Raw genomic sequence first — 114538 nt, 5'->3', positions numbered from 1 at the left:
GGACGGCTACATGCCTGCGTGGCCTCGGCAGGCGGCCTCGAGTCACCGATCGAGGCGGCGCGTCTGATGTTTGCTCGGCAACTCTAAATTGACTATGGATGACTTGTCTGTCGACCGTTCGAACGACAGCCGCCGACGCCGCCAGGGTGTGCGTTGGTTCCGGCGCGTCGCTGCGCGGGATGCGCGCGGGATGATCAGCCGCGGGTGCGAAGCCCACCGACGATTTCATTGCCGACATCAGACCCGCCGGATGTCAACACCGAAACCTTCGCCCGCAACACGGCGTCTTGGCCCGACCTCGGCTCGTGGACGGTCAGGGTCGTCTCACCGTCCGCGGAGATGGTCAGTCCCAGCTCGATCGGTGAACCACTCGGCAGAGGGGACAGCCCGGCGATGTCGAGATCGGCCAAGAGCAAATTGTCGCTGACCTTCTCCGACTCGGTCTCACCACCTTGCTCGTAGATGCGCACCCGCACGCCGGTCTGGTCACGAGACGCCGTGGCGACCTCCAATTCTCTGGCGATCAGCGGAAGAGGGTCATTGGCGTGGGCCAGGAACCGGATGTACTCGATGACATTCCCTGCGCCGTCGTCCCGCATGAATAGCACACCGATGCCCCGCGAGAGGACATGTGCCATCTTCGATTTCACCGAGCCGCCGAGAAGAAATCTCGGTGACGCCTGGAATAAGCGGCGCCCAGATCGATCCCGTAAACGTCACCGGACACGAAAATTCAACTCCATTCTGACGCGAACCCAGACAGGGTCGGTTGACGACCACGTATGGAGCGCTCGTGGCGCGCGCAGGGCCGCGCGTTCGCGGAGCCGCCCGCGGACACTGTCGCATCCGTAACTGAAGCTGTCAGTAGGCCGAACGGGCGATAGACACCACCGGCACGCCGTGCCAGCATGCAGAAGACCCGATATCTAGAAGAGAGTGCATAACACGTGGGCATGCTCGAGAGTTCCGGTGAGTCGCCAATAGCGACAACGGATCAGCGGGACAAGTAAGACCGCACCAGTGACCAGCAAGTGGCGGAAGCGTTCGTTCGACGCCCCGTGGGTCACCGAGTACCCGCCGGGTCCGAACCTGCCCAAGCTCAACAACCAGAAGGTGTATGTAACCTCGCCGGGATTCGACAACATCGGCGAGATCCTCACCTCCATGAACGTTGAGCATGAGCCTTTCGCCGGGCTGTTCGATTGTTCGCTGCTGTTCATCAATTGCGGCACAAGCGATCACATCGATCCGACCGACCTCGTCGGGTTTGTGCAGTCGGGTGGCTGCGTCTACGCATCGGACCACGCGGACCGCTACATCTCGGCAGCCTTTCCGGACCTGTTCGACTTCGCCGGCCACGGCGGTACCACCGGGCAGGTGCGCGCCGACGTGATCGATCCCGAGCTGCGGGACGTGCTCGGATCGCACGTCACCGTCGAGTTCGACATGGGGTCGTGGGCCCAGCTTCGCTCGTGCCGGGGCGAGGTCCTGCTTCGGGCCGCCGGTGGCAGCAACGCTGCGGGCATGCCCATCATGGCGTACGCCGAGCACGGAAAAGGGTCGATCTTCTACACCTGCTTCCACAACAAATCTCAGACCAACGACGACGAAAAGCGACTGCTGCAACTCCTTGTGGTCAAGCAGTTCAGCACGGTGTCGAGCCGGTCACTGCAGGAGGCGGGACTCGCGATGGGGTTCAAGCTGCGGTGACCCCTGTCCGTGTCAAGAACCGCTCGTCGCTGGAAGAGGAACGTGTCGCCGAGCCCAACCAGATACACGATCGCGCCGTGGTGTCCGACATCGCGCGGTACCGGGATGGCACCACCGAACCTGCCCAGCGAGGCGGCGAGGTGCCGCACCGGCGATTGGGAACTACAGGTCGGGTAGGCCGAGGATGCCATCTTCGATTGCACGCGCAAGGAGCGCGGATTTCGTTGGTGCCGAACGCCCGACGCCAGCGTACTTCGCGCGCGCCCGCTGCAGATGCGTGCGTACGGTACTGGGTGCGATGTACAGACGCTTCCCGACGAGATCCTTGCTCTCGGTCTGGAACCACGCCACCAGCACCTCCTTCTCCCGCACAGAGAGATTCGGCCGGTTGGCGTCGTTGTCGTTGACCAGCGCGCGCGCCATCTGCGGGCCCACATGAGGGGTGACCGAGGAAGCGGAATGGATGGCCTCGACCAGGTGCGCCCGGCCCTCGGATTTGACGAGGTAGGTGACCGCGCCTAGGTCGAGGCACTGCAGGATGACCTCGTCGGCACTGAGGTGGGAGAAGACCACCACGCGGTAGCCGGCGGCGCACAGACCCTTCAACGCGTCGAATTCGGGCCTGTTGCCGTCAATCTGCAGGTCGAACACAACCACATCGACGTCGATGTCGGGCATTGGGTGGCGCTGAAGAAACGAGTCGGGGTCGAGGTAACTGCCGACGAAGTGGATCGGCGGATCGGCGTGCGAGCACCAGGCCTCCACGCCCGCATGGACAACATCGTGGTCGTCGATGATCGCCACCCGAACCGGTGCTGGCGACGCTTCCCCAGTAGTCATGACCACCTCCCGCGCCAAGGACTGTCGTGCGACGCCCAGCGCAAATTTCTCGCGCATACGATAAGCCGATGGACCCGGCGGTGTCCTACTCGTGGCCTCACGACCTCGCCCAATGATCGTTCACCAGACATTCGACTCGGGTCGCCCATGTCGGGCTGGGTGGCAGGGCAAAACCGCGGCGGCCGAGGATGGCCGCGATGACAGCGGCTCCGGGAGGCGGGGAACTGGGCCATGGCGTGTCTCCGTCGGTGAAGCAGATCACGATGTCGGGTCGTGGCCGTTCGGCCTCGACGCCGCGGAAGCCGAGGCGCATGTCCGTCCCTCCAGCGCCGACGAGCTTGGCGTCGCGGGCGCGGCGGACTTTCTCTGCGGTGTGTACGGCGGCGTCGACCGAATAGACGGTCATTTGGGCGCCGGATACCCCCAGCGCCCTCAGTGCGCCGTCGACCTCGCCGAGCGCGCGGGCCAGCAGGTTGTCGTCGACGCTGCGGGAGGTGTCGATGATGATCGATACCCGCGGCACCGGCCGATGCTGGCCCGGCAGCACTACGCCGGGAAGGGACGAGGACCGGCGCGAGGGCTTGGTGTACGTGTAGTCGCCGCGACCTGCGGCCCACCCCACAGCACGGCGCACCGCCCCGCTCAGCAGGGGCTCCCACGGCACCTCGGGTTTCAATGTCCGCTTGACCCACCGCATCACATCACCCGGAGTGCTGCCTCTGCCTCGGGCGTGAGCGTCATACTCGACGGCGACCCGGCGGCGAATCTCGGTTGCCTCAAATTTGGACATGGCACCGATGTCGCTGCCTGGCCCGTACTCGTTGCTCCGTGGTAGCCCGTCCGCGCCGCTGCCGCATCCGTCGGTCGGCTCCAACGTGTCGCCGCGCCCGTCGCCGTCGGGTGGCGCGGTGGGCAGCCGGGAGAGCAGAGCGAAGTATTCTTCCGCAGTACGTCCCTCTGGCAGGTTCAACGCGGTGGCGCTCGGTAACGTCGGTGGCCTCAATCCGTCCGGCGTGAGGGTGTGGGACACGGTCACGTCGGCGGCCTTCTCCCAGGCTGCGGCGGTGCTGCGGTCGACATCCTGATCCCGCGCCCGGTCGGCATGATCGGCCAGCAGGTGCCACGTCACGTGCGCCAGCTCGGCGCCGATCTCGGGCACCGTCGCCGTCTCGAACCATGCCTCGTTGATGTAGATCCGCCACCACTCGTCGCACGTCAGCTTCTCCACCTCGTCGTCGACGACCGGGATCAAGGCGTACAGCGCGTGGGACAGGTACGGGAGGTCCCTCGGACTGGTATGCCCCGCACCCGCGGAGGGGGGCGGAGGGCTGATCAGCCACAGCTTGGCGGCAGCCAACTTGTGGTGGTCCACCTCACGGAGCCTTCGGCAAAAGGCCGGCCAGCGCCAGGGCCGGGGCGAACACTTTGATTGACGACGGCACCGCCGCCCCTTTGGGCCGGGTCCCGGGTCGCATCAGCGAACGCACCACGGGAACGGCGGGATCGACACCGGCCTCGCTGGCCGCGCGCGCACACACCTCGACGGCGTTCTGCCAGCGAGCGGCCGTCGGTCGTCGCGAGAATGCGCCCAGCACGGCTTGCAGCGTCACGAAGACACGGTCGGCGCGCATCCCGGCGAAGCTGATCGCGGCGGGGTCCCCCAGGAGGACTTCCGGGTCCGGGAGGTCCTGGTTGGCGGCCCAGGTCAGGTACTCGTGGGCGACAGCGCCCCCGATGCAACCCGCGATGAGCAGGCGCCGCACGTCGGCGCCGGCGTCCACTGCCTGTGCGAACGCGGAGAGTCGCGCGGCGTAGTCCCAGGTGCGCGGGGTCGGGAAAGCACGTCCCCGTTCCTCGGTGTTCTTCGGGATCACGCTGAGCTGGGACTCACGAGCGCGCAGGAACCCCGAGACCAGGACGACTTCATCGGCCAGCATTCGCTGATAGTTGTCCGGCTCGGTGAAGACCGGCATGGTGGGCCAACTGCCGGTGACCAGTCCTTCGGAATAGACCTCGTAGGGCATCGCCCAGTCGAGGTGGACGAACCGGCTCGCCGTCGGCGCCGCAAGCTCCCAGCACGCCGCGGCGACATCGGCCGGGTTGGCGGCGGCGACGAACGACACGGTCCGGGGGAGTTGGAGCGAACCGACTTCGTAGTGCGTCAGCGGCCGCAGCGCCGCCGCCTGCAACGAGGGCGAGGCTGTGCTGAACTCATCGAAGAACGCGATCGAGGGGCCATCGTGGTCGGCCAGGCGCGTCGCCCACGCCGGTGGCGCCAGGCTGACGGATCCGTCGCTGATGACGGGCAGCCCGGCGAAATCCGAGGGTTCGCTGTGCGTGATGATCACCGTCTCGATGTGCCACCCATGTCCAGAGGCAGACTCGACGGCCGCGGTCTTACCTTCCCCCGGATTGCCCCACAGCAACGCCGGGATGCGTGCTGATACGCAGATCCCCAACGCCTGCAAGGCGTTCTCGTACTCGTGTTTGGTGCGGATCGTCACACCGTGTCCCTTCCCGTTGATAGTTACTCGTGGTTCTTGACGTAGGCGTCGAGGTCATCGACGGTGCGCACACCGTGGTTGAGCGCCCTGAGCACCGCGTAGCGGTTGCCGAGAATCTCCAGCATCACCGCGAGCTCGGTGCGGTCCGGCTGCTCGCGCGGCGCGGTCGGATTCCGGTTTGGCTCTCCGGCCACCAACTCGCACAGCGAATCAATCGTTCGACACGACGGTTGCGGTGAATAGACACGGTGCCGTTTGAGGGCATGAAAGTGCACTGCGTCCAGGCGGCAGCCGGCGTTGGCCCACTTCACGAACTGGGCGGCCACCCCGCTGGTGGACCACCCATTCGACGTCGCGACTTCGCGGACGTGTTCGGGCGCCAAGCCTGCATCGATCGCGACGACGACGTGCGCCTTGCTGACTCCGAAACTCAGCCACTGGCCCCACGCGGCGGGAGTTGCGCGCGTCTGCGGCCCGTCAAGCCAGGCCAGCCACGCGGCCGTGTCCGGGTCGGGGTGATGAGTCAGGACCTCGGACACCCACTGGTGGTCGGCGCTGCCATAGACCAGACCGAGGAAGAACCGGACCGGCAGTGGCTCGTCGACGACCATTCCGACAGCCGCCAGCCCCGCGATGTCGTCGGGATGGATGCCGGCCTGCCAGAGGTCGTGGATGCCGCCCGTTTCTCGCACCCGTCGCTCGAGGCGTGGATCGAAATCGGGGCAGACCTCCCAACTGCCCCAGGTGGCCGTCGCGGCGTCGAGGAACGCTTCGATGTGCTTGAGCTGGACGCGGTGCTGGGCGGCCAGGTGTTTGGGTGAGCGTGTGTGCCGGGCCGCGGCGCCGGCACTGCCGAAGAGGGTGCCGCGACAGCACCGCGCGATCGAATACTCTTGGCCGACTTGCCAACTCCCGCCTCGTCCGACACGAAGAGGGGCCCGCGCGGACCGGGTGAGCAGGCGAAGGGACGCGCGAAACGCCTCGACGGTACGTTCCATGTGCGTCACGCAGGAGGCATCACTGCCGAACGCCACGGCGATCCGCTCCGCTTCAGCGTCGTGGGGCGTCGTGATGCTCCAGTCCCCGTCCGGGTGCACCGTGACCCGATGCTTTTCGCCACCTGCGCCGGACACCGAGTTGAAGCACGCGATGTCGAGTTCCAGCGGACCTCCACCCGGCGCGGGTCCGGCGCCGCTGACGTCCTTTTTCTCCATCGCGGGCGCCACGGGGCCGAGGCTATCGGCGGGCACCGACATTTAGCCTTTGAGTGAGTCCGTGGGCAGGTCGAGGCACCGACCGGGACACCCGGTGATCCCTGACGTCTGAGTGGCCGCCCGCGGGCTCGGTGCCTGGTCGAGCGGTGTCCTTGTTCGGGAACTTGGAGCCAGCCTGAGGGTGGGACTCCTGCTTAGAGAATGTCTGGGCCGTGGCCGCGGTGGTCAGTCACCTGGGAAGACAGGATCGGGCTGACAGGAGCAAAACGACGATGGCATTGACGTTGGGTATCGACGTGGCAGTGCGGGCGGCGCACCAAGGGACGCTGGCCCGCGACGGAATCACGGTGTGGCGTGGCCGCAAGTTCTCAACCCGACCGGCGGAGCTGGAACGGTTGTGGGATGACCTGAACCTCGCTGATCCGGGTGATCTGACGGTCGTGGTTGAGCCGACCCGTTGCGGCGCTTGGTCAAACAGCGCTCCACCATGGTCAAACGCCGAGTCGCCGTCTACGCCCGACTCGATGCACTCGTCGAGCTCCTCGGGCCGGATTGGTATGCGGTGCTCGGTTCGAATTACGGCATCGCGGCGTTGGAGTTCCTGGCCCGTTACGCCGATCCGCATGCGGTGCTCCGGCGGGGTCGCGGACGTCTGAGCAGGTTCTTGATCGCCCGGTCCCGTGGCGCGTGGCGCAGCGACCACGCCGCCGGCCTTATCGCCGCGGCCAAGGAAACCCTCGTGCTGTGGGGTTCGGACGGGATGAACTTCGCGGAATTGTCCGAAGACATCGCACATGAAGCCGAACAGGCGCTGTTTTTAACTCGGCAAATCAAGCAGATCGACGAACGAGTCGCGAACCTTTACGCCGAGGCCGACCCCGATGGCATCGTTGCCTCTGCTCCCGGCGTCGGACCGGTCATCAGCGCCGTGATCGCTGGGCGGATCGGTGATCCGCACCGATTCACCTCACTGGCGGCGGTCCGCGCCTATACCGGACTGGTCCCCAAGGTCAGCCAGTCCGGGGTGAGCAAGGTCGAATCCTCGATCACCAAGGCCGGCGACCCGCTGCTGCGCGAAATGCTCTGCACCGCAGCCGATCAAGCCCGCAAGATCGACCCGCAAATCGCGGCGAAATACCAGCGACTGATGGCCGGCGACCGCCACCACGACTCCGCGATATGCCACCTGGCCACCCTGCTGGTCACCAGGATCACCACGTGCATGCGCACCGGCCAGCCCTACGCCCTGCGCGATATCGACGGCACCCCGATCACCGAAGCTCAGGGCCGCGTGCTCGTTAAAGAGCGCTACCAGATTGAGCCGCGCCGCCGAGACAACATCCGGCACCAACGTATGCGCGACCGCCGCAACCAAGGGGCGGGCCAGGAGTCACAGGAGTCGCCAAGCGCTCCAACATCCAGGCCCGCCACCAATCACCCTACGAGCCAACACATCGCTTGACATCCGTTAGGAACTCAGAATCGCTGGACAGCCGCGGCCGCGTGGCCGATTGGAGCAACGACACCGCGACCGTGCGGGTGACTGCCGTCGTCACGAGCAATCCAGGGTTCCGCTGGCGGATCGACATGGAAATCGGCGTACCTTCCGAGACGCAGGCTGGTCCTCGCCGGGCGGCGACGTACACAGACACAACCGATCCCCCGTCGGCGATCTGCGCCTCGTGAACCCGTAGACCTATTACCCGGTCGACATCCGTTCCGGCCGGGAGTCGACGATGCACGGCTAGTCAGCTCCGGTCCGTCTTGTGGGCGCCTATGGCATCGGCAATTCATCCGGCGGCACGTCGGCCGCGGCTGGGCAATTGCGGGGCGTAGATCGTCCTGCTGGCCGATCGACTCGGATCACCGAATGAACAATAGCGCTTCGATTTTTGCGTCGACCCTGGGGTCCGAGCACCGCCGGGGCGCCCTGGACGGCCACTGACCGCCCGCACCCGAGCGCGAATTGTGTTGCGGAGAATACCGTTTGGCGGTCAGGTGTCTTTGTGAAATGTGATGTACAAGCCGGCCCCCGAGTTCGATTGGATCGCCTGAGTGACGGCGACAACGATCCATCCGCTCGCCGCTCGCCTATTCATCACCGCGGTAGCATCGCGGGCCGTCTGGCCAGGGTCATAGCTTGCGGTGTTCACGCAGACGACCTCGTACTCTGTCATGCATCGCAGCCTATGCGCCTGCTTGCCATGTCCGACCTTTCGTATCCGTAGGCACGCGCCATTCCAAGGCGGCTGACACGCTTGTCCATCCATGCATCGGTGGACTGCGTTGTGGGGAACGCTGCCCGCGGGTGCGCGTACGCCTCGTCCAGCGCAAGTCCGGAAACCTGGACTTCATCTGCCCGAGTTTTCCTAGATATTTCGCGACCGCGTTCCGAATGACGCTCTTGACCAACAGCTTTCGCAACACTCCTCGTGGTCACCTGCGCGGGTACCTGGGTCGGTGGGCACCTCAGCACCCCCTTCATCGACAGCTGCGCAACGCCCTCTGAGCTGTTCGCGCAAGCCGATTGACATCTACCAGCGAGCCCTGCCGTCTAGCGTCGACCACCTGATCGGCGCGGGGGATCGGTGCCATGTGCGGATCGCGAGATACGCGGTCGGCACATGCCGGAGGAACCGATGCCCAGCACAACCCCGATCACCCGCGTTGCCGAACTAGCGCACCCGGATCGATTCGAGCTTCCGCGCCGCGACGCGCAGTACCGGATCGCGTGCTCACGCGGCGAGAATGATGTTCCGGGCATCGTGCGTGCGGCCCAGCAGATCCACGGGCAGAGCTACATCGACTACGGCTACTTCGAGGCGAGCGGCCTTGCCGCCGACGGTCGGCTCGTTCCGGAACTGGACGGCACCCGCAGCCAACTGGGCGGCAAGATCGTCGCGAATTACCTGGTGGCCTCACCTATACACACTCGGGCGTCCAGACCGACCGCGACGGTGCGACTGCTGGACATCGGACCCAACGGGTCGATAGCGAACCTTCCGACATACGCCTACTTCGCCGACACGTTCGGTGCGAAGGTCAAGAGCCGCCTGCACAGGATCGTGGAAACTACTGGACCCCAGAGCATTCGGGAAATCGCCGCGCTGGCGACGATCGATGCACAATCGCACCGCGGCTCGTACGAGTTGATCCGTGCACTGACGCAGAACAGCATCCTGAAGGCACAGGCGAACGGGTACCGCGAGCTGTATCTCGCATCGCTGACGACGCACTCGCTGGGCCCGGTCGTGAAGTTCATCGGCCGCCGCTCTGCGACTGTCCTGGGCGACTCGGCCCAGATCTTCTCGGCCGACCGGCGGTCCCGCTCGATCATGGTCACCCCGGTCCTGATCGACCTCAGTGTCGTGGTGGACAACATCGCCGACAACCTTGGGGAATCGGTGGACCCGTTGCAGCGGGCGCAGCTCGAGGCCAAGGCCGCCTTCTTGACTGATGGGCTCGAATCGGCCGCATCAATGTTGAATTCACCGCAGGACCTCCGGGAAGGAACCCAAGCATCATGACCAATCAACGCAACTTGCAGGCTGAATGGCAACAGCCACAAGCCTTCTCGGTCGAAACACCGGCCGAACTCGGCGACCTGTCCGCAAGCCTCGGCATCGCCAGGCACATCGATCCGGTCGCGACGATCGCTGCGGATCTGTTAGAGCTTCACCACCCGGACCAGATGCAGGACCCCGTCGCGCGGGGTCGGTTCGTTGACGAAATCCTCGCTCAGGGACCACGATTTGGCCGCTGGATCCATTACCCGTGGGCCGACGCGCTGGTACGCGTGGCCGAACCCGACGAGCACTACGAGCTGCGGACCTACCGCAACCGGAATCTGATCACGAAGGCTGAGCAGGCGTCGTTGCGTCATCGCAGGATCGCGGTGTTCGGGCTGAGCGTCGGCAGCAACGTGGTCGACCGGATGGCCCAAGCCGGCATCGGCGACGAGTATCTGCTCTTCGACTTCGACCGATTGAGTCCGACGAATCTGAATCGCATCCAGGCGGGCGTCCTGCAGGTCGGCCTGCTGAAAACGACGGTGGCCGGCCGCAAGCTGGCCGAACTGGACCCGTACGTCTCTCAGCGTCATGTCACGGGCGGCGACCAGCGCGGCACCGACGAACTGCTACGTGTGTCCCGGCCCGACGTGATCGTCGAGGAAGTCGACGACCTGGTGGCCAAAGCGCGCATCCGCGCGGTGGCACGGGAGCTCGGGGTTCCGTTGGTCACGGCGGGCGACGTCGGTGACGTATCGACCCTCGATGTCGAACGCCACGACATCGAGCACGTACCGGCGTTCAACGGGAAGCTGACCGAAGCCGATGCCGCTCTGCTCCGTGCCGGCACGATGCCCGGGGGCAACCCGCTGGACACGCTGATCAGAATCGTTGGCCGAGAGAATGTTTCACCGGCACTCCTGGAGTCAGTGCTGCAGAAGGGCATGCAGTTGGCGGGCACGCCGCAGCTGGGTTCGACGGCGGCCATCGGTGGTGCGTTGGCCGCGGTGGCCGTCCGGGACATCCTCCTGGGCCGCAGCGTCGGGTCGGGTACCACGACGCTCGACATCGTCGGCGCCACCCGACCGCGAGCCCAGATGCCATAGCGGCGACGGGCCGCCGCTATGGGCGGCGACGCTCATCCCCGGCGTGCGTGGACGCCGGCGGCACAAGCGAAACGCACCGCCGGCCAGTCGTGCTTGCAGCTACCCGCCCCAGGGATCAGTACGAACGGCCCCACCGCTGTCGTCCGAACGTATGAATCGATCGCACCTGTCCAGGGTCGTGACTGAACCATCGATCCAAGTGTCGTCGCACATGCTAAAACCATCGCAGGAGCGGGATAGGCGACCCAGAAATGTGGACGAATGATTCTCATGGATCACTGCGATGACCGGGTGCGTCGAGCCGCCTTGACCGTGATCCGACGTGACTCCACAGCGTCGAGGACCGGACACGCGACTACCGGCCCGGGGGTATTCTCGCCGCAGCGCCCAGTGGCTGTCGGCGAGCACCGCGCCTTCGCCGGCCGCCGGGACCCGACTCCCTATTTCGGTCTCGTCGCCGCGCTCCAGGAACCGACGGCGCCGCGGCGCCTGACCCGGCACCAGTAGCCGCCACATGTCTGAAACCGCGCGCGCCGCGCGGCGCAACTTGGTCCAGCAGACGCTGCCGCTCAGCGTGATCCTTCGTCACGGGGGCAGCCTGGTCGTGTTCGTCGTCATGCTCGCCACGTCGGCCCTACCGGCGCCCGTCGGCGTCGCGTACGCGGCCGTGTCCGTCGCCTGGTCCGGATATCGACTGCTGACACGATCGACGGCGCCGCGGTTTCTCGCGGTTGACTACGTGATCATCGTCGCCGCCTGCCTGGTCCTCCCGGCGTTGACATCCGATGTCCACGTTGCCACCTTGGGTCCCTTGACGATCGCCGGAACCGCGGTCGGCAGCTTCACCGGCCTGAACCCACGGATCAGCATCGCCCTCACCGCCGGGGTGGCGACCGCCTACGCCACCGGCGCCGCAGCGGTCGTCGGCTGGAGTCACATCGGAGACAACTTTGGCGTCTACTACTTTGCCGGGCTCTGGGCGATGTCGATGGTGATCCGTGCGCTGATCCTGCGCGTGACCGACTCCGTCGACGCCGTGCGTGCCGACCGACTCGCCGCCGAACTCCAGCACGAGGTCGACACGGCGGTCCGCGAGTACGACCGCGAACAGCTCCGGCTGTTGCACGACACCGTTGCGTGCACGCTGCTGATGGTCAGTACGGGCACGCCCCTGTCGCCCGAACGTCTCTCCGCGCAGGCACGGCGCGATCTGCGGGTATTCACGGACCAGGCTCCGGCGCCCGCGGCCCACGTCGATCTGGTTGCGGCCCTGCACAGTAACACCACCCACCTCACGACACCGGTCCGCATCGACGGCCCCACGGAGATGTGGATCGATGGGGCGATCGCGAACCTGGTGTCCGCGGCCGCACGCGAAGCCCTCACCAATGTGGATCGCCATGCCCGCGCGTCCACCGTGACCATCATCGTCCGCCCGGAGCTGGTGCGTATCGAGGATGACGGCTGCGGATTCGACACGTCGCAACCGTCGCGCGGTCACGGCATCGCCGACTCGATCACGGCGCGCATGCACCGGCTCGGCGGCGACGCCGTGGTGCTGAGCCGGCCGGGCCGCGGCACCACGGTTGAATTGTGTTGGCCCGCTGAGGTTGCTGCCGCCACGGACAGGCCAGAGGATCCGGAACGACTGATCGAACGGGGTCGCGCCCGGTACTACCTGGCGTTGACCACCTACGCCGTCGCGAATGTGCTCGCGGTGACGCCCTTTGCCGCACAATCGAGTTCACGCCCGTACCTGCAGTCGGCATTGCTGGTCGCGGCCGCCACGATCACCGTGTCATCGGCCGCGCGTGGCCGCGGTTTACCCGGTCTGCCCCGCCGCGCCGCGATCGCCGCGCTCGTGGTCATCTCGCTGGTGCAGATCATGTTCCAGCCGACCGACCTCGTCGCTTCGCAGGCGCAATGGGCGCAAGGCGCCATCGGTTGGTCAGCGCTACCGCTGCTGCTCGACGAGCGTCTCCGCTACAGCATCGCTGTCCTCGTCTGGTGCTGGGCCGTCCCCGCGGTCTCCGTCCTCGTTCGTGATCCGTCGACGCAGAACGTCATCGCGGTCGGGTACGGCGCCGCCAGCATTCTCCTGGTCCAGACACGCGCGCTGTTGTTCGACAAGCTCATCCGCGCGTCGGCCGCCGCGGCCGACGCTGAAATCGACGGCCGCAAACGAATCCTCGCGTCCGCCCGCATCGCCGACGCGGTGCAGGCGGAGTACACGCGCCGCTACGCCGACCTCGCCGACACGATCGCTCCGCTGCTGCGCGCGCTCGCCGCGGGGGCACCGGCCGACGCCGTGATGCAACGCCAGGCGCAGATCGAATATCAGCGCCTGCGTGCGCTTTTCGACCAATCGTCGCCGGTCGAGCACACCCTGTTGCGCGAGCTTCGTCCTGTTGTGGATGCCGCGCAGGACCGCGGCGTCGACGTGTCCGTCACCGCCGAACGCGCGCTACCGGCGATCAGCAACGCCGCCGCGCGGCGCCTTGCATTGCTGACTGACCAGGCGCTCGGCGCCACCACCGGCACAGCCCGCATCACGTTGACAACCGACTCGAACGCACTGGAGCTCAGCGTCCTGTGCCAGGGGACGAGGCACTTCAACACAGCATCCGTACTCGACGCCGGGGACGTCGGCGATTCCGAGGTCACGACCCTCGACGATGCAATCTGGATCACCGTCCGTCATCCACTCGTAGGAAGACCCAACCGACATGCTCCCGCCGGCTGACCCATCGAAACCCCTGACGATCGTGGTCGGCGATGAGCACGACGTGATCCACGTAGACATCGCCAGCCGGTCCGCAAAGGCCGACCCACCTATCAGCGTCGTCTCAAGCCATCACGTCTGGAAAACGTGCACTGCAGGTGCTCAGGACCTGGGTTCAGACCGAGAGCAATGACACGGTCGCGAGGCACCTGCAGCTGGCTCCCTCCACTATTCGAACCCATCTGCAACGGGTCCACGCAAAATACGCGGAGGTCGGTCGCCCCGCGTCGGCCAAGGCAGAACTGGTGGCCCGAGCCGTGCACGGCGGCTTCCTCACCGTCGACGGCCTCTGAAGCATCTGCCATGGTTGTGCGTTGTGCCGTGGCGCCTCGACGCCAACGGCTTTGGGTGACAGCGAGCCGTCGACTCACGATGCGGTCGCCGCAGCCGCGCGCCCGGCAAGGATTTCGGAGGCTTGACCGCGAATGGCGTCAGCGATTTTTCCGAGTTCTACAGCGACCACACTCTGATAGTCCGGCCGGTTAATTTCGAGCCATTTCGTCGCCGTGTATTCGCACAGGATCGCCGATGGCGTTTCTCGATCGGCTATCACAGTCCGCATCCGCTGATAGACGGGGTCGCTCTCGAAATCCGGTGCGTGCGTGTCGATCCAGGTGGACACACGATCCGGGGCCTGGTCGATGATTGCTTCGAACTCTTCCAACTGTGCGTCGGACAGGTCGTCGCTCAGCGCTGTCCCAACCCGCAACTCCAGTTCCTCGTATATCATCTGCAGGAACGCCGGCCGGTCATCGGCCGGCATCTCGGCCAATCCCACGTTGGCCAGGAATTCGTCGTTGAGCGGAATCATCAGTCGGATCCTTTGTGGTGTTGTTGGTGTTGGTAACTGCTTGCATGGAGGAAACCGATCCCCCACCTGTGCGACTCGTGACCGGCCCGGCTGACAAAGTCCGTCAGGTGTCCGTTGCATGGTCGTCGTCGATGCCAAAAGTCGGGCCCGACGCCCTAATTCGGTGCGGTGGCATTCGTTGTGCACGGCGGCACTGACGATGTGAGTGAGTTTGGACTCGCCTAATCGCGCTCGTCGGCGTACGCCGACGGTTCTTCCTGCGGTGGGAGCATCCCGGCGTTGTGCAGGGCGTTGAGGGCAGCCTGGAGATCGTTCGGTTGTCCGGCGGTCTCGTAGCGTCCGACCGCGGCGATCAGTTTCATCGACTGCTCGATCAGGGCGTGCACCTCGTCCACATGCGTGTTGATTCCCCGGTGTAACACGTGGCTGCCCGCGGCTTCGTCATCCCACAGGCGTCCTCGAAGACCCAGGCGATCTCCTGCACGGTGCCCGTCATCTGCTGCAACAGCCCGGAGATATTCGCCAGCCGCATATCAACGACCCGCAGCGCGCGGCGTTCGGAGTCGATCAACTTGCCGGGGGCGGGCATGCCTTGCGTGCCCCGGTGACGGCAGTGCTCGGCGTCGGCCTCGATCAGCACCGCACGTTCCAATCCGCCATGGGCACGGTGCCGGTCCCTGCCAACATCAGTGGATACCGACTTCTGCAACCCGAGACGCGTCGTCGGGCAATCCGCTGATCGGCTGGCGCCACGCCAGTATTTGTTCTGGCGATCTCGGGCGCACTGGCGAGTTCCCCTTGCTGAGTGTCATTCACAGGGGAGCACGCCACCGCCGGGCGTTGCGGCAATTACGGAAGGCCTCCGGTGTGCGGTGCAACTGAACGTGACCATTCACCCCTCACTCCGGAGATCTTGCTCCGCTTAGCGCCCGCCCGTAAGAATCGCGTCTGCCACCACGTGCTCGACACAGTCCACCGCCATGTAGACCAGCTTCGCCTGCCACGGTGCGGCATAGACCTCCGCAACACCAACTAAGCCGCCGATCACGCAGTTGCGCACTGCGTTTCGAGCCCATTCGGGTTCTTCGCGTGGCGTGTGATCCACCCACTTGGCGATGCCCCAGGTAAGGCACTTATGGCCGTTGGCGGACGGAATGACGCAGGTGCGTTCCAGATGCAGGTTGGGGTTGCCTGGCGGGTTGGCCTGCGCGACCGGTGGGTGTTGTAGCAGGGATCCGGCCACCACCAGCGCCAGGGCGGCGACGGCGATAGCAATCCCGTGCGCGGCCGAATACACTCGACGCCGCCACGCGGAGCATGGCTTCAGTGTGCGGGTCGCAACTGGGTCGATTGAGGTCCTTGGGTGATCGTGACTGCTGGGAGTTGTTTTCATGCCCAAACTACCGATCCCCTGGTTTACTGCCGCGCCACTCCTGGTGTTCATGAAAGCACTCCGCACGATCCGGCTGGGCGCTGCTTCCTCCCGCTGTCGCGCCAGGTTCCTCCGGCGCTGCAGTGCGCTTTTCCTCAGCAAGACAGCGCATTTCGATGTGGGCTTGGACACGCCACCGGCCCGGCCAGGTGCTGTTAGTAGACTCCGACCATCGGATGTCGTGGTCGCTCCGCTGCCCGAATTACCTGTAGCCTTGTCCACGCGCAGGATCCGACCGCTCCGACATGTCCACGAGAAGTGCCTGGACTGCTTTGATGTCGTATGGCGGCGTCACAGTATTGAAGGGGAATCGCGCGGTACGACACATTGTAGATCCCCGACGAAGCCGACTTCAGTAGGGTCTTCGGCGGCACGATGTGCCCAGCCCGTGCCGACTGCGCTAGGGAGTCGTTGAGATGAACTACAGCAAAGACTTTCATGTGTTCGCCGGCTCCGGAACCGATGTCACAGGAGCGACAGAATTTGCCATTCCGGCAGGCCTTCACTGACCAAGAATTCACGCTGTTCGTCGGAAGCGGCGAAGAGCACCATCGACACACCGTGCTCAAGGAATTTGGTCTCGACGTGTCGCGTCGTCCCAACATCGAGGATCAGACGCCCCCGTTCAGCGGGCATGAACGGCGCATCAGGTGCGGCCACGAACCCACTTCCGGGGTCGCGAACCTGGGCGGGGTCCACTCGAGGGCCACGCATGGCGTCAGACAATACGGGGATGGTCATGCGCGCGGCGAACTGGGATTCCTCTCCGGTCCAATAACATTCGCCACCAACCATCTTGTACAGGTCGAGCAGCGCGGACTGGTCACCGTCGGGTGTAGTAACACACATGGATAAACAGTCGCGGGCGAAGTCCTGCTCGGCGCGCTCGCCCGGGTCCAGTTCCTCCAGGTAGGCCAACGCTTCACCGGACTGCCAGGGCCTGCCGGTCTCGGGGTTGTTAGTCGCCAAGGGGACCACACTGTCGAGCACGAACACCACGCACTGCGGGTCGTGAGCCTTGATCGACAGGACGCCGGCACTGAGCACCGCCTGAGACGTCGGCCCGGAGATCCACCCGAATGGCGAGCCATCGCGCCACAGGAACAGGCTCGGTGGCAGGTCATCCACACCGATGCCCTGCTTGATCCCCCGGGCCAGCGCGCGGATGACGCCAGCGGGTTCGACGACGGCGGTCAATAACACTCCCGGAGTTGCAGGTTGGGTAATCGTTGAACGGTACTTTGACGGTACCGTCCCAGGAGCGGTGCGCTCTGTCGGCCAATCGTCTGAATTTTCCGCCATGGTTTCCACTTTGACTCGGGGCACGGCGTCGCTGGCGCGGAGCGTCCATGTTTTCTCATCGGCCGGGCATCCGACCTCCGCCTCACCTCGGATACCGTTCTGTCGCAACCAAATCCGATATGTCGGCAACGCAATCGTCGGCGATCGCAGCGGTGTTAGGCGGGGTCAACGCTAGCGGTTGCTGTGCAGTGCCGGTTGTTGAATAGGCAAGCGACTGTTCGACAACTTGCCGGCGGGTTTTCGGAGCTGCGTATCCGCTTGCCATGCTGATGGTCCCGCCGCGGACATCGTCGTCATCGGTCAGTTCTACGTGCGGGTCGACGGTGCGAACGATGCGCATCGGGCGGCCAGACCCAGAACGACCACGCCGGGCATCAGCTCGGCAGATGTGACGCGCTCACTCACAAAATGCATCGGGAAATGCGAGAGCCACCGGCGAATCGGCGACCCAGGATGCATGCAACCACTACGGGCTGCCTTGCTGTTTGGCACCGTACCGATCCCTCCGACTTGAACTCAGTTCCGGGTTACCACCACGGTGTCGAGCAGACGGCCTGCGGCATAGCTGATCGAGGAGAGGACTCGCCTGATTATCGGCGCCATAGCGTGCCGACGCCGGCCGGCGCTCAACGCGTGTCAGCAACGTCATCGGAACTCGCCAATTGCCTCCGTTGGTAGCCCGTGGCTACCGAACCGATGCGCGGTCGACCCCGTTTTCCTGCATATGTATGCGCGGGGAAACCGGTCAAAAGCGACGGTGGACAGGTGCCGAACACGGCACCTGCCCACCGTCGAAATCCTGGGTGCATCACGTCGAAATCCTGGGTGCGTCGAGGGCGTGGCTCGTCGCCGAGCGTGGCGGCTTACGAGTCGACACGCCGGGTCGGATCGCGCCAAGGCCCACGCTCGGCGGAGTGGACCGTTGCTCGGTAGGGATGAATGCACGCTCGCGAGTGGGACAGATAGTCCCGCTCGACTACCCTTTGGGCGTGATGTTTCCGGTGAGATCTGTGGCGCGATACGCGGCCACGCTGATCGGACGTCTCCGTTGATTCAACACGGACTCGTGGTGCTGTTCGCCCTGTGCGCGGCCGTGTGCGCTGCCGTCGGCATCGTGGTGCGGCAGCGGGCGACCATCGATGTGCCGCCTGAACACGGCGTCAGCGTCGTCATGCTGTCGACGCTGCTGAGCCGCCGGCTGTGGTGGGCCGGCACCGGCGCGGCAGTCGCCGGCTATGTCTTCCAGGCGCTGGCGTTGGCGCATGGGTCTCTGCTGTTGGTGCAGCCTCTACTGGTCTCGGCACTGCTGTTCGCGCTGCCGCTCAGTGCCCATCAGGCGCACCGCCGGGTGACTCGCGGTGAGTGGCTGTGGGCCGGACTGCTGACCGTCGGGCTGGCGGGATTCGTCGTGCTGGCCCGGCCCGAACGCGATGAACACCTGGCCTCGCCGGGGGTGATCGTGCTGGTGGCCGCGGTGTGCGCCGCGATCATCGTCGGGTGCGTGGTGCTGGCGCTGCGATGCAGCGGCTGGGCGCGCGCTGTCCTGTTGGCAGTCGGTGTCGGCGTGCTGTTCGGCGTCGTCGCCGTGGTCACCAAGATCTTCATGGCGATCCTCCAGCACCGGGGCTGGCTGGGCCTGCTCACGACGCCGGCGCCCTACCTGCTCATCATCTTGGGCGCGGTGGCGACCGTGCTGCAGCAGTCCGCATTCCACGCCGGTGCGCTGCAGACGTCGGTTCCGACCATGCTCGTGCTGGAGCCGGTGGTGGCCGTCGTCCTCGGTGCACTGGTGCTCGGAGAGGGCTTCGACACGACCGGAGTCGAAGCCGTGGCGCTCGTCGCGTCCATCGGTGCCATGGCGGCGGCGACCATCGCCCTCGGCCGGGACGAAGGCGCGTACGAAACGCAGGCAGGCACGAAGGCGGTCCCGCCGATCACCCCGCAACCGGTGCAGCCCACCTCGGAGCGCTGAGCCGAGCAGTGCGGTTCGTCACAGACGCGGCTCGGCATATCTTTAGTTTTGCTAACGTTGTATTTGGCGACGCTGGCGAACTGATAGTGATGAGGTACTTATGGCGAACGAACAGACCGCACTTCCTGACGAGCTGACGCAGCGCGTCGCCGACCTCTGCGCCACCGACCCCCAACTTGCCGCCGCGCTGCCCCTCCCCGGGGTCGCCGCCGCCCTCGAAGAGCCCGGCATCCGGCTGCCCGAGATGATCCGCGCCGTCATGGCGGCCTACGCCGACCGGCCCGCGCTCGGACAGCGCGCCGTCGAATACGTGACCGACGACGCCGGCCGCACCGTCTCCCGCCTCCTGCCGCGCTACGACACCGTCAGCTTCGGCGAGGCCTGGCACCAGATCCAGGCCGTGGACAACGCGCTGCTCACCGGCACAGACGACAACGTCCCCGGCGGCGGTCAGTCAATCGTCGCCGCTGGCGACAGGGTCGCCATGCTCGGCTTCACGAGTGCCGAATACACGATCATCGATACCGCCCTGGCCCGCGCCGGCGTCATCGCCGTTCCGCTGCAGACCAGTGCGCCCGCCGATCAGCTGCGCCCGATCCTCGATGAGACCGAGCCCAGGGCCCTGTTCGCCGACGTGAAGTTCTTGGACGACGCTGTTGAATTGGTATCCGGCGCGAGCGCCGCGCTGACCCGGGTGGTCGTGTTCGACCACCACGCCCAGGTCGACGACGAGCGCGAGGCCGTGGAGCGGGCCGCGACCCGGTTGGCCGAGCGCGGCGTGGTGGTCGAGACTTTCGCCGAGATGGTGGCACGCGGGACCGCGCTGCCGGCCGTCGAGCCCGCCTCGTCCGCCGAGCCAGACCCACTGCTGGTGCTGATCTACACCTCCGGCAGCACCGGCACCCCCAAGGGCGCCATGTATCCCGAGCGGCTCGTCACCAACGCCTGGCGGACCGGCTTGGTGAGCCAGCAGCCCGCGTTGCCCTCGATCGTCCTGAGCTTCCTGCCGATGAGCCACATGATGGGTCGCGGCACCGTCTACCGCACCTTGGCCCACGGCGGCACCGTGTACTTCGCGGCGAAGAGCGACCTGTCGACCCTGCTGGAGGACATTGCGCTGGTCCGGCCGACGCAGATGACCTTCGTGCCCCGGGTCTGGGAGATGATCCACCAGGAGGTGCAGAGCGAGGTCGACCGCCGGGCTCTCGACGGCGTCTCCGAGCAGCAGGTGCTGGACGAACGGAGCGTCAGCCTGATCGGTGGGCGACAGCTCGTTGCCATGACGGGGTCGGCACCGATCTCGCCCGAGCTGAAGGCCTGGGTGCAGAAGTTCCTCGGGCTGGAGCTGCTGGAGGCCTACGGCTCGACAGAGGCCGGCGGCGTCATGGTCAGCGGCCACCTGAGCCGCCCGCCGGTCCTCGACTACAAGCTGGTCGATGTGCCCGAGCTCGGCTACCTCTCGACTGACCGCCCGTATCCGCGTGGCGAATTGCTCTTGAAGTCAACCGATTTGATCCCGGGCTACTACAAGCGGCCCGACGTGACCGCCGACGTGTTCGACGCGGACGGCTTCTACCGCACCGGCGACATCGTCGCCGAACTCGGCCCCGACCACCTGCAATATCTGGATCGCCGCAACAACGTGCTGAAGCTGGCGCAGGGCGAGTTCGTGACGCTGTCCAAGCTGGAAGCCGCCTTCGGGACCAGCCCGTTGATCCGCCAGATCTACGTGTACGGCAACAGTTCTCGCTCCTACCTGCTGGCGGTGATCGTGCCGTCGGCTGAGGCCCTGGCCGGGGTTTCCGGCCCGGAAGCCTTGCGTCCCGAGCTGGCCGACGCGCTGCAGGCAGTGGCCCGCGAGTCCGGGCTGCAGTCGTACGAGACTCCCCGCGACTTCATCATCGAGACCGAGCCGTTCTCGCTCGAGAACGGGCTGCTGACGGGCGTCCGCAAGCTGGCCTGGCCGAAGCTGAAGGCCCGGTACGGCGCCGAACTGGAGCAGCTGTACGCCGAACTGGCTGAAGGGCAGGCGGCTGAGTTGCGGGCGTTGCGATCCCTGCGCGCGTCCGACGCGCCGGTGCTCGAGACCGTGCTGCGTGCTGTCGGAGCGACCCTGGGCGCGGCCGGCTCAGACCTGGCGGGCGATGCCCACTTCACCGACCTGGGTGGAGATTCCTTGTCGGCGTTGACCTTCGGCAACCTGCTCGAGGAGATTTTCGAGGTCGAGGTGCCGGTCGGCGTGATCGTCAGCCCGGCCACCGACCTGGCAGGCGTGGCGGCCTACATCGAAGGGGAGCGCGCGCCCGGCAGCAAGCGGCCGACGTTCTCCACGGTGCACGGCAAGAACGCCACCGAGGCGCGCGCCGCGGACCTGACACTGGACAAGTTCATCGACGCCGCGACGTTGGCCGCCGCGCCGTCGCTGCCGGGTCCGGCGTCCGAGGTTCGGACCGTATTGCTCACGGGCGCAACCGGATTCCTGGGCCGCTATCTGGCGCTGGAGTGGCTGGAGCGCATGGACCTGGTCGACGGCAAGGTCATCTGCCTGGTCCGTGGCAAATCCGACGCCGACGCCCGCGCCCGGCTGGACGCGACCTTCGATTCCGGTGATCCGAAACTGCTGGCGCACTACCAGGCGCTGTCCGACCACCTCGAGGTCATCGCCGGCGACAAGGGTGAAGCCAACCTTGGCCTGTCGCACGAGGTTTGGCAGCGATTGGCCGACACCGTCGACGTCATCGTGGACCCTGCCGCGTTGGTGAACCACGTGCTGCCGTACAGCGAATTGTTCGGCCCGAACGCCTTGGGCACCGCCGAGCTGATCCGCATCGCCCTGACCACCCGGATCAAGCCGTTCGCCTACGTCTCGACCATCGCGGTCGGCGGCGGCGTCGCGCCCGGCGAGTTCGTCGAAGCCGCCGATGTGCGCGTGATGAGCGCAAGTCGTGTGGTGGACGACAGCTATGCCAACGGGTACGGCAACAGCAAGTGGGCCGGCGAGGTGCTGTTGCGTGAGGCCAATGATCTTTGCGGCCTGCCGGTTTCGGTGTTCCGCTGTGACATGATCCTGGCCGACACCACGTATGCGGGCCAGCTGAACCTGCCCGACATGTTCACCCGCATGATGTTCTCGCTGGTGGCCACCGGCATCGCGCCGAAGTCGTTCTACGAGCTGGGTGCCTCGGGTGAGCGGCAGCGGGCCCACTACGACGGGCTACCGGTCGAGTTCGTCTCCGAGTCCATCTCGACGCTGGCGGTGCAGGTCGCGGCCGGCGAGTCCGACTCGACGTTCGAGACGTACCACGTGATGAACCCGTACGACGACGGTATCGGAATGGACGAGTTCGTCGACTGGCTCATCGAAGCCGGATATTCCATTGTCCGCGTTGATGATTACGCCGACTGGCTGGCGAGGTTCGAGACGGGTCTGCGCGGCCTGCCGGACCGGCAGCGCCAGGCGTCACTGCTGCCGCTGCTGCACAACTACCAGCAGCCCAGCTACCCGGTGCGGGGGTCCATTGCCCCGGTCGAGCGGTTCCGGGCTGCGGTGCAGAACGCGAAAATCGGTGCGGACAAGGACATTCCGCACATCGGTGCCCCGGTGATCGTCAAGTACATCACCGACCTGGAGCTGCTGGGACTGCTCTGACTTGGTGATTTGTGCACGATTTGGTGCGGTCACCGCACCAAATCGTGCACAAATCACAGGGAACTGGCAGGAAGTCGCCGGAACAACGGTGACCGCGCCAGCGTCATTCAATTAGTGGGCATGCAACGGGGCGTACCCATTCGAGATTTCGATTTTTCGTGAGGTTTCTTCATGTCGATTGACCATGCCGACAGTGCCTCCGACGGGCTCGCCCGCCGGATCGCCGAACTATCCGCCAATGATCCGCAGTTCGCCGCGGCCGTCCGGATCGAGTCGGTGGCTCGGTCGGTCGAGAAGCCCGGTATGCGACTTCCCGAGATCGTCAAGACCGTTCTCGAGGGTTACGCCGACCGGACCGCGCTGGGGCAGCGCGCCGTCGAGTTCGTCGCCGAGAACGGCCGCACCGTCAGCCGGCTGCTGCCGAAGTACGACACCATCACCTACGGCGAGCTGTGGGAGCGCATCCGCGCCGTCGCCGCCGCGCTGCACGCAGACGGCGTGAAGACCGGCGACCGCGTCGCGATCCTCGGCTTCACCAGCACCGACTACACCGTCATCGACACCGCCCTCGGACAGATCGGCGCCGTGTCGGTGCCGCTGCAGACCAGCTCGGCGGCGTCGTCGCTGCTGCCGATCGTCGCCGAGACCGAACCGGTGCTGATCGCCGTGAGCGCGGGCTATGTCGCCGACGCCGTCGAACTCGCCGTCGGTGGCCCGGCCCCGGCCCGGTTCGTGGTGTTCGACCACCACGCCGAGGTGGACGACGAGCGCGAGGCCATCCAACGGGCCCAGGCGGCATTCTCCGCGGCCGGCTTGAACGTCACGGTCGAGACGTTCGGCGACGTGCTCGCCCGCGGCCGTGAGCTGCCCTCGGCGCCCGTGCCGGTTTCCGACGAGGCCGACCCGCTGGCCCTGCTGATCTACACCTCCGGCTCGACCGGCGCGCCCAAGGGCGCGATGTACCCGGAGAGCAACATGACGAGCTTCTGGCGGCGTGCCAGCTCGGCATGGTTCGGACCGAGCGAGGCCTCGATCAACCTGGCCTTCATGCCGATGAGCCACGTCATGGGCCGCGGCATCCTGTACTCCACCCTGGCCAACGGCGGCATCGTCTACTTCGCCGCCAAGAGTGACCTGTCCACTCTGCTCGAGGATTTCGCACTGGCGCGCCCCACCGAACTGAACCTGGTGCCCCGCGTCTGGGAGATGCTGTACCTGGAGTTCCAGAGCCGCGTCGACAAGCTGGTTCCGGTCGGCGCCGGCGAGGCCGAGCGCGACGACATTGAGCAGCAGGTGATGGCCGACATGCGGCAGCACCTGATCGGTGGCCGCTACATCAAGGCGATGACCGGGTCGGCGCCCATCACCGATGAGCTGAAGGCTTGGGTCGAGAAGTTCCTCGGCATCCACTTGCTGGAGGGCTACGGCTCTACCGAGGCCGGCATGGTCTTCTTCGATGGTGTCATCCAGCGTCCGCCGACGCTCGACTACAAGCTGGTCGATGTGCCCGACCTGGGTTACTTCCTGACTGATCAGCCGTACCCGCGCGGTGAGCTGCTGGTGAAGACCGAGTACCTGTTCCCGGGCTACTACAAGCGGCCCGAGGTCACCGCGAGCGTCTTCGACGAGGACGGTTTCTACCGCACCGGCGACGTGGTCGCCGAGATCGGTCCGGACCAGATCCAGTACGTCGACCGCCGCAACAACGTGCTGAAGCTGGCGCAGGGTGAATTCGTCACACTGGCCAAGCTGGAGGCTGCATTCAGCAACAACAGCCCGCTGGTGCGGCAAATCTACGTCTACGGCAACAGCGCCCAGCCGTACCTGCTGGCCGTCGTGGTTCCGACCGAAGACGCCTTGGCCCGTTGGGATTCCGCGGAATTGAAGCAGCAGATCAGCGATTCGCTGCAGGACGTGGCGAAGGCGTCTGAGCTGCAGTCCTACGAGATCCCCCGCGACTTCATCATCGAGACCGAGCCGTTCTCGCTGGAGAACGGACTGCTGACGGGTATCCGCAAGCTGGCGTGGCCCAAGCTGAAGGCCCATTACGGTCCGGCTCTGGAAGGCCTGTACGCCAGCCTGGCCGCAGGCCAGGCCGACGAGCTGCGCGCGCTGCGCCGGCACGGCGCCGACGGCCCGGCCCTGCCGACCGTCATCCGTGCGGCCGGCGCCCTGCTCGGTGCGTCCGGCGAGGTCTCGGCCGACGCGCACTTCACCGACCTCGGTGGAGACTCGTTGTCGGCGTTGACCTTCGGCAACCTGTTGGAGGAAATCTTCGGCGTCGAGGTGCAGGTCGGCATCATCGTCAGCCCGGCCAACGACCTGGCGGCCCTGGCGGCGTACATCGAGAACGAACGCAGCGGTGGGGCCAAGCGGCCGAGCTTCACCTCGGTGCACGGCAAGAACGCCGTCGAGGCGCGCGCCGCGGACCTGACACTGGACAAGTTCATCGACGCCGCGACGTTGGCCGCCGCGCCGTCGCTGCCGGGTCCGGCGTCTGAGGTTCGGACCGTATTGCTCACGGGCGCAACCGGATTCCTGGGCCGCTATCTGGCGCTGGAGTGGCTGGAGCGCATGGACCTGGTCGACGGCAAGGTGATCGCCCTGGTGCGCGCCAAGTCCGACGACGAGGCCCGCGCGCGGCTGGACGCAACCTTCGATTCCGGTGATCCGAAGCTGCTGGCGCACTACCAGGCGCTCGCCGCCGACCACCTCGAGGTCATCGCCGGCGACAAGGGCGATGAGAATCTCGGTCTGCCGCAGGCGGTTTGGCAGCGGTTGGCGGACGAGGTCGACGTCATCGTGGACCCGGCCGCGCTGGTGAACCACGTGCTGCCGTACAGCGAACTGTTCGGTCCCAATGCGCTGGGCACTGCCGAGTTGATCCGCATCGCCCTGACCACCCGGCAGAAGCCGTACATCTATGTCTCCACCATCGGTGTCGGCGATCAGCTGAAGCCGGGCACGTTCACCGAAGAGGCCGACGTCCGGGTGATGAGCCCGGTGCGTGCGGTGCACGACGGCTACGCGAACGGTTACGGCAACAGCAAGTGGGCCGGCGAGGTGCTGCTGCGTGAGGCCAATGATCTTTGCGGCCTGCCGGTCTCGGTGTTCCGCTGCGACATGATCCTGGCCGATACGTCGTACGCGGGGCAGCTGAACGTGCCCGACATGTTCACCCGCATGATGTTCTCGCTGGTGGCCACCGGCATCGCACCGAAGTCCTTCTACGAGCTGGACGCCGAGGGCAAGCGGCAGGCCGCGCACTACGACGGGCTGCCCGTCGAGTTCATCGCCGAGGCCATCGATACTCTGGGCGTGCGGCCGGCCGGCGAGTTCGTCACCTACCACGTGATGAACCCGCACTCCGACGGCCTGAGCATGGACGAGTTCGTCGACTGGCTCATCGAAGGCGGCTATTCCATTGCCCGCGTTGATGATTACGCGGAATGGCTGGCCCGCTTCGAGACCACGCTGCGCGGCTTGCCGGACCGGCAGCGTCAGGCGTCACTGCTGCCGCTGCTGCACAACTACCAGAAGCCGGAGCACCCGCACAACGGGTCCATCGCCCCGGTCGTGGTGTTCCGCGAGGCGGTGCAGGAGGCAAAGCTGGGTCCGGACAAGGACATTCCGCACGTGACCGCGCCGGTGATCGTCAAGTACATCACCGATCTGCAGCTGCTCGGTCTGCTCTGACCCGGGATTTGTGCACGGTTTGGTGCGGTCACCGCACCAAACCGTGCACAAATCGCTGACTACGGGGCGATCAGGACACCGGCATCGGATGCGGCCTGCTGCAGTTCGAAGATGTCCAGGCCGCCCCAGTCGTTGATCGACCCGGTGTAGGAGCCAAGCCACGGCACCACACCGGGATCCGGTGCCACGCCGAGGTTGTAGGCCTGCATGCCGGGCAAGTGGTGCTCGAAGAAGTTACCGAGGATGTCGACGGCGAAGACGATGTCGTTGATCGGGTTCGGGCCCCACAGCGCGGAAGCGTTGAGCAGCGGGTTCACGGCATTCGGGTCGCCGATCATCACGATGTTGCCGTAGTGCGGCTTGCTGCCGCCGGTGGGGTCGTAAGCCGGCATGAACGGTTGCAGCCCCGGGAGATCGGTGGAGAAGTACGCCGCGGTGTCGCCGTAGGTCTCCACATTGACGAAATTCTGTGCCGCGCTGTTGTTGCCGGGCACCGACGTATTCAGGCCGGGACCTTCGAAGCCGATACCGCCGAGACCCGTCTTCTGTGCGACGAACTGCGCCTCCCAACCCCCCAATGAGTGGCCGGTGACGAAGATGTCGTCGGCGGTGTAGCCCTGCGCGATGGCCGCGGCCTGGACCGTCCGCTCGAACGCCAGCGAGTCCCAGAACGCCTGTGGCGTCGTGTGGGTGAAGATGATCTGCATGTCCGTGAAGATCTGCGTCAGCGCGATCAGCGGATGGAACAGCAGATTGGTGCCGCCCGTCGTGCCTTGGTAGGCGACGATGATCTTTCCCTCGGGCGTCACCCAGGCCTTGCCGACGGCGCCGGACAATGGGTTGAACGTCTGCATCTGAAAACCGTTGACGGTGAACGGCTTCAGGTCACCGGGCTGGCCGCCGAGGACATAGGCATCGGCTGCGGCGTTCAGGAACTGGGACACCGTCGGGGTGTCTCCGCTGGCGGGACCGGTGTAGGTGAGCTCCGGTACCACGGGCGCCGAGGTGGGGGCCTTGCTCAGCCCGAGCATGTCCTCGATGCGCCGGAATCCCGCGAACAGCGCCTCGGAAATGGGTGACCAGTTGAACGGGCTCTTCGGGCCGCTCTGCGAGACCGTCAGGTCCAGCGCCTGCAGCACCGTGTTGATGATGCGACCGGGCAGCTGGATGATCTGGGCGATCGGGTTCAGCGGCTGCGGTGGTGTCGGCGTCGTCAGAGTGCCGACGGTGTTGGTGGTGGCGGCGGCGAGGGCGGCCGGCCGGGTGGTCGGCGCGGGCTTGGTGGCGGGCGCGGGGGCGGCGTTCGTCGCGGCCGACGGCGTGGCGGCTGTGGTGTCCTTGGCGGGGGCGCTCGCGGTGGCCGGCTTGAGCTTCGGCGACTTCGTGGCATCGCCGGCCGGTTTGACCAGGTCCGATCCCTTTTGCGTGACAACGGGTTTCGCCGGTGTGGTCGCGGGCTTGGCATCCGGCTCGACGCCCGGCTTCGTGGCGGGCTTGGGGTCGGGCTTCGGGTCGGGCTTGGCATCCGGCTTGACGTCGGTGGCCGAGGTGTCGGTGTCCTGCTTGGCGCTGGACTTGTCAGAGTCGTTGGCGTCTTTGGTGGAGTCCTTGCCGGCCGTCTTGTCCTTGTTAGCCGGCTTCGGTGTGGGTTTGGGCGGCGCGTCCTTTTTCGGCGCACTTGCGTGCGCGGCACTCGACTGCGACGACGACGTGCCCGGCGAACCGGTGGTCCCGGTGTCGGCCCACGCGACGTTTTGACTGGTCGCGGCCGCGATACCCATGGCCGCGGCGATCACCGCCAGGCGGTAGCGACCGGGTTTACGCAGACTGAGCCGCGACTGTGTCCCCACCGGTGTCCCCTTTGACATCCCTGGTGCCCGCCCGCGCGCGCACGAATCTGACGACACTATGACATCGGGTGATGTCAGTCACGATCAGGTTTGCCAAAGTCGTGGATCACTTCGGCGGGTCAGCGCACCCGCGCCGCCACCGCCTCCGGCATCGGCTCGTACCGGGCAAAGGACCGGGTGAACGACCCGGCTCCGTGCGACAACGACCGCAGTTCGATCGGGTACCGGGTCAGTTCGATCTCCGGAATCTCGGCGTCGATGCCGGTGCAGGAATCGCCCGCCGTATCGGTGCCCAGCACGCGACCTCGCCGCCCGGACAGGTCACTCATCACCGCGCCCACCATTTCGTCGGGCACCACGATGTGCACGCTGTCGATGGGTTCGAGCAGGTTCACCGAAGCGGCGGCGGCCGCCTCGCGCAGCGCCAGGCCGCCCGCGAGCTGGAAGGCGTAGTCCGACGAATCCACGCTGTGCGCCTTGCCGTCCAGCAGCGTCACGCGGATGTCGACCATCGGGTACCCACCGATGCCCCGGTCCATCTGCGCGCGAACACCTTTCTCCACGCTCGGGATGAACTGGCGCGGCACCGCGCCGCCCACCACCTTGTCGACGAACTCGAATCCGGCTCCTTCGGGCAGCGGCTCGACGGTGATGTCACACACCGCGAACTGCCCGTGTCCGCCGGATTGTTTGACGTGCCGTCCGTGCCCTTTTGCGTTGCCGCCGAACGTCTCTCGCAGCGGTACCCGCAGCTCTGTGGTGTCGACTGCGACGCCGAACCGCCGCGACAGCGCGTCGAGCACCACCGCGCAGTGGGCTTCGCCCATGCACCACAACACGATCTGATGGGTCTGTGGGTTCTGCTCGATGCGCAGCGTCGGATCCTCGGCGGACAGCCGGGCCAGCCCCACCGACAGCTTGTCCTCGTCGGTCTTGGCGTGCGGCAGGACCGCCATCGGGAGCAACGGCGCCGGCATGGTCCAGGTTCGGCAGACCAGCGGGGATGCCTTGTCCGACAGGGTATCCCCGGTCTCGGCGCAGGTCAGTCGCGCGATCGCGCAGATGTCGCCGGCGATCACCTCGGCGGCCGGACGCTGCTTGCGACCCAGCGGAAAAGACAGGGCGCCGACGCGCTCGTCTTCGTCGTGATCCTCGTGTTCGGCGCACCCTGCGGCCGAATCGGCGAATGAATTGAAATGGCCCGACACGTGAACCGTCGTGTCGGGCCTGATGGTGCCGGAGAACACCCGGACCAGACTGACCTTGCCGACGTACGGGTCTGACGTCGTCTTCACCACCTCTGCCAACAGCGGTGCGTCGGGATCGCAGGCGGGCGCGGGCGTTTGCACGCCGGCCGGGGTGAACACCTGCGGTGGCACATGCTCTGGGGGAGAGGGGAATCCGCGGACGATGACGTCGAGAAGTTCGGCGGCGCCGATCCCGGTCGTGCTGCACACCGGAATCACCGGGAAGAAGGAACCGCGGGCCACCGCTCGCTCGAGGTCGGCAACCAGCACCGCGTTGTCGATCTGCTCGCCGCCCAGGTAGCGCTCCATCAGAGTCTCGTCCTCGGACTCTTCGATGATGCCCTCGATCAGCGTCGCATCGTCCGCGAGCAGCGAGACCAGCCCGTCCCCGTCCGGCAGATACAGCGGAATCACCTTGTCCCCGAAGGACTCCTGTGCGGACGCCACCGCGCCTGCGAACGTGGCGCGCGCGTGATCGAGCTTGGTCACCACCACGGCGCGCGGCATGCCGACGTCAGCGCATTCCCGCCACAACGCCTTGGTGGCAGCGTCCACCACGTCGTTGGCGGCCATCACGAACAAGGCACAGTCGGCAGCCCGTAGCCCGGCCCGCAGCTCCCCGACGAAATCGGCGTAGCCCGGGGTGTCCAGGAGATTGACCTTCACCGACCCGTGCTGCAGGGACGCCAAGGCCAACCCGACCGACCGCTGCTGCTCGACTTCTGCCGGCTCGTGATCGCAGACGGCGGTGCCGTCGAGCACCGTCCCCGCTCGCGTCAGCACGCCCGCATGGAGCAGCAGGGCCTCGGCCAGAGTGGTCTTACCGGCCCCAGATGGCCCGACCAGAACCACATTTCGGATCGACGCCGGACTGTCCGCGCAGGGCGCGGCGCCAGATGAGCTATTCGACTTATCCGCCATGGCGTGCCCCTATCGACGACTCACGTCCACCATGCTCCTGACGCGAGGTCCGGCACAAGACTCAATGCACTTGCCGCATTCTCCCCCGCAAGCGGGAGGTGCCCCCACATCGCGGCTCGTACCTCGCCGCTTGATCGTCATGCGGCTCAAGCGTGCCAGGAACTCCATCGGGTGATCGCCACCCGGATCACCGGGCCGTCCAGCGCCACCCGGTCGTACTGGTGGTACTTGGCCCGCAGCAGTGAGTAGCCGATGGCCATCTCGTCGCCGCTCGGATGCACCGTGGCGATGCCGTCGGCCCGGGCCCACCAGAGGTGGGACCAGTCGTCGTCGTATTGCTCGGCCAGCAGGCTCACGCGAGGGTTGGCCGCGATGTTGTCCAGCCGCCGCAGATGTTGCGTCGACTTCCGTTTGGCGTCCACGGCCGTATAGAGCAGGTCGCCGCTGACCGCGAAGACCACGGGGACCACATGCGGCTGACCCTCGCCGGACACCGTGGCCAGCACCGCGACGGGCGCGGCGGAGAAGAGGGCGGCGGGATCAGACATCAGCGGTGGTGCGGGTTCGGGGCGACGCTCATGGGCATCCGCGTCACGTTGATTTCCGGTCCGCGCGCCGTCGGGGTGGCCGACTCGGCCGGGGCATGCCCGGCGGGCGGCGCCGCGGCGGGCGGTGGCTCGGCCGGGGGTGGCGGGGGCGGCGGCACCGCAGTGGTGGTCGACGAGGTGAGCGGCGCGCCCGTCGTCGTTGTCGTGGTGGTCGTCGTTGTCGATGGCTCTACCGGCGTCGGCTGATCAGAACTGGAGTCCCGGCGCGTGGCCAGGACCACCAGCGAGACCACGAGGGCGACCATCGCGACCGCCACCGCGATCAGCAGCAGCCGCGCGTCTTTCCCCCGATACCAGGGCGGCGGCGGCTGACGGAAGCGCCAGGTGTCGGTGTTGAATGCGTCGAAGGTGTCGCCGGTCGGCTCCGGCTCGGGGATGACGAACGAGCCGGTCGTCGGGCCGGCAAACGGTCCGGTGCCATGCGGGCCCGGGTCGACCGCGCGGAACGGATCAGTGTCCGGGTCGCCGCCGGCCGCCTCGACGGACGATTCCAGCACTCCACCCGGTGATGGATCGCGCTCTGCGTCGTCGCTGTCAGCCACCTTCCAGATGGTAGGGGTGGCTCGCGCCAATTGCTCGGTATCGGCGCGCGTGTCCGCGCTTTAGACGTCCTTGACCGGTTCGATGCCGAGGTCGCGGTAGCTGACCAGCGCGGCAAACGGCACGCCGCGCTTGGCGAAACGCTCGGTGGCGATGTCGCCCCGGTCGACCATCGGGATGACGCCGGTGACCACGGCACCGACGGAGGTGACGCGCTCGTAGGCGATCTCCGTGGAGCCGCCGGTGCTGATCACGTCGTCGACCAGCAGCACCCGCATCCCGGGTTCGATGCGGGTGCCCTCGATCCACTGCTCACGCCCACGCGACTTCTGTTCCTTGCGGACCGAGAACCAGGCCTTGCCGGTGACCATCGCGACGCCGTGCGCCAGCGGGTCGGCGCCCATGGTCAGGCCGCCCACGGCGTCGAACTCGATGCCGCGCAGCGCGGCCAGTTCAGCCACCGCCTTGCTGACGACCGTGAGGCTGACGCCGTTGTCGATCGCGAACTTGCCGTCGATGTAGTCGTGGCTCAGCTGTCCGCTGGCCAGCCGGAACGGCTCCTCACGGCGCTCGTAGCCGCGGGTGCGGATCAGGTCGAAGGCGGCTTCCCAGCTTGCGGGGCGATCAGACATGGTGCGAATGCTATGCCTGCCGGGACAGCCGTGCCAATTCGGCCGTCGCCGAACGCAATTCGTCGATGGACTGCAGCGGCTCGGCGTATCCGATGCGGGTGTAGGCCATGCCTCGGGCGGTATTGACCCGCAAATCCAGGCCGTAGCGGTCGGCGCCGGTGCACGTGGCCGACTCGGTGTCGGGGTATCCGCCCAGCACCCTGGCCATCGCCGCGAGCGAGTCCGCGTGGTCGGCGTTGAGGTGCGCGATGGCCCCGGCGGCCGACGGCGTCACCGGATCCGGCTGGGCCGCTGCGTAATCCGCGCCCGTCGTCGAATCCATGCGGCCATAGCCACCGACCCACCGGACCCGGTCGACGTGCAGCACCCACAGGGCGAAATCGCTGTAGTCGATGTAATACTTCGCGGCCGGGACCGCGGCCACGTGGGCGGTCCGTGCTGCGTCGCGCTGGTCATCGGAGGGGTGCGCCACCCGTCCGGCCAGGGTCACCCGGCCACCGGCCAACGGGTCCTTGTCGGTGCTGGCGGCGATGATCGAGATGCTGGCCCGCTGGTCACCGGCCAGATTGCGGCCGTGTTCGGCCAGATTCGAGACGCACAGCACCGGCGCGCCGTCCAACAGTCCATATGTGACCATCGACGCCCACGGGTCGCCGTCGGCCGTCAGCGTGGCCAGGGTTCCGGTGTTGGTCGAGGCCGCGATGGTGCGGGCTTCCTCGGCGGCCGACGGTCGCGTCGGATTGACGATTGCGGCCAGCGGCGGCGGGATCGTCGGGGCATCACCTGGGTCACCATGATCGCGCGTCGCCACGTTTGCACCCTACTGCGGCGCGGGTACGTTGGTGATCGATGGACGCCTCCAATGGTGGTGTGGAACATCCAAGCGCCGCGGACTTCGGACATGCGCGGGTCCTCCCTGAGGACCGCACCTGGTTCAAGCGCGCGGTTTTCTATGAGGTGTTGGTCCGCGCCTTCTACGACTCAGACGCCGACGGCTCAGGTGACCTCCGTGGTCTGACCGAGCGACTCGACTACTTGAAATGGCTTGGTGTCGACTGTATTTGGTTGCCACCTTTCTACGACTCGCCCTTGCGCGACGGCGGCTACGACATCCGCGACTTCTACAAGGTGCTGCCGGAGTTCGGCACCGTCGACGACTTCGTCGCCCTGCTGGACGCCGCGCACCGGCGCGGAATCCGCGTCATCACCGACCTGGTGATGAACCACACCTCGGACACCCACGCGTGGTTCCAGGAATCCCGCCGCGACCCCACCGGGCCCTACGGCGATTACTACGTGTGGAGCGACACCAGCGAGAAGTACCAGGACGCGCGCGTCATCTTCGTCGACACCGAGGAGTCCAACTGGACGTTTGACGCAGTCCGGAAACAGTTCTATTGGCACCGGTTCTTCTCGCACCAGCCCGACCTGAACTACGACAACCCAGCCGTGCAGGAAGCGATGATCGACGTGCTCCGCTTCTGGCTGAGCCTGGGCATCGACGGGTTCCGGCTGGACGCGGTGCCGTACCTGTTCGAGCGCGAGGGCACCAACTGCGAGAACCTGCCCGAGACCCACGCCTTCCTCAAGCGCTGCCGCAAGGTGATCGACGACGAGTTCCCCGGCCGGGTCCTGCTGGCCGAGGCCAATCAGTGGCCCGCCGACGTCGTCGAGTATTTCGGCGACCCCGAGACCGGCGGCGACGAATGCCACATGGCCTTCCATTTCCCGCTCATGCCAAGGATTTTCATGGCGGTCCGTCGGGAGTCGAGATTCCCCATCTCGGAGATCCTGGCGCAGACGCCGGCGATACCCGACCTAGCGCAGTGGGGCATTTTCCTGCGCAACCACGACGAGCTGACCTTGGAGATGGTCACCGACGACGAGCGCGACTACATGTACTCCGAGTACGCCAAGGATCCGCGGATGAAGGCCAACGTCGGCATCCGCCGGCGCCTGGCCCCGTTGCTGGAGAACGACCGCAACCAGACCGAACTGTTCACCGCACTGTTGTTGTCGCTCCCCGGATCCCCGGTGCTGTACTACGGCGACGAGATCGGGATGGGCGACATCATCTGGCTCGGCGACCGCGACGGCGTGCGAACCCCCATGCAGTGGTCACCGGACCGCAACGCCGGGTTCTCGACCGCCAACCCTGGCCGGCTGTACGTGCCGCCGAGCCAGGACCCGATCTACGGCTACCAGGCGGTGAATGTCGAAGCACAGCGTGATATTTCGAATTCCCTGCTGAACTGGACGCGCACCATGCTCGCGGTGCGGCGGCGGCACGACGCGTTCGCTGTGGGCTCGTTCCGGGAGCTGGGCGGGTCCAATCCGTCGGCGCTGACGTACGTGCGCGAGTTCGACGGCGATGGTGAAGTGGACACCGTTCTCTGCGTCAACAATTTGTCCCGTTTTCCCCAACCGATCGAACTGAACCTGCAGCATTGGAACGGCTACACCCCGGTTGAACTGACCGGCCGGGTTGAGTTCCCCCGCATCGGGGAGCTGCCGTACCTGTTGACGCTGCCCGGGCATGGTTTCTACTGGTTCTCGTTGCGCGCGCCTGTCGGTGAGGAGCCGTGATGGATTCAGAGTTGGTCGAATATCTGACCCAGCAACGCTGGTACGCCGGCCGCAACCGCGAACTGACCGGCGTCGAACCGGCGCTGACGGTGCCCCTGCGTGACGACGTCGACCTGGTGCTGCTCGACGTCAGCTATGCCGACGGCCCTGGCGAGCGGTATCAGGTGCTGCTGCGCCACGACGACGGTGAGGTCGGTGATGCGCTGAGTGACCCTGAGGTCGCGAACCTGCTGCTGGGCCTGATCGCCGAGTCGGCAACGATCGGTCCGGTCTCGTTCGCCGCGGAGCCCGATGCCGAGCTGCCGGCGGGCGAGACGTCGCGCGTGATGGGCGCCGAACAGAGCAACACCAGTGTCGTGTTCGACGAAGCCGCGATTCTCAAGGTGTTCCGCCGGGTGACGCCCGGGGTGAATCCCGACATCGAGCTGACGCGGGTGCTGAGCCGGGCCGGCAGTCCGCATGTGGCTCCGCTACTGGGGACGATGTGGCTGGCAGGAGGCCCGGAGACCGCGCTGGGCATGCTGGCCCGCTTCGCCGACAACGCCGCCGAGGGCTGGGACATGGCCGTCGCCAGTACCCGGGACCTGTACGCCGAAGGTGACCTGTACGCCAACGAGGTCGGCGGCGACTTCGCCGGCGAGTCGGAGCGGCTGGGGCAGGCCGTCGCGGCGGTGCACGCCACACTGGCCGCTGAGCTCGGCACGGCCATGGCGCTGTTCCCGGTGGAGACGATGCTCGAGCGGCTGGAAGCGGTGGCCGCGTCGGTGCCGCAGGTCCGCGAGTTCGCCGCAGCCATCGAGGGCCGCTACCGCGCGCTCGAGGGCCAGCCGATCACGGTGCAACGGATTCACGGCGATCTGCATCTGGGGCAGGTGCTGAGAACCCCCGAGACCTGGCTGCTCATCGACTTCGAAGGCGAACCCGGGCAGGCTCTGGATCAGCGCCGGGCGCCGGATTCCCCGCTGCGCGACGTCGCGGGCATCCTGCGGTCCTATCAGTACGCGGCGTTCCAGCGGCTGACCGAGGGTGGCGGCAACGAGCAGCGCCGCAAGCAACTCGCCGCGCGCGCCCGCGAGTGGGCCGACCGCAATCGGACGGCGTTCTGCGCGGGTTACGCCGAGGGCGGCGGTACCGATCCTGATGCTGAACTACTCGCCGCCTATGAACTCGACAAGGCGGTGTACGAAGCCGGCTACGAGGCTCGGCACCGGCCGCACTGGCTTGACCTGCCGCTGGGGGCGATCGCGAACATCGTCAGCGGTTAGGTGCACTAACCGCTGACGATGGCCGTCAGGCCATGGACTTCACGACCGCCTGAGCCGGCTTCGGGGTCCAGTCGGTGCGGTAGACACCGATGGATTCCTCGGGGTTGGCGCTGCCGGTGACGCGGTCGCGCGTGGTGTAGATGTACGCCGGGCCGGCGTACGGCAGGGTGCGCCACTTGGCCAGGAAGTCGCGGATGTAGTCGGCCTGGGTGGCCTCGTCGACGGCCGAGTTGGGCTCGCCGTACTCGGTGGCCCAGACCTTCTTGCCACCGTCGCCGTTGGCGGCCATGGCCTGGTGGATGCCGTCGGTCTGGCTCAGCGGCGAGTTGGGTACTCCGGCGCCGGCCGAGAACTTGAGGTTGTAGTGGTAGGGGTGGAAGGACACCGCGTCCAGCGAGCCGGCGGCACCGGCGGCGTACATCCGCTGGACGAAGGTGACCGGGTCCATGGTCAGCGAGCCGAACGAGACCACCGCGCCGACCACACCGCCGATCACGACGGCGCCACGGTCGGCGGCCTTGATCTTCGGGTACGACGCTTTGAGCATCTCCGCGTAGACGGCGGGCTCCGGGCCCTGCGGGCCGGACGTCCAGGACATCACGGCGTTGGGTTCGTTCCAGATCTCGTAGGCGTCCACGCGGCCCCGGTAGTGGGCGGCGACCGCACCGGCGAAGTCGCCGTACACCGCGGCGGAGGCCGGCGGGCTGCTGATCGGAAGGGCGCCGGGCGCCACCGCCCAGGCCGGCGTGGCGACGATGGCACCGACCACCGACATGTGGCGGGCATTGGCCGCACCGACGACGGTGTCGACCTGGCCCCAGTTGAAGCTGCCCTGGGTGCCCTCGATACCGGCCCACGGAATGATGATGCGGACGGTACGCACGCCCGTCGCGGACATCAGGTCGAAGGTGTGGTTGATGTCGTCGGCGTTCATGCCGTAGACGTCGGAATCGGCGAAGCCGACACTGCTTCCCGACTGGCTGATGCCCGTCGGGATGAACGGAATGGTGGCCGGGCTATTGGCCAGGGTTTCGGTGGCGGCGGCGGAGACTGCCGCGACGGTGAAGATGGTCGCAGCGATCTTGAGGGCGTTGCGCAACGTTCGTTCCAATCTGTGGCCATGAGCTGCCGATTGGCTCGAACCTAACAGCTATTCAGGCCGCGGCAGGCAGGACTGCGCGATACAGCTTGGGGTCGACGATCATGTCGACGCGACCGAATCGGGCGCGAGTCAGCGCCAGCACCCGATCGAGCTGCCGTCGATCGCGAGTGTCGGCTGCCAGTGCGTAGACGCGATCGGCCGGATAGCCGTGGGTGATGCGTACCAGCGAGGCTGGCTGCCGGGCGGTCACCACCACCCGGTGTCCGTCGGCCAACAGGTTGTGGGCGGTGGCCAGTCCGGCGTCGGTGCCGGCGTCCAGGACGACCGCGACGATGCTGTGCTTCATGACAACGAGTCAACCTGCGCGGCCTAGGCGTGAGATGAGAATCGATTAGGTGCTCGAACAGCGTCGCTCAGCGCACCAGCCGGCGCAGCAAGGCGGATGCCGCGGCGATGCCGACCATTGCTGCCACGGCCAGCACAGCGATGTCCAGCAGGGTGTTGCCCGGGGTGCCCAGCAGCAGCGAGCGCAGGGCATTCACTTCGTAGGACAGCGGATTCACCGCGGAAAGCGTATGCAGCCAGCCCGGCATGATGTTCACCGGATACAGCGCGTTGGACGCGAAGAACAGCGGCATGGTGATGGCCTGGCCGATGCCCATCAAGCGGTCGCGGTTGCGTACCAGTCCTGCCAAAGTCATTGACAGGCAGGAGAAGAACGCCGACCCCAGCATCACCACGACCATCGCGGCCAGGATGCGCAGTGGGTTGAAACTGAGATGGATGCCCATCAGCAGGGCGATCACCAGGACGCCGATCACCTGGGCTATCGATCGGACTCCCGCCGCGAAGGCCTTGCCGGTGATGAGCGCCGACGCGGGTGACGGGGTGACCATCAGTTTGGCCAGGATGCCGGCGTCGCGGTCCCAGACGATCTGGATGCCGTAGAAGATCGAGATGAACAGCGCCGACTGGGCGATGATGCCGGGCGCCAGGAATGACAGATACGGGACGTTTCCGGTGTTGATGACGTGCAACCGGGAGAAGGTCTGGCCGAAGATCAACAGCCACAGGGCGGGCTGAATCGTCCGGGTGACCAGCTCGGTGCGGTCATAACGTAGCTTCTGCAGTTCGACGAGCGCGAAAGCGCCCATCCGGCGGGCGAGGCCACCGATGCGCTTGACGCCTCGGGGCGCGGTGACCAGTTCTACATCAACCGACACGGCGGGCCGTCCTCCTTCCGGCGCGGATGTCCTGCAGGGACTGGCGCTCGTCATCCGCGGACAGGTCGGAGCCTGCGTAGTGCCGGAAGACGTCCTCGAGCGTGGCTGACGGGCCGCGTGCCGCCTTCAGGTCGGTGGGGGAGCCGACGGTCTGCAGGATGCCGCGGTGCATGAGGGCGACCCGGTCGCACAGCGCGTCGGCTTCTTCCATGTAGTGGGTGGTCAGCAGGACCGTCATACCGAACTCCTGCTGCATGTTCGCCACTTGGGTCCAGACACTGTCGCGGGCAATGGGATCCAGCCCGACGGTGGGTTCGTCGAGGATCAGCAGCGACGGCCGGTTCACCAGCGCCTGAGCCAGTTCCAGGCGCCGGACCATGCCGCCGGAATACGCCTTGGCGGGGCGGTCGGCGACGTCGAGCAGCTGCATGGCGTCGAGCGCATTGTCGACCCGCGCTCGGCGTTCGCGGCGCGGCACGTCGTACAGGCGGGCGAACAGATCGACGTTTTGGCGTCCGGTGAGGGCTGACTCGATCGAAAGTTGTTGCGGCACATACCCGAGGTTCTGCCGGATATCCATGGTGTAGCGGCCCGCGTCGAGGCCGAAGATGCGTACCTGTCCCTGCTGCACCGGGGTCAAGGTGGTGAGCAGCCGTACCAGGGTGGTCTTGCCGGCGCCGTTGGGGCCGAGAAGTCCCATGGTTTCACCCACGCCGACGGTGAGACTGAGGTCGTCGACCGCGGTGAAATCGCCGTAGTGGTGCGTGACGTGGTCGCATTCGATGGCGGGGGTACTCACGGCCGGTCCTCCTCGAGCATCCGGGTCATTTCCGCCAGCACCTTCAAACCCTTTGCCAGATCGTCGATTTGCTCGCCGCTGAGCTGTTTCAGTACGACGTCGAGGGCGGCCCGGCGGGAAGCCCTGGTCTGATCGGCGAGCTGCTGGGCGGGTTCGGTCAGCCGGAGCCGGCCGATGCGTCGATCTTCGGGGTCGGGGCTGCGGACGAGCAGCCCGTCGGCGGCCAGCTTGGAGACCAGGGTCGACGCGGTATTGGCCGCCAGGCCGAGTTCCTGCGCGGCTTCCCGTACCGAGATGCCCGGCTGGCGGCCGACCAGTCGGAGCAGTTCGGCCTGCGATTGGGTGACGCCGGCGAAACTGCCTCCGGCGGTCCGGCGCAGCTGCCGGCGGAAGCGACCGACGGTGTGGAAAAGGTCGGTGGTGAGGTCGGCGGTGAGGCCTGGGTGGGCGGGCACGTTTTGATAATAGCTCTGTTACAGAGGTATTGCAGCCCCGTGGTTTACTCGGGCGGTGTTCCCCGAGTACCGCACGCTACTGACCGCATTCGACGGCGGTGTGGTGACGGTGACGCTGAACCGGCCGGAGCGGCGCAACGCTTTTGGTGACGGAATGCGGGAGGAACTCGCCGACGCCTACACCCGCGGCAACGAGGCCGACGATGTCCGGGCCATCGTGCTGACCGGGGCGCCACCGGCGTTCTGCGCCGGCGCCGACCTGGCCGCCGGCGACCAGACGTTCGCCGCGCCGGGCCCGGAGTTCAGTGCGGCCGGTGTCCCGGTGCCGGCGTGGTCGTTGAGCAAGCCGGTGATCGCGGCGGTCAACGGGCACGCGATCGGTTTGGGGCTGACCTTGGCGCTGCAGTGCGACATCCGGATTTTCGCCGCCGACGCACGCTATGGCGTCGTGCAGGTGCGCCGTGGCGTGGTGGGGGATGCGTACTCGCATTGGGCGCTGCCGCGGCTGGTCGGAATTGCGCGGTCCGCCGAAATCCTGTTGACTGGAACGACTTTCGACGGATATCGCGCTGTCGAGCTGGGTATTGCGAGCCGGGTACTGCCCGCCGACGAGGTGCTGCCGGCCGCGCTGGCCGTCGCCCACGACATCGCGGACAACACCGCGCCGATGTCGGTGGCCGCCAGCAAGCGACTGCTCTGGGATTCGTTCGAACTGTCACGCGACGAAGTCGGCGAGCGGGAGACCGCGATTCACCGCGCAGTGATGGCGCACGAAGATGCCAAGGAAGGCGTACGGGCGCTGCAGGCCGGGCGCCCGCCGCGGTGGTCAGGCCGGCCGGTGGATCCGACGGTCTAGGCCACCGTCACTCCAGAATCCTTCAGTGCGGCAACGGCATTCGCGGCGCCTTCCGCCGAAACCCCGGCGGTGTAGTCGAGCAGGACCCGGGTGCGGAACCCGGCCTTCGTGGCGTCGGCTGCCGTTGCTTTGACGCAGTAGTCGGTCGCGATGCCCACTATGTCGACCTCGTCGACGCCACGGGCGCGCAGCCAGTCCACCAGCTTGGTCCCGTGCTCGTCGGCTCCTTCGAACCCGCTGTACGCCGCGGTGTACCGGCCTTTGCGGAACACCGCTTCGAAAGTCGAGGTGTCCAGTTCGGGGTGGAACTGTTCGCCCAGGGTGCCGGCAACGCAGTGCGGCGGCCAGGAGTCCAGGAAGTCGGGTTCGCCGGAGAAGTGGTCACCCGGGTCGACGTGATGGTCGGCCGTGGCCACCACGTGCTGATACTCGCGCCGGGCCAGCAGATCGGTGATCGCGCGCGCCACGGCGTCGCCGCCGGACACCGCGAGGGAACCGCCTTCGCAGAAGTCGTTCTGCACGTCGACGACGATCAACGCCCGCATGTGCCCACGGTAGACCGGTTGCTGCGCATCGCCCGTTGCCGTAGCGTCCGGACACGTGTCCGAACAGGCGCTTGAGCCCACCCGGCGCCGTTTGACGGCCAAACAGGCCGATACGGTCGATCGGCTGAGTCGTGCCGCCCTCGACTTGCTGCGCCGCGAGGGTTTCGCAGGTCTGACGGTCCGGCGGGTCGCGGCCGATGCGGGCGTGGGGGCGGCAACCGCCTACACCTACTTCTCGTCCAAGGAGCACCTGGTCGCCGAGGTGTTCTGGCGCCGGTTGGCATCCTCGCCGCCGGCGGATCACGACTCGGCAGACCCCGCGACTCGGGTGACCGAGGTGCTGCGGCACATCGCGCTACTGGTCATCGACGAACCGGAGTTCGCCGGGGCGGTGACCAACGCGCTACTCGGGCGCGATCCGGACGTGGAGGTGCTGCGCCAGCGCATCGCCCGCGACATCCGCTCCCGGCTGTCGGCGGCACTCGGCCCGGACGTGGACGAGGACGTCATCGAGTCGCTGGAAATGCTCTATTCGGGCGCACTGGTCCGCGCGGGCATGGGCTTCGCGTCGTACGACGACATCGCCGAGCGGCTGGAGAAGTCAGCCCGGCTGATGCTGCGCTGACGACCGCGCGCCGAGGATCGCCAGCGCGGCGGTGAGCGCCGGTTCGGTGAGCTGGTCGATGTCGCGGCCGTCCTCGACGATCAGCGCGGTGAGTTCGCGAAGGCCGCCGAGCAGGATCAGGGCCACCGGCCGGCTGATCGGGGACAGGCCGGCCCGCTGAAATCCCGCACCGCTCGTGAGGTCCACGACCATGTCGGTGAGCTGCTCCATGGCATGACGATTCAGCGGTTGTGCCGCGTCGCCGAGGGCCGGCGCTTCCCGGATCCAGCTCAGTGTGATCGCGGGCCGGGACGCGATGTGCGCGACGTATGCGTCGACCGCACTGCGCACCTGCTGCTCCCACTCGGCTTCGGGATGGATTGCAGCGCGGATCCGGGCGATGAGGTCCTCGTTGTTGGCGCGGAGCAGCTCGACGAAACACTCTTCCTTGCTGGCGAATTGGTCATAGAACGTGCGCTTGGAGGTCTTGGCATTGCGGACGATGTCGGCGACGGTGGTGTCGCGATAACCCCGGGTGGCCAGCGAGGTGGCCAGCCCGTCGAGCAACCGCCCGCGGAACGGCTGCGCAGCCGATTGCGCCGAGTTGACCTCGCCGTCTGCCATCTCTCTCCCAGAACCCTTGCCTAGCCGTGGTACCAGCCGGTACCGTACCCGATAACCCTGCGGTACACCGTGGTACCGCGTAATAAGTGGCTTGGAGCGTCCCATGACCGAGACCGTCACCGCTGAACTCGCCGAGCGTGCCCCGGCGATCCACCTGCCACCGGCGACCGGGGTTCCCAAAATCCTGCAGGGCTTCGCCTTCGCGACCAACCGGCGCAAGTTCGTCAACCGCATGGTGCCGCGGCTCGGGCCGGTCTTCACCTGCGACGCACCGGTTTTCGGCCGCGCGGTCATGGTGACGGACCCCCAGCTGGCCAAACAGGTGTTCGCCGCGAACCCCGCTGACGTCGGCAACATCCAGCCGAACCTGTCCCGCGTGCTCGGGCGGGGATCGGTGTTCGCGCTCGACGGCGCCGAGCACCGGCTGCGCCGCAAGCTGCTGACCCCGCCGTTCCACGGGAAGAGCGTCAAGAACTACGAGCGCATCTTCGAAGAGGAGACGCTGCGCGCGGCGGCATCCTGGCCGGAGGGTAAGCCGTTTCCCACGCTCGAACCGATGATGCACATCACCCTCAACGCCATCCTGCGCGCGGTGTTCGGGGCCGACGGTCGCCACCTCGACGAGCTGCGGCGCATCATCCCGCCGTGGGTCACCCTGGGGTCGCGACTCGCGGTGTTGCCCATGCCGAAGCGCACCTACGGCCGCTTCACGCCGTGGGGCCGGCTCGCCGAATACCGGCGGCAGTACGACGAGGTCGTCGGCCGGCTGATCGACGCGGTCGCCGCCGATCCCGATCTCGAGAACCGGGACGACGTCCTGGCGCTACTGCTCCGCAGCACGTACGAAGACGGTACGGCCATGTCCCGCAGTGACATTGCGGACGAACTGCTGACCCTGCTGGCGGCCGGCCATGAAACCACCGCGGCCACCATGGCGTGGGTCTTCGAGCGGATCTCCCGTCATCCGGAGGTGTTGCGCCGGCTCGAAGACGAGGTCGCGGCCGGCGAGACGGACGAGTACCGGCAGGCCGTCCTGCTGGAGGTGCAGCGCATCCGCACCATCATCGACTTCGCCGGCAGGCATGTGTACGCCCCGACCTTCCAGCTCGGCGAATGGGTGATCCCGCGTGGCTTCTCGGTCATCATCGCCATCGACCACATGCACGAGGACGCAAAGGAATTCGCTGATCCAGAGCGGTTCGACCCGGAGCGATTCATCGGGCGCCGGCCGCCCCTGGCGTTCCTGCCGTTCGGCGGTGGCACCCGGCGCTGCGTCGGGGCGGTGTTCGCGCAGGTCGAGATGGACGTCGTGCTCCGGACGGTGCTGCGCCACTTCGCGATTCAGGTCAACACCGCTCCGGGGGAGAAGGTCTTCTCGCGCGGTGTCGCGTACACGCCGAAGGACGGCGGTCGCGTGACGCTGCGCCGTCGCGTCAACCCGCTGTAGGTTCGAGCTGTGACCGAACGGATTTCGCAGTACCGGAACGATGGACTGACCTTCGACGTCGTCGACTCCGGCCCCATCGACGGCGACGTGGTGGTGTTGTTGCACGGTTTTCCGCAGACCGCCGAGTCCTGGTCAGCCGTTTCGGAGCTGTTGCACGCCAAAGGCTTCCGCACGTTGGTGCCCAACCAGCGCGGCTATTCGGCCGGTGCCCGGCCGCGTGGCCGGCGGCAGTACACGATTCCGAAACTGACCGATGACGTCGCCGCGCTGATCGAGCTGGTCGGTGCACCGGTGCACCTGGTCGGCCACGACTGGGGTGCGGCGATCGCCTGGGCGCTGACTGCGAGACGGCCGGAGCTGGTGCGCACGCTGACCGCGGTCTCGGTGCCGCACACCGGCGCCTTCCTGAAGGCAATGGTCGTCGGGACGCAGGCGCTGCACTCCTACTACATGCTGATCTTCCAGTTGCCCTGGCTCGGCGAACGATTCGCGAAGTTGATGATGCCGCACAGCGGCATGACCCCCGAATCGCTGGCCGTCACACGCTCGGAGATATTCGACAGCGGCGCGCTGACGACCGCGCTCAACTGGTACCGCGCCATGCCGTTCGTGGCACCGAAATCGGTGTTCACGCCGGTGACCCGGCCCACCACCTACATCTGGAGCGACGGCGACGTAGCGCTCGGCCGCAAGGGAGCGCTGTTGACCGAGCAGTATGTTCACGCGCCGTATCGGTTCGAAATCGTCGAAGGCGCGAACCACTGGCTGCCGGATCAGCACCCCGAGCTGGTCGCCCGGCTGATCACCGAGCGCGCCGCTACTGGCGTTTAGGCAGTTTCCAACCCGGCCGCGGGAAGTGGCAGGTGTAGCCGTTGGGGATGCGCTCCAGGTAGTCCTGGTGCTCGGGCTCTGCTTCCCAGAACGGGACCGCGGGCGTCACCTCGGTGACGACCTTGCCCGGCCACAGACCTGAGGCGTCGACGTCGGCGATGGTGTCCTCGGCGATGCGTTTCTGCTCGTCGTCGGTATAGAAGATCGCCGAGCGGTAGCTCGTGCCGACGTCGTTGCCCTGCCGGTTGACGGTCGACGGGTCGTGGATCTGGAAGAAGAACTCCAGTAGCGCCCGGAAGTCCGTCTGGGTGGGGTCATAGACGATTTCGACGGCCTCGGCGTGGCCCGGGTGGTTGCGGTAGGTCGGGTGGTCGTTGGTCCCGCCGGTGTAGCCGACCCGCGTGGTCAGCACGCCCGGCTGCTTGCGGATCAGGTCCTGCATCCCCCAGAAGCAGCCGCCGGCCAAGATCGCGGTCGCAGTGTCGGTCATGTACGCCTCCTCGCTTTGACTCCAGAGAACCGAACTCCCGGCGGCTGCGCAAGTGCTCGACAACGCCAGTAGAACGTGTTCTAGTTTTCCTGTGACGGGCAACACCTTCAGCCGCGCGGAGCTCATCGCGGCCTTCGAGGTCTTCGAGCAGACCGTGGATCGCGCCGCCCAGACGCGCGACTGGGATCCGTGGACCGACCACTACACCGAGGACGTGCTGTACATCGAGCACGCCATGGGCACCATGCACGGGCGCGAAGAGGTGCGGCCCTGGATCTGGAACACCATGGAGAACTTCCCCGGCAGCTACATGACGTCGTTCCCGTCGCTGTGGAAGGTGTACGACGAGGCGACCGGCCGTGTCATCTGCGAGCTCGACAACCCGATGCGCGATCCCGGTGACGGCACCATCATCGGCGCCACCAACATCTCGATCATGACTTACGCGGGCGACGGTCTGTGGAGCAAGCAGGAAGACATCTACAACCCCATGAAGTTCCTCGAGACCACCATGGCGTGGTGCAAGAAGGCGGAAGCGCTGGGCACGCTGCCCGACGTGGCCGAGGAATGGATGCGCAAGTTCGGCGGTAGGGGGCACCGGTGACCGCGCTCGTCATCGGGGCCAACGGCTACCTCGGCTCGCACGTGACCCGGCAGCTCGTGGCGGCGGGGGAAGACGTGCGGGTCATGGTGCGGGCCGGCGCCAACACCATCGGCATCGACGACCTCGCCGTCACCCGCTACGAAGGCGACATCTGGGACAACGACACCCTGCGTGCCGCGATGACCGGAGCCGACGTCGTCTACTACTGCGTGGTCGACACCCGCGGGTGGCTCCGGGACCCCTCGCCGTTGTTCCGCACCAACGTCGAGGGCACCCGCAACGTGCTGGACGTCGCGGTGGAACCCGAAATCGCTTCGGGCCTCAAGAAATTCGTCTTCACCAGTAGCTACGCCACGGTGGGGCGCAAGCGCGGGTTCGTCTCCACCGAAGAGGATATCGCCGACGAACGCACGTTGCCGCCATACGTGCGGTCGCGGGTGCAAGCCGAGAAGCTGGTGCTCGCATATGCCCGCGAGCGCGGGCTGCCGGCGGTCGCGATGTGCGTGTCCACCACGTACGGCGGAACAGACTGGGGCCGAACCCCGCACGGCGCGATCATCGCCGGCGCCGCGTTCGGGAAACTGCCGTTCGTGATGAGCGGCATCGAACTCGAAGCGGTCGACGTCAATGATGCTGCGCGAGCACTGATCCTGGCGGCCGACAGGGGCAGGCCCGGTGAGCGATACCTGATCTCCGACAAGATGATCAGCAATGCCGAGGTGGCACGGATCGCCGCGGCTGAGGCGGGCGTACCGGCTCCGGCCAAGTCGCTGTCGCTGCCGGTGACCTACGCGCTGGCCACCATGGGCACCATCAAAGGCCGGCTCAAAGGCACCGACGAACACATGTCGCTGGCGTCGCTGCGGCTGATGCGTTCGGAGGCGCCGGTCGACTGCACCAAGGCGCGGACCGAATTGGGCTGGGAGCCAAGGCCGGTGGAGGACGCGGTGCGGGAGGCGGCGCGGTTCTGGATCGGCCTGCGAAAGGCTCGCCAAGCCCAGAAATCCACGGGCTGAACAACGCGCCGTACGGCGTTAAGTCATGGCGCGACAGCGGCGGCCACGGTTAGCGTCGACACCATGACGGACAGATTGCAGGTGGACCTGACCGGGGCGCCGCAGACCATGCTGGCCACGCTGTACGGCAAGGCGCTCGACGCCGACCTGCCGAACTCGGTGCTGCATGACACCTATGCCAGGGACGTCGTCGCCGCTATCGACTACGACTGGTCGCGCACGACGATGACGGCGGCCAGGTCGCCGGGGGTCACTCTCCGGTCCGCCTATTTCGACATGACCACCCGGCAGTTCCTCGCCGTGCATCCGGAAGCCGTTGTGCTGCATCTGGGTTGCGGGCTGGACAGCCGGTACTACCGGCTGGATCCCGGGCCGGGTGTCGACTGGTACGACATCGACTACCCCGAGGTCGCCGACCTCCGCCGGCGGTTGTATCCCGCCCGCGAGCACTGCCACATCGTGTCCGCGTCGGTCACCGACCCGGCCTGGCTGGCCGACATTCCGGTGGACCGGCCCGTGCTGATGCTCGCCGAGGGCCTCACCATGTACCTGAGCGAGGCCGACGGGCAGGCCTTGCTGCGCCGTATCGTGTCGCATTTCCCGTGCGGGGAACTGCAATTCGATGCCTTCAGCCGGCTGGGCGTGAAGCTCCAGTGGACCAACTCGGTCGTCCGCCGCTCCGGCGCGACCCTGCAATGGGCCATGGACAACCCCGACGACGTCCTGGCGGCGGTACCGGGTCTGCGGCTGCTGTCGTGGGTGTCGGCTTTCGACGCCGGCGGCTACGACCGGCTGCCGATGGGGCTGCGCCTGATGGCCGCCGTCATGCGCGCCGTACCTGGCATGCGTTATATGTCGCAGTACCACCGGTATTCGTGGGGCTGACCGTTACGCGGCTTCGGCGCGGGCCTTCAGGCGCTCGAGTGTCAACCGGATGTGCTCGGCGTTGGCCGCATCGCGGTCGCTGATACCGGTGAGCAAGCCCGCGGTGAGCTTCAACAAGCCCGGCCGGTTGTCCCACGTGGACTCAGTGACCTGACAGCCGCCCGCAGTCTCGGTGATGTCGTAGCGCCAGTGCGCGATGGGCACGATCGAGGACTTCACAGCGAAGCCGAACGTCTTGCCCGGCTCGGCCTCGGTGACGGTGCAGCTGGTGGTCCAGGTCTTCGAGCCGTTGCGGTTGTATCCCTTGAAGACCGATCCGGGAGTGGCCGCAGACCCCTTCTGCCACTCCATCGTGTGGGCCTCCTCGGCCAGCGACGCCAGCGTGGGCAGATCGGTGAGCAACGCATATACAGCTGACGGGCTGGCGGCGATGTCGATGGCGGCGGTGACGGAGGCGGGGCCCTGTGCGGTCATGGGCCGATCGTAAACACAGGCTGGAGTGGGGGCCAGAAAATTTTGCATAGTTCAGACACAGCTAATTCCTAATTTCGGGGGTAACCGTTGAGGGGCCCTCGTGCGATAAACCGCATGGCGGCACCTTCCAACGAAGGAGTTGAGTTGATATGAGCATCAAGAAATTAGTGATAGCGACCGCACTCACCGGCGGGGTGAGCGCGGCAATTGCGGGATTTGGCGTCAATATTGCACAGGCGCAGCCGGGGTACTGCCCACCTGGGCAGACGTGTAACGGGCCAGGCGGTCCAGGGCCGGGGGTCCGCACAATGGGCCTCAGGGCGGGCCTCAGGGCGGCCCGCATGGCCCGCAGGGTGGCCAGGATTGGCACCCGCCGGGCGGCCCGCCACCTGGTGACCCCGGGGACCACGGAAACCGGAACCCGCCGGGTGGACCGGGCGACCATGACAACAACGATTGGCACCCCGGCCCGAACGGCCCCGGTGACCGCGACGACTGGCACCCTGGCCCGGGTGACTGGCACCCCCGGCCCGGTGACCCGGGCCCGGGTGACTGGCACTGGCGCGGCGCGCCGCCGCCGTGGGGCAACGGCCTCGCGCCGTGGGGCTGGGGACCGCCACCCCGGCCGATGATCAATTGGGTCGCGCCGCCACCGTGGGCGCCGCCGCCTCCGCCGTTCGACTACTGGGGCCAGCAGGTGTTCCCGGTGTTCGACCCGGGATTCAACGCGTGGGGCTTCTGGTTCTTCGGCATCTGGATTCCGCTGTAATCATCCGTCGATAGTCGCCGTCTGATTGCTGGGCCTGCCGTCGGTGGCAGGCCCAGCGTCAGCTCGGGAATCGACACGGCAGGCCAGGCGTTGGCCAGATATGAGCGAACGTCCTGTGTTGCAACCCGGTCCTGCGCATCCCATCACCATTACGCCCACGCGCGGGCGCGTCACCGTCACGGTCAACGGCAGCGTGGTTGCCGAATCGACCGAAGCACTCACTTTGCAAGAGTCGAATTACCCCGCGGTGCAATATCTTCCGCTTGCGGATGTCGACCAGTCGGTGCTCACCCGGAGCACGACCGCAAGCTACTGCCCGTACAAGGGCGACGCGGCGTACTACCACGTCGGTGATGTCGAAGACGCCATCTGGACCTACGAACAGCCGTACCCCGCGGTGGCGGAAATCGCGGGGCGGGTCGCGTTCTATCCCGACAAAGCCGAGATCGTGGTGCAGCCCGCCTAACCTGGACCCGTGCCCACTGCCAGCCTGGTCCTGGACGGTCCGGCCGGCCTCGGGCTGACGTTGTCGCCGCTGCGGCGCGGTGGGACCGACCCGACCTTCCGTACCGTCGACGGCGTCATCTGGCGCACGAGCCTGATGCGCACCGGCGGGGTGACCGCGCGGCTCACCTCGTCGCAGCTGAACACCGTCGACTGCGAGGCGTGGGGTGACGGTGCCGCCGAATTCTTGGACCGGTTGCCAGGGTTGGTCGGCGCCGAAGACGACAGCACCGGATTCGCGCCCACCGAGCCGACCATTGCCGAGGCCTGGCGGCGGGTTCCTCACCTGCGCTTGTGCCGCACCGGCCGCGTGCTGGAGGCGCTGGTCCCGGCGATCCTCGAACAGCGGGTGCACGGCATCGATGCGTGGAGTGCGTTCCGGACGCTGACCACGCGGTATGGCGCGCCCCCGCCCGGCCCGGCGCCGGCGGGGATGCGTCTGCCCCCGACGGCCGACGCGTGGCGCCGCATCCCGTCGTGGGAGTTTCAGCGGGCCAATGTGGACCCCGGCCGGGCCCGGACCGTGGTCGGGTGTGCGCAGCGGGCTGACGCGCTGGAGCGGCTGACGCCGGATACGGCGACGGCGGCGTTGATGTCGTTGCCGGGTGTCGGGGTGTGGACGGCAGCCGAGACCGTGCAGAAAGCGTTCGGCGACTCCGACGCCCTCTCGGTGGGCGACTACCACCTGGCCAAGATGGTCGGCTGGACCCTGTTGGGCCACCCGATCGACGACGCCGCGATGGTCGAACTGCTGGAACCGCTGCGGCCACACCGGCACCGGGCCGTGCGGCTGCTCGAGGTCAGTGGCCTGGCGCGCAACCCGAGATTCGGTGCGCGCCAGGCGATCCCGAACCTGAGGGAACTCTAGGCATCGAGTGCCCGACCTCGGGAACTGACGCGATCGAGCTTCGCTTCCCGTGCGGCTCGGCGCGCTCTGGGCCGAGCTAGAGGGACTTTCCGACCAGTGCGGCCAGGTCGGCGATGCGGTTGGAGTAGCCCCATTCGTTGTCGTACCACGAGACGACCTTGGCCTGGTGGTCGATGACCTTGGTCAACCCCGAATCGAACAGCGAACTGTGCGGGTCGGTGACGATATCGGACGACACGATGGGCGCGTCGTAGTACTTCAAAATCCCCTTCAGCGGCCCCTCAGCCGCCGCCTGCATCGCCGCGTTGATCTCCGCAGCCGTCGCCGACTTACCCAACTCCGCGGTCAGATCGGTCACCGAACCGGTGGGCACCGGCACCCGCAGCGCATACCCGTCGAGCTTGCCTTTGAGCTCAGGCAACACCAGACCGATGGCCTTGGCCGCACCGGTGGAGGTCGGCACGATATTGATCGCCGCCGCCCGCGCCCGCCGCAAATCCTTGTGCGGCCCGTCCTGCAGATTCTGATCCTGGGTGTAGGCGTGGATGGTCGTCATCAACCCGCGCACGATCCCGAACTCGTCATTGAGCACCTTCGCCAGCGGGCCCAGGCAGTTCGTGGTGCACGAGGCATTCGAGATGATGTTCTGGCTGCCGTCATACTTGTCGTCGTTGACACCCATCACGATCGTGATGTCCTCACCGGTGGCCGGCGCGGAGATGAGCACCTTCTTGGCCCCCGCATCCAAATGCCCCTTGGCCTTGGCCGCATCGGTGAAAATCCCCGTCGACTCCACCACGATGTCCACACCGAGATCACCCCACGGCAACGCCGCCGGACCCTCCTTGACCGCCAGCGCCTTGATCTTCGTGCTGCCCACCACCAAGGTGTCCCCGTCAGCACGCACCTCATGAGGCAGCCGGCCCAAGATCGAATCGAACTTCAACAGATGCGCCAGCACATCGGTGGAAGTCAGGTCATTGACTGCCACGATTTCCAGATCGGTGTTGATGCCCGCCGCTTGCTGCGCGGCCAAGGCCCGGAAAAAGTTACGCCCGATGCGCCCGAAACCGTTGACGCCGATCCGAATAGTCACTGCTGATCTCCTTGGCTGGGTTTGAAATTGCGAATCGTGTTGCGGCACAACCATGGACGGTATGGCCGCGGGGCAACTGCGCTGCTGCCGCGTTATGGGGTGCCGCTGAGCGCTCGGGGCCGGCCAACGCGCGCGGCGACGCAGTGCTCCTCGGCGGCGCTTGATCGTTTCAGAACGAACCATACCGGCTTGAGGATTTATTGCAACCTTCTTTTGTCTTATAAAGACGAAAGATCGAACTCTTACGTTTGCGTCGGTCGGTATCGCCTTGCTTCAATGGGCTATGGCGCTCAACGGCTCGTCGGTGTCACCCACCGCCGGTGAAGTCTTTGCGCTGATCAGGGATCGCGGGGCCATCACCCGCAGCGAGATCGGCCGGATCACGGGCCTGTCGCGGACCGCGGTGACCGCGCGAATCACCGCGCTGGCAGCCGACGATCTGGTGATCGAACCCGCACATGCCGCGTCGACCGGCGGACGACCCGCGACCCAGCTGATGTTCAACGCCGATGCCGGCATCGTCTTCGCGGTAGCCATCGGGCGTAGCCGCACTCAGCTGGCCGTGTGCAATCTCGCCGGCGACATCGTCGCCACCGCTGACATCGACCAAGAGCCCGGCATGGGCCCGGACGATCTGATGCCCGACCTGGTGAAGCGTCTCGAGGCACTCCTTGACGACTCCGGGCACCGCGGCGACCGGATTTTCGGGATCGGCCTCAGTCTGCCGGGCACTGTCGATCGGCAGCGGGGAGCCAGCCTGGACTCGCCGAACATGAGCGGTTGGGACGGGGTGCCGTTGGCGCCGTACTTTCAGCACCTCACCGATGCTCCGGTGGTCATGGACAACGACGCCAATGTCATCGCGCTGGCGGAACGACGCGCCGGATTCGCCGATGTCCAAGACATGCTGGTCGTGAAAGCGTCGACCGGGCTGGGTGCCGGTGTCATCATGGGCGGCCAACTCCGTCGCGGTGCCGTGCAGGCGGCCGGGGATTTCGGACACAGCAAGATCGCAGCAGCCGCGGGCCTTCCCTGCCGCTGCGGTGACACCGGTTGCGTGGAGGCGGTGGCCGGCGGCTGGGCAATCGTCCGAGCGCTGCAGCGCGACGGATACGCCGTCAGTCACCTGCGTGACGTCGTCGCCTTGGCTCAAGGCGGAGACGCCAAGGCGCGCAGCATGATTCGTGACAGCGGCCGGCATGTCGGTGAGGTGCTCGCGGCCGCGGTGAACCTGATCAACCCGGCGGTGCTGGTCGTAGCCGGCGACGTGGTGGGTGCCTATGACGTGTTCGTGGCAGGCCTGCGAGAAACGCTGTACGGCAACGCCAGCACCTTGGCCACCCGGACGCTGCAGGTTGTTCCCTCGGCCCTACCCGGACGCGCCGGCATCGTCGGCTGCGCTACGACTGTGCTCGATCATGTGCTGAGCCCCAATGTGATTGACGCATCGGCGGCCGGTTGACGGTCGCGCAAGTAGCGCGACCTCCAGTCGTCGACCAGGTGAGCTTCGAGGCGCCTCGATCTAGTCCGAGGCCTTGCCGAACAGCAGTGGGTAGGCGACGCCGGCGACCGCGGCCCCGACCAGCGGTGCCAACCAGAAGACCCAGAGTTGCGTCGGCGCCCCGTTCCCGTTGAAGAACGCGACGGCGGTGGAGCGGGCCGGGTTGACCGACGTGTTGGAGATCGGGATCGAGATCAGGTGGATCAGGGTCAGGGACAGTCCGATGGACAGGCCGGCGAATCCCTTGGGCGCCCGGGCGTCGGTGGAGCCCAGGATCACGAACAGGAACATCGCGGTCAGGATGATTTCGGTGATGATCACCGACGTCAGGTCGAAGTGTTCCGGTGAGTGGTCACCGAAACCGTTCGCGGCCATGTTGCCGGTTGCCGACCAGCCCGGTTGGCCGGTGCCGATCCAGTAGATGACCCCGCCGGCGATGAGTCCACCGATGACCTGGGCGATCCAGTACGCCGGCAGGGCCTTCCATTCGATCCGGCGGGCCAGCGCCGCCCCCAGCGTCACCGCCGGATTGAAATGGCCGCCGGAGATGTTGCCGAACGCGTAGACGCCCGTCAGTACCGTGAGGCCGAAAGCGATTGCGACACCGAGGAATCCAATGCCGATGGAAGTGTGTTCGCTCGGATTGGCGGCGAACACGGCGGCGCCGCAGCCGCCCAGCACCAGCCAGAACGTGCCGACGGCCTCTGCCGCCAACTTGTGTGTCATCGTGGGAGCACTCATTTGGTCAAACCCTCCAATTCGAATCGAAAAAGCCGAGTCAGCAAACCGCAGTTCGAGGGTCCCACCGATGGGCGGCGCAGCTGCCGCTCGTTGCTGAACAGCCGCCCAAAGGTGATCGGAGGTCGCCCGGTGGCGGGCGGCGAATCTAAGAATCTGAGCAATCTTTGCAGCAAATAAATATTTGGCAACAGCCTGCGCATATATGATTCTCAGCAAATCATCACCGCGTCTCGTGCCCTGTGGCGCGGGTGGTTCCCGTCTGGGTGTGACGCGAAATGATTGGCGAAATTGCAAGGGCTCCAATAAAATTGGGGCTACCGACCGGTAGCTTTAGAGTGTTGTCGACCACAGTCGCAGCAACCTCATTAGGTCTGCCTAAGTTGGCATGTCAGGCCGGGTTTGTCATATCGTTTTGTCTCAATCGAGGCGAGCGGGACGGCCCGTCGTTCAGTGCTGCACGCTGGCATACCGTCGCTCAGTCCGCTGGCGCCGCTAAAAGCGGCGGTCAAGCGATGCTTCGTAAAGAAGATGGTGAAGGGTTAGGTGGGAATGGCGCCGCAGCACGGCGGACCCAGCAAGGTCGGGCTGTACAACCCCGCGCATGAGCACGACGCCTGTGGCGTCGCCATGGTCGCGGATATTCACGGACGTCGGAGCCGCGACATCGTCGACAAGGCGATCACGGCACTGCTCAACCTGGAGCACCGTGGTGCTGCAGGTGCCGAGCCGAACACCGGCGACGGCGCAGGCATCCTGCTGCAGATTCCGGACGAGTTCCTGCGCGCCGTGTGCGCGGAGGAAGGCATCGAACTGCCTGCCGAGGGCGGCTACGCCACCGGTATCGCCTTCCTGCCGCAGTCGGCCCGCGATGCCGATCTGGCCTGCGAGGCCGTCGAGAAGATCGTCGAAGCCGAAGGACTCCAGGTCCTGGGCTGGCGCGACGTGCCGTTCGACGACTCGTCGCTGGGTGCCCTGGCGCGCGACGCTATGCCGACGCTGCGCCAGATCTTCATCGCCGGCGCTGACGGCATGCAGCTCGAGCGCCGCGCCTACGTGATCCGCAAGCGGGCCGAACATGAGCTGGGCACCAAGGGCCCCGGCCAGGACGGCCCCGGCCGCGAGACCGTGTACTTCCCGAGCCTGTCGGGCAAGACCATCGTCTACAAGGGCATGCTCACCACCCCGCAGCTCAAGGCGTTCTACCTGGACCTGCAGGACGAACGGATGAAGAGCGCGCTGGGCATCGTGCACTCGCGGTTCTCGACCAACACGTTCCCGTCGTGGCCGCTGGCGCACCCGTTCCGGCGGGTCGCCCACAACGGTGAGATCAACACCGTCAACGGCAACGAGAACTGGATGCGGGCCCGTGAGGCCCTCATCCACACCGACGTGTTCGGGTACCACAACGACCTGAACAAGATTTTCCCGGTCTGTACGCCGGGCGCCTCGGACACCGCCCGGTTCGACGAGGCGCTGGAGCTGCTGCACCTCGGTGGACGTCCCCTGCACCACGCGGTGCTGATGATGATCCCCGAGGCGTGGGAACGCAGCGAGACCATGGACCCCGCCCGGCGGGCGTTCTACCAGTACCACTCGTCGCTCATGGAGCCGTGGGACGGCCCGGCATCGGTGTGCTTCACCGACGGCACCATCGTCGGCGCGGTCCTGGACCGCAACGGCCTGCGTCCGTCGCGCATCTGGGTCACCGATGACGGCCTGGTCGTCATGGCTTCCGAGGCCGGCGTCCTGGACCTGGACCCGTCGACCGTCGTCAAGAAGATGCGCCTGCAGCCGGGCCGCATGTTCCTCGTGGACATGGCCGAGGGCCGCATCGTCGACGACGAGGAGATCAAGTCGAAGCTGGCCGCCGAGCACCCCTACCAGGAGTGGCTCGACAACGGTCTGTTCCATATCGACGACCTGCCTCCCGGCGACTACGTCAAGATGCCGCACCACCGCGTGGTGCTGCGGCAGCAGGCGTTCGGTTACACGAACGAAGAGGTCACCCAGCTGATCGTGCCCATGGCGCGGACCGGCGCCGAGGCGCTGGGCTCCATGGGTACCGATACTCCGATCGCTGTGCTGTCGCAGCGGCCGCGGATGCTCTACGACTACTTCCAGCAGCTGTTCGCCCAGGTCACCAACCCGCCGCTCGACGCGATCCGCGAAGAGGTCGTGACCAGCCTCTCGGGCGTCATCGGCCCCGAGGGTGACCTGCTGAACCCGGACGAGAACTCGTGCCGGCAGATCGTCGTGCCGCAGCCGATCCTGCGTAACGGCGACCTGTCCAAGCTGATCTGTGTCGACCCCGACCACGAGATCCGAGGCCGCAAGCACGGCATGCGTGCCGCGGTCGTCAGCTGCCTGTACCCCGTCGCCGACGGCGGTGCCGGCCTGCGCCGGGCCCTCGAGGATGTCCGCACCAAGGTGTCGCAGGCCATCCGCAACGGTGCCCGCATCATCGTGCTGTCGGACCGTGAGTCCAACGAATGGCTCGCGCCGATCCCGTCGCTGCTGTCGACGGCGGCCGTCCACCACCACCTGGTCCGGGAACGCACCCGCACCCAGGTCGGCCTGGTGGTCGAGTCCGGTGATGCCCGCGAGGTGCACCACATGGCCATGCTGGTGGGTGTCGGCGCTGCCGCCATCAACCCGTACATGGCCTTCGAGACCGTCGAAGACATGGTCGACCGCGGTGTCATCACCGGTCTGACCAGCGACCAGGCCAAGGCCAACTACGTCAAGGCCGCCGGCAAGGGTGTGCTGAAGGTGATGTCCAAGATGGGCATCTCGACACTGGCCTCCTACACCGGCGCCCAGCTGTTCCAGGCCGTCGGTATCAGCCAGCGCGTGCTCGACGAGTACTTCACCGGCATCTCCTGTCCGACCGGCGGTATCGACCTCGACGACATCGCGGCGGACGTCGCGGCGCGGCACAGCCTGGCCTACTTGGACCGGCCCGACGAGTGGGCGCACCGCGAGCTCGAGGTCGGTGGCGAGTACCAGTGGCGCCGCGAGGGCGAGTACCACCTGTTCAACCCGGACACGGTGTTCAAGCTGCAGCACTCCACTCGCACCGGTCAGTACTCGGTGTTCAAGGAGTACACCAAGCTGGTGGACGACCAGAGCGAGCGCATGGCCTCCCTCCGTGGCCTGTTCACCTTCAAAGACGGTGTGCGCGAACCGATCTCGATCGACGAGGTCGAGCCCGCCAGTGAGATCGTCAAGCGGTTCTCCACCGGCGCGATGAGCTACGGCTCGATCTCGGCCGAGGCCCACGAGACGCTGGCCATCGCCATGAACCGCCTTGGCGGACGGTCGAACTCGGGTGAGGGCGGCGAGAATGTCGAGCGGTTCGACCGGGACGCCAACGGCGACTGGCGACGCAGCGCCATCAAGCAGGTGGCGTCGGCGCGCTTCGGTGTCACGTCGCACTACCTGACGAACTGCACCGACATCCAGATCAAGATGGCCCAGGGCGCCAAGCCCGGTGAGGGCGGTCAGCTTCCGGGGCACAAGGTGTACCCGTGGGTGGCCGAGGTGCGGCACTCGACTCCGGGTGTCGGCCTGATCTCGCCGCCGCCGCACCACGACATCTACTCGATCGAGGATCTGGCGCAGCTGATCCACGACCTGAAGAACGCCAACCCCGAGGCCCGCATCCACGTGAAGCTGGTGTCGGAGAACGGTGTCGGTACGGTGGCCGCGGGTGTCTCGAAGGCGCACGCCGACGTGGTGCTCATCTCCGGGCACGACGGTGGTACCGGTGCGACCCCGCTGACCTCGCAGAAGCACGCGGGTGCGCCGTGGGAGCTGGGCCTGGCCGAGACGCAGCAGACCCTGCTGCTCAACGGTCTGCGTGACCGCATCGTCGTGCAGGTGGACGGCCAGCTCAAGACGGGCCGCGACGTCGTCGTCGCCGCGCTGCTGGGCGCCGAGGAGTTCGGTTTTGCCACCGCGCCGCTGGTGGTCTCGGGCTGCATCATGATGCGCGTCTGCCACCTCGACACCTGCCCCGTGGGTGTGGCCACCCAGAACCCGGTGCTGCGTAAGCGCTTCACCGGTAAGCCGGAATTCGTCGAGAACTTCTTCCTGTTCATCGCAGAAGAGGTTCGGGAACTCATGGCGCAGTTGGGCTTCCGCACCGTGAACGAGATGGTCGGCCAGGTCGGCGCGCTGGATACCAGCAAGGCCATCGCACACTGGCGGGCGCAGAAGCTGGACCTGACCCCGGTGCTGTACGAACCGGAGTCGGCCTTCATGAAGCAGGATCTGTACTGCACGTCGAGTCAGGACCACGGTCTGGACAAGGCGCTCGACCAGCAGCTGATCGCGGAGTGCCGGGACGCCATCGAGTCCAAGGTTCCGGTCAGCCTCGCCATGAAGATCACCAACGTGAACCGCACCGTCGGAACCATGCTGGGCCACGAGGTCACGAAGGTCCATGGCGGTCAGGGGCTTCCGGACGGCACCATCGACATCACGTTCGACGGTTCGGCCGGTAACAGCTTCGGCGCCTTCCTGCCGAAGGGCATCACGCTGCGGGTGAATGGCGACGCCAACGACTATGTCGGTAAGGGTCTTTCGGGTGGACGCATCGTGGTGCGCCCGTCGAAGAACGCGCCGGCCGGTTACGTGGCCGAGGAAAACATCATCGGCGGCAACGTGATCCTGTTCGGTGCCACCAGCGGGGAGGCATTCCTGCGCGGCGTGGTGGGCGAGCGGTTCGCGGTGCGTAACTCGGGCGCCCACGCGGTGGTCGAGGGCGTCGGCGACCACGGTTGTGAGTACATGACCGGTGGCAAGGTGGTCATCCTCGGGGAGACCGGCCGTAACTTCGCCGCCGGTATGTCCGGCGGTATGGCCTACGTGTACGACCCCCACGGCGCCTTGCCGGGCAACATCAACGGCGAGATGGTCGACCTCGATGTGCTGGACGCCACGGACGAACTGTGGCTCCACGAGATCATCACCGCCCATGTCGATGGAACCGAATCGGCTGTGGGACAGCGGATTCTGGCCGATTGGCAGAATCAGAAGGAGCAGTTCATCAAGGTGATGCCTCGCGACTACAAGCGGGTACTGGAGGCGATCGCCGGGGCCGAGGCCGCCGGCGAGGACGTCGGCGAAGCGATCATGGCGGCCGCTCGTGGCTGATCCGAATGGCTTCCTCAAGCACACCCACCGTCAGACCCCGGTCCGCCGGCCGGTCGACCTGCGCCTCAAGGACTGGAAAGAGGTCTACGAGGAGTTCTCGAAGGAGACCCTGCAGGTCCAGGCTTCGCGCTGCATGGACTGCGGTATCCCGTTCTGCCACAACGGTTGTCCGCTGGGGAACCTGATCCCCGAGTGGAACGACCTGGTGTACCGGGACCGCTGGCGTGACGGCATCGAGCGCCTGCACGCCACCAACAACTTCCCGGAGTTCACCGGGCGGCTGTGCCCGGCGCCGTGTGAGGCGTCGTGCGTCCTCGGCATCAACCAGGACCCGGTGACCATCAAGCAGGTCGAGGTCGAGCTCATCGACAACGCCTGGGACGAAGGCTGGGTCAAGCCGATGGTTCCGGACGTGAAGACCGGCAAGACGGTCGCCGTCGTCGGCTCCGGACCGGCCGGCCTGGCTGCTGCCCAGCAGCTCACCCGCGCCGGACACGACGTGACCGTCTTCGAGCGGGCTGACCGCATCGGTGGCTTGCTGCGTTACGGCATCCCGGAATTCAAGATGGAGAAGCGGCACATCGACCGTCGTCTGGAGCAGATGGCGGCCGAGGGCACCCGGTTCCGCACCGGCGTCAACGTCGGTGTCGACCTGACCGTCGAGCAACTGCAGGAAGACTTCGACGCGGTGGTCCTGGCCGGCGGCGCGACCGCATGGCGTGACCTGCCGATCCCGGGCCGCGAGCTCGACGGCATCCACCAGGCCATGGAGTACCTGCCGTGGGGCAACCGCGTTCAGTTCGGTGACGATGTCCTCGGGCCCGACGGCCAGCCGCCGATCACGGCCAAGGACAAGAAGGTCGTCATCATCGGTGGCGGTGACACCGGCGCCGACTGCCTGGGCACCGCGCACCGGCAGGGTGCCGAGAGCGTGCACCAGTTCGAGATCATGCCGCGTCCGCCGGAGGAGCGCGCCGAATCGACCCCGTGGCCGACCTACCCGCTGATGTTCCGGGTGTCCTCGGCACACGAAGAGGGTGGCGAGCGCGTCTTCTCGGTCAACACCGAGGAGTTCCTGGGCGCCGACGGCAAGGTCTCCGCACTGAAGGTGCACGAGGTCGTTATGAAGGCCGGCAAGTTCGAGAAGGTCGAGGGTTCGGACTTCGAACTCCCGGCGGACATCGTCTTCCTGGCCATGGGCTTCGTCGGCCCTGAGCGGGAAGGCCTGCTGACCGAGCTGGGCGTCGAGCTGACCGACCGCGGAAACGTGGCCCGGGACAACGACTTCCAGACCACCGTGCCCGGCGTGTTCGTCGCCGGTGACATGGGCCGTGGCCAGTCGCTGATCGTGTGGGCCATCGCCGAGGGTCGCGCCGCGGCCGCCGGTGTGGACCGGTACCTGATGGGTGAGTCGGCGCTGCCCAAGCCGATCAAGCCGACGGCTGCTCCGCAGCGATGAGCGCTTGCGCGAAGAGTCGATGACACAGCGATAGCTGACAGCAACGTTCGTCGGTCCCAGTCCTCTGGGGCCGGCGAACTGCTATTTGCGCTGTATCGCCGGCCAGGGTGGCTGGTTCAGCGAACGGCATCGGTAACAGCTCGATACTTCCGGGTGTGTCGCAAGAGGCTGGAGTTACTGAAGTTGCACAATGAGTCGGTTCGGGTCCCGATCGACCAGAACTGAATATCTATGGCGAACTACTCCACTACCCCCGGATCCCTGTTCGCCGGCTCCGAGCTGAGCCGGCGACGCTTTTTGGTGGGCTTGTCAGCGTCGGTGGTCGCCGGAGTGGGCTTGGCGCGATGGGCTGTCGACGGGCCGGACGCCACTGTGGCGGCGGCGCCGCCGAAGGCGCCGGCGGAACCGGTCCGGCGTGGCATGGGTTTGGCGTTGCCTGGTGGGGGCGAACTCAGCAGCCTGCCGGATGTGGCCGGCAACCGCGTGGCGATCACACTCGACGATGGCGTGAGTTCCGAGGTGGTGCGCGCGTACACCAAGCTGGCGCGCGACACCGGGATGCGGCTCACCTACTTCGTCAACGGCAGGTATCAGTCGTGGACCGAGAATCGGGACCTGATGCTGCCATTGGTGGAGTCGGGGCAGATTCAGCTGGGCAACCACACCTGGTCGCATCCGGACCTGGCGAAACTGTCGAAGGACGAGATCGTCGACCAGTTGGAGCGCAATCACAAGTTTCTGCAGTCGACATTCGGCGTCGACTCTCGGCCGTACTTCCGGCCGCCCTACGGCAGCCACAACGCGATCGTCGACCGGATCGCCGCAGAGCTCGGCTACTCGACGCCGACCATGTGGACGGGATCGCTGGGTGACGAGAACATCGTGACCGAGGATTACATCCTCAAGATGGCGGGCAAGTACTTCACCGAGCAGACGGTGGTCATCGGACACCTGAACCACCTGCCGGTGACGCACGTTTACGGCCAACTGGTCGACCTGCTGAAGGAACGCAACCTGCGCACCGTCACTCTCGACGACGTGTTCCGGAAGCCGCGCGAACTTCCTGTCTGACCCGATGTGTGATGTAGCTCATATTGTCTGGTGGGTCACTTACGCGGCAGCGGATTTCTTAAATTAAGAAGGCTCTAAGGGGCTTCGTGCGCAACATCAATCACACCAGTAACACCAGACACGCCGCTGTTACTTTCGGCGCGCCTCCAGAGGTTTGCCGATGACCGGCGTTGTAATGAAAACGCGAGGGCCGTGCGATAGTCTGGCCCCACGGTGCAACCAATCGCCGACAGCAGGAGTAACCACCGTGTACAACAACCCGCTATCGCGTTCACGCATGGGACGTATTGCCTGGTCCCTGTTTCGCCACCCGGTCAAGAGCCGCGAGTTTCCGGCCAAGAACGAGCGTCTGGTCACCGCGGCGGACATGGTCCGCTTCGGCGTCTAGCGACTGTTCGACCGCCTTGGCCAAGCCCGGTCGGCTGTGACGTCAGCTGATTTGCTGACCGTTACCAATTTGTGACTTCAGCGATAATTAAGATTCTGCGCCCGCCCGGAACCGATTTCTCGGCTCCGGGCGGTTGTCGTATGTCAGGCCGTCTGCAGACCGGAGTCGCGGATCGCCTCGGCAAGTGGTTCGAGTACGGCGGGGTCATGCGGTTGGGGGATGTAGATGATCGCCAGATCAAGGCCTTCGGCACTCAGGCCCGCAGCCTCATCCACCACCTTGCGGTAGTCCCGATCCTGACCGAGCCGGACGTGGGCCGACAGCGTGATCTCCTTGGGATCGCGGCCGATGTCGGCGCAATGTGCGGCGAGGACGTCGCGCTTGCGGGCGAACTCCTCGGGCGGGCCGCCGACGAAGTTCCAGTGATCGGCGTATTTGGCGGTGATCTTCAGGGTGCGCTTCTCGCCGCTACCGCCGATGCAGAACGGCGGGTGCGGCTGCTGCGGGCCCTTCGGCTCATTGCGGGCGTCCTTGAGCTGGTAGAACTTCCCGTCAAACGTCGTCGTGTCCTGGGTGAGCAGCCCCTTGAGCACAGCACAGGCCTCTTCGAAGCGGTCGAACCGCTCTCTGACCGAGCCCAGTTCGATGCCGTAGGCGCCGGACTCCTCCTCGTTCCAGCCGGCGCCGATTCCCAGTTCGAGGCGACCGCCCGAAACGATGTCCAGTGCTGACGCCATGTTGGCCAGGACAGCCGGGTGCCGGTAGTGAATGCCGGTGACCAGCACGCCGACCCGCAGCCGCGTGGTGGCCTGGGCCAGCGCGGTCAGCGTGACCCAGCCCTCCAGGCACGGGCCGCTGGAGTCGGAGAAGATCGGATAGAAATGGTCGAAGGTCCAACCGGACTCGAAGACGTCGATATCGTCGGCGGCCTGCCAAACGGCGAGCATGTCCGACCAGGTGGTGTCTTGTGGTGAGGTTTTGAAGGCGAATCGCACGCTTATTGAAACTAGTCAGGACCGTCAACTAATTCCTGTGAGTTTCCCCGATGCATTGGCAGACTGGACGCCATGGACCCGGTAAACGCGCTGCGGGAGATCGCCTTCTACAAGGACCGCGCGCGCGAAGAATCGCGCCGCGTCATGGCCTACCGCAAAGCCGCCGACGTAGTTGAGGCACTGAGTCCGGAACAGCGCGAGAAGCTGGGGCGCACCAATGGCTGGCAGCAACTGGCGGGCGTCGGGCCCAAGACCGCCACGGTGATCGCCCAGGCGTGGGCAGGCCGTGAGCCCGATGCGCTGGTCCAGCTGCGTTCCGCAGCAGACGATTTGGGTGGCGCCGAGCTGCGTACGGCGCTGAAGGGGGACCTGCACCTGCACTCCAACTGGTCCGACGGATCGACGCCAATCAGCGAAATGCTTTCTACCGCACAGCGTTTGGGCCACGAGTACTGCGCACTGACCGATCATTCGCCGCGGCTGACGGTGGCCAACGGGCTGAGTGCGGACCGGCTCCGTCGGCAACTGGACATCATCGACGAAATCCGTGACCGCTTCGCGCCGATGCACATCCTCACCGGCATTGAGGTCGACATCCTCGACGACGGCTCGCTGGATCAGGAGCCTGAGTTGCTGGAGCGGCTGGACGTGGTGGTGGCCAGCGTGCACTCCAAGCTGTCCATGGATGCCGCCGCGATGACTCGGCGCATGGTCCGCGCGGTGTCCGGAGGTCGGGCGAACGTGTTGGGGCACTGCACCGGCCGCTTGGTGGAAGGTTCGCGCGGCGTCCGGCCGGAATCGAAATTCGACGCGGCGGCGGTATTCGAAGCATGTGCCGCCAACGGTGTTGCGGTAGAGATCAATTCGCGACCCGAGCGGCGCGACCCGCCGAGCCGGCTGTTGAACTTGGCGTTGGACACCGGTTGCCTGTTCTCGATCGACACCGACGCGCATGCGCCCGGCCAGTTGGATTTCCTCGGCTACGGGGCGCAGCGGGCGCTGGATGCCGGTGTGCCACAGGAGCGGATCGTCAACACCTGGGCGGTCGATCGGTTGCTGTCGTGGACCGGCGCGTAGCGTCGGCCCCATGGTTCTCGGTACCGCCACCGCCGTCACGCTCTTCGCTGCCGGCCTGATCTTCCTGCTGGCCCTGATCCTCGGCATCTGGAAGTACCGGCAGATGGCCGTGGGTCCCGACCACCTGGCGCACCCCTACGTCGACATCGCGCACCGGGCTGCGCTGATGTACTCGTTCTCGACCCTGCTGGTCGCGGTGTTCGTGCAGTTCAGCGCCTGGCCGGCATGGGTGAACCTCACCGCCGCAATGGTTCTGGTGTTCTTCTTCGTCATCGCGATCGCCGCGTACGTCCAGCACGGGCTCCGGCGCGACACCACCAACCAGTTCGAGCACTCGAGCGTCGGTCTGCATGCCGGGATGGTGGCGCTGATCCTGGGTGAGGTCGGCGGGTTTCTGGTGCTGCTATCGGGTTTCGTGGTTGCGCAGTTCTGAGCCCGGCGTGCGGGCATACTCCGTAAGTATGGCTCTTCGATCGAGGACGCGTCGGGTCGCCGCGTTGGCTGCCGCCGGCCTCCTGGCCTCGTGCTCACTGCACATTGGTACCCAAGTGACCACCATGTCCAAAGCCCAGCTGGAGACGGCGGTCAAAGACAACCTGAGCACCAAAACCGCATCGAAAATCGATTCCGTGGTCTGCGACGGTGGTCTCGAGGGCAAGGTGGGCACGACTCAGACGTGCACCGTGGTCACCGGCGCGAAGTCTCGCCGCGCGATGGTGAAAGTCGCCGATACCCGGGGGTCCGACATCGCACTCAGCATCGAGATCGTTCCCGGTCAGTGACCCTGCACGACTCCCTGTTCCGGTTGAACAGTCCGGCACGCCCATGGCTGATCCGCGACGGTGCCCTAGAGGGGGTCGACCTGGTGGCCGAGTGGAAGTCTGGCGATCCGGACTGGCGGCAGGTGCTCGAAGACCTCGGGGTGGCCCTGACCTTCCAGATCCATTTGCGACTCGATACCGAGCAGCAACTGCTGCACGTGGTGGATCACCTGGTCGAATGGCGGCAGGATGCCGAGGGGCAGTGGATCGAGTGTCACGACACCGGGGACCTGCAGCTGTTCTGGTCGGGCAACTCGAATTGTATGCACCACCTGATCACGACCGCCGACATCAAGATTCCGATCCAGCAGTGCGCTGCCGACGCGGGGTGGACGTACCGGACCGGTTAGTCCGGCAGCATCGGCATCTCCCAGCCCGGGTCCGCACCGACCAGCACCCCGCGCGTCAGGCACGCGTTGCCGAACCGCTGACGGACCAGGTCGACGGCGCAGTCCACCGCGGCAGTGTCTGGCTCGCCGCCGAACGGCAGCTCGAGCTGTTCGGTACCGGCGTTGTCGACGTTCGACACCGAGAACCCCAGCAAGGTGAGCCCGCGCTCGGCGATCAGTGGCCCCGCGGCGGCTACCAATCCGCGTGCCGCCGTGAGGATTTCCTCGGTCGACGCAGTGGCGCGGCGCATGGTGTGCGAACGCGTGGCGCGACCGTAGTCGTCGAACCGCAGCCGCAGGACCACCGTCCGCCCGGTCCGTCCGCTACTGCGCATGCGGCGAGTGATGCGGTCGATCAGGTTGATCACCATGGCGTCGATGTCGTTGTCGGACATGGTGTTTCCGCGCCGTCCCACCGCGCGCTGGGCGCCGACGGAGCGGCGCCGGACACCGGTGGTGACCCGCCTGCGGTCGATGTTGTGCGACAACGCGTACAGCTGCCGACCCATTGCCGCACCTACCATCACGCCCAGCGCTGACTCAGTCAGCGCGGCGACGTCGGCCACGGTTTCGATGCCGTGTTCGCGGAGCTTGTCCGCGGTCTTGGCCCCGACGCCCCAAAGATGTTGGACCGGCAACGGATGCAGGAATTCCAGCTCCCGGTCCGGCGGCACCAGCAGGAGCCCGTCGGGCTTGGCCTCCCGGCTCGCCACCTTGGCCAGAAACTTGGTGCGGGCGATGCCGACGGTGATCGGCAGCCCCACGCGTTCACGGACCGCCTCGCGCAGCGCCGCGCCGATCTGGACCGGGGTGCCCGACACCCGACCGAGGCCGCTGACGTCGAGAAAGGCCTCGTCGACCGACAGTGGTTCGACGACTGGCGTGGTGTCGGCGAAGACCCGGAAAACCTCCCGGCTCGCCTCCGAGTACGCGGACATGCGCGGCGGCACGACGACGGCCTGCGGGCAGAGGTTGCGGGCCTGGTGATCGCCCATCGCGGTGCGCACACCGAAGGCCTTGGCCTCGTAGCTGGCAGCGAGCACCACGCCTGCGCCGACGATCACCGGCCGACGGCGCAGCGACGGATCGTCGCGCTGTTCAACCGAGGCGTAGAACGAATCGAGGTCGGCATGCAGGATGGCGGCCTCCGCGTGTGCTTCGGCGTTCGACACGACATCCATCTTCGCACATACGTTCGAGAAATGGAAGATTCGACCACCGTTCGGCGTATTCCGTGTGAAAACTTTCACGCCGGGTTTGATGGCAGTGTGAACAGCTCCTTACTGCGCGGACACGGATAGGAAATCGGATCGGGCCGCCGTCCTGACATCGTCTGGCTACTCACACCGAAAGGCGCACCTATCTTGTCGAACCGTTTTGCCATGTTGGCAGCCCTTTGCGTGCTGCTCCCGGTCGGCACCGCGCCGCTGGCAGCTGCCGACCCCGCCGATGGCCCGGCCGTCGCACCGATCAACGCGCCGCTGCCCCCCGAAGGCGCGGTCCCGTCAGGCCCCGCCGGTGTCCTGGACACCCCCGACGGCTGGCACCTGCAGGTCACCGGTACCAACGAAACCCAGCTGCCGGTCGCCCCGCTGACCACCGCCATCACCTCGCGTGAGTACTGGGTCGCCGGCACCTTCACCGGCACCGTCACCGGTGGCGGCAAGACCAAGCTGACCGGCGGCACGTTGGAGGCCGGCGAGCAGATCGGCTGCGGCATCATCTCCGACGAGACCGAGATCAACCCGAGCCTGGGTATCACCCCCGGTGTCAGCCTCACCGCCCTCCCGACCTTCGGTCTGTCCGCGAGCCTGCAGGGCAAGATCTACCTCAAGCCCGGCACCGTGACCACCGTCGCCATCGACAAGAAGTCGTTCAAGGGCACCACCGCCCGCGTCAGCATCACCGGCGTGCGGATCAAGACCGACCAGTGCGCCGGCCAGTCCTTCATCCGGTCCTACGCCACGATGACCAGCTCCACCGACAACACCGATGACGTCATCACCTACCTGGGTGTGACCAAGGCTGTCTAGGTCAGCCCGATTGCCCTGCAGCGCCAAGCTTTCCAGCTTTTCCGATCTGAGCTCCCGAGAGGTGCCGTACCCATGTTGAATCGTGTTGTTGTCTTGTTCGCCGCCGGCCTGTTGTCGTCGGCAGCCGTTACGTCGCCCGCACTGGCCGACCCCAGCGACCCAGTCGGCCCGCCCCCGGACACGGGGCTGGTGGCCTCGGATGAACCGGCGACGGTGACGACCCCCGACGGCTGGACCCTTACCGTGGTGGCGAAGAACGAGACCGAACTTCCCGTCGCACCTCTGACGACCGCGGTCAGCTCGCGCGAGTACCTCGTGGGCGGCACCTTCACCGGCACCGTGGCCGGTAGCGGCAAGACCACTCTCAATGGCGGCACGCTGGAGGCCGGCTACCAGATCGGCTGCGGCATCGAACTCGCCCAGGTGAAACTGATCGGACAAGCCGGTATCTCGGCCACCTCGTCGTTCGTCGCGCCGATCCCAACCAGCGTCTCCTTCCCGCTGTCGGGCACCCTGGAAATCCACCCGAAGCCGGGCACGGTCACCACCGTGCCCGTCGACAAGAAGTCGTTCAAGGCCGCCCCGGTCCGCGTGACTCTGAAGGACGCCCACATCAAGATCGACGGTTGCGTCGGCCAGTCGTTCCTGCGGTCGTACGCGGTGCTCACCAGCTCCACCAGCGACACCGACGACATCGTGGCCTACTACGGCATCACCAAGTCGGTTTGACGGATTGCCCTTCGGGTCTTCGGCGTCGGTTACTCAGCTGCCGTAGATGCTGTTCAGCCAAATGTGGGTGAGGGTGTTCACCACGTCGTCGTGAGCGACGGCACCCGGCTCACCGGCCAAGGTGGCCATGATCATGCGCTCGTTCATGAGATTGAGCGAGGTCGCGAGGTCGCGGGCCGGCATGGTCTCCGGGGCGGCGCCGCGCGCGCGTTCTGCGGCAATCAGGGCGGCGGTCAGGTTGATCCACTTCTGCATGAGGCCGGCCCAGAACTCGCGGAATTCGGGGACCGTTCTGACCGCTTCGACGCCCGCCCTGGCGGTGGCCGGGTGGGAGCCGAATGAGCTGAAGAAGATCTCGATGCCGTGCCGGATGGCCTCCCTGGGGTCGGCCGGCATGTCTTCGAGTGCGCCGTCGAACCCGGTATCGGCGCGCTTGATCAGTGGATCGAGCAGCGACAGCAGCACTGCTTCCTTGGACGAGAAGTAGAAGTAGAACGTCGGCCGCGAGATGCCGGCGCCTTTGGCCAGGTCATCGACGGAAATCTCCGCGAACGAGCGCTGCTGCAAAAGCGTTGTCGCGGTGGCCAGAATGGCGGCTTCGCGATCGTCACCCGAGGGTCGAGCCGCACGTCGGCCCCGGGGCGCCCGGGTCTGTGCGGCGGTACTCACGCAGCTGAGCCTAACAGTTTGTCGAGTTTTTCAACACACTGTTGACCGGCTCAACACCACGTTGATACCGTCGGTACCATGATCGAACACTTCGATGTTGTCATCGTCGGCGCCGGGATCTCCGGCATCAGCACCGCCTGGCATCTCCAGGACCGCTGCCCCACCAAGAGCTACGTGATCCTGGAGCGTCGGGAGAACATCGGTGGCACCTGGGACCTGTTCAAGTACCCGGGTATCCGCTCGGACTCGGACATGTTCACTCTCGGCTTCCGGTTCAAGCCGTGGGAGTCTGCCAAGTCGATCGCCGATGGCCAGTCGATCTGGAACTACATCAACGAGGCCGCCGACGAGAACGGCATCCGGCAGCACATCCGCACCGGTCAGCAGGTCACCTCGGTGGACTGGTCGGACGCTGACAACCGCTGGACCATCACCATCACCGCCGGTGGCGAGGAAATGCAGATCACCGCGTCGTTCCTGTCGGTGTGTAGCGGCTACTACAACTACGACGAGGGCTACTCGCCCGAGTTCCCGGGCGCTGCCGACTTCAAGGGACAGATCGTGCACCCGCAGCACTGGCCCGAGGACCTGGACTACACCGGCAAGAATGTCGTCGTGATCGGTTCCGGCGCAACGGCCGTCACCCTGATCCCGTCACTCGTGAACGGTGGAGTCGGCCACGTGACCATGCTGCAGCGGTCGCCCACGTACATCGGCGCGCTGCCGCTCGAGGACCCGGTGGCCAAGCAGACCAACAAGTACCTGCCGAAGCACCTGGCGCACTTCGCCAACCGCTGGAAGCAGATCGGCTACAGCACCGCGCAATACCAGCTGGCCCGCAAGTTCCCCGCGGTGTTCAAGAAGGCGCTGCGCCAGATGGCCGAGCGTCGGCTGCCCGAAGGCTTCGACTACGACAAGCACTTCAGCCCGCGCTACAACCCGTGGGACGAGCGAGTCTGCTTGGCGCCGGGCGGCGATCTGTTCAAGGCCATCCGCTCGGGCAAGGCCGGCGTCGTCACCGACACCATCGAGACCTTCACCGAGAACGGCATCAAGCTGAGCTCCGGTGAGGAGCTGCGGGCCGACATCATCGTCACCGCAACAGGTTTGAACATGCAGCTGTTCGGTGGCGCGGTCGCACACCGCAACGGTGAGCCGATCGACCTGCCCTCGTGCATGACCTACAAGGGCCTCATGCTGTCGGGCGTCCCGAACATGGCGATCACGTTCGGGTACACCAACGCGTCTTGGACCCTCAAGGCCGACCTGGTCTCGGAGTTCATCTGCCGCGTGCTGAACTACATGGACGCCAACGGGTTTGACCGCGTCGAGCCGCAGCACCCGGGTGGCAGCGTCGACGAGCTGCCGTTCATGGACTTCACCCCGGGCTACTTCAGGCGTGCCATGGACAGCCTGCCCAAGTCGGGTTCGGAAGCGCCGTGGAAGCTGAAGCAGAACTACTTCTTCGACATGCGGACCATCCGGTACGGCAAGGTCGACGAGCAGGCCCTGCAGTTCACGAAACACCGGGTCGCTGTGAACGCGTAGTTCACTGCCCTACAGTCGCGAAAACCCCCAGAATCAACGGATTTTGGGGGTTTTCGCGTTGCCGCGAGCGGGTCCGGTTCGGATCAGGGAGAGACGACGACGATGCCGTCGTCGTCGCAGTAGGCGATGTCGCCCGGGACGAAGGTGACGCCGCCGAAGGTGACCTCGACGTCGCGCTCGCCGGCACCGGTCTTGGTGCCCTTGCGGGGGTTGGTGCCCAGGGCCTTGATGCCGACGTCGATGGTGCGCAGAGTCGCGGCGTCACGCACCGGTCCGTTGACGACGACACCGGACCAGCCGTTGTCGTGAGCCAGGCCGGCGATGATGTCGCCGACGAGGGCGGTGTGCAGGGATCCGTCGCCGTCGACCACGAGGACGCCGCCGTCGCCCGGCGTGGACAGGATCGACTTGAGCAGGGCGTTGTCCTGGAAGCACTTCACCGTGGTGATCCGGCCGGCGAACATGGTCCGACCGCCGTAGTTCTGCAGCTGCAGATCGCAGCTACGGACATCGGGATAGATCTCGTCGACGAGGTCAGCGGTGGCGCGGGGTTCGATGGTCACCCGCTGATTATCTCAGGGGCGCTGTCAGTCCGCGGCGCGGCGTCGGACCAGCAGCACGACGAGTAGGGCCAGCACGCTCGCGGCGATGATCGCGGGCGCCGGCACCCGGGAGCGCTGGGGAGCGGGCGGAGCCAGCGTGAGGATGGGCAGCGGGGCCTGAGGTTCGGGAGTCGGGGCCGCGGGCTCGGGTGCCGGCGGCTGCGGTGGCGCGACCTTCGGCGGAGCCTTCTTCGCGGGCGCCTTCTTGGCCGGGGCGGTGGTGGCAGCCTTCTTGGCGGGCGTCTTCTTCGCCGGCACCTTTTTGGCGGGCGCCTTTTTGGCGGCGGCTTTTTTCGCCGGCGTTTTTTTGGCGGGGGCCTTCTCGGCCGGTGCCTTATCGGCGGGTGTCTTCTTCGCCGGAACGCTGGGCGATGTCTCGTCGGGGGAATTCTGCTCGTCTGCCATGCGGATGCTCCTCCGAGCGGTTACGACACCCCGAGCCGGGCGAGGACGTCCGCGTCGATGCCGTTGAGTTGGTTGTCGATGGCTGCGTGCGCGGTCCGTCGCTGCGGAGCCGGCATGTTCTCCGCTGCCGTCACCGCGGCGGAAAGGTCGGCCAGCTTGCTCGTCAGCGTCGTCACGAACTGCTTGGTCTCGGCGTCCTTGGGCTTGTTCTCGGCCACCTGGCGCAGCGAGCGCTCGGCTCCCGCGATTCGCGCGGACAGCACGCCTCCGGTGCCGGAGAACTGGCCGATCTGGCTCAGCGGCACACCCAGCTGGTCTGCGCGGCGCTGGTCCAGAGCTCCGCGCGCGGCGATCGCCGCCCGGTACGCCACAGGCACGACGACGGGGGCGAGGATCCGCGACACCAGCAGCAGCCGGCGAATCTTGGTCGGCGACAGCAGCTTGCCCTCGCGGACGGCTTGCAGCTGAGTTTCAGCAACTTTGAGCGCCATCTTGTCGCTGTCACGCTGGGCTTTGACGCCGGCCCGGTCGCGCTTCGTTTGCCGACGGCCGTCCGCCTTGATACGACGGGCCTCGTTCCGCGCGGACAGCTTCGCCTCGAGTTTTGCCTTCGCCTTGATCGCCTTCGCCTCGGCGCGGCGGGTTGCCCGGCTCTTGCGTCGCTTGAACAGACCCATTCCGGCTGACCTCCCGGTCTCCTCGACACGTGTGCACGATCTTGCTGCGATGGTGACGTCACCTTATCGTCCGTGGACTGGAATCGGGCACCGGGTCACGCGTCGAATTCGGCCGCAATTCAAGGGTGGAATTTCCCACATTTCTCGCTACTTTATCCAGCAAACAAAGTCCGGCGGCTGTGAGACAATTATTCGGAATTCATCTGAGCGGGTTTTTGATGCCATGAAAGCGGAGGGGACGATGGCGCCACGCCAACGCATAGCTACAGCTGCCGCTCTGATGGCATCTGGGCTGTTGATCGCTGGCATGGGAGGCGCGAACGCCTTCGCTGATTCTGCAGGTTCAGGTGGTGCCTCGAGTGACCACAGTGGCGGTGCTGCTCACGATTCCCAGAAGCCCGATGGCAGCTCAGCCGCTGGTGGCGGGCATGGGGCGCCCGGCCGGACGATCAAGCCGGCCGGCGGCCAGTCCGACGCCCCGTCTGCCGATAATGCCGATTCGGGTGTGAAGAAGGATAAGCGCGGCACATCCGGCAGCGTTGCTCACGGTGGTTCGCAAACCGGTGTCCAGGGTCCGGGTAATGCCGGCGAATCGGGCAACAACGCGTCCCAAAGCAATCCTTCCAGCAAACAAAAAACGGGTAGTTCCCCGGGTCGATCCGAGGAATCCGGAACGCCAAACCCGGCTGCTGGCGAACATCAGCCGTCGGCAGGTTCGTCGACGCCGCAGACCGAAACGGGGACGACGGGCAGCACCACGGCGCCCGCAACGACGGGCGCGACAAGCCAACCCGCTCCGACCGGCGCAACCGAACCGACAAGCGTGACCGGCCCGGCGCCGGCGACCGCGGTGGGCCTCCCCAGTCTTCGGCTCCCGAGCCTCCCGAGCCTCCCCGACATCCCGGGTCTCCTCGGCCTCCCGGCCTTTCCCCACCTTCCTGCGCTGCCGAGCCTGCCTGCCCTGCCGGCCCCGAGTGGCGTCACTTCCGGAAGCGGTTCGGCCAGCCCTGCGTCGTCGGCGTTGCCCACCACAGCGCCCGCCAAGACGACTCCCGCTCCGACGACCACCCTCAACCTGATGGGCCTGACGTTCTCCCTGCCGGCCGCGGCGGTCCAAATGACTCCGACCGGCACCGTGCAGAGCGTGGACCTGACGAAGATTCCGCTGGCGTCGCTGGTACCGAGATTGCCGCTGTGGGACCAGCTCCCGCAGCTTCCCGACATGTCGAACATCCCGGTGCTCGCTCAGCTGGCCGCTATTCCGGTTTTCGTGCTCGTCCACTTCGAGCCGGTGTACGACTTCGTCGCGGGCCTCACCAACGCGACGCTCGATGCGGCGACCTCGCTGCCGTTCATGCAGACATCGCTGTCGATGCTGGGCGGGCAAGCCGTGCCGAGCATGGATCTCGGACGGCAGAACCGCATGCCCGCGCCGGCGGCGAGCTTGCCGTCGGCGCCCGTGCTGGACACGCCCGCGTTTCCCGCGCTGAAACTCGATAGCCCGGTCGTTATCAGTGCCCCGGCGGAAATCCCGGTGGTGCGGTCACCACAACCGACCACATTCGGCGCCAAGAACGAGATCGTCGCCGACTCCGCATTCCGCGCCGGATATCCTGATTACCTGCGCGCAGCCGGTCTCAGTGAGGTCGCGGCGGTGGCCGTCCCAGGCTTCACGGGCATCCTCATTCTGACGGGGGCCGGTGGGCTGGTCGGATACCGGCAGGCGCGCGCAGGTCATGTGGTCCGCCGCAGCGGCACCGCACGATTTATGACCTGACGGAGCGGGGCTGCGGCACAATTGATGGCAACAGTGCCAATCGCAGTGAAAGGGGGTTCGGCATGCCCGCGAGCCGCCGCGTCACACGCGCAGTCAATTCGGTGCTGGATCTGGCTCCGCGACGTGGTGAAGTCTCACTTGCCCGTCTTGTCGAAGCCGTCAGTGAAGATCGTGGCCGCCCGATCGAGGTGACCATGGCCGACCTGCCCTCCGGGGTGTGCGGACAGTGGCGCCAGTACAACGACCGTGACGTGTTCCTTTTACAGAAGGGACTGCCGGCCGGTGACAGGACCCTCGCTCACGAGCTCGGTCACCTCGTGCTCGGCCATGACGGCGTCTCGGTCGCCGAGGCCGCCCGCGAGACCACGGAACTGGCCAGTTCGGATCTGATCGCCTACATGCTGAACCAGCGAACCGGCTGCATGGGACCGGCCGGTGAAGAGGCTGAACAGGAAGCCGAAGACTTCGCCGCGCTGCTGATCCACCGGTTGGGCCGCCTGCCTTCTGACCGCTCCTCGATCGTCCAGATCCGTCTCGGCGAGGCGTTTGGTTGATCATCTGGGTAATCGCCGGCCTGCTCGGCCTGGCGACCGGCCTGCGTATCGGTTGGGCCCTGGTCAACAAGCAGTCGCTCGTCAGCGCAGCGATGATCGTGGCACTCGGCAGTCTGGGGTTGGTCGCGGCACTGAACTGGGAGCCGCTCACGCTGCTGCTCGACACGATCCTGCACTGGCCCAACGTGTCCAGCATGCTCAGTCAGGTGGCGCTGATCGCCTGTGCCGCCGGCAGCTGCGTGATGATCACGTCGGCGTCGTCGGGCCGCAAACCGCTGGCCATCCGCCGCATCGCCCTGGCCCAGTACAGCGTCGCCGGGGCGATCGCGGTGCTCACGTTGGTGCTGTTCTTCCTGACCCCGCAGCAGCCGGAGATGGCACCGGAGGAGTACCTGCGCAGAAATCTCGGGTCGGGCGGCAACTCGTTGTCGTGGCTGCTGCCGCTGTTGTACGTGCTACTGGCGCTGACGCTGGTGGCGTGGGCCGGTGTGCGCAACTCCAACCGGACCCGGCGGGGCCGGGCACTGTTCGTGTTCAGCGTCGGCATCGTGCTGATCGTGCTGGCCAGCGCCTTCATCCTGCTACGCGCCGTGGGCAGCACCGAACTGGTCGGCGTCGGGGCGGCAGCGACGATCCTCGGCTGCGCCATGCTGGTGGTGGCCAGCGGCTCGCTGCTGCCCAGCGTCGAGGATTGGTTCGGGGCGCGGCGGGAACTACGGACCATCGCTCCGCTGCTGGCCGAGCTCAGTCGCCGTCATCCGAACATCGGCATCGGGGTGCGTCCGCGCGGCCCGCTGCTGTTCCGGGTCGCCGAGCAGATGTCGCTGATCTCCGATGCGCTGTACCTGGAAGCCACGGCCATCCTGGACGGCGGCCATGTCACGGACACCGAGCGCGTCGACGTGGCACCGGACACCCAGGCGCGGCGCGTGGCCAGCTGGATTTATGACGGTCGTAGCGATCGACCGAAGAGTGGTGGTCCCCGGACGAAGTTCCCGGGGCCGGCCTGGCTGCGCCAGCCGGCGACGTATTCGGACCGCGAATGGATCCTGGCGATTGCTGCGCAGTACCGGGAGTTGGATCGGCAAGGTAAGGCTGACGCGGCGGGAACGGCCACCAAGGCTTCTGTAAGCCGGGTTAAAGCAGTACGACCAGCGGATTAACGGAATCCGCTGGTCGTATCGTGGTCAGCCCGATCGGGCTAACCAGACTAGCTGTCGAGGTTCTCTTGGCGACGCAGCTCATCGACCTTGTCGGCGAGGTCCTTCTTGGCCTCGGGGGACAGGCCGACGGTACGAGCGGCAATGCGGCGGATGCCCTCGTCGCGCATGTTGGCGAGCCAGGTCAGCTCCTTGTCGAGCTTCTCGTAGTACTCGTCGTCGGTGAAGTAGGCCGGCTTGATCCGGAAGAAGTTGGCAAGCGCGGCCATGGTCGCGACGGACGGGTTGGTCCGGTTGCCCGATCGCAGCTGCGACAGGTACGGGGCGGACATGGTCACACCTTCGGCCTTGAGTGCAGCGATGACCTCGGCAGATGTGTGGGCACCGCGTCCTGGCGGGTAGACGGTGTCAAACAGCCGGTTCAGCCGAGCGGCGAACGTCATGCTCATCGGTTATTCCTCCACTTAGCGATATCTGCAGGCGTCAGTGTCACTATTTGCTGACTATCGTAGCGAGAGTTGCGCCGAGAGCCAAGTGCAAACCAGGGAAAACTCGATCCAGCTACCACACTTGTCTGTCGAAAAGCCTGCGAGCTGGGATTCTGGGTGCGGATCCGAGCGCTCACCTGGGGCCAGGTGAAGCAAATTTTGACGCGTATGCTATTTTGCCCGGACTTCGGCTGCACGTCGCGCCGCGGTCTCTGTCGAGCGGTGGACGATTCAGCAATCCGCGAGCGGGGCGGGCGGTGTCGTCCAAAGCATTTGCCGTGAGCGTACCGGGAATTAACCGTGGCGGCATGACGCGGTAACCGTGCACGCCGGTTGTCGAACCACCGAAACGGCATGCCGAGGCGTGGCCAAAAAGTGGGCTGCTTTGCTGTTAACCCACTGTTGGGTCAGGCGGCAAGCAGCATTGCCAGTATCGCGGTATCGGGGTGGCTGATGGGATCCACGCCGACCCGGCTGACCATCGACGTGATGGTGCCGTCCGCCTCGGCTTCGACCCAGGCGGCGCGGTGATCAAGTCCCAGGTAAGGGAGTCCGGGTAGCAGCAGGCAGCCGGAGGCGGCGCCGCGGCACTCTGGCAGGGATGGTGTCGTCTCGGCGGGCGGATGGAGCATCAGCAGTGCCGGCGGCTGGCGATCGGCGAAGTATCCGGGTGGCACTGCAGCTTCGCCGACAACGGGGCCTTCGGCGAGAACGAGCCCAACCGTTCCAGGCTGTGGATGTTCTGGAAGTTCTTCGCGCGCGCCGAAGATGGTGGTGGTTGCCAGCAAGCCGGGCAACGAGGCCACCCGTACTGCGACCATCAGTAGCTGGGCCCATTCCTTGGTGGAATCGGGCCACCGCCCGGAGACCACGAAGCCCTTCAGTGCACCGCCGGAATGGAACGGCGCAATTTCGACCGCTCGACCAGACTCGCTGTCCATGGCTGCCTCCGAGGGCTCAATCAATACTCCAGGATCCGGCAGTCACGGGTTAGCACGCAAGAGTGCCCGAGTGCCAGGTGTTTCCCCTGAGTCCATTGTGAACGAGAACGGGGCGCCGCGCAGAAGCGCGACGCCCCGTTAACGAACCGGAAACGCGAGATCAGCCGAAGATGAGGCCGTTGGTCTTCGTGGTGGCAGCGGCGAAGCGCTCCTGCACGTCGGCCCAGTTGACGACGTTCCAGAACGCCTTGACGTAGTCGGCCTTCACGTTCTTGTACTGCAGGTAGAAGGCGTGCTCCCACATGTCGACCTGCAACAGCGGAATGATGCCGAGCGGCACGTTGGCCTGCTGGTCGTACAGCTGGAAGGTCAGCAGCCGGCCGCCGAGGCTGTCGTAGCCCAGCACCGCCCAGCCGGAGCCCTGGAGGCCGTTGGCGGCCGCGGTGAACTGTGCGCGGAACTTGTCGAACGAACCGAACTGGTCGTCGATGGCCGCGGCCAGCTCGCCGGTCGGCTTGTCACCGCCGTTGGGGGACAGGTTCTTCCACCAGATCGAGTGGTTGACGTGGCCGCCGAGGTGGAAGGCCAGGTTCTTCTCGTTCAGGAAGATCGCGGCGTGGTCGTCTCCGGCTCGTGCCTCTTCAAGCTTGGCCACCGCATCGTTGACGCCCTTGACGTAGGCCGCGTGGTGCTTGCTGTGGTGGATTTCGTTGATCTGACCGGAGATGTGCGGCTCCAGGGCGCCGTAGTCGTAGTCCAGTTCCGGCAGGGTGTACTCAGCCACAGGATTCCTTCCTTAGATGATCGCGTGCGGGATCAACGACCCTAGTTGGGGTTCGTCCACAGATCCGAGACCACATTGCTCCATCGGTGCGCACACCGCAAGGACACCCCCGTGACAGGGGTGTGGTCGACGTCTGTCGGGGCTTTAGACCAGAACGATCAGAACGAGCACGACGAGCAGGACCAGCGCGATGATGCCGGCGCGGATGCAGGCGATCAGTTGGCTTTGGGTGCGGGGCGGGAAAGCGGAATGCCACTCCGGCGATGCGCCGGAGCCCGGACGCAACGGATGTGCCGCCATTGCATACTCCCTGACCTGCCAGAACAACCCTGAGTTCCCGTTCTCGAGCGGAGTGAGGATTGTCACAACCGGATGTTGTGACGCCGATCATAACCATTTGCCGGCGGGAGGGGGAAATCGGGCGCCATCGGCGGCGGGTCGGCTCTGCGCCGCCGGAATTACTTAGCTCGGCAAGCTTTTTCGCTCGTGCCGCACATCGGCCTGTTGATCAGTTGGGACGAATGCCCCTTGTTTATCCCCAGTCAATTTCCGGTTCGGTGCACTTTGGCCGGTACGGACGGCTGCTTGCTCTCTGCAGGCCTGTGGATGAATCTGTGGAAACTGTGGATAGTTGGCCGATTGCTGTCGTGGCGTCCCGTGGTCTGCGAGCGCGACTCGTGCCAGCATGTACCCCATGGACGATGTGCACGTGCCGCAGATTGACGTCGATCAGTTGCCCACCGAGTTCGACGCGACCGCCGTCCTCCTCGATGTGCGGGAAGACGACGAATGGGCCCGCGGCCATGCCGCCGGGGCGCAGCACATCCCGATGGGCGAGGTGCCTGCGCGGCTCGGCGAGATCGATGGTGACGCCGCGCTGTACGTCATCTGCCGTTCCGGCGGCCGGTCGCTGAAGGTCTCGCATTACCTCGCCCGCAACGGCTTCCAGCCGGTCAACGTCACCGGCGGCATGGTGGCCTGGGCAGGTTTGGGCCGCGCCGTCGTCACCGACGACGGCGCCCCCGGCGCCGTCTGACGGGCCCGTAGGCTGGTTCCGTGATCCAGGTCTGTTCCCGGTGCTCGACGCGTTGGAACGTGCGTGATCGCCAGCGTCAGTGGTGCCCGCGCTGTCGCGGTCCGTTGTTGGCGCCTGTCGCGCAGGTGCCGGCCGCCGGTAAGGCGAAGTCGTCGCGCGGGTACCGGTGGATCGCCGTCCGGCCCGGCCCGGCGCCGAAGCCGCGGCGACACCAACCGCCGCTGGGGCCGACGCCGCACTACGACTACATTCCGCGATGGGGCCTGACCGAAGAGTTCGACGAGCAGGTCTCTGGGCCGGACGCGGCGCAGGAACGGTCCCGTAGCGGACCGTCGACCGGGACGGTGCAGGGCGTCGCGGCCATCGCGATGATCGCGCTCGGCGCCGCGGCCCTGATGCATGTCGTGCGCTACATCCTGTTGCTGATCAACCGCACGGTGCTGCTCAACCCGTGGGTGGCCATCGCGGGCAGCTGGCTGGGCGTCGCGGCCAGCGTCGTCGCGCTGTTCACTGTGCTGGCGGTCGCGATCGTGCTGACCAATTGGCTGATCGCCCGCCGCGCAGCCGCGTACCACCGGGCCGGCACCACGGACCCGCGCCGCCGCTGGGTCTTGTGGGTGGGCTGCCTCGTCCCGGTGCTGAACATGTTCCTCGCGCCGGTGTTCGTCACGGAGATGGCGACGGCCGAGAACCGGATGAGCGCGTTGCGCCGTCCCATCGGCCTCTGGTGGTCCATCTGGGCTGTCTCGGGTCTGGTCGTCCTATGGTCCATCGGGGGCATGTTCGCGACCGACCCGCAGGGCATCGCCGACAGCACCGAGGTGACGGTCATCGCCTACCTGATGGGCATGCTGGCGCTGGCCACCGTCCTGCGCGTCTATCACGCCTTCGAACGGACGCAGGCCGATGCACCCGGACACCGCTGGGTGGTCGTCGGGGCGCAAGAAACAGACGAAACAGAGGTGTCGGCCACCGAATCGGCGGTTCCGGCCCCGCCCACACCAGAGGAACCGGCAGCATAGGACCATGGGCGTGGACGGCAGTGGCGGCACAGACGGCACACGCAACAACTCTTTCGTGGTGGCGCACCGCGGGGCATCGGCCGAGCGGCCCGAGCACACGCTGGCGGCCTACGAGCTGGCCCTGAGCCAGGGCGCGGACGGTCTCGAGTGCGATGTCCGGCTGACGCGCGACGGGCATCTGGTGTGTGTGCACGACCGCAAGGTGGACCGCACGTCCAACGGCACCGGGCTGGTCAGTGAGATGAGCCTGGCCCAGCTTCGCGAATTGGATTACGGCGCATGGCATCCCAGCCGCGCCGAAGGCGGCCAGAGCTCGGCCGGCCTGCTGACCCTCGACGAGCTGATCCGGCTGGCGCTGGAGTGGGGCCGCCCGGTGAAGCTGTTCATCGAGACCAAGCATCCGGTGCGGTACGGCGCGCTGGTCGAGAGCAAGGTGCTGGCACTGCTGCACCGCTACGGCATCGCGGCGCCGGCGTCGGCGGATCTCGCTCGCGCCGTGGTGATGTCATTCTCGGCGGCCGCGGTGTGGCGGGTCCGCCGCGCGGCGCCGATGCTGCCGACCGTGCTACTCGGCGAGACGTCGCGGTACCTGGGCGGCAGTGCGTCGACGACCGTCGGCGCGACGGCAGTGGGCCCCTCCATCACGACGCTGCGTGAGCATCCCGAACTGGTCGACCACGCCGCCGCGCACGGGCGTGCGCTGTACTGCTGGACCGTCGATCACTACGAGGACGTGCGCTACTGCGCGGATCTCGGCGTCGGGTGGGTCGCCACCAACCACCCAGGCCGCACGAAGGACTGGTTGCAGAACGGGCTCACCGGCGCGGGTCCTGCCGCCGGCCAGGACGCGGAAACCTAGCGCTCGGGTCTAGAGGTTGCCGCCGGCGGCTTCGGGCGCGGTCGGATCGGCGGCGCCGGTGCCGGCCAGCTCGCGCGCGACGAAATCCTCGAGGTTGAACAGGTTCTCCCTGGCGCGGTCGGCGATCTTCACCAGAGTGGTGATGGTCGCGACCTCTTCGACCTGCTCTTTGAGGAACCACTGCATGAACTGCTCGCCGAGGTAGTCGCCCTCTTCGCGGGCCACGCTGGCCAACCGGCTGATCTGCTCGGTGACCACCCGTTCCTGGGTGAGCGCGAGCTTGAGGGCGTCGGTCGGCGAGGTGAACCTGTTACGCACCGGGTCGACGCCGGGAATCTCGACCTCGATGTCCCGGTCGAGTAGGTACTTCACCAGCATCATGGCGTGGTTGCGCTCCTCGACGGCCTGCGCATAGAAGTGCTTGGCGAGCTGGGGAAGGTCTTCTCCGTCGAAGTAAACGGCGACCGCAATGTATTGCTGAGACGCGCCGAATTCGCTCCGAATCTGTTCCTGAAGGAGCTGGTGGAATTTCGTCTCGAGGCGCGTCACGTCGGGCATGAAAATGAAGATAGTGCAGGTCAAAGGCACTTGTCAGGCAAGGTCAACCTAATTCAGGAGAGCATATCCTTACCGGTGGCCGGCCCGATATATTCGAATTCGAATTGCTGAATAGAAATAGAGGCAAGCCGTGTTCGGGGCCGCGGCAATTACCTCGAGTGCAGCCAACCCAAATGGCGGGCAGCCAACGCGTAGCCGACGAATGCCACCGCATCGATCACGCCGTGTCCGATGATCAACGGCCACAACCGGCCGGTGCGTCGCCACGTGTAGCCGAAGACCAGCCCCATCGCGATGTTGCCGAGTCCGGCGCCGAACCCCTGGTACAGGTGATAGCTGCCGCGCAGCAGCGCCGACAAGACCAGCGATTTGGTGGGGGAGACGTCCAATTGGCGGAGCCGGGTCAGGAGGAACCCGACGACGACGATCTCCTCGGCCCAGGCGTTGGCGAACGCCGTCAGCAGCAGGACCGGAATACGCCACCAGGTGTCGCCGAGGGTGCTCGGCACCACGTCGACGCCGATGCCCAGGGCCCTTCCGGCCAGGTACAGGCCGAGTCCGGGCAATCCGATCAGCGCGGCGAGTCCCAGGCCGCCGAGGAGATCGGGGCGCCACCGGAACCGGCCGAGCCCGATCGCCGCGGGCCGGAAGCCGGTGCGCCACAACAGGTACAGGGCCAGGCAGCCCCAACCGGCCAGGGTGAGGACCGGGCTCAGATTGAGCAAGAAGTCGATGAAGTCGATCGGTGAGCGTCGGTGATTGAGTGCGACCTTCTGCCCGGACAGGCCGAGAATGACGGCCTCGGCCAGGCTGACCATCGCCGTGTAGGCCGACAGGCCGAACGTCACCGCCAGCATCACGGCGATCTCGATGCGCAGCGCGCGACGTTCGGTGTGCTCCTGCTGCGGCCCGGTCATCGCAGCTACCGTAACCGGCGTCCAGCTATCGCTCTTCGGGTAAGCGGCTCATCGGCGCGCTCAGATCCTGCGTGCCCGCAGCCCGTTGAGGAACGGGCAGCCCATCAGCGTGCGGATGGCGCGGCTGAGGCTGGTGACGTCGTCGACAGGCTTGCTGAACGGCAGCCGGACATCGTGGTCGCCGTCTTCGCGTTCGACGCGCAGCTGCACGCCGTAGCGGTCCAGGCCCAGCGGACGGACGTGGCCGTGGCGCAGCGTCATCGGCAGCCGGCTGGCGAGCCGGTCGACCAGGTCGCGGTGTGCACTCTCCATGTGCTGCACCCAATGCGACTCCATGGCGCAGAACGGGTCCGGCCGGGCGTCCAGGAGCGCGCCGACGGGCACCGACTCGGCGCCGGTGGCGTCGGCCACCACGACGGACTCGATCTCGAGGCGGACCAGCGTGTAGGCGGGGTCGGTTTCGTGGTCGCCAGAGCCGGCATTCACCTGGAGCAGTGCCGGGTGCGGATGCTCGGAGGCGACCAGGTCGAGGATGGCCGCGACGCGTGCCGCGGGTACCGCATGGAGGCGGCCGCGGAACCAGACAAGGGAGCGCACCCGCTCGCGCAGCGGCAGGGCGGCCAAATCGGTCAGCTCCAGCATGGCAGCGACACCGCCGGTTCGCGCGGCGGCCACCGTAGCGGCGAGCGGGCCGTCTGCCGGCACCGTCAGCACGACGGAGCCGTCGGCGAGCAGGTGGTGGACGGGCGTGGTGGCCGGGGTGACGCCGTCGGCGGCCAGCATCGCGTCTGCAGCCCGGGCACACGCGCTACGGACGCGTTCGGCCGTGGTCGGTGCTGCGATTGTCGTCGTGAGGTCGCGCATGTCCCGCCTTCGCTAGTAAGTGAGGTAAGCCTAAGTTAACTAGCAATGGTTGTCGGCGCAAGGCCTATCGAAAGGTCCGCGTCGCGAGCTCTGCCGGACCGGTAGCCAGTAGGGTTGCGGCGTGGCACGCATCGCCTATCTCGGGCCGCAAGGCACCTTCACTGAAGCGGCCATGCTGCAATTGGCCGCGGACAAACCAGGTTTCGAACCGGTCGCTTGTGACAGCTCGGGCGCGGCGGTGGAAGCCGTTCGCCTCGGGACCGCGGACTACGCGTGTGTGCCGATCGAGAATTCCATCGAGGGTTCGGTGCTGCCGACCATGGACAGCCTGTCGTCCGGTAGCGGCGTGCAGATTTTCGCCGAGCACACGCTGGACGTCGCGTTCAGCATCGTCGTCAGGCCGGGGGTGGCCGCCGATGCGGTGTCGACGGTCGCGGCGTTCCCCGTGGCTGCCGCGCAGGTGCGCCGCTGGCTGGCCGAACAGCTGCCACACGCCACCCTGGTCCCCGCGATCTCGAATGCCGGTGCGGCACAGCAGGTTTCCGAGGGTTGGGTGGACGCAGGCGTGAGTACCGCGCTGGCGGCCGCGCGGTGGGGGCTGGACTCGCTGGCCGACGGTGTGGTCGACGAGCCCAATGCCAGAACACGTTTCGTGCTCGTCGGCCGCCCGGGTCCGCCGCCGCCGCGCACCGGCGCCGACCGGACGTCCGTCGTCCTGCGGCTGCGCAACGAACCAGGCGCCCTGGTGGCTGCCATGACCGAGTTCTCGATCCGGGACATCGACCTGACCCGCATCGAATCGCGGCCCACCAGAACGGAATTGGGCACCTACATCTTCTTCCTGGATTGCGTCGGGCACATCGACGACGCACCGGTCGCCGAGGCGCTGAAGGCGCTGCACCGGCGGGTGGCCGACGTGCGGTACCTGGGATCCTGGCCGACGGGGGTGGCCGCCGGCACGGCCCCGCCGGTCACCGATGAGGCGACGCAGTGGTTGGCGGGGCTGAGAGCGGGGGACCGGACATGAGTGGGCGCTTGGTGCTGGTGCGGCACGGGCAGTCGGAGGCGAACGTCGCCAAGCGGTTGGACACCCGGCCGCCGGGGGCGCCGCTGACGCAGCTCGGTCATCAGCAGGCCCGCGACTTCGGGATCGACTGGGCGCATCCCGTCGGTCTGCTGGTGCATTCGGTGGCGCAGCGGGCGAGTCAAACGGCCGCCGCCATCGCGGACGGGCTCGGACTCGACCCGATAGAGGCCCACGGCATCCACGAGGTCCAGGTCGGCGACCTGGAAGACCGCAGTGACGCTGATGCCATCACTCAGTTCGAGGCCCTGTACGAGGGTTGGCAGCGGGGCGATCTCGATGTCGCGATGCCAGGTGGTGAGACCGGACGCGAGGTGTTGGACCGGTATGTACCGATTCTGACGAATCTGCGGGTGCGCACTCTGGACAACCATGACTGGGAAGGCGACATCCTGGTGGTGAGCCACGGCGCGGCCATCCGTCTGGTGGCCGCCCAATTGGCCGGTGTGGACGCCGATTTCGCGTTGGAGCATCACCTGGGCAACGCGCAGTGCGTGGTGCTCAGCCCGATCACGGATGGACGATGGAGCTGCGTGCAGTGGGGAGCCGTGCTGCCGCCGTTCTATCCGGGACACGATCCCGCGGCGCCTCCCGCGCCCGACCCGATGGGCTGACTTACCCGGCGGCGCGCAGCCTGGCCGCGGGCTCTGCGCAGCCGCACCCGACGACGTCGCAGTCGATACGCAAGGTGTGTTCGGATTCAGGCAGCGTGCACGCGTCATCGGTGCATTCGGCGGGCAGACCGACGTGCACGATGACCGTGCCGTGGCAGTGCGCCAGCCCGTCCACGCAGTTGCGGCAGGTGGTGCTCATGACTTCTGTTGTAACACCGTGGTCCGACAAAATCGGGGTGCCGCGCTGCTCAGCCCCAGCCCAGCTCGTGCAGTCGCGCGTCGTCGATGCCGAAATGGTGAGCGACCTCGTGGATCACCGTGATCGCGACCTCGTCGACGACCTCCTCCTCGGAGTCGCACATGTCCAGGAGGGCATCGCGGTAGATCGTGATGGTGTCGGGCAGCGCACCCGCGTAGAAGGAATCGCGCTCGGTGAGGGCAACGCCTTCGTACAGGCCGAGGATCTCGGGTTCGTCCGGGTGCCGCGGTTGCACCAGCACCACGACGTTGTCGAGCGCCGCGGCGAGCCGGGGCGGAATCAGGTCGAGCGCGTCGGACACCAGTTCCTCGAACCGCTGCCGGCCCATAGGTACGGGCATGGCTACGGCGCGGGCGGCGGCGCCACGACCGGTCCGGGTGGTGCACCCGCGCCTGCGGGCCCGGCCGGAGGTGCGGCGGGCGCGGGCTGATCCTCGATCGGGCCTTCGAGGGGAGCACCGGAACCCGGCGCGTCAGGCGGAGGCGGCGGACCGTTGAGGAATGTGTTGCCCTGTTGCTGCTGAGGCGTACCGGGAGCGGCGGGCCCGTGCTGGTCCGGGGTGTCGGTCTGGCCCGGCATGTGCTGGTTGCCCTGCGGTGTCTGTGAGGTCTGCTGGCCACGCTGGTTCTGGCCGGACTGCGAACCTTGCGATGACGAGCCCTGCGATGACGAGCCCGACGACGATGAGCTCTGCGACGACGTGTCCACCGGCGGCTCGACGACCGGGATCGGCGGGAGGTTCAGCCGTTCCTCGGGGATGGCCGGCGGCGCGACGGGCGACTGCCCGTTGATCATCAGCGGCCCCTTGGCGCTGTTGACCAGCGTCGACCAGCCGCCGTTACCGAGCGACGAGCCGATGCTGCACGACACCTGGCGGCTCCCGGCCGTCCAGCTGGGCAGCGCGATCGAGCTGTAGATCAGGGTCAGCGTGGTGCCGCGCAGCTGAACCGGAGCCAGGTACTCATCGGTGGCCTTGGTGCAGGTGTCCTTGATGTAGGCCAGCTGGTCAGGCTCGGTGGGCATGACGTCGTGGTACTTGTCGGCCAGGTTGACCGCGCCGGTGACCTCCATGGCGTGCGGCGCCGAGCAGTCGACCGGGATGTCGATGGGCTGGTTGGTCGCCGGGTCGATACCGAGGCAGGTGCCGGCCGGCCACACCTTGGACTGGTCGACATCGGCGACCTTGCCCTTGTAGGCCAGCTGCTGGCTGTTCGGGCCGAGCAACTGCAGACCGCACAGCATGCGGCGCTGGCCCTTGGTCTTCCAGGCCTTGTCACCGGACCAGACCAGGCTGACCGCGAACTTCCCGTTCGGGTCGAAGCGCGGTCCGAGATAGTCGCGCGCCGCGTTCTGGCACTGCTCCTGACTGATCTGCTTGATCCGGGCGTCCGACGGCGGCGCGGCGTTTGGGCCGTATTCACTGCCCGGGAAGGTGCGCATGTCGAGCGATTCAGCGACCTCGAAGCGGTGCTCGTTCTTGCAGTCGACGATCTCGACGGCATCCGGCGAGCGATCCGGCCAGTTCAGGCAGTCGCCGGGCTTGGCATGGTCCAGGGTGTCGCTGACCCGGCTGGCGTTGACACGGCCGTTGTTGAAGCCGAGCCCCGCCGGGCCGAGCGCGCCCTCGGGCATGACGGTGAGGATTCCGGCGATGAGCAGTCCGCCGAGCGCGGTGAGGACGAGCGCGCGTTGCGTCCCGGTGACATGCATGCCGTGCATGCGTTGCCGCCAGGTGGTCGTCGTCTTCGGTTCGTCGGGGGGCGTATCCAGGCCCGGTTCGACCGCCGCGGGTGCGTCCAACATCGGTTCCATTGTGACAGTCGCAGCTAGAGCTGTGACAAGAGTTGCAGTTGTAACGTTATGTGGTTGTGGCCGGGCCCCGCTACGGACATGGGGGCGGTGCGAAAAGTAGTCTGACGCCCGTGATCGACCTCAAGCTGTTGCGCGAAGATCCGGACCGGGTGCGGGCGTCGCAGCGGTCCCGTGGCGAAGACCCCGGCCTCGTGGATGCGCTGCTGGAAGCTGACGCGGCCCGCCGCGCCGCCATCGCCGAGGCCGACACGGCACGAGCCAACCAAAAGGCAGCGAGCAAGCTCGTCGGCGCGGCCTCGCCGGAAGAGCGGCCCGCACTGCTGGAGAAGGCCAAGGAACTGTCCGCGGCGGTCAAGTCCGCCGAAGTACGTGCGGGCGCGGCCGAAGAGGCCTTCACCGCCGCACACATGGCGATCGGCAACGTCATCATCGACGGTGTGCCCGCCGGCGGCGAAAGCGACTTCGAGGTGCTGGACACCGTCGGCACGCCGACGGCCATCGAGAACCCGAAGGACCATCTGGAGCTGGGTGAGGCCATCGGTCTGCTGGACATGGAGCGCGGCGCCAAGGTGTCCGGCTCGCGGTTCTATTTCCTGACGGGCCAGGGCGCCCTGCTGCAGCTCGGCCTGCTGCAACTGGCCGTCCGGCTGGCTACCGAGAACGGGTTCACACTGATGATCCCGCCGGTGCTGGTGCGCCCGGAAGTCATGCGCGGCACCGGATTCCTGGGTGCGCACGCCGACGAGATCTACCGCCTCGAGGCCGACGACCTGTACCTCGTGGGGACCTCGGAGGTGCCGCTGGCCGGCTACCACTCCGACGAGATCCTGGACCTGTCCGAGGGCCCACTTCGGTACGCCGGCTGGTCGTCGTGCTTCCGCCGGGAAGCCGGCAGCTACGGCAAGGACACCCGCGGCATCATCCGCGTGCACCAGTTCGACAAGGTCGAGGCCTTCATCTACTGCAAGCCCGAAGACGCCGAGGCCGAGCACCAGAAGCTGCTCGCCTGGCAGCGCGAGATGCTGGCCATGATCGAGGTGCCCTATCGCGTGATCGACGTCGCGGCAGGCGATCTCGGTTCGTCGGCAGCCCGAAAGTACGACTGCGAGGCCTGGGTGCCGACGCAGCAGGCCTACCGCGAGCTGACGTCGACCTCGAACTGCACGACGTTCCAGGCCCGGCGCCTGTCCACCCGGTACCGCGACGAGAACGGCAAGCCCCAGACGGCGGCGACCCTCAACGGCACGCTCGCCACGACCCGCTGGCTGGTCGCGATCCTGGAGAACCACCAGCAGCCCGACGGCAGCGTCCGGGTGCCCGACGCGCTGGTGCCGTACGTCGGCACCGCGGTGTTACAGCCCAAGTAGGAACCACGTCGGCGGGGGCATGACGGTGGAGAACCCGGTGCGGGTCACGGTGCTCGGTCCCGTGCAGGCGTGGGTCGGCGACGAGCCGGTCGACCTGGGTGCGCGGATGCAGCGGGCATTGCTGGCCCGGTTGGTCGCCGCGCACGGCCGCACGGTATCGGTCGACCGGCTGATCCATGATCTGTGGGAAGGCGAACCGCCGCCCAAGGCGCTGTCGGCCCTGCAGGTCTATGTCTCGCATCTGCGCCGGGTGCTCGAACCCGACCGGCAGCGCCGGGCGCCGGCCAGGATCCTGGTCAGCGCCGCGCCCGGGTACTGCCTGCGACTACCCGACGACGCCGTCGATGCTTGGCGTTTCGAAGCGAAAGTGGCTGCGGCACAAGAGAAAACCGACCTCAAGCAACGCGCGCAGCTGCTCGACGAGGCGCTGGCCGGCTGGGCAGGTGAGCCGTTCGCAGGTGCCGGTGACGCGTTGTGGGCGGCCCCGGAGGTGTCGCGGTTGACCGAATTGCGGCTGGCGGCAGTCGAAAGCCACGCCGCCGCCCACGTCGATCTCGGGCGGTACAGCTCCGCCATCGCGGCGCTGGAAGGCCATGTCGCCGCGCACCCCGGCCGCGAAGGCGCTGCCGCGATCCTGGCGACCGCGCTGTACCGCACCGGGCGCCAAGCCGACGCACTCGAGGTACTGCGACGCACCCGTGAACACCTGATCGATGAGCTGGGTCTGGAACCGGGCCGGGCCCTGCGCGATCTCGAGCGCGACATCCTGCGCCAGGCCGACCATCTGGAGCCGTCGCGGCCCGCGCCGCTGACGACGTCGCCCCCGGAGATCCTGCAGGTGCCCGAGGTCGCGCCGCGCGAGCGCACCGGCCAGTCGGCCTACGGCCGGGCCGAGGAGCTCGCGACCATCGACGCCGCGGCGCGCAGCGTCGCCGCGGGCGCCAGCGCGGTGCTGTGGATCGGCGGCGAGGCCGGCTCGGGCAAGACCACGCTGGCCGCTGCCGCCGCGACCCGGCTCCGGGTGGCCGGCTGGCGGACCGTGCACGGCCGGTGCCAGGAGGTCCACGGCGCGCCGGCGGGCTGGGCGTGGACCGAGGTGCTCCGCGAACTGGTCGATTCGGCGGATCGCGACCGGCAGGCGCTGGCCCCGCTGCTGCACGACGGCGCCGCCGCCGACCAGGGCACGTTCTGGCTGGGACAGGCGGTGGCCGACGCGCTGAGCGCCGTCGCCGATGATCAGCCACTGGCCGTCGTGCTCGACGACCTGCACCGCACCGACGGCCTCACGCTCGAGTTGCTGCGCCTGGTGGCCGACCGCATCCAGAATTGCCGCGTGCTGGTGATCGCGACATACCGCCCGTCGGAGGACCGCGGTGAGCTCGAGGTGGCGCGCGCGGCACTGACGGTCCACACGTCCGCGCACCTGATTCTCGGCGGCCTGGACGCCGCGGCCACCGCCGCGGTCGCGGCCGACTGTGGACTGACCACCAGCGGCGAAGCCCTGCGCCTGCTGCGTGAGCGCACCGGCGGCAACCCGCTGTTCGTCCGCGAGCTGGCCCGGCTGATGGCCGCCGAAGGACCGGACGCGGTGTGGGCGTCGGTGCCGGTCGGCGTGCGTGACGTGCTGCGGCGCCGGCTGGCCCGGCTGCCCGGGCAGACCGTCACCGCCCTGCGGCAGGCCGCGGTGCTGGGCCGCGACATCGACGTCGACCTGTTGGCCGAACTGGGTCGCAGCGACCCCGACGACCTGCTCGACGCCCTGGAACCGGCCGTCCTGCTGGGCCTGCTCGACGAGCCCACGCCGGGCCGGCTGCAGTTCGCGCACGGGCTGGTCCGCGACACGCTCTATGAAGACACCTCGAAACTGCGCCGGTCCCGATTGCATGCCGCCGCGCTGGAACTGCTGCGCGCACCCGGTCGCTCGGTTGACCACGCTGCTCTGGCCCACCATGCCGTCGCCTCGGCCACCGCGGAAACTGCTTCGGCCGCGGCCGATTTCGCGACCGCCGCCGCGCGGGACGCGGGTTCGGTGGGAGCCCATGCGGAGGCCGCCCGGCAATGGCGGGCCGCGGTGCAGATGCTGGAACTCGCGGCCAGCCGTGCTGTCGCCCCCACCGAGGCGATGCTGGACCAGGACATCGAGGTCCGCTGTGGACTGATCGCCGCGCTGGCGCAGTCGGGCGACGCCGTCACGGCGCGCAGCGAGATGAAATGCGCGCTGCAGCTGGTGTCGGGCCGGTCGCGCGACGACCTGGTGGTGCGCATCCTCACCGCGTGGGACACCCCGCTGGTGTGGCGTGACCGGGAATACGACGAATCCGACGGCCAGATGATCGGACTGCTGCGCCATGTGCTGGCCGGTCCTGAGAGTACTGGGATCACCACGTCCGACCGAGTCCGGCTGCTCAAAGCGCTCTACGTGGAACTCGAGGGCAACGATCCCGAAGGCGCGCTGGCCGCCAGCACCGAGATGCTCGCGCTGGCCCGCCGGGTGTACGCCGGCGATCCTGGGGCGGGCCGTCTGCTGTGCACGGCGCTCAACGTCCACGCATTCTGCGCTCTCGGGCCCGACCTCGACACCGAGCGGGACGCGCTTGCCGCCGAACTGCTGCAGACCGCCGAAGCCGCCGAACAGGCCGACTATCAGGCGGTGGCGCACTGGCTGCTGTCGCTGGCCGCCGGCAACCGCTCCGACCTGGTGACGGCCAAGCGGCACGTCGACCTCGCGGTCGCGCGGGCGAGCACCGGCCAGTTGGTCCACCTGCTCGGCGTGTTGGGCCTGTTCCAGGCCCGGATGTACCTGCTGGCCGGTCGCCTGGAGGAGGCGGTGAGCGCCTACACCGACCTGGCGGCGCGCATGGCCGAGAACGGGGCCGCCAACGGTGCCAAGCTCGCGATGGTCGGCCGGGTGACGGGCGAGTTCTGCCTCGGAGATCTGGGCCTGCTGGCCGACGAACTGGTGTTCTTCTACCGAGAGATCTCGGTCGCCGCGCTGGACGCGGCGGTGCTGGCGCTGGTCGCGCGAGGCCGCGAGGCCGAGGCCCGGGAGCTTTGGCAGGACCGCAAACCGATTGAGCGGGCGTACTTCTGGGTGCCGTTCACCGTGCTGCGGGTCAACGCCGCCGTGGCGCTGGGCGATGTCGACGAGGCCCGCGTGCGGGCCGCCGAACTCGAGCCGTACTCGGGCCTGATCGCCGGGCTCGGCGTCGACGGTCTGATGGTCGGCCCCGTCGACGACGCGCTGGCCGCGGCCGCCGACGTGCTGGGCCGGCCCGACGACGCCCGCAGGTACCGCGTGGCCGCCGAGGCGCTGCGGGCGCGGCTCGCCGCCGAGGCCCGCGGCTTCATCGACTAGCCAAGGATTCCAACGGGCTCTGCGCGAGGTCGCCGAAGACTGTGCGCATCACGCGCCGGTGCCGCACCGCCAGCACGGTGAGCATGGCCCGCAGCCCGATGCCCAGCTGCCCCGCCATCGAGGCCCGCTCGTCGTCGGTCATCACCGCGAGCGAGCGCGGACCGTCGAACGACATCCGGCTGCCGGCCCGGGCGGCGGCTTCCACCGACTCCCAGTCGGCGACCGACACGTGTTCGGTGATGAGCGGGAACAGGTCCTGTTCTTCGTCGTTGATGTGCTCGGTCAGCATCGCGGTGAGTTCGGCCAGCTCGAAGGCCATGAGGAACGCGACCTTGCGGTCACCGTTGGACAGCCGGAATGCCGCCGCGCGGGCGCGCAGCTGATCCAGGCGCGGGTCCAGCGCGGCGTGGTCGTCGGTGAGTTCGCTCAGATCCAGGTGGTCGCCCACGCTGGCCTGGATCACCGGCCACAGCACGGTGTCCTCGGTGCTGTGGTGGTGGTGGATGGAGTCGCACAGCATCTCGATGTACTGCGAGATGGCGCGCGCCCTGGCTGTTGTGCAGATGACATTGCGGTCGCGCACGGCCTTGGCCAGCTCGGTGAGCCGGACCAGGTCGACGAGCATGGCGCGGTGCGCGAGCGTGATGCCCAGCAGGTCGGGCATGGGTTCGCCGGCCTGGCGGGGTGTCACGGTGACGGGATGGAGGGAGGTGGGCACAGCAGACTCCTTGGTGGTCAGGTTGGTGGACAGCCTGGCCGCCGTGACTTAAGCGCGACTTGGTTGCGGCTTGTCGGTGCTGGTCACAGCCGCAGTAGGGTGGCAGCCATGATCGATCTCGACCTGGACGACATGCGTGGCTGGTTCGGCTTCGGGGTGGCGGGCAACTTCGCCGGACACCTCGAACAAGCCGGGGAGGCAGTCGATTTCGTCAACGTCCGGTCGGAGGGCGGGGCACCCAAGGGCATCTTCCCGTGGTACGCGCCGGGTAGCGACACCTTCCTCGGGGAGTTCCCGCTGTCGACGGACGCGGTGATCCTGCCGGTAAGTGACATCCCGCTGAACCTGCAGATCGAGCCGGAAGTCGGCCTGGCGTGTGAGGTGTCTTGGTCGGGTGACCGGGTGGTCGGGCTGCGGCCGTTCGCGCTGGGTGCGTTCAACGACTGCTCGATCCGCCGGCCGGGCGCCCCGAAGATCAGTCACAAGAAGAACTGGGGTCCGGCGTCCAAGGGCGTGGCCCCTCGGTTCTTCGAGATCGACGACCTGAGCCCCGACGGCCCGACGTCGTCGCTGCATCTGGCCAGCTTCCTGGACGACGGCACCGGTACCGAGCACGCGTACGGCCAGGACAGCCCGCTGCTGGGCTACTCGTACTACGGGACGCAGCTGCTGGAGTGGATCGTCGACCGGCTGGCCAACCAGAAGGGTTCGGACGACACGCCTCTGGAAGATGTCGGCGCCCTGATGGTGGCCAGCGGTCACCCGACGCACCTGCTCGTCGGCATCGGCGCGACGCGGTACACCGAGCTGGGGGAGTCGACCTATCTCAAGCCGGGCGACCAGGCCATCGTGCGCGTGTACGACACCGCGTCCGACGACGTCTCGGAACTGCGGCAGACGGTGCGCGCCGCGGATGAGCCCTAATTACCTCGCTGATTTGGGCGTAGCATGGGTGCACGTCGGGGCCATCGGCCGGAGGTATCGATCATGTTCGACTCGACCCGCTCGTTCGCCGTCACGTCTGCGGCAATTCTCGCGTTGAGCTTCAGCAGCGCCGTGGCCGCAGCCGACCCCCCGGGGCCAGGGACCCCATGCGGCCAGGACAAGGTGATCACGTCCATCGACACCTGTGAGCCGCTCAACGCGTCGTGCACCGGCTATGACGGCATGCTCATCGGCCGCGTCGCCGCGGATGGGCGGTGCGTGATTCCCGGGCTCGACGGCACCAGGTGGTAGCGCGGCTGGGCTGAAGCCGCCATTGCCGTCAACCTCGACGAGCGTTCTGCTCTCCCAGCAACTGGTCCAAGGTGGCCAGAAACTCTTTGGGCCGCAACGGGGTACAGGCCGGCGCCGGGGTGGTGCCGGGCACGTCCAGCGTCACGAGCGTCGACTTGATGGGCCGCCAGATGTCCAGCGGCAGCCACCGGCGCGGGTCGGTGCCGCCCCAGATCAGGAATCGGTCCATGATGAAGCCGAGCGACTCCGACTTGTAGCCGCGGACCGAGCCCAGCGGGATGATCTTCGAGGTGCCCGACGGAAAGTGGTAGCGGCGCAACGTGATCGCCTGCCGGTCCAGGAAGATCTGGCCGTCGTCGTAGTGCGCGTCCGAGCGAGCGCCGGAGTGAGCACTGGTCACCGCTTGGTGCTCCGCAATTCGTGTCCCCTGGACGTCAGACAGCGGCCGTTGTCCAGGTTCCACTGCCAGCCGTGCAGATTGCACGTGAGGGTGTTGCCCTCGACGATCCCGAACTTCGACAGGTCGGCCTTCAGGTGCGGGCACCGACGCTGAATCTCGTAGCCGCCCAGCTCGATTGATGCTGAAGTGTCGTGCGCCTCGGCGAACCAGCCGTCGGCGTACGCGATGCGCTCGTCGGTGAGGCACTTGAAGAACGTGTACAGGTACTCGTTGTAGCCGCCGACCCGCCACGCCTGGAAGCGCGTGGACAGGAAGATGGTGTTCACCCAGTCCGGCTCGTCGTCCCGCAGCACGGTACGCACCAGCTCGGGCGCGATGCCGAAGCCGTAGCGGAACTTCTCGTCCGGAATCGCTTCCCGCACCACCCGTTTCGGGAAGTCCAGTACCACGGTTTCGGCGCCGATCCGGAGCTCGACAGGGTAGCCGATGCCGTCGCAGATCTGGTCGCTCTGTGCCATGATCGGCTCGAACTTGGCGCGCAGCGGCTCCAGCAGAGGTTCGCCGGAAGCCGGTGCCCACGAGGCCTTTTCGGCGGCCAGGACCGGCGCCATCCGCTGGGCGTAGGCCTCGATGTACGCGGCCGTGCCGGTGGTGAAGATCGCCTCGGCCTCGGCGTCGGGAATCGGATGCACCAGCGAATCCAACGTGGAGCCGGTGAACGAGGCGACCGTGCCGGGGATCATCAGCAAACCGCCGTCATGACCGTGCTGGCGCATCTGGTCCAGGAACACCGCCTGGTTGGGGAAGATGTTGGCCGGATCGCCGTGATCGTCGTTGAGCGAGCGCAATTCGGGATCCAGGAAGCACGGCGGCCCCGCAGACGGCACCACCCAGGTGGCGCCGACCTGTGCGATGTACTGGCGACAGCGGTCCATTCCCCGCTGCCGCTTCTGGATGCCGAAGGCCTCCTTGGCGCGGGCCGGCATGTCGTAGACCATCGGGTACCAGATGGCGCCCGAGTACTGCAGCATGTGCACGTCGACGTGCCCGAAGGCCGAGTCCAGGACATCCAAATCTATGGGGCGGGCGTCGTTCATGTTGAACGCGACGGTCTCGCCGTCGGACACCACCAGGCCCGAGTCGCCGATCGGGCCGTCGGCCGGGGCGCGCAGGGCGATGATCATCACGTCCAGATCGCCCTTCGGCCCGCTCACGCGGTGCTTCACCGAATCGGTGGTCTCGAAGAACGTGTGGAAGCCGAGGGCCTCGAGTTCGCGGCGCAGGTCCGGCACCGGGTAGTCCGGCAGCAGCACCGTCGCGTCCTTGTTGACGTGGGCGCGCAGGTGCTCCGGGTCGAAGTGGTCCTTGTGCAGGTGGCTGACGTACAGGTAGTCGCAGTCGCCGAGAGCGTCCCAGTCCAGCCCGCTGTTGTCCGGGAACGGGAACCACGATGCGAAGTAGGCAGGGTTCACCCACGGGTCGCACAGAATGCTGCCCGCGGCGGTATCGATCCGGAATCCGGCGTGCCCAACGCTTGTGACCTGCACAAATGCCCCTTTTGGCGGTGGAGAGTTCGCCAGCGAGTCTAGCGGGGTGTCCCGGTGTGTCAGCCGGCGTCCCAGAGCGCGCGGTAGTAGTCGATGCGCGCGTCGTCCCGGGCCACCCCGTAGGCGTCCAGCAGGGCGGCCTCGTAGTTGCCGGGGTAGTTCCAGTCCAAGGACATGGTGGCGATGGCCAGGTCGGCCCACCGGTCGGCCACTCCGAGGTCCCCGATGTCGACGTGTCCGACGAACGCACCGTCGGCGCTCATCAGGGTGTTCGGTGCGCAGGCGTCACCGTGGCAGACCACGAGCCGGTCCGGGTCCGGGACGTCCACGACCCAGGAGGGCCGTTCGAACGGGCAGCCCTCGACCGGCAGTGCGTCGTGCATGGCACGCAGGCCGGCGCCGATCGCGCGAGCCGCGGTCTCGGGGTCGTCGGACCACAACGGGTCGACGGCGGAGCGGCCGGGCAGCCCTGCCGTGTGCAACCACCCCGCGCTTGCGCCGAGTACGGGCGGGACGGCGATGTACTTCCCGGCCCAGCGCAGTCGGACCGCTTCGTCGGTCAGCAAGGCGGCGTGCTCGGCCGGGTAGGTCTTCACGTACTCGTCGCCGGCGCCGATGGCGAACGTCACGCCACCGAGTTCGTTCTGCCAGACCGCGGTCACGGGACGGCCTCCGGCGAGCGCGTCGACGACGTCGGGAATGGGGACCGGGCCGGTGGGGAACGTCATGCTTCTAGCCTTGCGTACCTTGGCATGCCTTCTTACGCACGGTACCGACGGTCCGCACTAGGCTGATGTCCGTGGAACCGGTATATGGCACCGTCATCAAGCTTGCGCGCACAGTGTGGCGGGTGCAGGGCCTGAAATTCACCATCACAGGCGCGGAGAACCTGCCGGTCAGCGGCGGCGCGGTGGTCGCCATCAACCACACCAGCTACTTCGACTTCACGTTCGCCGGGCTGCCCGCCGTCCTGCAGAAGCGGGGCCGCAAGGTGCGGTTCATGGCGAAGAAGGAAGTCTTCGACAACAAGTACGGTGGCTGGCTGATGCGCAAGATGCGGCACATCGCGGTCGACCGCGGCAGCGGCGCCGACTCGTACGCCGAGGCCGTCAAACAACTCAAGGCGGGCGAGCTGGTCGGCGTCTACCCCGAGGCCACCATCAGCCGCAGCTTCGAGATCAAGGCGTTCAAGTCGGGCGCGGCGCGCATGGCGATCGAGGCCGACGTGCCGATCGTCCCCCACATCATCTGGGGCGCCCAGCGGATCTGGACCAAGGGCCATCCGCGCAACATGCGCCGGCCCAAGGTGCCCATCTACATCCACGTCGGCGAGCCCATCTACCCGACGCTGCCCGCTGCCGAGCTCACGGCGCTGCTGCACGCCCGGATGCAGCACCTGCTGTCGGAGGTCCAGGACCGGTACCCCGAACATCCGGCAGGCGAGTTCTGGGTGCCGCACCGGTTGGGCGGCGGTGCGCCGACGCTGGCCGAGGCCGACCAGATGGATCTCGACGAAGCTCGTGAGAAGGCGGCCAGGCGGGCGGCGCGGCAGGCGGAAGGGGCGCCGGAATAGCGCCATGGAGCCAGTCTTCCGCGGCATCGAGATTGCCGCCAAGGCGGTGGTCGCCGCTACTGGAACCCGGATCACTTATCAAGGGCTGGAACACATTCCGGATACCGGTGGCGCAGTGATCGCGATCAACCACACCGCTTACGTCGACTTCCTGCCGGCCGGGCTGGCTGCCACTCATCGGCGGCGCCGGGTCCGCTTCATGCTCAAGGCCGAGGTGCAGCGGGTGCCGATGGGCAACTTCCTGGTCAAACGGGCGGGGCTCATCCCGGTCGACCGCAGTTCCGGCGGCGACGCGTATCCGATCGCGGTGGAGAGGCTGCGCGCCGGCGAACTGGTCGGGGTGTATCCGGAAGCCACGATCAGCCGCAGTTTCGAGCTCAAGGAGTTCAAGACCGGGGTGGCGCGGATGGCGCTCGACGCGCAGGTGCCGATCATCCCGGTGATCGTCTGGGGCGTGCACCGGGTGTGGACCAAGGATCATCCCAAGCGCTTGGGGCGCAAGAAAATTCCGGTCATTGTTCGGGTGGGTGCGCCGATCGCGGCAGCCGGCCCGGTCGCCGCGGTGATGGCGATGTTGCAGCAGACCATGACCGATCAACTGCATGTGGTGCAGGAGGACTACCCACATCCGGCGGGTGAGTATTGGGTGCCCCGCCGGCTGGGCGGAGGTGCCCCGACGCCTGAGGAGGCCGAAGTGCTGGAGAAGGCCGAACGGGCCCGCCGGGAAGCCGGGGACCGCTGATGCTGCCGGCGCTGATTGCCACCGATGTCGACGGCACGCTGCTCGATGCCCATGAGCGGGTGACGCCGCGGACACGCGCCGCCGTGCAGGCCGCGGTCGCGAACGGCGCCAAGTTCGTGCTCGCCACCGGCCGGCCGCCCCGCTGGATTCCGCCGGTGGTGGAGGGGCTGGGGTTGGCGCCCCTGGCGGTGTGCGCCAACGGTGCGGTGCTCTATGACGCCGCGACGGACCGGATCGTCTCGGCCCACACCTTGAGCCCGGATGCGTTGGGCGAGTTGGCCGAAATCGCCACCCGGGTGATCCCGGGTGTCGGGCTGGCGGTCGAGCGGGTGGGCCGCACCGCGTTCGACGAGTCCATGCCGCAGTTCGCGAGTTCACCCGGCTACGAGCACGCCTGGCACAACCCGGACAACACCGAGGTGTCGGTCGAGGACATGCTCAGCGTGCCGGCGGTGAAGCTGTTGATCCGCAAGGCCGGCGCGCACAGCGCCGATCTGGCCGCGGCACTGGCTCCGCATATCGGCGTCACCGGCGACCTGACCTATTCGACCAACAACGGACTGATCGAAGTGGTGCCGTTGGGCATCAGCAAGGCCACCGGCGTGGCCGAGATCATCCACCCGTTGGGGCTTGGCGCCGAGGACGTGGTGACATTCGGCGACATGCCCAACGACATCCCGATGCTGAGTTGGGCCGGCTTGGGCGTCGCGATGGGCAATGCGCACCCGGAGGCCGTGGCGGCCGCAGACGAGGTCACCACGACCAACAGCGACGACGGTGTGGCGCGGGTACTCGAACGCTGGTGGCTTTAGCCGCGCCGCGCTAGCCCTGCATCTCGATGCGGCTGAACCGCTCGAGCTGCACCGGCTCCTGCTTCGGCGGCGGCGGAAGCTCTTGCGGCACACCGTCGATGACGCGCGTGACGGTCCCGGTCTCACGGTCGAAGTTGAGGGTGCCGTGCTGGAAGTTCTGCACGATCCATTGCGGCTCCGGGATCTCGCCGCTGGTCGGCAGTCCGAGGGCGCCGCGCTCGAAACCCAGTGCGCCCCAGGCGTCGTAGAGGGCCCCGGTCAGTGGCTGGGCGCCGGTGGCCGGTGACCAGTACATGGCGCCGTGGTCGAAGGTCGCATAGCGGGTCTGGCCGTCGGCCGCGGCCTCGGGCGAGGTCGCCACGCCGAGTGGGCCGGAGGCTCCGCCCATGGCCTGCCACTTGTCGAAGATCGCACCGCCGCGCAGCATGTCCATCGCGCTCAGCGCGCCCGGTGGGGCGGTGAAAGATGCTGCGATGTCGCGTAGTTCGCCCATCGCGGCGTACGCGGCATTGCCCGGGCAGTCGGTGTTGCCGACGTCGCGGTGGGTGAAGATCGTCGGTAGGGTGGGCGTCGCGCCGGCGGGGAAATGGGTGAAGGTGCCGCCGCCGGAGGTCAGCACCACGCTGCCCAGGGGATTGACGTGGTCCAGGCTCAGCCGCCAGCCGATGAGCCTGCCGGTCATCTTCAATTGCAGCGGGGTGGGAGGCACGGCGTCGAAGTCGCCGAGCATGGCCACACCCCAGGTGTCGACGTTGAATCCACCGGTGTGCGACCCCTCGACGGGCTTCGTCATACCGCCGAAGCGGCCCTCGAAAACCTGCCCGTACTTGTCGACCAGCGCGTTGTAAGCGATGTCGCACCAACCCAATTCGCGGGTGTGGTACTCGTAGATCGAGCGCACGATGCCGGCGGAATCCTCGGGCGCGTAGTCGTTACTACCGGCGGTGTGGTGGACGATCGCCGCGCGCACACCCCGGTCGTAGACCGGTTGTCCGCAGCGGACGCTCTCGTTGGCGCCCCACTGCGCGCGGCTGATGATGTTCGGCGGCTGGTTCGGGGCCGAGACCGCGGTCGGCTGGAACTGGACGTCGGCCGGCGCCTGCGGCGGACTGATGAGCACGGCTTTCATGCTCGGCCCCAACGGCTTTTCGACGTCGACGGGGCGGTACCCCAGGCCGGGGCCCTGCGGTCGGTTTGCGGCGGGTGGCGTGGCAGCGGCCTCGGCGGGCCGGGTCACCGCGATCTGGACTGTCGTGGTGCGGCCGACGAACACGGGCTCGGTACCGCGGGTGGTGGCGTGCGCCTCGCCGACGCCGTCGGGCGCCTCCACGTCGTACCAGGGTCCCCAGGACCCGTCGGCTTTCTGTGCTCGGACGCGGGCCGAGGTGCCGGTGAAGTCCGATGCGGTGAGCGCGACCAGAGAGAATGGGGTGTCCTGGTGGATTTCCCGGACGGTCTGTCCGCCGCCGACACCGGCCAGTGGCTGCGTGTGGAGCTCTGGCGCTGACGGTTTGTCGTCTGTCAGGCCGGGGATGCCCGGGATGCCGCTGATCGCCAGCGGCACCATTACGACGGTCGCCGCCAGGGCGGACAGCAGTATTGACGGTGCAGGGCGACGGGGCGGCACAACGCGCATGTTACGTATGTGTCAGGTGTTGCCAATGTTTCGACACGGATTACTGAGCTGTCAATTCCTTGCGATACGCCGCAACGGCACCGCAGAGCCGTGGGGCTTCTGCGGTGCCGTCTTGGTTACAGGTCTTCAGTTGTGTGTGGTGACGGGGAGGTCAGGCGGCCGGCAGGGCCGGTGCGGCCGCGGCGGCTGCCGCGGGTGCGGCCTGCGCGGACTTCACCGCAGAGGTGATGGCCGGCACGACCATGCCCTTGAGCAGGTCGATCGCCTGGGTCGCGCCCAGCTGGTTGGCCGCGCTGGTCAGGTCGCTGATCAACCCGCCGCCACCGCTGCTCGAGGCCCCGCCGAGGCCCTCGCCGCCGCCCAGTCCGACCGACGGGTCACCGAGGATCGGGTAGCTGCCGCCCAGCCCCTGGCCGGGGCCGAGGCCCAGGCTGGCGTTGGGGTCGGTCATCGGCATGCCCGCGCCGCCGAGGCCGGCCGGGCTTGCGCCGAGGGACGGCGTCGTCAGACCCGTGGCGCTCAGGCCGGGTGCGGTCAGCCCGGGCGTGCTCACGCTCGGAAGGGACGCGCCCGGGGTTGTCAGACCCGGAGTCGTCAGGCCCGGAGTCGTCAGACCCGGCGTGAGCGCTGACGGGCTGGTGGTGCCCAGGCCGGCCGGCGGGGTCAGGCCAGGAGCGGTCGCCCCGGTGGGCGGGGTCAACCCGGGTGCGGTCAGCCCGGTCGGCGTGGTCAGACCGGTCGACGGGGTGGTCCCGAGGCCGGGGGTCAGGCCGGCAGGCGGGGTGAGCCCACCCGCAGGCGTCAGGCCGGTCGGAGTCGTCAGGCCCGGGGTGGTGCCCAGGCCAGGGGTCAGGCCGCTCTGCGGTGACAGTCCGGGGGTGAGTCCGGTCAGGGGGCTGGGGGAGCCCCCGGCGCCGCCCATGAGGTTCGGCAGGTTGACCCCGAACTGGGACAGGCCCTGCGACAGTGCGGACATGACCTCGTTGGGGAGGTCGGTGACCAGCGCGGCCTGGACGAATTCGCGGTGCTGCGGAGCCGGGTTTGCCGGGGTCATCTGGGCGACCGCCACGAGTGCGATCGGACTTGCGACGGCCACGGCGGCGACTGCGCTCATGGCTGTCGAGAGCTTGCGTCGACGTCGGTTAGGCACGGAAGTCTCCTCGGGTCGTGTGGGGCACGGCTCGAGCTGGCTTGCCGAGTCGTCGGTACTGACGGATTCGATGTTAAAGCTGTGATTAGTGGGATTAGAGTGACGATGCGGAATCGTGAGCGAATTGCGACCGGCCCGCGCACTGGCTGGGCCGACAGGGTGTTTTCGGGCCGGACGGCCTCTGTCGGATACCCTGAACGCCGATGACCTCCGCTGATTCCCGGGGCGCTGCGACCCAGTCCTCCGGCCCTTATGACCTCATCGTCGTCGGCTCCGGATTCTTCGGGCTGACGATTGCCGAGCGCGCGGCAACTCAACTCGACAAGCGGGTGCTGGTGGTCGAGCGCCGGCACCACCTCGGCGGTAACGCCTACTCGGAAGCCGAGCCGGAAACCGGCATCGAGGTGCACAAGTACGGCGCCCACCTGTTCCACAACTCCAATCAGCGGGTGTGGGACTACGTGCGGCAGTTCACCGACTTCACCGGCTACCAGCACCGCGTGTTTGCCATGTACGGCGGCCAGGCCTATCAGTTCCCGATGGGTCTGGGCCTGGTGTCCCAGTTCTTCGGGCGCTACTTCAGCCCGAACGAGGCCCGCGCCCTGATCGCCGAGCAGTCCGCCGAGATCAACACCGACGATGCGCAGAATCTCGAAGAGAAGGCCATCTCGCTGATCGGCCGGCCGCTCTACGAGGCCTTTGTCAAGGGCTACACCGCCAAGCAGTGGCAGACCGACCCCAAGGACCTGCCGGCGTCGATCATCAGCCGCCTGCCCGTGCGCTACAACTTCGACAACCGCTACTTCAACGACACCTACGAGGGTCTGCCGGTCGACGGGTACACCGCCTGGCTGGAGAACATGGCAGCCGACGAGCGCATCGATGTGGTGCTGAACACCGACTGGTTCGACGTCCGCCAAGAGCTCCGGGGTGCGTCCCCGGACGCTCCGGTGCTGTACACCGGCCCCCTCGACCGCTACTTCGACTACTCCGAGGGCCGGCTGGGCTGGCGCACCTTGGATTTCGAGATGGAAGTGCTGCCCATAGGCGATTTTCAAGGCACCCCGGTCATGAACTACAACGACCCTGACGTGCCGTTCACCCGGATTCACGAGTTCCGGCACTTCCACCCCGAACGGGACTACCCGACCGACAAGACCGTCATCATGCGGGAGTACTCGCGCTTCGCCAACGACGACGACGAGCCGTACTACCCGATCAACACCGATTCGGACCGCGCGATCCTGGCCGCCTACCGGGCCCGGGCCAAGGCCGAGACCGAGGAGAACCGGGTGCTGTTCGGGGGCCGTCTGGGCACCTATCAGTACCTCGACATGCACATGGCCATCGCCAGTGCGCTGAACATGTACGACAACGTCCTGATGCCGCATCTGCGTGACGGCGCAGCGCTCGGCGATGCCGTCACAGAAAGTAGCTGAAAACCATGAGCGACATTCCGTCCGGCGCGCTGGCGTCGGGGCAGTCCCGTGCCGTGAGTCTGCTGTCTCGCGTCATCCTGCCCCGGCCGGGTGAGCCCCTCGACGTCCGCAAGCTCTACATCGAGGAGTCGGCCACCAACGCCCGGCGCGCCCACGCCCCGACCCGCACGACGCTGGAAATCGGTGCGGAGTCCGAGGTTTCGTTTGCCACCTACTTCAACGCCTTCCCGGCCAGCTACTGGCGGCGCTGGTCGATCCTGACCGCGGTGGTGCTGCGGGTCGAGTTGACCGGCAGCGCGCGGGTCGACGTCTACCGGTCGAAGGCGACCGGCGCGCGAATCACCGTGGGCGGCAGCGAAATTGTCAGCGGCGACGACGGCCTCCCGGCAGTGGTCGAGTTCGAGATCGGCCTGGAGCCGTTCGAGGACGGCGGCTGGATCTGGTTCGACATCACTACCGACAGTCCGGTGACGGTGCACAACGCCGGGTGGTACGCGCCGGTGGAAGCGCCTGGGCGGGCGAACGTCACGATCGGTATCCCGACCTTCAACCGGCCGGCCGACGCCGTCAACGCGCTCGCGGCGCTGACCTCGGATCCGTTGGTGGACAAGGTCATCGGCGCGGTCATCGTGTCCGACCAGGGCACCAACAAGGTCAAGGACCATCCCGACTTCGCCGCGGCCGCAGCCCCGCTGGCCGACCGGCTGGCCATCCACAACCAGCCGAACCTCGGCGGTTCCGGCGGCTACAGCCGCGTGATGTACGAAGCGCTGAGACACACCGACTGCGAACAGATTCTGTTCATGGACGACGACATCCGCGTCGAGCCGGACTCGGTTCTGCGGGCCCTGGCGCTCAACCGGTTCGCCAAGTCGCCGACGTTGATCGGTGGTCAGATGCTCAACCTGCAGGAGCCTTCGCACCTGCACGTCATGGGCGAGATGGTGGACGCGGCGAACTTCATGTGGACGCACGCCATCAACGCTGAGTACGACCACAACTTCGCCAAATACCCGTTGAGCGACGAGGACTCTGACCGCAGCAAGCTGCTGCACCGCCGGATCGACGTCGACTACAACGGCTGGTGGATGTGCATGATCCCGCGTTCGGTCGCCGAAGAACTCGGGCAGCCGCTGCCCCTGTTCATCAAGTGGGACGACGCGGACTACGGCCTGCGCGCCGCCGAGCACGGCTACCCGACCGTCACCCTGCCGGGTGCCGCGATCTGGCACATGGCGTGGAGCGACAAGGACGACGCCATCGACTGGCAGGCGTACTTCCACCTGCGCAACCGCCTCGTCGTGGCGGCGCTGCACTGGGACGGCAATATCCGTGGCCTGCTCGCCAGCCACCTCAAGGCGACGTTCAAACACCTGCTGTGCCTTGAGTATTCGACGGTGGCGATCCAGAACCGGGCGATGGACGACTTCCTGGCAGGGCCGGACAATCTGTTCAACATCCTCGAGTCCTCGCTGCCGGAGGTACGCGCCATGCGTACCGCGTACCCGGACGCGGTGGTGCTCGAGAGCGCGACGACGCTGCCCGCGCCGTCGGACAAGAAGTGGCGCCGGACGGTCAAGATTCCCACCAGCCTGCCGTCGATCGCGGTCCGCCTCGCTCGCGGTGTCGTGAACCAGCTCAAGCCGCACGATCCGGAACACCATGTGCGGCCGCAGATCAACGTCGCGACGCAGGATGCCCGCTGGTTCTCGCTGTGCATGGTCGACGGTGTCACCGTCACCACCGCCGACGGCCGCGGTGTGGTCTACCGGCAGCGTGACCGCGAGAAGATGTTCGAGCTGCTGCGTGAGTCGCTCAAGCGCCAGGCGCTGTTGGCGCGCAAGTTCAACCGCCTGCGCAAGGTGTACCGCAACGCACTGCCGGAGCTGACGAGCCAGGAGAAGTGGGAGAGCGTGCTGCTGGCCTCGGCGATCGAATCGGCCGGTGCCAGATGAGCCTCGGAGGTAACCCCGATCCGGAACCGGGCGAACCCGTCGCCGATTCTCCGCGCGGTGAGGACGCCATCCTGGTCGGCGTTCAGTCCGCGCTGACCGGTCGTCCCGGCGTGCTCGCCGGCGCCCGCGTGCTGTCCCACTTCGGTGAACACAGCCTGGGCTGGTTCGCCGTCTGCGGCCTCGGTGCAGTGCTGCAGCCGCCGCGCCGCCGGGCCTGGGTGACCGCGGGTGTCGGCACCTTCGTCGCCCATGCGGCCGCGGTGCTGATCAAGCGGGTCATCAAGCGTGAGCGCCCGCAGCACCCGGCCATCGCCGTCAACGTCGGCACTCCGAGCCGGCTGAGCTTCCCGTCGGCGCACGCGACGTCGACCGCTGCGGCCGCGATCCTGATCGGCCGGGCGACGGGCCTGCCGCTGCCGTGGGTCCTGGTGCCGCCGATGGCGTTGTCGCGCTTGGTTCTCGGCGTGCACTATCCCACTGACGTGCTGACCGGCGTCGTGGTGGGAACCGTGGTCGCCGAATCGGTCGGGGCGATTTCCGATCGATCGGCCAAAGCGCGAATTGTAGAGGTGACGGCATGACCGAACAGACGCAGCAGCTGGGGCCGCCGAAGAACCTGGCCGCCGGCATCGTCAAGGCGCTGCGCCCGCGGCAGTGGGTGAAGAACGTCCTGGTGTTGGCCGCCCCGCTGGCGTCGCTCGGTGCTCAGGGACACGCCTACAGCTACAGCGAGGTCTTCAAGGACGTCAGTGTGGCGTTCGTGGTGTTCTGTCTGGCCGCATCGTGTATCTACCTCATCAACGACGCGCGTGATGTCGAGGCCGACCGGGTGCACCCCACCAAGCAGTACCGGCCGATCGCGGCGGGCGTCGTGTCTGTTCAGCTGGCCTACAGCATGGCCGTGGTGCTCGGTGTCGCTTCGCTGGGCATCTCGTGGTGGCTCACGCCCAGTCTGGCCATCGTCATGGCGGTTTATCTCGCGACGCAGCTGGCCTACTGCTTCGGTCTGAAACACCAAGCGGTGCTGGACATCTGCATCAACTCGTCGGGCTTCCTGATCCGCGCCATCGCGGGTGGCGCGGCCGCCGGGATCCCGCTGTCCAAGTGGTTCCTCCTGGTGTTCGCGTTCGGTTCGCTGTTCATGTCGGCCGGAAAGCGTTACGCCGAACTGCAACTCGCCGAACGCACCGGCGCCAAGATCCGCAAGGCGCTGGAGTCCTACACCAGCAGCTACCTCCGGTTCGTCTGGACGCTGTCGGCCACGGCCGTGGTGCTCTGCTACGGGCTGTGGGCCTTCGAGGGCAACAAGGGCCCGTGGTTCGCGGTCTCGATGGTGCCGTTCACCATCGCGATCCTGCGCTACGCCGTCGACGTCGACAGTGGCGCTGCGGGTGAACCCGAGGAGATCGTGCTGAACGACCGAGTGCTGCAGCTGCTGGGCGTGGCCCTGGTCGCAACCCTCGTCGCCGCGATTCTGCCCGGGCTGATCCGGTGAGTGACTCGCCCGCTCGGCAATTGCTGCGCGGGCCGGTCTTCCCGTATGGCCGGGCCGCGCGGATCAGCCTGTGGCTGAGCGTCGTGGTGTGTGCCGCGCTGTTCGGCTGGGGCGCCTGGCAGCGCCGGTGGATCGCCGACGACGGCCTCATCGTGTTGCGCACCGTGCGAAACCTGTTGGCCGGCAACGGCCCCGTCTTCAACGTCGGTGAGCGGGTCGAATCCAACACCTCGACGCTGTGGACCTATCTCGTCACGCTCGGGGCCTGGATCGGTGGCTCGGTGCAGCTCGAGTACGTGGCCCTGGCCCTGGCCCTGACGCTGAGCGTGGCGGGCCTGGTCTTCGCGATGCTCGGCACCGGCCGGCTGTACGCCCCCGGCCTGCGGGGCCGGCGCGCACTGCTGGTCCCGGCCGGCGCACTGGTCTACATGGCCGTGCCGCCCGCCCGTGACTTCGCCACCTCGGGCCTGGAGAACGGCCTGATCATGGCCTACCTGGGACTGCTCTGGTGGATGATGGTGTGCTGGTCACAGGGGCCCATCGCTCCTCCCATCCGCAGCGGTCTCATTGCTCCTTCCGTCCGCAGCGGCCCGAGCGAAGCCGACGCCAATGTCACCAGCGCCCGTTTCGACGGCGCCCTCGCCTGCCTGGCGGGCCTGTCGGTCATGGTGCGGCCCGAGTTGGCGCTGATCGGCGGCGTGGCACTGGTCATGCAGCTGGTCGCTGCCCGGGGCCGGCATCGCCGCGTGATCATTGTGGTGGCCGGCGGCCTGATCCCGATTGCCTACGAGATCTTCCGGATGGGCTACTACGGCCTGTTGGTGCCGATCACCGCGCTGGCCAAGGACGCCACCGGTTCCAAATGGCAGCAGGGCTTCGTCTATCTCAGCAACTTCAACCGGCCGTACCTGTTGTGGATCCCGGCCGTGCTGACGGCGGCCCTCGCAATTGTGTTGTTCGTCACACACAGCCGGCCGTGGTGGGGCCAGACGGCGCCGCACGGCTACCGCTCGTTGGCCCGCCGGGTCCAAAGCCCCACTGCCGTAGTGATATTCATGGCGGGCAGTGGTCTGGTGCAGGCGCTGTACTGGCTGCGCCAGGGCGGCGACTTCATGCACGGCCGGGTGCTCCTGGTCCCGCTGTTCTGCCTGGTCACGCCCATTGCGTTGATTCCGATTGTGCTCCCGGATGGCAAGAACATCGCCCGCGAGGTCGGCTATGCGCTGGCCGGTACGACGACGGCCCTGTGGCTGGCGGTGGTCGGCTGGTCGCTGTGGGCGGCCAACTCGCAGGGGCTCGGATACGACGCCACCCGGGTCACCTACTCCGGCATTGTCGACGAGCGACGCTTCTACTCGCAGGCCACCGGGCACGCACACCCGCTGACGGCGGCGGACTACCTGGACTACCCGCGCATGCGGGCGGTGCTGACGGCCATCGACAACACCCCGGTGGGTGCGTTGCTGTTGCCGTCGGGCAATTACGACCAGTGGGACGTGGTTCCGGCCATGCCGCCGCCGGTCCCGGACCCGAAGTCGCCGCCGCCGCCCAACTGGTTCGAAAAAGGACCACACACAGTCTTTTTCACCAACCTCGGCATGATGGGCATGAACCTGCCGCTCGAGGTCCGGGTGATCGACCAGATCGGGCTGGCCAATCCGCTGGCCGCGCACACGGCACGGCTGGACGACGCGCGCATCGGTCACGACAAGGACCTGTTCCCGGACTGGGCGGTGGCCGAGGGCCCGTTCCTGCGCAAGCCGCCGTGGATTCCGACGTATCTGGACCAGGACTGGGTGGCGCAGGCGGCGGTCGCGCTGACGTGCCCGGAGACCGAGACGATGCTGAGCTCGGTGCGCGCGCCGATGGACTTGCACCGGTTCATGTCAAATCTGGTACACGCGTTCACATTTACGCGTTACCGGATCGATCGCGTGCCGTTATACGAGTTGTACAGGTGCAAGCTCGATGTGCCTCCGAGGCTGTCGACCCCTTACACTGGCTTACCGGCTACCGGTCCGTAGTTTCAGCGCATGAGCGCTGGCACGGTCTGAAGCGTAGGTAACGCCGGGGAACCATGCGGCGATAACCACTCGGGCGTGTGTGCCCGGCCTGATCGTCACCTCAACGGCAGAGGCGGTGGTGAGGGTTGTCCGTACGCCGTCATAGGAAAATTTAGGGAGCGGTATGAGTTTCGTTGGGAAGATGCGGTCGATGGCCAAGGCCATGCCGCGCCGGATGGCGGTTGCGGCCGTTGCCGCGGCAGCGCTACCCGGTCTTGTCGGGGTCGTCGGTGAAACGGCGACTGCAGGGGCTTTCTCGCGTCCCGGGCTGCCGGTTGAGTACCTGCAGGTTCCGTCTGCGGCCATGGGTCGCGACATCAAAATCCAGTTCCAGAGCGGCGGCGCGGGTTCGCCGGCCGTCTACATGCTTGACGGCCTGCGTGCGCAGGACGACTTCAACGGCTGGGACATCAACACCGCCGCCTTCGAGTGGTACAACGGCTCGGGCATCTCGATGGTCATGCCGGTCGGCGGCCAGTCCAGCTTCTACAGCGACTGGTACAAGCCGGCTTGTGGCAAGGCTGGTTGCTCCACCTACAAGTGGGAGACGTTCCTGACCCAGGAGCTGCCCGCCTACCTGCAGGCCAACAAGTCGGTCAAGCCGACCGGTGGCGCTGCTGTCGGTCTGTCGATGGCCGGTTCGGCCGCGATGACCCTCGCCATCTACCACCCGCAGCAGTTCATCTACGCGGGCTCGATGTCGGGCTTCCTGAACCTGTCCGAGGGCTGGTGGCCGTTCCTGGTCAACATCTCGATGGGTGACGCCGGCGGCTACAAGGCCGACGACATGTGGGGCTCCACTGGCGACCCGAACAACGCCTGGAAGCGCAACGACCCGATGGTCCAGATGGCCACGCTGGTCGCCAACAACACCCGCCTGTGGGTCTACTGCGGCGACGGCAACCCGAGCGACCTGGGCGGCGACAACGTGCCGGCCAAGTTCCTCGAGGGCCTGACCATCCGCACCAACCGCACCTTCCAGCAGAACTACCTGGCTGCCGGTGGTACCAACGGTGTGTTCAACTTCCCCAACAGCGGTACCCACGACTGGGGCTACTGGGGCCAGCAGCTGCAGGCCATGAAGCCTGACCTGCAGCGTGTGCTGGGTGCTTCGGGACAGGCGTAAGCCCTTGCTCCTGAGGTAAATCCTCTGGCAACAACTCGCACTGGCGGCGGCGACCTTCACGGGTCGTCGCCGCCAGTCGTTTATCTCCGGGCGGGCGCAGATCCGGCCGACTACTGGCAACGTTCCCTCCCGTTGTTCGGTCACCATCTCCTGAGGTGATGTGGTTCACTACAACGCGGGTTCAGGACGCTCGGACGATCACGAACAGGTGAGGTTGGTTATGGGGCTGCACGCAATGCGGGGGATGTTCCGGACGATGGCTGCGAGCGCAGCCGCGGTGGCACTCACCGCGGGCATGCTGACCGGCACCGGAACCGCCCGAGCCGCGGGCGTGGAGACGCTGATGGTGCCTTCGGCTGCGATGGGCCGGGATATCCCGGTGACGTTCTCCGGCGGCGGTCCGCACGCGGTCTATCTCCTCGATGCCTTCAACGCCGGTCCCGATGTGAGCAACTGGGTGACCGCGGGCAATGCCATGGGCACGCTGGCCGGTAAGGGCATCTCCGTGGTGGCCCCGGCCGGTGGCGCGTTCAGCTTCTACACCAACTGGGAGCAGGACGGCAGCAAGCAGTGGGAGACGTTCCTGAGCCAGGAGCTCCCGGACTGGCTGGCGGCCAACAAGGGTCTGGCCCCGAACGGTCACGGCGTCGTCGGCGCGGCCCAGGGTGGCACCGCCGCGCTTGCGCTGGCCGAGTTCCACCCGGACCGCTTCCGCTTCGCGGGCTCGCTGTCGGGGTTCCTGACCCCGTCGTCGACGACGTTCAACGGCGCCATCACCGCCGGGATGCGCGAGTTCGGCGGCGTGGACACCTACGGCATGTGGGGCGCCCCGCAGCTGGGCCGCTGGAAGTGGCACGATCCGGACGTCCACGTGAGCCTGCTGAACCAGAACAACACCCGGATCTGGGTGTTCAGCCCGTCAACGGTCACCTGCAGTGACCCGGCGGCCATGATCGGCTACTGCGACCAGGCTCAGGGCAGCAACCGCGCCTTCTACGCGCACTACCGCAGCGTCGGTGGCCACAACGGGCACTTCGACTTCCCGGACGGTGCGCAGCACGACTGGGGCAGCTGGAGCGGCCAGCTCGGCGCCATGTCGGGCGAATTGGTGAGCGTCATCCGCTAGCCAATTCCATGATTTCGCGCACAGCGCAGCGGCGCTGGCCAGCCGAAAAGCAGTCGGCGTGACCTCCATGTGACGAGCGCTGAGTACATTCGGAACGCAACCGGATCGACTCTGCCCGCAGGAGACTTCACACCATATGGCCACCAACAATCGGCGTCGCCGCCACCGCATCCTTGCCATCGCCGCGGCGGGTGCGGTAGCTCTGCTGGTCATCGTGGTCGCGTTCGCGATCGTGGTGTGGCTGCGTCAGCCCGGCGAGATTCCCGGGCCGACACCGCCGCCCTCCGCGCAGCCGCCGACCTCGGGTCCCACCACGAAGCCGTCCAAGCCACGGTCGGCCTACCAGTCGGCCGACTGCCCCGACGTGCAGTTGATCTCGATCCCGGGTACCTGGGAGTCGTCACGGGCCCTCGACCCGCTGAACCCGACGCCGGCGTTCCCGATAGCGCTGCTGCTGAACGTCAGCAACCCGCTGGGCCAGGATTTCGGTGCCGACAGGCTGGCGCAGTACACGGTGCCCTACACCGCGCAGTTCCATAACCCGCTGGCCGCGGACAACCAGATGTCGTACAACGACAGCCGGGAAGAGGGCAAGAAGAAGGCTGTAGAAGAAATAGCGGCGATCAACGAAAAATGCCCGCTGACGAGCTTCGTGATCGTCGGCTTCTCGCAGGGCGCGGTCATCGCCGGCGACATCGCCAGTGACATCGGCAACGGCCGCGGTCCCATCGACCAGGATCTGGTGCTCGGGGTGACGCTGATCGCCGACGGCCGGCGTCAGCCCGACGTGGGTAAGGATGTCGGCCCGAACCCTCCCGGACAGGGCGCGGAGATCACGCTGCACGAACTGCCGCTCGGGATGCTCGGGCTGAACATGACGGGACCGCGCGTCGGCGGCTTCGGCGCGCTCAACGACCGCGTCAACGAGATCTGCGGAAAGGGTGACCTGATCTGCGCCGCGCCGACCGAGGCGTTCAACGTCGTCAACCTTCCGAACACCCTTGCCACCCTGTCTGGCAGTGCTGCGGGACCGGTGCACGCGCTGTACAACACGCCGCAGTTCTGGAGCCTTGACGGCCAGACCTCCACGCAGTGGACACTGGACTGGGCCAAGCAGCTCGTCGACAACGCGCCGCATCCCAAACACGGCTGACATCCGGCGTTGGCTACTGGCGAGTACGACCCAGCCAATGTTCGGCCCGCCGAAGCGATGGGGCGATTTGGCCTGCGAATACGCGTCACCTAACATTAAGAGATAACTAAGAGCACGGTCGTATTGCTGACGGTGCATCTTGGCGTGGCATATCGCTACTGCCCGGTACCATTTGCCGGGATTTGGCGTGACCGGCCGCACACGACGTGGCCGGCGCGGCAGGCTGTGACAGGAGATTTCTGATGGCGTTCCACAACCCGTTCGTCAAGAACGGGAAGATCACCTTCCCGGACGGTGCCGGCATCGTGAAGCACGTCGAACGTTGGGCGAAGGTCCGCGGCGACCGGCTGGCCTTCCGGTTCCTGGATTACTCGACCGAGCGTGACGGCGAAGCCAAAGACCTGTCGTGGGCCCAGTTCAGTGCCCGCAACCGCGCCGTCGGCGCCCGCCTGCAGCAGGTGACACAGCCGGGCGACCGGGTGGCCATCCTGTGCCCGCAGAACCTCGACTACCTCGTGGCGATGTACGGCGCCATGTACGCCGGCCGCATCGCCGTGCCGCTGTTCGACCCGTCTGAGCCGGGTCACGTCGGCCGCCTGCACGCCGTGCTCGACGACTGCAAGCCGTCGGCCATCCTCACCACCACCGCCGCCGCCGAAGGCGTGCGCAAGTTCTTCCGCAGCCGTCCAGCGAACGAGCGGCCGCGCGTCATCGCGGTCGACGCCGTGCCGGACGAGGTCGGCGTCACCTGGGTGCCGTGCGACGACGTCGACGAGAAAACCGTGGCGTACCTGCAGTACACCTCGGGCTCCACCCGCATCCCGACCGGTGTGCAGATCACGCACCTCAACTTGGCCACCAACGTGGTGCAGGTCGTTGAGGCCCTCGAAGGTGAAGAGGGTGACCGTGGCCTGTCCTGGCTGCCGTTCTTCCATGACATGGGTCTGATCACCGCGCTGCTGGCGCCGATGATCGGGCACAGCTTCACCTTCATGACCCCCGCCGCCTTCGTGCGCCGCCCGGAGCGCTGGATCCGCGAGATGGCGCGCAAGGAAGGCGACACCGGCGGCGTCATCTCGGTGGCCCCGAACTTCGCCTTCGACCACGCCGCGGCGCGCGGGGTTCCCAAAGAACCGATCGACCTGTCGAACGTCAAGGCCGTACTGAACGGCAGCGAGCCGATCTCGGCCGCGACCGTGCGCCGGTTCAACGAGGCATTCGGCCCCTTCGGCTTCCCGTCCAAGGCCATCAAGCCGTCGTACGGTCTGGCCGAGGCCACGCTGTTCGTGTCCACCACGCCGTCGTCCGAAGAGCCGACCATCGTGTCGGTGGATCGCGACGCTCTCAACACCGGCACCTTCGTGGTGGTCCCGGACGACTCGCCGAAGGCAGTGGCCCAGGCCGGCGCCGGCAAGATCGGTGTCGACGAGTGGGCCGTGATCGTGGACGCCGAGACCGCCACCGAGCTGCCCGACGGCCAGATCGGCGAGATCTGGATCAGCGGCGCCAACATGGGCACCGGCTACTGGGGCAAGCCCGAAGAGACCGTGGAGACGTTCCAGAACACCCTCAAGTCGCGCACCAGCCCGTCGCACGCCGAAGGCGCCGCCGACGACGCCACCTGGGTGCGCACCGGCGACTTCGGCGCTTACCACGACGGCGAGCTGTACATCACCGGTCGCGTCAAGGACCTGGTTATCGTCGACGGTCGCAATCACTATCCGCAGGACCTCGAGTACTCGGCGCAGGAGGCCAGCAAGGCCCTGCGCGTCGGGTATGTGGCGGCCTTCTCGGTCCCGGCCAACCAGCTGCCCGACGAGGTCTTCGCCGACGCCCACGTCGGCCTCAAGCGCGATCCCGATGACAGCTCCGAGCAGCTGGTGATCGTCGCCGAGCGTGCGCCGGGCGCCCACAAGCTGGAGACCCAGCCGATCATCGACGACATCCGCGCCGCCATCGCGGTGCGCCACGGTGTCACCGTGCGCGACGTGCTCCTGACCGCGGCCGGCGCCATCCCGCGTACCTCCAGTGGCAAGATCGGCCGCCGCGCCACCCGCCAGGCCTATCTGGACGGCTCGCTGCGCAGCGGCAAGGTGGCCAACGCGTTCCCCGACGATCTGAACTGAACTCCTCTATCCCGGGCCCGAACTACCCCGTCCGGCGGCGAAAGTGAACAGTGAAAATGACTGACACCGAAGACAATTCGAACGAACTCGACACTTCGCCGCAGGAGGGTGACAACGCGCCTGTGTCGCGCGCCAACGGCATGACCGTGCCGGAGGTGCGTGAGTGGCTGCGCAACGCGGTCGCGAAGGCCACCGGCCAGTCGCCGGACACGATCGACGAGAGCATCCCGCTGGTCGAACTCGGCCTGTCCTCGCGCGACGGCGTGGCCATGGCCAGCGATATCGAGGACCTCACCGGGGTGACGCTGAATGCCACGGTGCTGTTCCGGCACCCGACCATCGAGTCACTGGCGCAGGTCATCGTCGAGGGCGAGCCGGAGGAAGATACCGCCGCCGCCAACGCCGAGGACTGGTCCCGCGACGTCGACGAGGACGTGATGAACATCGCGGTGGTCGGTCTGGCCACCCGTTTCCCGGGCGACATGAACACGCCCGACGAGATGTGGCAGGCGCTGTTGGAAGGCCGCGACGCCATCACCGATCTGCCCGAGGGACGGTGGGAAGAGTTCCTGTCCGAACCGCGGATCGCCGAGCGCGTGGCCAAGGCGCGCACCCGTGGTGGATACCTCTCGGACATCAAGGGTTTCGACGCCGAGTTCTTCGCGCTGGCGAAGATGGAAGCCGACAACATCGATCCGCAGCAGCGGATGGCGCTCGAATTGACCTGGGAGGCACTGGAGTTCGCGCGCATCCCGGCGTCGTCGCTGCGCGGCGAGGCGGTCGGCGTCTTCGTCGGCTCCTCGACCAACGATTACAGCTTCCTGTCCGTCTCGGACCCGTCGATCACGCACCCGTACGCCATCACCGGCACCGCGAGTTCCATCATCGCCAACCGCGTTTCGTACTTCTACGACTTCCGCGGGCCGTCGATGACCATCGACACCGCCTGCTCTTCGTCGCTCGTCGCGATGCACGAGGGTGTGAAGGCACTGCGCTCCGGTGAGGCCGACGTGGTGGTGGCCGGTGGCGTCAATGCCCTGGTGACCCCGATGGTGACGGTCGGCTTCGACGAGGTCGGCGGCGTCCTGGCGGCGGACGGCCGCATCAAGTCCTTCAGCTCGGATGCCGACGGTTACGCCCGCTCCGAGGGCGGCGGCATG

Annotated in this window: 107 protein-coding genes (1 of these 107 only partly in view); 57 read left to right on the top strand and 50 right to left on the bottom strand. The window is 66.9% G+C overall.

Translation table 11 applies throughout. The annotated features are described in order from the left end of the window. Nucleotides 1–194 precede the first annotated feature (194 nt). A complete protein-coding gene (locus tag ACX12F_RS28175; RefSeq protein ID WP_459367512.1) occupies nt 195–638 on the bottom strand; it encodes a hypothetical protein in 444 nt (147 codons plus the stop codon). Between the two features lie 382 nt (nt 639–1020). Here ACX12F_RS28175 and ACX12F_RS28170 point away from each other — a divergent pair, with 382 nt between their 5' ends. Continuing rightward, nucleotides 1021–1710 carry a hypothetical protein gene (locus ACX12F_RS28170; RefSeq protein ID WP_459367511.1) on the top strand — a complete coding sequence of 230 codons (690 nt, stop codon included), beginning with the start codon at nt 1021–1023 and terminating at the stop codon, nt 1708–1710. Nucleotides 1711–1872: 162 nt separating this feature from the next. Here the strand turns inward: ACX12F_RS28170 and ACX12F_RS28165 are convergent, their stop codons facing one another. From ACX12F_RS28165 to ACX12F_RS28150, 4 genes are all read right to left on the bottom strand, one after another. Continuing rightward, complete coding sequence (locus tag ACX12F_RS28165; protein ID WP_459367510.1) at nt 1873–2550, bottom strand: response regulator; 678 nt, start codon at nt 2548–2550, stop codon at nt 1873–1875. A gap of 97 nt (nt 2551–2647) precedes the next feature. Then, nucleotides 2648–3922, bottom strand: coding sequence for a vWA domain-containing protein (locus tag ACX12F_RS28160; RefSeq protein WP_459367509.1), 1275 nt, complete (start codon nt 3920–3922; stop codon nt 2648–2650). A gap of 1 nt (nt 3923) precedes the next feature. After that, complete coding sequence (locus ACX12F_RS28155; RefSeq protein WP_459367508.1) at nt 3924–5054, bottom strand: AAA family ATPase; 1131 nt, start codon at nt 5052–5054, stop codon at nt 3924–3926. Between the two features lie 23 nt (nt 5055–5077). Continuing rightward, on the bottom strand, nt 5078–6280 hold the full coding sequence (locus tag ACX12F_RS28150; RefSeq protein WP_459367507.1) for a hypothetical protein: 1203 nt from the start codon (nt 6278–6280) through the stop codon (nt 5078–5080). A 475-nt stretch (nt 6281–6755) separates the two neighbouring features. On the opposite strand from ACX12F_RS28150, the gene ACX12F_RS28145 reads away from it, so the two are divergent. Next, nucleotides 6756–7730 (top strand): transposase, encoded by a 975-nt coding sequence (locus tag ACX12F_RS28145; RefSeq protein WP_459367506.1) that lies wholly within the window; start codon nt 6756–6758, stop codon nt 7728–7730. A 532-nt stretch (nt 7731–8262) separates the two neighbouring features. Here the strand turns inward: ACX12F_RS28145 and ACX12F_RS28140 are convergent. Beyond that, a complete protein-coding gene (locus ACX12F_RS28140; protein WP_459367505.1) occupies nt 8263–8445 on the bottom strand; it encodes a hypothetical protein in 183 nt (60 codons plus the stop codon). A 462-nt stretch (nt 8446–8907) separates the two neighbouring features. Between ACX12F_RS28140 and ACX12F_RS28135 the strand changes: the two genes are divergently transcribed. From ACX12F_RS28135 to ACX12F_RS28120, 4 genes are all read left to right on the top strand, one after another. Next, on the top strand, nt 8908–9795 hold the full coding sequence (locus ACX12F_RS28135) for a hypothetical protein (RefSeq protein WP_459367504.1): 888 nt from the start codon (nt 8908–8910) through the stop codon (nt 9793–9795). Beyond that, entirely contained in the window at nt 9792–10883 is a 1092-nt protein-coding gene (locus ACX12F_RS28130; RefSeq protein WP_459367503.1) for a ThiF family adenylyltransferase, read from the top strand. Before ACX12F_RS28135 ends, ACX12F_RS28130 begins: the two co-directional genes overlap by 4 nt. A gap of 514 nt (nt 10884–11397) precedes the next feature. After that, a complete protein-coding gene (locus ACX12F_RS28125; RefSeq protein ID WP_459367502.1) occupies nt 11398–13626 on the top strand; it encodes a sensor histidine kinase in 2229 nt (742 codons plus the stop codon). Nucleotides 13627–13763: 137 nt separating this feature from the next. Next, on the top strand, nt 13764–13958 hold the full coding sequence (locus tag ACX12F_RS28120; RefSeq protein ID WP_459367501.1) for a LuxR C-terminal-related transcriptional regulator: 195 nt from the start codon (nt 13764–13766) through the stop codon (nt 13956–13958). A 74-nt stretch (nt 13959–14032) separates the two neighbouring features. Here the strand turns inward: ACX12F_RS28120 and ACX12F_RS28115 are convergent, their stop codons facing one another. The 5 genes from ACX12F_RS28115 to ACX12F_RS28095 form a co-directional block, all read right to left on the bottom strand. Further along, complete coding sequence (locus ACX12F_RS28115; RefSeq protein WP_459367500.1) at nt 14033–14476, bottom strand: DUF5663 domain-containing protein; 444 nt, start codon at nt 14474–14476, stop codon at nt 14033–14035. Nucleotides 14477–14697: 221 nt separating this feature from the next. Beyond that, on the bottom strand, nt 14698–14871 hold the full coding sequence (locus tag ACX12F_RS28110; protein WP_459367499.1) for a hypothetical protein: 174 nt from the start codon (nt 14869–14871) through the stop codon (nt 14698–14700). After that, nucleotides 14850–15116: a hypothetical protein gene (locus ACX12F_RS28105; protein WP_459367498.1), complete on the bottom strand. Its 267-nt coding sequence runs from the start codon at nt 15114–15116 to the stop codon at nt 14850–14852. The genes ACX12F_RS28110 and ACX12F_RS28105 overlap by 22 nt, the downstream gene beginning before the upstream one ends. 282 nt (nt 15117–15398) lie before the next feature. Beyond that, nucleotides 15399–15773: a hypothetical protein gene (locus ACX12F_RS28100; protein ID WP_459367497.1), complete on the bottom strand. Its 375-nt coding sequence runs from the start codon at nt 15771–15773 to the stop codon at nt 15399–15401. Nucleotides 15774–16373: 600 nt separating this feature from the next. After that, nucleotides 16374–17219, bottom strand: coding sequence for a hypothetical protein (locus ACX12F_RS28095; protein ID WP_459367496.1), 846 nt, complete (start codon nt 17217–17219; stop codon nt 16374–16376). A 1039-nt stretch (nt 17220–18258) separates the two neighbouring features. Between ACX12F_RS28095 and ACX12F_RS28090 the strand changes: the two genes are divergently transcribed. From ACX12F_RS28090 to car (ACX12F_RS28080), 3 genes are all read left to right on the top strand, one after another. After that, nucleotides 18259–19182 (top strand): DMT family transporter, encoded by a 924-nt coding sequence (locus ACX12F_RS28090; RefSeq protein WP_459367495.1) that lies wholly within the window; start codon nt 18259–18261, stop codon nt 19180–19182. A 100-nt stretch (nt 19183–19282) separates the two neighbouring features. Continuing rightward, nucleotides 19283–22831: a carboxylic acid reductase gene (car, locus tag ACX12F_RS28085; RefSeq protein ID WP_459367494.1), complete on the top strand. Its 3549-nt coding sequence runs from the start codon at nt 19283–19285 to the stop codon at nt 22829–22831. Between the two features lie 171 nt (nt 22832–23002). Further along, nucleotides 23003–26527, top strand: a complete 3525-nt coding sequence (gene car / locus ACX12F_RS28080) for a carboxylic acid reductase (protein ID WP_459367493.1) — start codon at nt 23003–23005, stop codon at nt 26525–26527. 59 nt (nt 26528–26586) lie between these two features. Here the strand turns inward: car (ACX12F_RS28080) and ACX12F_RS28075 are convergent, their stop codons facing one another. The 6 genes from ACX12F_RS28075 to ACX12F_RS28050 form a co-directional block, all read right to left on the bottom strand. Further along, nucleotides 26587–28377 (bottom strand): hypothetical protein, encoded by a 1791-nt coding sequence (locus tag ACX12F_RS28075; protein ID WP_459367492.1) that lies wholly within the window; start codon nt 28375–28377, stop codon nt 26587–26589. A 119-nt stretch (nt 28378–28496) separates the two neighbouring features. Next, nucleotides 28497–30545, bottom strand: a complete 2049-nt coding sequence (locus ACX12F_RS28070; protein ID WP_459367491.1) for an elongation factor G — start codon at nt 30543–30545, stop codon at nt 28497–28499. 146 nt (nt 30546–30691) lie between these two features. Continuing rightward, on the bottom strand, nt 30692–31093 hold the full coding sequence (locus tag ACX12F_RS28065) for a TIGR03668 family PPOX class F420-dependent oxidoreductase (RefSeq protein WP_459367490.1): 402 nt from the start codon (nt 31091–31093) through the stop codon (nt 30692–30694). Further along, entirely contained in the window at nt 31093–31695 is a 603-nt protein-coding gene (locus ACX12F_RS28060) for a hypothetical protein (protein ID WP_459367489.1), read from the bottom strand. The genes ACX12F_RS28065 and ACX12F_RS28060 overlap by 1 nt, the downstream gene beginning before the upstream one ends. A 60-nt stretch (nt 31696–31755) precedes the next feature. Next, complete coding sequence (locus tag ACX12F_RS28055) at nt 31756–32325, bottom strand: orotate phosphoribosyltransferase (protein WP_138233152.1); 570 nt, start codon at nt 32323–32325, stop codon at nt 31756–31758. Between the two features lie 10 nt (nt 32326–32335). After that, the gene (locus ACX12F_RS28050; protein ID WP_459367488.1) at nt 32336–33136 is read right to left on the bottom strand and encodes a HugZ family pyridoxamine 5'-phosphate oxidase; all 801 of its coding nucleotides are present in this window, start codon (nt 33134–33136) and stop codon (nt 32336–32338) included. 38 nt (nt 33137–33174) lie between these two features. Here ACX12F_RS28050 and treS point away from each other — a divergent pair, with 38 nt between their 5' ends. Continuing rightward, nucleotides 33175–34911, top strand: a complete 1737-nt coding sequence (gene treS, locus ACX12F_RS28045; RefSeq protein ID WP_459367487.1) for a maltose alpha-D-glucosyltransferase — start codon at nt 33175–33177, stop codon at nt 34909–34911. Then, on the top strand, nt 34911–36176 hold the full coding sequence (locus ACX12F_RS28040) for a maltokinase N-terminal cap-like domain-containing protein (RefSeq protein ID WP_459367486.1): 1266 nt from the start codon (nt 34911–34913) through the stop codon (nt 36174–36176). Before treS ends, ACX12F_RS28040 begins: the two co-directional genes overlap by 1 nt. A gap of 25 nt (nt 36177–36201) precedes the next feature. On the opposite strand, the gene ACX12F_RS28035 is transcribed toward ACX12F_RS28040, so the two are convergent. The 5 genes from ACX12F_RS28035 to ACX12F_RS28015 form a co-directional block, all read right to left on the bottom strand. Then, nucleotides 36202–37287 carry a cellulase family glycosylhydrolase gene (locus tag ACX12F_RS28035; protein WP_459367485.1) on the bottom strand — a complete coding sequence of 362 codons (1086 nt, stop codon included), beginning with the start codon at nt 37285–37287 and terminating at the stop codon, nt 36202–36204. A 43-nt stretch (nt 37288–37330) separates the two neighbouring features. After that, nucleotides 37331–37624 (bottom strand): SDR family NAD(P)-dependent oxidoreductase, encoded by a 294-nt coding sequence (locus ACX12F_RS28030; protein WP_459367484.1) that lies wholly within the window; start codon nt 37622–37624, stop codon nt 37331–37333. Nucleotides 37625–37691: 67 nt separating this feature from the next. Beyond that, complete coding sequence (locus ACX12F_RS28025) at nt 37692–38432, bottom strand: ABC transporter permease (RefSeq protein WP_459370541.1); 741 nt, start codon at nt 38430–38432, stop codon at nt 37692–37694. Between the two features lie 58 nt (nt 38433–38490). Then, nucleotides 38491–39300 (bottom strand): ATP-binding cassette domain-containing protein, encoded by an 810-nt coding sequence (locus ACX12F_RS28020; protein WP_459367483.1) that lies wholly within the window; start codon nt 39298–39300, stop codon nt 38491–38493. Then, entirely contained in the window at nt 39297–39755 is a 459-nt protein-coding gene (locus ACX12F_RS28015) for a MarR family winged helix-turn-helix transcriptional regulator (protein WP_459367482.1), read from the bottom strand. The genes ACX12F_RS28020 and ACX12F_RS28015 overlap by 4 nt, the downstream gene beginning before the upstream one ends. Before the next feature lie 55 nt (nt 39756–39810). On the opposite strand from ACX12F_RS28015, the gene ACX12F_RS28010 reads away from it, so the two are divergent. Then, a complete protein-coding gene (locus ACX12F_RS28010; protein ID WP_459367481.1) occupies nt 39811–40611 on the top strand; it encodes an enoyl-CoA hydratase/isomerase family protein in 801 nt (266 codons plus the stop codon). Here ACX12F_RS28010 and ACX12F_RS28005 read toward each other — a convergent pair. Beyond that, entirely contained in the window at nt 40608–41156 is a 549-nt protein-coding gene (locus ACX12F_RS28005; RefSeq protein WP_459367480.1) for an isochorismatase family protein, read from the bottom strand. The genes ACX12F_RS28010 and ACX12F_RS28005 overlap by 4 nt on opposite strands. 55 nt (nt 41157–41211) lie before the next feature. Between ACX12F_RS28005 and ACX12F_RS28000 the strand changes: the two genes are divergently transcribed. Next, the gene (locus ACX12F_RS28000) at nt 41212–41781 is read left to right on the top strand and encodes a TetR/AcrR family transcriptional regulator (protein WP_459367479.1); all 570 of its coding nucleotides are present in this window, start codon (nt 41212–41214) and stop codon (nt 41779–41781) included. On the opposite strand, the gene ACX12F_RS27995 is transcribed toward ACX12F_RS28000, so the two are convergent. Beyond that, a complete protein-coding gene (locus ACX12F_RS27995; protein WP_459367478.1) occupies nt 41758–42384 on the bottom strand; it encodes a TetR/AcrR family transcriptional regulator in 627 nt (208 codons plus the stop codon). The genes ACX12F_RS28000 and ACX12F_RS27995 overlap by 24 nt on opposite strands. Before the next feature lie 91 nt (nt 42385–42475). Here ACX12F_RS27995 and ACX12F_RS27990 point away from each other — a divergent pair, with 91 nt between their 5' ends. Together ACX12F_RS27990 and ACX12F_RS27985 are read left to right on the top strand one after the other, a co-directional pair. Beyond that, nucleotides 42476–43831, top strand: a complete 1356-nt coding sequence (locus tag ACX12F_RS27990; RefSeq protein ID WP_459367477.1) for a cytochrome P450 — start codon at nt 42476–42478, stop codon at nt 43829–43831. 9 nt (nt 43832–43840) lie between these two features. Then, nucleotides 43841–44662: an alpha/beta fold hydrolase gene (locus ACX12F_RS27985; RefSeq protein WP_459367476.1), complete on the top strand. Its 822-nt coding sequence runs from the start codon at nt 43841–43843 to the stop codon at nt 44660–44662. Here the strand turns inward: ACX12F_RS27985 and msrA are convergent. Then, nucleotides 44649–45152 (bottom strand): peptide-methionine (S)-S-oxide reductase MsrA, encoded by a 504-nt coding sequence (msrA, locus tag ACX12F_RS27980; RefSeq protein WP_459367475.1) that lies wholly within the window; start codon nt 45150–45152, stop codon nt 44649–44651. The two genes, ACX12F_RS27985 and msrA, sit on opposite strands and share 14 nt — an antisense overlap. Before the next feature lie 91 nt (nt 45153–45243). Here msrA and ACX12F_RS27975 point away from each other — a divergent pair, with 91 nt between their 5' ends. From ACX12F_RS27975 to ACX12F_RS27965, 3 genes are all read left to right on the top strand, one after another. Further along, nucleotides 45244–45756, top strand: a complete 513-nt coding sequence (locus ACX12F_RS27975; RefSeq protein ID WP_459367474.1) for a nuclear transport factor 2 family protein — start codon at nt 45244–45246, stop codon at nt 45754–45756. Continuing rightward, entirely contained in the window at nt 45753–46772 is a 1020-nt protein-coding gene (locus ACX12F_RS27970) for an NAD-dependent epimerase/dehydratase family protein (protein ID WP_459367473.1), read from the top strand. Before ACX12F_RS27975 ends, ACX12F_RS27970 begins: the two co-directional genes overlap by 4 nt. A 63-nt stretch (nt 46773–46835) precedes the next feature. Then, nucleotides 46836–47657: a class I SAM-dependent methyltransferase gene (locus ACX12F_RS27965; RefSeq protein WP_459367472.1), complete on the top strand. Its 822-nt coding sequence runs from the start codon at nt 46836–46838 to the stop codon at nt 47655–47657. Nucleotides 47658–47660: 3 nt separating this feature from the next. Here ACX12F_RS27965 and ACX12F_RS27960 read toward each other — a convergent pair whose 3' ends face one another. Then, nucleotides 47661–48131, bottom strand: a complete 471-nt coding sequence (locus tag ACX12F_RS27960; RefSeq protein ID WP_459367471.1) for an SRPBCC family protein — start codon at nt 48129–48131, stop codon at nt 47661–47663. Between the two features lie 628 nt (nt 48132–48759). Between ACX12F_RS27960 and ACX12F_RS27955 the strand changes: the two genes are divergently transcribed. From ACX12F_RS27955 to ACX12F_RS27945, 3 genes are all read left to right on the top strand, one after another. Then, nucleotides 48760–48900 (top strand): hypothetical protein, encoded by a 141-nt coding sequence (locus tag ACX12F_RS27955; RefSeq protein WP_459367470.1) that lies wholly within the window; start codon nt 48760–48762, stop codon nt 48898–48900. 100 nt (nt 48901–49000) lie between these two features. Beyond that, nucleotides 49001–49366 carry a DUF427 domain-containing protein gene (locus ACX12F_RS27950; RefSeq protein ID WP_459367469.1) on the top strand — a complete coding sequence of 122 codons (366 nt, stop codon included), beginning with the start codon at nt 49001–49003 and terminating at the stop codon, nt 49364–49366. A gap of 9 nt (nt 49367–49375) precedes the next feature. Then, entirely contained in the window at nt 49376–50272 is an 897-nt protein-coding gene (locus tag ACX12F_RS27945) for a DNA-3-methyladenine glycosylase family protein (RefSeq protein WP_459367468.1), read from the top strand. A 76-nt stretch (nt 50273–50348) separates the two neighbouring features. On the opposite strand, the gene gap is transcribed toward ACX12F_RS27945, so the two are convergent. Beyond that, nucleotides 50349–51368 carry a type I glyceraldehyde-3-phosphate dehydrogenase gene (gene gap, locus ACX12F_RS27940; RefSeq protein WP_459367467.1) on the bottom strand — a complete coding sequence of 340 codons (1020 nt, stop codon included), beginning with the start codon at nt 51366–51368 and terminating at the stop codon, nt 50349–50351. Between the two features lie 283 nt (nt 51369–51651). On the opposite strand from gap, the gene ACX12F_RS27935 reads away from it, so the two are divergent. Further along, nucleotides 51652–52830 carry an ROK family protein gene (locus tag ACX12F_RS27935; protein WP_459370540.1) on the top strand — a complete coding sequence of 393 codons (1179 nt, stop codon included), beginning with the start codon at nt 51652–51654 and terminating at the stop codon, nt 52828–52830. A 60-nt stretch (nt 52831–52890) separates the two neighbouring features. Here the strand turns inward: ACX12F_RS27935 and aqpZ are convergent, their stop codons facing one another. Next, entirely contained in the window at nt 52891–53595 is a 705-nt protein-coding gene (gene aqpZ, locus ACX12F_RS27930) for an aquaporin Z (protein WP_459367466.1), read from the bottom strand. Between the two features lie 564 nt (nt 53596–54159). Here aqpZ and gltB point away from each other — a divergent pair. The 3 genes from gltB (at nt 54160) to ACX12F_RS27915 (ending at nt 61297) form a co-directional block, all read left to right on the top strand. Beyond that, the gene (gene gltB / locus ACX12F_RS27925; protein WP_459367465.1) at nt 54160–58767 is read left to right on the top strand and encodes a glutamate synthase large subunit; all 4608 of its coding nucleotides are present in this window, start codon (nt 54160–54162) and stop codon (nt 58765–58767) included. Then, complete coding sequence (locus tag ACX12F_RS27920) at nt 58760–60226, top strand: glutamate synthase subunit beta (RefSeq protein WP_459367464.1); 1467 nt, start codon at nt 58760–58762, stop codon at nt 60224–60226. Before gltB ends, ACX12F_RS27920 begins: the two co-directional genes overlap by 8 nt. Nucleotides 60227–60505: 279 nt before the next feature. Next, a complete protein-coding gene (locus tag ACX12F_RS27915; protein WP_459370539.1) occupies nt 60506–61297 on the top strand; it encodes a polysaccharide deacetylase family protein in 792 nt (263 codons plus the stop codon). Between the two features lie 531 nt (nt 61298–61828). Here the strand turns inward: ACX12F_RS27915 and ACX12F_RS27910 are convergent. After that, entirely contained in the window at nt 61829–62680 is an 852-nt protein-coding gene (locus ACX12F_RS27910; RefSeq protein ID WP_459367463.1) for an LLM class F420-dependent oxidoreductase, read from the bottom strand. A 72-nt stretch (nt 62681–62752) separates the two neighbouring features. Between ACX12F_RS27910 and ACX12F_RS27905 the strand changes: the two genes are divergently transcribed. From ACX12F_RS27905 to ACX12F_RS27890, 4 genes are all read left to right on the top strand, one after another. After that, nucleotides 62753–63757: a PHP domain-containing protein gene (locus ACX12F_RS27905; protein ID WP_459367462.1), complete on the top strand. Its 1005-nt coding sequence runs from the start codon at nt 62753–62755 to the stop codon at nt 63755–63757. A 10-nt stretch (nt 63758–63767) separates the two neighbouring features. Further along, nucleotides 63768–64190, top strand: coding sequence for a hypothetical protein (locus ACX12F_RS27900; RefSeq protein ID WP_459367461.1), 423 nt, complete (start codon nt 63768–63770; stop codon nt 64188–64190). Between the two features lie 124 nt (nt 64191–64314). Continuing rightward, nucleotides 64315–64539 carry a DUF4333 domain-containing protein gene (locus tag ACX12F_RS27895; protein WP_459370538.1) on the top strand — a complete coding sequence of 75 codons (225 nt, stop codon included), beginning with the start codon at nt 64315–64317 and terminating at the stop codon, nt 64537–64539. Further along, the gene (locus ACX12F_RS27890; RefSeq protein WP_459367460.1) at nt 64536–64928 is read left to right on the top strand and encodes a hypothetical protein; all 393 of its coding nucleotides are present in this window, start codon (nt 64536–64538) and stop codon (nt 64926–64928) included. Before ACX12F_RS27895 ends, ACX12F_RS27890 begins: the two co-directional genes overlap by 4 nt. Here ACX12F_RS27890 and dinB read toward each other — a convergent pair. Next, complete coding sequence (gene dinB, locus ACX12F_RS27885) at nt 64925–66139, bottom strand: DNA polymerase IV (RefSeq protein WP_459367459.1); 1215 nt, start codon at nt 66137–66139, stop codon at nt 64925–64927. The genes ACX12F_RS27890 and dinB overlap by 4 nt on opposite strands. 210 nt (nt 66140–66349) lie before the next feature. Here dinB and ACX12F_RS27880 point away from each other — a divergent pair, with 210 nt between their 5' ends. Next, the gene (locus ACX12F_RS27880) at nt 66350–67000 is read left to right on the top strand and encodes an MspA family porin (RefSeq protein ID WP_459367458.1); all 651 of its coding nucleotides are present in this window, start codon (nt 66350–66352) and stop codon (nt 66998–67000) included. Between the two features lie 72 nt (nt 67001–67072). Beyond that, complete coding sequence (locus ACX12F_RS27875) at nt 67073–67729, top strand: MspA family porin (protein WP_459367457.1); 657 nt, start codon at nt 67073–67075, stop codon at nt 67727–67729. Between the two features lie 33 nt (nt 67730–67762). Here the strand turns inward: ACX12F_RS27875 and ACX12F_RS27870 are convergent, their stop codons facing one another. Further along, complete coding sequence (locus ACX12F_RS27870) at nt 67763–68398, bottom strand: TetR/AcrR family transcriptional regulator (protein WP_459367456.1); 636 nt, start codon at nt 68396–68398, stop codon at nt 67763–67765. Between the two features lie 78 nt (nt 68399–68476). Between ACX12F_RS27870 and ACX12F_RS27865 the strand changes: the two genes are divergently transcribed. Further along, nucleotides 68477–69946: a flavin-containing monooxygenase gene (locus tag ACX12F_RS27865; RefSeq protein ID WP_459367455.1), complete on the top strand. Its 1470-nt coding sequence runs from the start codon at nt 68477–68479 to the stop codon at nt 69944–69946. An 83-nt stretch (nt 69947–70029) separates the two neighbouring features. Here the strand turns inward: ACX12F_RS27865 and rraA are convergent, their stop codons facing one another. Genes rraA through ACX12F_RS27850 form a run of 3 tightly spaced genes read right to left on the bottom strand, consistent with a single transcriptional unit; the run spans nt 70030 to nt 71630 of the window. Next, nucleotides 70030–70509 (bottom strand): ribonuclease E activity regulator RraA, encoded by a 480-nt coding sequence (rraA, locus tag ACX12F_RS27860; protein WP_459367454.1) that lies wholly within the window; start codon nt 70507–70509, stop codon nt 70030–70032. A gap of 24 nt (nt 70510–70533) precedes the next feature. Continuing rightward, nucleotides 70534–70953, bottom strand: coding sequence for a histone H1-like repetitive region-containing protein (locus tag ACX12F_RS27855; RefSeq protein ID WP_459367453.1), 420 nt, complete (start codon nt 70951–70953; stop codon nt 70534–70536). Between the two features lie 20 nt (nt 70954–70973). Beyond that, the gene (locus ACX12F_RS27850) at nt 70974–71630 is read right to left on the bottom strand and encodes a DUF6474 family protein (protein ID WP_459367452.1); all 657 of its coding nucleotides are present in this window, start codon (nt 71628–71630) and stop codon (nt 70974–70976) included. An 823-nt stretch (nt 71631–72453) separates the two neighbouring features. Between ACX12F_RS27850 and ACX12F_RS27845 the strand changes: the two genes are divergently transcribed. The 3 genes from ACX12F_RS27845 to ACX12F_RS27835 all read left to right on the top strand — a co-directional run bounded on the left by ACX12F_RS27845 (nt 72454) and on the right by ACX12F_RS27835 (nt 75124). Then, nucleotides 72454–73407, top strand: coding sequence for a hypothetical protein (locus ACX12F_RS27845; RefSeq protein WP_459367451.1), 954 nt, complete (start codon nt 72454–72456; stop codon nt 73405–73407). A gap of 62 nt (nt 73408–73469) precedes the next feature. Beyond that, complete coding sequence (locus ACX12F_RS27840; protein ID WP_459367450.1) at nt 73470–73961, top strand: DUF955 domain-containing protein; 492 nt, start codon at nt 73470–73472, stop codon at nt 73959–73961. Further along, entirely contained in the window at nt 73958–75124 is a 1167-nt protein-coding gene (locus tag ACX12F_RS27835) for a hypothetical protein (protein WP_459367449.1), read from the top strand. The genes ACX12F_RS27840 and ACX12F_RS27835 overlap by 4 nt, the downstream gene beginning before the upstream one ends. Before the next feature lie 47 nt (nt 75125–75171). On the opposite strand, the gene ACX12F_RS27830 is transcribed toward ACX12F_RS27835, so the two are convergent. The 4 genes from ACX12F_RS27830 to ACX12F_RS27815 all read right to left on the bottom strand — a co-directional run bounded on the left by ACX12F_RS27830 (nt 75172) and on the right by ACX12F_RS27815 (nt 77634). Then, on the bottom strand, nt 75172–75570 hold the full coding sequence (locus ACX12F_RS27830) for a helix-turn-helix domain-containing protein (protein ID WP_020099577.1): 399 nt from the start codon (nt 75568–75570) through the stop codon (nt 75172–75174). Between the two features lie 446 nt (nt 75571–76016). Continuing rightward, nucleotides 76017–76550 (bottom strand): peptidase, encoded by a 534-nt coding sequence (locus ACX12F_RS27825; protein ID WP_459367448.1) that lies wholly within the window; start codon nt 76548–76550, stop codon nt 76017–76019. Between the two features lie 160 nt (nt 76551–76710). Next, a complete protein-coding gene (locus ACX12F_RS27820) occupies nt 76711–77334 on the bottom strand; it encodes a superoxide dismutase (protein WP_020099575.1) in 624 nt (207 codons plus the stop codon). Nucleotides 77335–77478: 144 nt separating this feature from the next. Next, a complete protein-coding gene (locus ACX12F_RS27815) occupies nt 77479–77634 on the bottom strand; it encodes a hypothetical protein (protein ID WP_459367447.1) in 156 nt (51 codons plus the stop codon). A gap of 394 nt (nt 77635–78028) precedes the next feature. Here ACX12F_RS27815 and ACX12F_RS27810 point away from each other — a divergent pair, with 394 nt between their 5' ends. From ACX12F_RS27810 to ACX12F_RS27800, 3 genes are all read left to right on the top strand, one after another. Beyond that, nucleotides 78029–78370, top strand: a complete 342-nt coding sequence (locus tag ACX12F_RS27810; RefSeq protein WP_459367446.1) for a rhodanese-like domain-containing protein — start codon at nt 78029–78031, stop codon at nt 78368–78370. A gap of 107 nt (nt 78371–78477) precedes the next feature. Next, the gene (locus ACX12F_RS27805) at nt 78478–79392 is read left to right on the top strand and encodes a DUF4328 domain-containing protein (protein ID WP_459367445.1); all 915 of its coding nucleotides are present in this window, start codon (nt 78478–78480) and stop codon (nt 79390–79392) included. Nucleotides 79393–79396: 4 nt separating this feature from the next. After that, nucleotides 79397–80251 (top strand): glycerophosphodiester phosphodiesterase, encoded by an 855-nt coding sequence (locus ACX12F_RS27800; protein WP_459367444.1) that lies wholly within the window; start codon nt 79397–79399, stop codon nt 80249–80251. A 9-nt stretch (nt 80252–80260) separates the two neighbouring features. Here the strand turns inward: ACX12F_RS27800 and ACX12F_RS27795 are convergent, their stop codons facing one another. The 3 genes from ACX12F_RS27795 to ACX12F_RS27785 all read right to left on the bottom strand — a co-directional run bounded on the left by ACX12F_RS27795 (nt 80261) and on the right by ACX12F_RS27785 (nt 82590). Next, a complete protein-coding gene (locus ACX12F_RS27795) occupies nt 80261–80809 on the bottom strand; it encodes a ferritin (RefSeq protein WP_459367443.1) in 549 nt (182 codons plus the stop codon). Nucleotides 80810–80958: 149 nt separating this feature from the next. Continuing rightward, nucleotides 80959–81726 (bottom strand): CPBP family intramembrane glutamic endopeptidase, encoded by a 768-nt coding sequence (locus ACX12F_RS27790; protein ID WP_459367442.1) that lies wholly within the window; start codon nt 81724–81726, stop codon nt 80959–80961. A gap of 60 nt (nt 81727–81786) precedes the next feature. Beyond that, nucleotides 81787–82590: a DUF2470 domain-containing protein gene (locus tag ACX12F_RS27785; RefSeq protein WP_459367441.1), complete on the bottom strand. Its 804-nt coding sequence runs from the start codon at nt 82588–82590 to the stop codon at nt 81787–81789. A gap of 172 nt (nt 82591–82762) precedes the next feature. Between ACX12F_RS27785 and pheA the strand changes: the two genes are divergently transcribed. Both pheA and ACX12F_RS27775 read left to right on the top strand, forming a co-directional pair. Continuing rightward, the gene (gene pheA / locus ACX12F_RS27780; RefSeq protein ID WP_459370537.1) at nt 82763–83617 is read left to right on the top strand and encodes a prephenate dehydratase; all 855 of its coding nucleotides are present in this window, start codon (nt 82763–82765) and stop codon (nt 83615–83617) included. Further along, nucleotides 83614–84288 (top strand): histidine phosphatase family protein, encoded by a 675-nt coding sequence (locus tag ACX12F_RS27775; RefSeq protein ID WP_459367440.1) that lies wholly within the window; start codon nt 83614–83616, stop codon nt 84286–84288. The genes pheA and ACX12F_RS27775 overlap by 4 nt, the downstream gene beginning before the upstream one ends. Nucleotide 84289: 1 nt before the next feature. Here ACX12F_RS27775 and ACX12F_RS27770 read toward each other — a convergent pair whose 3' ends face one another. From ACX12F_RS27770 to ACX12F_RS27760, 3 genes are read right to left on the bottom strand one after another with little or no spacing between them, the layout of a single operon-like run. Then, nucleotides 84290–84487: a hypothetical protein gene (locus ACX12F_RS27770; protein ID WP_459367439.1), complete on the bottom strand. Its 198-nt coding sequence runs from the start codon at nt 84485–84487 to the stop codon at nt 84290–84292. Between the two features lie 49 nt (nt 84488–84536). Beyond that, nucleotides 84537–84887: a metallopeptidase family protein gene (locus ACX12F_RS27765; RefSeq protein ID WP_459367438.1), complete on the bottom strand. Its 351-nt coding sequence runs from the start codon at nt 84885–84887 to the stop codon at nt 84537–84539. Nucleotides 84888–84889: 2 nt separating this feature from the next. After that, nucleotides 84890–86359 carry a septum formation family protein gene (locus ACX12F_RS27760; RefSeq protein WP_459367437.1) on the bottom strand — a complete coding sequence of 490 codons (1470 nt, stop codon included), beginning with the start codon at nt 86357–86359 and terminating at the stop codon, nt 84890–84892. 110 nt (nt 86360–86469) lie between these two features. On the opposite strand from ACX12F_RS27760, the gene serS reads away from it, so the two are divergent. Together serS and ACX12F_RS27750 are read left to right on the top strand one after the other, a co-directional pair. Then, a complete protein-coding gene (gene serS, locus ACX12F_RS27755) occupies nt 86470–87726 on the top strand; it encodes a serine--tRNA ligase (protein WP_459367436.1) in 1257 nt (418 codons plus the stop codon). Between the two features lie 19 nt (nt 87727–87745). Next, nucleotides 87746–91081, top strand: a complete 3336-nt coding sequence (locus tag ACX12F_RS27750) for an ATP-binding protein (RefSeq protein WP_459367435.1) — start codon at nt 87746–87748, stop codon at nt 91079–91081. Here ACX12F_RS27750 and ACX12F_RS27745 read toward each other — a convergent pair. Next, the gene (locus tag ACX12F_RS27745) at nt 91071–91799 is read right to left on the bottom strand and encodes a hemerythrin domain-containing protein (RefSeq protein WP_459367434.1); all 729 of its coding nucleotides are present in this window, start codon (nt 91797–91799) and stop codon (nt 91071–91073) included. The genes ACX12F_RS27750 and ACX12F_RS27745 overlap by 11 nt on opposite strands. Nucleotides 91800–91907: 108 nt before the next feature. On the opposite strand from ACX12F_RS27745, the gene ACX12F_RS27740 reads away from it, so the two are divergent. Together ACX12F_RS27740 and ACX12F_RS27735 are read left to right on the top strand one after the other, a co-directional pair. After that, nucleotides 91908–92723 (top strand): DUF5718 family protein, encoded by an 816-nt coding sequence (locus tag ACX12F_RS27740; protein WP_459367433.1) that lies wholly within the window; start codon nt 91908–91910, stop codon nt 92721–92723. A gap of 63 nt (nt 92724–92786) precedes the next feature. Then, nucleotides 92787–93035: a hypothetical protein gene (locus tag ACX12F_RS27735; protein WP_459367432.1), complete on the top strand. Its 249-nt coding sequence runs from the start codon at nt 92787–92789 to the stop codon at nt 93033–93035. A 28-nt stretch (nt 93036–93063) separates the two neighbouring features. Here ACX12F_RS27735 and ACX12F_RS27730 read toward each other — a convergent pair whose 3' ends face one another. The 3 genes from ACX12F_RS27730 to ACX12F_RS27720 are packed head-to-tail and all read right to left on the bottom strand — an operon-like array spanning nt 93064 to nt 95710. Continuing rightward, entirely contained in the window at nt 93064–93435 is a 372-nt protein-coding gene (locus ACX12F_RS27730) for a hypothetical protein (protein ID WP_459367431.1), read from the bottom strand. Further along, nucleotides 93432–94982 (bottom strand): Rieske 2Fe-2S domain-containing protein, encoded by a 1551-nt coding sequence (locus tag ACX12F_RS27725; protein WP_459367430.1) that lies wholly within the window; start codon nt 94980–94982, stop codon nt 93432–93434. Before ACX12F_RS27725 ends, ACX12F_RS27730 begins: the two co-directional genes overlap by 4 nt. A 59-nt stretch (nt 94983–95041) precedes the next feature. Further along, entirely contained in the window at nt 95042–95710 is a 669-nt protein-coding gene (locus ACX12F_RS27720; RefSeq protein ID WP_459367429.1) for a phosphotransferase, read from the bottom strand. Nucleotides 95711–95781: 71 nt separating this feature from the next. Here ACX12F_RS27720 and ACX12F_RS27715 point away from each other — a divergent pair, with 71 nt between their 5' ends. The 3 genes from ACX12F_RS27715 to ACX12F_RS27705 are packed head-to-tail and all read left to right on the top strand — an operon-like array spanning nt 95782 to nt 98109. Further along, nucleotides 95782–96555, top strand: coding sequence for a lysophospholipid acyltransferase family protein (locus ACX12F_RS27715; RefSeq protein WP_459367428.1), 774 nt, complete (start codon nt 95782–95784; stop codon nt 96553–96555). A 4-nt stretch (nt 96556–96559) separates the two neighbouring features. Next, nucleotides 96560–97297, top strand: a complete 738-nt coding sequence (locus ACX12F_RS27710) for a lysophospholipid acyltransferase family protein (protein ID WP_459367427.1) — start codon at nt 96560–96562, stop codon at nt 97295–97297. Next, the gene (locus ACX12F_RS27705; protein ID WP_459367426.1) at nt 97297–98109 is read left to right on the top strand and encodes an HAD family hydrolase; all 813 of its coding nucleotides are present in this window, start codon (nt 97297–97299) and stop codon (nt 98107–98109) included. The genes ACX12F_RS27710 and ACX12F_RS27705 overlap by 1 nt, the downstream gene beginning before the upstream one ends. 10 nt (nt 98110–98119) lie before the next feature. Here the strand turns inward: ACX12F_RS27705 and ACX12F_RS27700 are convergent, their stop codons facing one another. Then, nucleotides 98120–99736 carry an N-acetylmuramoyl-L-alanine amidase gene (locus ACX12F_RS27700; protein WP_459367425.1) on the bottom strand — a complete coding sequence of 539 codons (1617 nt, stop codon included), beginning with the start codon at nt 99734–99736 and terminating at the stop codon, nt 98120–98122. A gap of 160 nt (nt 99737–99896) precedes the next feature. After that, nucleotides 99897–100895 carry a hypothetical protein gene (locus tag ACX12F_RS27695; protein ID WP_459367424.1) on the bottom strand — a complete coding sequence of 333 codons (999 nt, stop codon included), beginning with the start codon at nt 100893–100895 and terminating at the stop codon, nt 99897–99899. 203 nt (nt 100896–101098) lie between these two features. Here ACX12F_RS27695 and glf point away from each other — a divergent pair, with 203 nt between their 5' ends. The 10 genes from glf to pks13 all read left to right on the top strand — a co-directional run. After that, nucleotides 101099–102334, top strand: coding sequence for a UDP-galactopyranose mutase (gene glf / locus ACX12F_RS27690; RefSeq protein ID WP_459367423.1), 1236 nt, complete (start codon nt 101099–101101; stop codon nt 102332–102334). 5 nt (nt 102335–102339) lie between these two features. Next, entirely contained in the window at nt 102340–104289 is a 1950-nt protein-coding gene (locus tag ACX12F_RS27685; protein ID WP_459367422.1) for a glycosyltransferase, read from the top strand. After that, the gene (locus ACX12F_RS27680; protein ID WP_459367421.1) at nt 104286–104870 is read left to right on the top strand and encodes a phosphatase PAP2 family protein; all 585 of its coding nucleotides are present in this window, start codon (nt 104286–104288) and stop codon (nt 104868–104870) included. The genes ACX12F_RS27685 and ACX12F_RS27680 overlap by 4 nt, the downstream gene beginning before the upstream one ends. Further along, entirely contained in the window at nt 104867–105784 is a 918-nt protein-coding gene (locus tag ACX12F_RS27675) for a decaprenyl-phosphate phosphoribosyltransferase (RefSeq protein ID WP_459367420.1), read from the top strand. The genes ACX12F_RS27680 and ACX12F_RS27675 overlap by 4 nt, the downstream gene beginning before the upstream one ends. After that, on the top strand, nt 105781–107808 hold the full coding sequence (gene zomB, locus ACX12F_RS27670) for a terminal beta-(1->2)-arabinofuranosyltransferase (protein WP_459367419.1): 2028 nt from the start codon (nt 105781–105783) through the stop codon (nt 107806–107808). Before ACX12F_RS27675 ends, zomB begins: the two co-directional genes overlap by 4 nt. 163 nt (nt 107809–107971) lie before the next feature. Beyond that, complete coding sequence (locus ACX12F_RS27665) at nt 107972–108973, top strand: esterase family protein (RefSeq protein WP_459367418.1); 1002 nt, start codon at nt 107972–107974, stop codon at nt 108971–108973. A gap of 235 nt (nt 108974–109208) precedes the next feature. Then, nucleotides 109209–110099: an alpha/beta hydrolase-fold protein gene (locus ACX12F_RS27660; RefSeq protein ID WP_459370536.1), complete on the top strand. Its 891-nt coding sequence runs from the start codon at nt 109209–109211 to the stop codon at nt 110097–110099. Nucleotides 110100–110235: 136 nt separating this feature from the next. Beyond that, nucleotides 110236–111252, top strand: coding sequence for a carboxylesterase Culp6 (gene culp6, locus ACX12F_RS27655; RefSeq protein ID WP_459367417.1), 1017 nt, complete (start codon nt 110236–110238; stop codon nt 111250–111252). 242 nt (nt 111253–111494) lie between these two features. Further along, nucleotides 111495–113378, top strand: coding sequence for a long-chain-fatty-acid--AMP ligase FadD32 (fadD32, locus tag ACX12F_RS27650; RefSeq protein WP_459367416.1), 1884 nt, complete (start codon nt 111495–111497; stop codon nt 113376–113378). 56 nt (nt 113379–113434) lie between these two features. Continuing rightward, a protein-coding gene (gene pks13 / locus ACX12F_RS27645) for a polyketide synthase Pks13 (protein WP_459367415.1) crosses the window boundary here: on the top strand, nt 113435–114538 show its 5' end (the start). 4395 nt of this gene lie beyond the right edge of the window; only the first 1104 of its 5499 coding nucleotides appear in the window; the start codon lies at nt 113435–113437; its stop codon lies beyond the right edge, outside the window.

Source organism: Mycolicibacterium sp. HS_4_1, from assembly GCF_054515875.1.
The sequence above is the reverse complement of the archived record's forward strand: the minus strand, read 5'-3'. Positions and strand labels throughout refer to the sequence as shown.

What these genes read in the sequence shown, in the direction of transcription:
- ACX12F_RS28025 (WP_459370541.1), bottom strand. Translation starts at nt 38,432, where the DNA reads ATGGGCGCTTTCGCGCTCGTCGAACTGCAGAAGCTACGTTATGACCGC.
- ACX12F_RS27760 (WP_459367437.1), bottom strand. Translation starts at nt 86,359, where the DNA reads ATGGAACCGATGTTGGACGCACCCGCGGCGGTCGAACCGGGCCTGGAT.
- ACX12F_RS27740 (WP_459367433.1), top strand. Translation starts at nt 91,908, where the DNA reads ATGATCGATCTCGACCTGGACGACATGCGTGGCTGGTTCGGCTTCGGG.
- ACX12F_RS27875 (WP_459367457.1), top strand. Translation starts at nt 67,073, where the DNA reads ATGTTGAATCGTGTTGTTGTCTTGTTCGCCGCCGGCCTGTTGTCGTCG.
- ACX12F_RS27765 (WP_459367438.1), bottom strand. Translation starts at nt 84,887, where the DNA reads ATGCCCGTACCTATGGGCCGGCAGCGGTTCGAGGAACTGGTGTCCGAC.
- ACX12F_RS27680 (WP_459367421.1), top strand. Translation starts at nt 104,286, where the DNA reads ATGAGCCTCGGAGGTAACCCCGATCCGGAACCGGGCGAACCCGTCGCC.
- ACX12F_RS27950 (WP_459367469.1), top strand. Translation starts at nt 49,001, where the DNA reads ATGAGCGAACGTCCTGTGTTGCAACCCGGTCCTGCGCATCCCATCACC.
- ACX12F_RS27955 (WP_459367470.1), top strand. Translation starts at nt 48,760, where the DNA reads ATGATCAATTGGGTCGCGCCGCCACCGTGGGCGCCGCCGCCTCCGCCG.
- ACX12F_RS28145 (WP_459367506.1), top strand. Translation starts at nt 6,756, where the DNA reads ATGGTCAAACGCCGAGTCGCCGTCTACGCCCGACTCGATGCACTCGTC.
- msrA (WP_459367475.1), bottom strand. Translation starts at nt 45,152, where the DNA reads ATGACCGACACTGCGACCGCGATCTTGGCCGGCGGCTGCTTCTGGGGG.
- ACX12F_RS27705 (WP_459367426.1), top strand. Translation starts at nt 97,297, where the DNA reads ATGCTGCCGGCGCTGATTGCCACCGATGTCGACGGCACGCTGCTCGAT.
- ACX12F_RS27815 (WP_459367447.1), bottom strand. Translation starts at nt 77,634, where the DNA reads ATGGCGGCACATCCGTTGCGTCCGGGCTCCGGCGCATCGCCGGAGTGG.
- ACX12F_RS28005 (WP_459367480.1), bottom strand. Translation starts at nt 41,156, where the DNA reads ATGCGGGCGTTGATCGTCGTCGACGTGCAGAACGACTTCTGCGAAGGC.
- ACX12F_RS27960 (WP_459367471.1), bottom strand. Translation starts at nt 48,131, where the DNA reads ATGACCGCACAGGGCCCCGCCTCCGTCACCGCCGCCATCGACATCGCC.
- ACX12F_RS27735 (WP_459367432.1), top strand. Translation starts at nt 92,787, where the DNA reads ATGTTCGACTCGACCCGCTCGTTCGCCGTCACGTCTGCGGCAATTCTC.
- ACX12F_RS27850 (WP_459367452.1), bottom strand. Translation starts at nt 71,630, where the DNA reads ATGGGTCTGTTCAAGCGACGCAAGAGCCGGGCAACCCGCCGCGCCGAG.
- ACX12F_RS28140 (WP_459367505.1), bottom strand. Translation starts at nt 8,445, where the DNA reads ATGACAGAGTACGAGGTCGTCTGCGTGAACACCGCAAGCTATGACCCT.
- ACX12F_RS27720 (WP_459367429.1), bottom strand. Translation starts at nt 95,710, where the DNA reads ATGACGTTCCCCACCGGCCCGGTCCCCATTCCCGACGTCGTCGACGCG.
- ACX12F_RS27795 (WP_459367443.1), bottom strand. Translation starts at nt 80,809, where the DNA reads ATGCCCGACGTGACGCGCCTCGAGACGAAATTCCACCAGCTCCTTCAG.
- ACX12F_RS27665 (WP_459367418.1), top strand. Translation starts at nt 107,972, where the DNA reads ATGAGTTTCGTTGGGAAGATGCGGTCGATGGCCAAGGCCATGCCGCGC.
- treS (WP_459367487.1), top strand. Translation starts at nt 33,175, where the DNA reads ATGGACGCCTCCAATGGTGGTGTGGAACATCCAAGCGCCGCGGACTTC.
- glf (WP_459367423.1), top strand. Translation starts at nt 101,099, where the DNA reads ATGACCTCCGCTGATTCCCGGGGCGCTGCGACCCAGTCCTCCGGCCCT.
- ACX12F_RS27770 (WP_459367439.1), bottom strand. Translation starts at nt 84,487, where the DNA reads ATGAGCACCACCTGCCGCAACTGCGTGGACGGGCTGGCGCACTGCCAC.
- aqpZ (WP_459367466.1), bottom strand. Translation starts at nt 53,595, where the DNA reads ATGACACACAAGTTGGCGGCAGAGGCCGTCGGCACGTTCTGGCTGGTG.
- ACX12F_RS27675 (WP_459367420.1), top strand. Translation starts at nt 104,867, where the DNA reads ATGACCGAACAGACGCAGCAGCTGGGGCCGCCGAAGAACCTGGCCGCC.
- ACX12F_RS28070 (WP_459367491.1), bottom strand. Translation starts at nt 30,545, where the DNA reads ATGGCGGATAAGTCGAATAGCTCATCTGGCGCCGCGCCCTGCGCGGAC.
- ACX12F_RS28165 (WP_459367510.1), bottom strand. Translation starts at nt 2,550, where the DNA reads ATGACTACTGGGGAAGCGTCGCCAGCACCGGTTCGGGTGGCGATCATC.
- ACX12F_RS27750 (WP_459367435.1), top strand. Translation starts at nt 87,746, where the DNA reads ATGACGGTGGAGAACCCGGTGCGGGTCACGGTGCTCGGTCCCGTGCAG.
- ACX12F_RS28130 (WP_459367503.1), top strand. Translation starts at nt 9,792, where the DNA reads ATGACCAATCAACGCAACTTGCAGGCTGAATGGCAACAGCCACAAGCC.
- ACX12F_RS27905 (WP_459367462.1), top strand. Translation starts at nt 62,753, where the DNA reads ATGGACCCGGTAAACGCGCTGCGGGAGATCGCCTTCTACAAGGACCGC.
- ACX12F_RS27855 (WP_459367453.1), bottom strand. Translation starts at nt 70,953, where the DNA reads ATGGCAGACGAGCAGAATTCCCCCGACGAGACATCGCCCAGCGTTCCG.
- ACX12F_RS28125 (WP_459367502.1), top strand. Translation starts at nt 11,398, where the DNA reads ATGTCTGAAACCGCGCGCGCCGCGCGGCGCAACTTGGTCCAGCAGACG.
- fadD32 (WP_459367416.1), top strand. Translation starts at nt 111,495, where the DNA reads ATGGCGTTCCACAACCCGTTCGTCAAGAACGGGAAGATCACCTTCCCG.
- ACX12F_RS27825 (WP_459367448.1), bottom strand. Translation starts at nt 76,550, where the DNA reads ATGGACAGCGAGTCTGGTCGAGCGGTCGAAATTGCGCCGTTCCATTCC.
- ACX12F_RS27840 (WP_459367450.1), top strand. Translation starts at nt 73,470, where the DNA reads ATGCCCGCGAGCCGCCGCGTCACACGCGCAGTCAATTCGGTGCTGGAT.
- ACX12F_RS27785 (WP_459367441.1), bottom strand. Translation starts at nt 82,590, where the DNA reads ATGCGCGACCTCACGACGACAATCGCAGCACCGACCACGGCCGAACGC.
- pheA (WP_459370537.1), top strand. Translation starts at nt 82,763, where the DNA reads ATGCTGCAATTGGCCGCGGACAAACCAGGTTTCGAACCGGTCGCTTGT.
- ACX12F_RS28175 (WP_459367512.1), bottom strand. Translation starts at nt 638, where the DNA reads ATGGCACATGTCCTCTCGCGGGGCATCGGTGTGCTATTCATGCGGGAC.
- ACX12F_RS27660 (WP_459370536.1), top strand. Translation starts at nt 109,209, where the DNA reads ATGCGGGGGATGTTCCGGACGATGGCTGCGAGCGCAGCCGCGGTGGCA.
- ACX12F_RS27710 (WP_459367427.1), top strand. Translation starts at nt 96,560, where the DNA reads ATGGAGCCAGTCTTCCGCGGCATCGAGATTGCCGCCAAGGCGGTGGTC.
- gltB (WP_459367465.1), top strand. Translation starts at nt 54,160, where the DNA reads ATGGCGCCGCAGCACGGCGGACCCAGCAAGGTCGGGCTGTACAACCCC.
- ACX12F_RS27830 (WP_020099577.1), bottom strand. Translation starts at nt 75,570, where the DNA reads ATGAGCATGACGTTCGCCGCTCGGCTGAACCGGCTGTTTGACACCGTC.
- ACX12F_RS27800 (WP_459367444.1), top strand. Translation starts at nt 79,397, where the DNA reads ATGGGCGTGGACGGCAGTGGCGGCACAGACGGCACACGCAACAACTCT.
- ACX12F_RS28115 (WP_459367500.1), bottom strand. Translation starts at nt 14,476, where the DNA reads ATGATTCCGCTCAACGACGAATTCCTGGCCAACGTGGGATTGGCCGAG.
- ACX12F_RS27900 (WP_459367461.1), top strand. Translation starts at nt 63,768, where the DNA reads ATGGTTCTCGGTACCGCCACCGCCGTCACGCTCTTCGCTGCCGGCCTG.
- ACX12F_RS27685 (WP_459367422.1), top strand. Translation starts at nt 102,340, where the DNA reads ATGAGCGACATTCCGTCCGGCGCGCTGGCGTCGGGGCAGTCCCGTGCC.
- ACX12F_RS27935 (WP_459370540.1), top strand. Translation starts at nt 51,652, where the DNA reads ATGGCGCTCAACGGCTCGTCGGTGTCACCCACCGCCGGTGAAGTCTTT.
- ACX12F_RS27880 (WP_459367458.1), top strand. Translation starts at nt 66,350, where the DNA reads ATGTTGGCAGCCCTTTGCGTGCTGCTCCCGGTCGGCACCGCGCCGCTG.
- ACX12F_RS28040 (WP_459367486.1), top strand. Translation starts at nt 34,911, where the DNA reads ATGGATTCAGAGTTGGTCGAATATCTGACCCAGCAACGCTGGTACGCC.
- ACX12F_RS27895 (WP_459370538.1), top strand. Translation starts at nt 64,315, where the DNA reads ATGTCCAAAGCCCAGCTGGAGACGGCGGTCAAAGACAACCTGAGCACC.
- ACX12F_RS27865 (WP_459367455.1), top strand. Translation starts at nt 68,477, where the DNA reads ATGATCGAACACTTCGATGTTGTCATCGTCGGCGCCGGGATCTCCGGC.
- ACX12F_RS27810 (WP_459367446.1), top strand. Translation starts at nt 78,029, where the DNA reads ATGGACGATGTGCACGTGCCGCAGATTGACGTCGATCAGTTGCCCACC.
- ACX12F_RS28065 (WP_459367490.1), bottom strand. Translation starts at nt 31,093, where the DNA reads ATGTCTGATCCCGCCGCCCTCTTCTCCGCCGCGCCCGTCGCGGTGCTG.
- ACX12F_RS28055 (WP_138233152.1), bottom strand. Translation starts at nt 32,325, where the DNA reads ATGTCTGATCGCCCCGCAAGCTGGGAAGCCGCCTTCGACCTGATCCGC.
- ACX12F_RS27775 (WP_459367440.1), top strand. Translation starts at nt 83,614, where the DNA reads ATGAGTGGGCGCTTGGTGCTGGTGCGGCACGGGCAGTCGGAGGCGAAC.
- culp6 (WP_459367417.1), top strand. Translation starts at nt 110,236, where the DNA reads ATGGCCACCAACAATCGGCGTCGCCGCCACCGCATCCTTGCCATCGCC.
- car (WP_459367494.1), top strand. Translation starts at nt 19,283, where the DNA reads ATGGCGAACGAACAGACCGCACTTCCTGACGAGCTGACGCAGCGCGTC.
- car (WP_459367493.1), top strand. Translation starts at nt 23,003, where the DNA reads ATGTCGATTGACCATGCCGACAGTGCCTCCGACGGGCTCGCCCGCCGG.
- ACX12F_RS27790 (WP_459367442.1), bottom strand. Translation starts at nt 81,726, where the DNA reads ATGACCGGGCCGCAGCAGGAGCACACCGAACGTCGCGCGCTGCGCATC.
- ACX12F_RS27965 (WP_459367472.1), top strand. Translation starts at nt 46,836, where the DNA reads ATGACGGACAGATTGCAGGTGGACCTGACCGGGGCGCCGCAGACCATG.
- ACX12F_RS28030 (WP_459367484.1), bottom strand. Translation starts at nt 37,624, where the DNA reads ATGAAGCACAGCATCGTCGCGGTCGTCCTGGACGCCGGCACCGACGCC.
- ACX12F_RS28135 (WP_459367504.1), top strand. Translation starts at nt 8,908, where the DNA reads ATGCCCAGCACAACCCCGATCACCCGCGTTGCCGAACTAGCGCACCCG.
- ACX12F_RS27995 (WP_459367478.1), bottom strand. Translation starts at nt 42,384, where the DNA reads ATGGCAGACGGCGAGGTCAACTCGGCGCAATCGGCTGCGCAGCCGTTC.